This is a genomic window from Lentihominibacter sp., assembly GCF_046951855.1.
Taxonomy (GTDB): Bacteria; Bacillota; Clostridia; order Peptostreptococcales; family Anaerovoracaceae; genus Lentihominibacter; species Lentihominibacter hominis.
Window position 1 is genome coordinate 1 of record NZ_JBKTXS010000003.1, and the last position, 103,689, is coordinate 103,689.

The 103,689-nt window shown below is 38.4% G+C and carries 85 protein-coding genes, 1 tRNA gene and 2 riboswitches; of the genes, 11 read left to right on the forward strand and 75 right to left on the reverse strand.

The features are described from left to right. Positions 1-172: 172 nt before the first annotated feature. From ACLR96_RS01305 to ACLR96_RS01430, 26 genes are all read right to left on the reverse strand, one after another. Complete coding sequence (locus ACLR96_RS01305) at positions 173-1,006, reverse strand: AAA family ATPase (protein ID WP_177269623.1); 834 nt, start codon at positions 1,004-1,006, stop codon at positions 173-175. A 291-nt stretch (positions 1,007-1,297) separates the two neighbouring features. Continuing rightward, complete coding sequence (locus ACLR96_RS01310) at positions 1,298-1,879, reverse strand: DUF2238 domain-containing protein (RefSeq protein ID WP_177269439.1); 582 nt, start codon at positions 1,877-1,879, stop codon at positions 1,298-1,300. 13 nt (positions 1,880-1,892) lie between these two features. Further along, a complete protein-coding gene (locus ACLR96_RS01315; protein ID WP_177269441.1) occupies positions 1,893-3,002 on the reverse strand; it encodes a CDP-glycerol glycerophosphotransferase family protein in 1,110 nt (369 codons plus the stop codon). A 276-nt stretch (positions 3,003-3,278) separates the two neighbouring features. Then, the gene (locus ACLR96_RS01320) at positions 3,279-4,415 is read right to left on the reverse strand and encodes an aminotransferase class I/II-fold pyridoxal phosphate-dependent enzyme (RefSeq protein WP_177269443.1); all 1,137 of its coding nucleotides are present in this window, start codon (positions 4,413-4,415) and stop codon (positions 3,279-3,281) included. A 169-nt stretch (positions 4,416-4,584) separates the two neighbouring features. Then, complete coding sequence (locus ACLR96_RS01325) at positions 4,585-4,956, reverse strand: cell wall-binding repeat-containing protein (RefSeq protein ID WP_412265078.1); 372 nt, start codon at positions 4,954-4,956, stop codon at positions 4,585-4,587. A 109-nt stretch (positions 4,957-5,065) separates the two neighbouring features. Next, positions 5,066-5,416 (reverse strand): cell wall-binding repeat-containing protein, encoded by a 351-nt coding sequence (locus tag ACLR96_RS01330; RefSeq protein ID WP_412265079.1) that lies wholly within the window; start codon positions 5,414-5,416, stop codon positions 5,066-5,068. Between the two features lie 98 nt (positions 5,417-5,514). Beyond that, on the reverse strand, positions 5,515-8,601 hold the full coding sequence (locus ACLR96_RS01335) for a cell wall-binding repeat-containing protein (protein WP_177269447.1): 3,087 nt from the start codon (positions 8,599-8,601) through the stop codon (positions 5,515-5,517). Between the two features lie 168 nt (positions 8,602-8,769). After that, a complete protein-coding gene (locus ACLR96_RS01340) occupies positions 8,770-11,970 on the reverse strand; it encodes a cell wall-binding repeat-containing protein (RefSeq protein WP_177269449.1) in 3,201 nt (1,066 codons plus the stop codon). Positions 11,971-12,073: 103 nt separating this feature from the next. Beyond that, the gene (locus ACLR96_RS01345; protein WP_412265080.1) at positions 12,074-13,117 is read right to left on the reverse strand and encodes a GNAT family N-acetyltransferase; all 1,044 of its coding nucleotides are present in this window, start codon (positions 13,115-13,117) and stop codon (positions 12,074-12,076) included. Next, positions 13,092-14,105 carry a hypothetical protein gene (locus tag ACLR96_RS01350; protein WP_177269453.1) on the reverse strand — a complete coding sequence of 338 codons (1,014 nt, stop codon included), beginning with the start codon at positions 14,103-14,105 and terminating at the stop codon, positions 13,092-13,094. Before ACLR96_RS01350 ends, ACLR96_RS01345 begins: the two co-directional genes overlap by 26 nt. Before the next feature lie 21 nt (positions 14,106-14,126). Beyond that, the gene (locus ACLR96_RS01355) at positions 14,127-15,263 is read right to left on the reverse strand and encodes a glycosyltransferase (RefSeq protein WP_177269455.1); all 1,137 of its coding nucleotides are present in this window, start codon (positions 15,261-15,263) and stop codon (positions 14,127-14,129) included. Positions 15,264-15,277: 14 nt separating this feature from the next. Then, entirely contained in the window at positions 15,278-16,666 is a 1,389-nt protein-coding gene (locus ACLR96_RS01360) for an O-antigen ligase family protein (RefSeq protein ID WP_177269457.1), read from the reverse strand. Further along, entirely contained in the window at positions 16,653-17,786 is a 1,134-nt protein-coding gene (locus tag ACLR96_RS01365; protein WP_177269459.1) for a glycosyltransferase, read from the reverse strand. The genes ACLR96_RS01360 and ACLR96_RS01365 overlap by 14 nt, the downstream gene beginning before the upstream one ends. Continuing rightward, positions 17,786-19,102 carry an oligosaccharide flippase family protein gene (locus ACLR96_RS01370; protein WP_177269461.1) on the reverse strand — a complete coding sequence of 439 codons (1,317 nt, stop codon included), beginning with the start codon at positions 19,100-19,102 and terminating at the stop codon, positions 17,786-17,788. The genes ACLR96_RS01365 and ACLR96_RS01370 overlap by 1 nt, the downstream gene beginning before the upstream one ends. Continuing rightward, positions 19,102-20,217 (reverse strand): glycosyltransferase, encoded by a 1,116-nt coding sequence (locus ACLR96_RS01375; protein WP_177269463.1) that lies wholly within the window; start codon positions 20,215-20,217, stop codon positions 19,102-19,104. Before ACLR96_RS01375 ends, ACLR96_RS01370 begins: the two co-directional genes overlap by 1 nt. Positions 20,218-20,230: 13 nt before the next feature. Further along, on the reverse strand, positions 20,231-21,304 hold the full coding sequence (locus tag ACLR96_RS01380) for a Gfo/Idh/MocA family oxidoreductase (RefSeq protein ID WP_177269465.1): 1,074 nt from the start codon (positions 21,302-21,304) through the stop codon (positions 20,231-20,233). Positions 21,305-21,315: 11 nt separating this feature from the next. Beyond that, complete coding sequence (locus tag ACLR96_RS01385) at positions 21,316-21,888, reverse strand: DapH/DapD/GlmU-related protein (protein ID WP_177269467.1); 573 nt, start codon at positions 21,886-21,888, stop codon at positions 21,316-21,318. Between the two features lie 45 nt (positions 21,889-21,933). Next, on the reverse strand, positions 21,934-22,668 hold the full coding sequence (locus ACLR96_RS01390; RefSeq protein ID WP_177269469.1) for a hypothetical protein: 735 nt from the start codon (positions 22,666-22,668) through the stop codon (positions 21,934-21,936). A 13-nt stretch (positions 22,669-22,681) separates the two neighbouring features. Further along, a complete protein-coding gene (locus ACLR96_RS01395; RefSeq protein ID WP_177269471.1) occupies positions 22,682-23,995 on the reverse strand; it encodes a nucleotide sugar dehydrogenase in 1,314 nt (437 codons plus the stop codon). Positions 23,996-24,016: 21 nt separating this feature from the next. Continuing rightward, on the reverse strand, positions 24,017-24,904 hold the full coding sequence (locus tag ACLR96_RS01400; RefSeq protein WP_177269473.1) for a hypothetical protein: 888 nt from the start codon (positions 24,902-24,904) through the stop codon (positions 24,017-24,019). A gap of 18 nt (positions 24,905-24,922) precedes the next feature. Beyond that, the gene (gene wecB, locus ACLR96_RS01405) at positions 24,923-26,017 is read right to left on the reverse strand and encodes a non-hydrolyzing UDP-N-acetylglucosamine 2-epimerase (RefSeq protein ID WP_177269475.1); all 1,095 of its coding nucleotides are present in this window, start codon (positions 26,015-26,017) and stop codon (positions 24,923-24,925) included. A gap of 25 nt (positions 26,018-26,042) precedes the next feature. Continuing rightward, the gene (locus ACLR96_RS01410) at positions 26,043-27,281 is read right to left on the reverse strand and encodes a glycosyltransferase (RefSeq protein WP_177269477.1); all 1,239 of its coding nucleotides are present in this window, start codon (positions 27,279-27,281) and stop codon (positions 26,043-26,045) included. Positions 27,282-27,286: 5 nt separating this feature from the next. After that, positions 27,287-27,928, reverse strand: a complete 642-nt coding sequence (locus ACLR96_RS01415) for a NeuD/PglB/VioB family sugar acetyltransferase (protein WP_177269479.1) — start codon at positions 27,926-27,928, stop codon at positions 27,287-27,289. A gap of 1 nt (position 27,929) precedes the next feature. Then, complete coding sequence (locus ACLR96_RS01420; protein ID WP_177269481.1) at positions 27,930-28,562, reverse strand: sugar transferase; 633 nt, start codon at positions 28,560-28,562, stop codon at positions 27,930-27,932. Further along, positions 28,562-29,716 (reverse strand): aminotransferase class I/II-fold pyridoxal phosphate-dependent enzyme, encoded by a 1,155-nt coding sequence (locus ACLR96_RS01425; protein ID WP_177269483.1) that lies wholly within the window; start codon positions 29,714-29,716, stop codon positions 28,562-28,564. Before ACLR96_RS01425 ends, ACLR96_RS01420 begins: the two co-directional genes overlap by 1 nt. A gap of 12 nt (positions 29,717-29,728) precedes the next feature. After that, complete coding sequence (locus ACLR96_RS01430; RefSeq protein WP_177269484.1) at positions 29,729-31,549, reverse strand: polysaccharide biosynthesis protein; 1,821 nt, start codon at positions 31,547-31,549, stop codon at positions 29,729-29,731. A gap of 258 nt (positions 31,550-31,807) precedes the next feature. Here ACLR96_RS01430 and ACLR96_RS01435 point away from each other — a divergent pair. Together ACLR96_RS01435 and ACLR96_RS01440 are read left to right on the forward strand one after the other, a co-directional pair. Continuing rightward, positions 31,808-31,883: transfer RNA gene (locus ACLR96_RS01435), tRNA-Arg, on the forward strand. Positions 31,884-32,241: 358 nt separating this feature from the next. Beyond that, complete coding sequence (locus tag ACLR96_RS01440; protein ID WP_177269486.1) at positions 32,242-32,616, forward strand: helix-turn-helix domain-containing protein; 375 nt, start codon at positions 32,242-32,244, stop codon at positions 32,614-32,616. A gap of 98 nt (positions 32,617-32,714) precedes the next feature. On the opposite strand, the gene ACLR96_RS01445 is transcribed toward ACLR96_RS01440, so the two are convergent. From ACLR96_RS01445 to ACLR96_RS01480, 8 genes are all read right to left on the reverse strand, one after another. Further along, positions 32,715-34,115, reverse strand: a complete 1,401-nt coding sequence (locus ACLR96_RS01445) for an MATE family efflux transporter (RefSeq protein WP_187524852.1) — start codon at positions 34,113-34,115, stop codon at positions 32,715-32,717. A gap of 107 nt (positions 34,116-34,222) precedes the next feature. Further along, on the reverse strand, positions 34,223-34,705 hold the full coding sequence (locus tag ACLR96_RS01450) for a peptidylprolyl isomerase (protein ID WP_177269490.1): 483 nt from the start codon (positions 34,703-34,705) through the stop codon (positions 34,223-34,225). Between the two features lie 15 nt (positions 34,706-34,720). Next, positions 34,721-35,170 (reverse strand): NUDIX domain-containing protein, encoded by a 450-nt coding sequence (locus tag ACLR96_RS01455; protein ID WP_177269492.1) that lies wholly within the window; start codon positions 35,168-35,170, stop codon positions 34,721-34,723. Then, positions 35,161-35,730, reverse strand: coding sequence for a chromate transporter (locus tag ACLR96_RS01460; RefSeq protein WP_177269494.1), 570 nt, complete (start codon positions 35,728-35,730; stop codon positions 35,161-35,163). Before ACLR96_RS01460 ends, ACLR96_RS01455 begins: the two co-directional genes overlap by 10 nt. After that, the gene (locus ACLR96_RS01465) at positions 35,727-36,380 is read right to left on the reverse strand and encodes a chromate transporter (RefSeq protein WP_177269496.1); all 654 of its coding nucleotides are present in this window, start codon (positions 36,378-36,380) and stop codon (positions 35,727-35,729) included. The genes ACLR96_RS01460 and ACLR96_RS01465 overlap by 4 nt, the downstream gene beginning before the upstream one ends. 23 nt (positions 36,381-36,403) lie before the next feature. Further along, on the reverse strand, positions 36,404-38,134 hold the full coding sequence (locus tag ACLR96_RS01470; RefSeq protein ID WP_412265081.1) for a proline--tRNA ligase: 1,731 nt from the start codon (positions 38,132-38,134) through the stop codon (positions 36,404-36,406). 12 nt (positions 38,135-38,146) lie between these two features. Beyond that, positions 38,147-39,331 carry a 2-C-methyl-D-erythritol 4-phosphate cytidylyltransferase gene (ispD, locus tag ACLR96_RS01475; protein ID WP_412265082.1) on the reverse strand — a complete coding sequence of 395 codons (1,185 nt, stop codon included), beginning with the start codon at positions 39,329-39,331 and terminating at the stop codon, positions 38,147-38,149. Beyond that, positions 39,300-40,421 (reverse strand): PIN domain-containing protein, encoded by a 1,122-nt coding sequence (locus ACLR96_RS01480; RefSeq protein ID WP_177269499.1) that lies wholly within the window; start codon positions 40,419-40,421, stop codon positions 39,300-39,302. The genes ispD and ACLR96_RS01480 overlap by 32 nt, the downstream gene beginning before the upstream one ends. A 154-nt stretch (positions 40,422-40,575) precedes the next feature. Between ACLR96_RS01480 and ACLR96_RS01485 the strand changes: the two genes are divergently transcribed. The 3 genes from ACLR96_RS01485 to ACLR96_RS01495 are packed head-to-tail and all read left to right on the forward strand — an operon-like array spanning position 40,576 to position 43,517. Then, entirely contained in the window at positions 40,576-41,247 is a 672-nt protein-coding gene (locus tag ACLR96_RS01485) for a response regulator transcription factor (RefSeq protein ID WP_412265083.1), read from the forward strand. After that, positions 41,237-42,718 (forward strand): sensor histidine kinase, encoded by a 1,482-nt coding sequence (locus ACLR96_RS01490; protein WP_177269503.1) that lies wholly within the window; start codon positions 41,237-41,239, stop codon positions 42,716-42,718. Before ACLR96_RS01485 ends, ACLR96_RS01490 begins: the two co-directional genes overlap by 11 nt. Next, entirely contained in the window at positions 42,708-43,517 is an 810-nt protein-coding gene (locus ACLR96_RS01495) for a histidinol-phosphatase HisJ family protein (protein WP_177269505.1), read from the forward strand. Before ACLR96_RS01490 ends, ACLR96_RS01495 begins: the two co-directional genes overlap by 11 nt. An 83-nt stretch (positions 43,518-43,600) precedes the next feature. On the opposite strand, the gene ACLR96_RS01500 is transcribed toward ACLR96_RS01495, so the two are convergent. The 12 genes from ACLR96_RS01500 to ACLR96_RS01555 all read right to left on the reverse strand — a co-directional run bounded on the left by ACLR96_RS01500 (position 43,601) and on the right by ACLR96_RS01555 (position 54,112). Then, positions 43,601-45,013: an aldehyde dehydrogenase family protein gene (locus tag ACLR96_RS01500; protein WP_177269506.1), complete on the reverse strand. Its 1,413-nt coding sequence runs from the start codon at positions 45,011-45,013 to the stop codon at positions 43,601-43,603. Positions 45,014-45,138: 125 nt separating this feature from the next. Then, positions 45,139-46,236, reverse strand: coding sequence for a glycerol dehydrogenase (locus ACLR96_RS01505; protein ID WP_177269508.1), 1,098 nt, complete (start codon positions 46,234-46,236; stop codon positions 45,139-45,141). Between the two features lie 146 nt (positions 46,237-46,382). Continuing rightward, entirely contained in the window at positions 46,383-46,931 is a 549-nt protein-coding gene (locus ACLR96_RS01510) for a 2-oxoacid:acceptor oxidoreductase family protein (RefSeq protein WP_177269510.1), read from the reverse strand. Positions 46,932-46,936: 5 nt separating this feature from the next. Further along, a complete protein-coding gene (locus tag ACLR96_RS01515) occupies positions 46,937-47,143 on the reverse strand; it encodes a 4Fe-4S dicluster domain-containing protein (RefSeq protein WP_177269512.1) in 207 nt (68 codons plus the stop codon). Beyond that, a complete protein-coding gene (locus ACLR96_RS01520; RefSeq protein ID WP_177269514.1) occupies positions 47,125-47,958 on the reverse strand; it encodes a thiamine pyrophosphate-dependent enzyme in 834 nt (277 codons plus the stop codon). Before ACLR96_RS01520 ends, ACLR96_RS01515 begins: the two co-directional genes overlap by 19 nt. Beyond that, on the reverse strand, positions 47,951-49,153 hold the full coding sequence (locus ACLR96_RS01525) for a thiamine pyrophosphate-binding protein (RefSeq protein ID WP_177269516.1): 1,203 nt from the start codon (positions 49,151-49,153) through the stop codon (positions 47,951-47,953). Before ACLR96_RS01525 ends, ACLR96_RS01520 begins: the two co-directional genes overlap by 8 nt. 389 nt (positions 49,154-49,542) lie before the next feature. Then, positions 49,543-50,367, reverse strand: a complete 825-nt coding sequence (locus tag ACLR96_RS01530; protein WP_177269518.1) for a carbon-nitrogen hydrolase family protein — start codon at positions 50,365-50,367, stop codon at positions 49,543-49,545. Positions 50,368-50,387: 20 nt separating this feature from the next. Then, positions 50,388-51,044, reverse strand: a complete 657-nt coding sequence (locus ACLR96_RS01535) for an RraA family protein (RefSeq protein WP_177269520.1) — start codon at positions 51,042-51,044, stop codon at positions 50,388-50,390. Beyond that, positions 51,031-51,300, reverse strand: coding sequence for a hypothetical protein (locus tag ACLR96_RS01540; protein ID WP_177269522.1), 270 nt, complete (start codon positions 51,298-51,300; stop codon positions 51,031-51,033). The genes ACLR96_RS01535 and ACLR96_RS01540 overlap by 14 nt, the downstream gene beginning before the upstream one ends. A 2-nt stretch (positions 51,301-51,302) precedes the next feature. Further along, a complete protein-coding gene (locus ACLR96_RS01545; protein ID WP_177269524.1) occupies positions 51,303-52,751 on the reverse strand; it encodes a sodium:solute symporter family protein in 1,449 nt (482 codons plus the stop codon). 18 nt (positions 52,752-52,769) lie between these two features. Further along, entirely contained in the window at positions 52,770-53,498 is a 729-nt protein-coding gene (locus tag ACLR96_RS01550; RefSeq protein WP_177269526.1) for a creatininase family protein, read from the reverse strand. 38 nt (positions 53,499-53,536) lie between these two features. Then, positions 53,537-54,112 (reverse strand): hypothetical protein, encoded by a 576-nt coding sequence (locus ACLR96_RS01555; RefSeq protein WP_177269528.1) that lies wholly within the window; start codon positions 54,110-54,112, stop codon positions 53,537-53,539. A 146-nt stretch (positions 54,113-54,258) separates the two neighbouring features. Here ACLR96_RS01555 and ACLR96_RS01560 point away from each other — a divergent pair, with 146 nt between their 5' ends. Further along, positions 54,259-55,752 carry a hypothetical protein gene (locus tag ACLR96_RS01560; RefSeq protein WP_177269530.1) on the forward strand — a complete coding sequence of 498 codons (1,494 nt, stop codon included), beginning with the start codon at positions 54,259-54,261 and terminating at the stop codon, positions 55,750-55,752. Between the two features lie 54 nt (positions 55,753-55,806). On the opposite strand, the gene ACLR96_RS01565 is transcribed toward ACLR96_RS01560, so the two are convergent. The 3 genes from ACLR96_RS01565 to ACLR96_RS01575 are packed head-to-tail and all read right to left on the reverse strand — an operon-like array spanning position 55,807 to position 59,434. Further along, positions 55,807-56,478, reverse strand: coding sequence for an FCD domain-containing protein (locus tag ACLR96_RS01565; RefSeq protein ID WP_177269531.1), 672 nt, complete (start codon positions 56,476-56,478; stop codon positions 55,807-55,809). A 19-nt stretch (positions 56,479-56,497) separates the two neighbouring features. Next, positions 56,498-57,874 (reverse strand): aldehyde dehydrogenase family protein, encoded by a 1,377-nt coding sequence (locus ACLR96_RS01570; protein ID WP_177269533.1) that lies wholly within the window; start codon positions 57,872-57,874, stop codon positions 56,498-56,500. A gap of 48 nt (positions 57,875-57,922) precedes the next feature. Next, positions 57,923-59,434 carry an acetyl-CoA hydrolase/transferase family protein gene (locus tag ACLR96_RS01575; RefSeq protein ID WP_412265088.1) on the reverse strand — a complete coding sequence of 504 codons (1,512 nt, stop codon included), beginning with the start codon at positions 59,432-59,434 and terminating at the stop codon, positions 57,923-57,925. Between the two features lie 184 nt (positions 59,435-59,618). On the opposite strand from ACLR96_RS01575, the gene ACLR96_RS01580 reads away from it, so the two are divergent. Then, on the forward strand, positions 59,619-60,491 hold the full coding sequence (locus ACLR96_RS01580) for a LysR substrate-binding domain-containing protein (RefSeq protein ID WP_177269537.1): 873 nt from the start codon (positions 59,619-59,621) through the stop codon (positions 60,489-60,491). Here the strand turns inward: ACLR96_RS01580 and ACLR96_RS01585 are convergent, their stop codons facing one another. Then, on the reverse strand, positions 60,492-61,544 hold the full coding sequence (locus ACLR96_RS01585; protein WP_177269539.1) for a helix-turn-helix domain-containing protein: 1,053 nt from the start codon (positions 61,542-61,544) through the stop codon (positions 60,492-60,494). 124 nt (positions 61,545-61,668) lie between these two features. On the opposite strand from ACLR96_RS01585, the gene ACLR96_RS01590 reads away from it, so the two are divergent. Then, positions 61,669-62,484, forward strand: a complete 816-nt coding sequence (locus ACLR96_RS01590) for a C39 family peptidase (RefSeq protein WP_177269541.1) — start codon at positions 61,669-61,671, stop codon at positions 62,482-62,484. A gap of 72 nt (positions 62,485-62,556) precedes the next feature. Here the strand turns inward: ACLR96_RS01590 and radA are convergent, their stop codons facing one another. The 15 genes from radA to greA form a co-directional block, all read right to left on the reverse strand. After that, positions 62,557-64,014 carry a DNA repair protein RadA gene (radA, locus tag ACLR96_RS01595; protein ID WP_177269543.1) on the reverse strand — a complete coding sequence of 486 codons (1,458 nt, stop codon included), beginning with the start codon at positions 64,012-64,014 and terminating at the stop codon, positions 62,557-62,559. 274 nt (positions 64,015-64,288) lie between these two features. After that, entirely contained in the window at positions 64,289-66,247 is a 1,959-nt protein-coding gene (locus ACLR96_RS01600) for an elongation factor G (RefSeq protein WP_177269545.1), read from the reverse strand. Between the two features lie 172 nt (positions 66,248-66,419). After that, positions 66,420-67,271: an energy-coupling factor transporter transmembrane component T gene (locus tag ACLR96_RS01605; RefSeq protein WP_177269547.1), complete on the reverse strand. Its 852-nt coding sequence runs from the start codon at positions 67,269-67,271 to the stop codon at positions 66,420-66,422. Beyond that, positions 67,268-68,014, reverse strand: coding sequence for an ECF transporter S component (locus ACLR96_RS01610; protein ID WP_177269549.1), 747 nt, complete (start codon positions 68,012-68,014; stop codon positions 67,268-67,270). The genes ACLR96_RS01605 and ACLR96_RS01610 overlap by 4 nt, the downstream gene beginning before the upstream one ends. Then, positions 67,996-69,669 carry an energy-coupling factor transporter ATPase gene (locus ACLR96_RS01615; protein ID WP_177269551.1) on the reverse strand — a complete coding sequence of 558 codons (1,674 nt, stop codon included), beginning with the start codon at positions 69,667-69,669 and terminating at the stop codon, positions 67,996-67,998. Before ACLR96_RS01615 ends, ACLR96_RS01610 begins: the two co-directional genes overlap by 19 nt. Next, positions 69,642-70,541: an energy-coupling factor transporter transmembrane component T gene (locus ACLR96_RS01620; RefSeq protein WP_412265084.1), complete on the reverse strand. Its 900-nt coding sequence runs from the start codon at positions 70,539-70,541 to the stop codon at positions 69,642-69,644. Before ACLR96_RS01620 ends, ACLR96_RS01615 begins: the two co-directional genes overlap by 28 nt. 20 nt (positions 70,542-70,561) lie before the next feature. Next, positions 70,562-70,810 carry a cysteine-rich small domain-containing protein gene (locus tag ACLR96_RS01625; RefSeq protein ID WP_177269555.1) on the reverse strand — a complete coding sequence of 83 codons (249 nt, stop codon included), beginning with the start codon at positions 70,808-70,810 and terminating at the stop codon, positions 70,562-70,564. A gap of 66 nt (positions 70,811-70,876) precedes the next feature. Then, positions 70,877-79,438, reverse strand: coding sequence for a DUF4430 domain-containing protein (locus ACLR96_RS01630; RefSeq protein ID WP_177269557.1), 8,562 nt, complete (start codon positions 79,436-79,438; stop codon positions 70,877-70,879). Between the two features lie 38 nt (positions 79,439-79,476). After that, positions 79,477-80,661: a DUF4430 domain-containing protein gene (locus ACLR96_RS01635; protein WP_412265085.1), complete on the reverse strand. Its 1,185-nt coding sequence runs from the start codon at positions 80,659-80,661 to the stop codon at positions 79,477-79,479. Positions 80,662-80,838: 177 nt separating this feature from the next. Beyond that, a riboswitch (cobalamin riboswitch) is annotated at positions 80,839-81,097 on the reverse strand. A 19-nt stretch (positions 81,098-81,116) separates the two neighbouring features. Then, positions 81,117-81,431 carry a DMT family transporter gene (locus ACLR96_RS01640; protein WP_177269559.1) on the reverse strand — a complete coding sequence of 105 codons (315 nt, stop codon included), beginning with the start codon at positions 81,429-81,431 and terminating at the stop codon, positions 81,117-81,119. Beyond that, complete coding sequence (locus tag ACLR96_RS01645; RefSeq protein ID WP_177269561.1) at positions 81,428-81,781, reverse strand: SMR family transporter; 354 nt, start codon at positions 81,779-81,781, stop codon at positions 81,428-81,430. Before ACLR96_RS01645 ends, ACLR96_RS01640 begins: the two co-directional genes overlap by 4 nt. 47 nt (positions 81,782-81,828) lie before the next feature. Then, positions 81,829-81,929, reverse strand: a riboswitch (guanidine-I (ykkC/yxkD leader). 256 nt (positions 81,930-82,185) lie between these two features. After that, positions 82,186-82,656, reverse strand: a complete 471-nt coding sequence (locus ACLR96_RS01650) for a VOC family protein (protein ID WP_177269563.1) — start codon at positions 82,654-82,656, stop codon at positions 82,186-82,188. A gap of 95 nt (positions 82,657-82,751) precedes the next feature. Next, positions 82,752-84,146: an asparagine--tRNA ligase gene (asnS, locus tag ACLR96_RS01655; protein ID WP_412265086.1), complete on the reverse strand. Its 1,395-nt coding sequence runs from the start codon at positions 84,144-84,146 to the stop codon at positions 82,752-82,754. Between the two features lie 39 nt (positions 84,147-84,185). Continuing rightward, positions 84,186-86,210, reverse strand: coding sequence for a lysine--tRNA ligase (gene lysS, locus ACLR96_RS01660; RefSeq protein ID WP_177269567.1), 2,025 nt, complete (start codon positions 86,208-86,210; stop codon positions 84,186-84,188). A 31-nt stretch (positions 86,211-86,241) separates the two neighbouring features. After that, positions 86,242-86,727, reverse strand: coding sequence for a transcription elongation factor GreA (greA, locus tag ACLR96_RS01665; protein WP_207722934.1), 486 nt, complete (start codon positions 86,725-86,727; stop codon positions 86,242-86,244). Between the two features lie 159 nt (positions 86,728-86,886). On the opposite strand from greA, the gene ACLR96_RS01670 reads away from it, so the two are divergent. Then, positions 86,887-87,525: an HAD family hydrolase gene (locus tag ACLR96_RS01670; protein ID WP_177269569.1), complete on the forward strand. Its 639-nt coding sequence runs from the start codon at positions 86,887-86,889 to the stop codon at positions 87,523-87,525. Positions 87,526-87,614: 89 nt separating this feature from the next. Here ACLR96_RS01670 and ACLR96_RS01675 read toward each other — a convergent pair whose 3' ends face one another. The 6 genes from ACLR96_RS01675 to ACLR96_RS01700 all read right to left on the reverse strand — a co-directional run bounded on the left by ACLR96_RS01675 (position 87,615) and on the right by ACLR96_RS01700 (position 94,519). Next, on the reverse strand, positions 87,615-88,709 hold the full coding sequence (locus tag ACLR96_RS01675) for an alanine racemase (RefSeq protein ID WP_177269571.1): 1,095 nt from the start codon (positions 88,707-88,709) through the stop codon (positions 87,615-87,617). A 4-nt stretch (positions 88,710-88,713) separates the two neighbouring features. Further along, the gene (locus tag ACLR96_RS01680) at positions 88,714-90,528 is read right to left on the reverse strand and encodes an AMP-binding protein (RefSeq protein WP_177269573.1); all 1,815 of its coding nucleotides are present in this window, start codon (positions 90,526-90,528) and stop codon (positions 88,714-88,716) included. A gap of 8 nt (positions 90,529-90,536) precedes the next feature. Further along, positions 90,537-92,279 (reverse strand): AMP-binding protein, encoded by a 1,743-nt coding sequence (locus ACLR96_RS01685; RefSeq protein ID WP_177269575.1) that lies wholly within the window; start codon positions 92,277-92,279, stop codon positions 90,537-90,539. Between the two features lie 13 nt (positions 92,280-92,292). Next, entirely contained in the window at positions 92,293-92,700 is a 408-nt protein-coding gene (locus tag ACLR96_RS01690) for a C-GCAxxG-C-C family protein (RefSeq protein ID WP_177269577.1), read from the reverse strand. Positions 92,701-92,703: 3 nt separating this feature from the next. After that, entirely contained in the window at positions 92,704-94,092 is a 1,389-nt protein-coding gene (locus ACLR96_RS01695; RefSeq protein WP_177269579.1) for an NAD(P)/FAD-dependent oxidoreductase, read from the reverse strand. 154 nt (positions 94,093-94,246) lie between these two features. Then, positions 94,247-94,519, reverse strand: a complete 273-nt coding sequence (locus ACLR96_RS01700; protein ID WP_177269581.1) for a DUF1292 domain-containing protein — start codon at positions 94,517-94,519, stop codon at positions 94,247-94,249. A 351-nt stretch (positions 94,520-94,870) separates the two neighbouring features. Here ACLR96_RS01700 and ACLR96_RS01705 point away from each other — a divergent pair, with 351 nt between their 5' ends. Next, positions 94,871-96,304: a sigma-54 interaction domain-containing protein gene (locus ACLR96_RS01705; RefSeq protein WP_177269583.1), complete on the forward strand. Its 1,434-nt coding sequence runs from the start codon at positions 94,871-94,873 to the stop codon at positions 96,302-96,304. 375 nt (positions 96,305-96,679) lie between these two features. On the opposite strand, the gene ACLR96_RS01710 is transcribed toward ACLR96_RS01705, so the two are convergent. The 4 genes from ACLR96_RS01710 to ACLR96_RS01725 all read right to left on the reverse strand — a co-directional run bounded on the left by ACLR96_RS01710 (position 96,680) and on the right by ACLR96_RS01725 (position 101,603). Next, complete coding sequence (locus tag ACLR96_RS01710) at positions 96,680-99,229, reverse strand: FtsX-like permease family protein (protein WP_177269585.1); 2,550 nt, start codon at positions 99,227-99,229, stop codon at positions 96,680-96,682. 10 nt (positions 99,230-99,239) lie between these two features. Beyond that, entirely contained in the window at positions 99,240-99,917 is a 678-nt protein-coding gene (locus ACLR96_RS01715; protein WP_177269587.1) for an ABC transporter ATP-binding protein, read from the reverse strand. A gap of 109 nt (positions 99,918-100,026) precedes the next feature. Continuing rightward, on the reverse strand, positions 100,027-100,923 hold the full coding sequence (locus ACLR96_RS01720) for an ATP-binding protein (RefSeq protein ID WP_177269589.1): 897 nt from the start codon (positions 100,921-100,923) through the stop codon (positions 100,027-100,029). Next, complete coding sequence (locus ACLR96_RS01725) at positions 100,920-101,603, reverse strand: response regulator transcription factor (RefSeq protein ID WP_177269591.1); 684 nt, start codon at positions 101,601-101,603, stop codon at positions 100,920-100,922. The genes ACLR96_RS01720 and ACLR96_RS01725 overlap by 4 nt, the downstream gene beginning before the upstream one ends. A 493-nt stretch (positions 101,604-102,096) precedes the next feature. Here ACLR96_RS01725 and ACLR96_RS01730 point away from each other — a divergent pair. Beyond that, the coding region (locus ACLR96_RS01730) for an amidohydrolase (RefSeq protein ID WP_412265087.1) at positions 102,097-103,689 on the forward strand (1,593 nt) is incomplete at its 3' end.

Below are 103,689 nucleotides of genomic sequence, written 5' to 3' on the forward strand. Positions count from 1 at the left end.
ATCATATTCAGATTCTGATTTGATAAGAATACTTCTGCAGAGATTATAGAAGCCCATAAGAGATGAATGTGCAAGGCCTTTATCAAGAGCCTCTTCCAAAATCATCCACTCGTTTATAGAAACCTCCAGCCCTTTAGCTCTGAGCAGGTAAAAAAATTCTAAAAACATATCTTTACCATCTCTTAAGTGAGTATCCTTTCTCTTTTATTTCATTCATTACATCTATATCCTGATTTTTCTTGAGCAAAACACCTACAAACGGCATGTCTCTCTTGAGATTGGCAATATCAACTCCGCTTATCATCAGAGCCTGTATCCAGTCAAGAAGTTCGGAAGTGCTCGGTTTTTTCTGCAGATCATCCATTTCACGGATTTCATAGAAAGCGTCCAGCGCCTTTTCGCTGAGCTTTTTATCTATATCACCGAAATGAACGTTTATAATCTCTTCCATTTTTTCCTTATCAGGGAATTCTATATAGTGAAAAATACATCTTCTCAGAAATGCGTCAGGCAACTCCTTTTCGGCATTGGATGTAATAATAACTATAGGTCTCTGCTTTGTCTTAATGGTTTCTTTTGTTTCGTTAATATAAAACTCCATCTTATCCAGCTCCCAGAGAAGGTCATTAGGGAATTCCAAATCCGCCTTATCTATTTCATCTATCAGGAGAACCACCTGCTTATCTGCCGTGAAGGCCTCTCCCAGTTTACCCAGCTTGATGTACTGCTTTATATCGGAAACATTTCCTTCACCGAACTGGCTGTCATATAATCTCTGCACTGTGTCGTATACGTAAAGGCCTTCCTGTGCCTTAGTGGTTGATTTGATACCCCAGATTATAAGCTCCATATCCAGTGACTCGGCTATAGCTTCAGCAAGCATTGTCTTGCCTGTTCCCGGTTCGCCTTTAATCAGAAGCGGTTTTTCCAAAGCAATAGATACGTTTACCGCATTCATAAGTTCATCGGTAACTACGTAATTATCGCTACCTTTAAAAACGTTCATATTCATTTTTTGTTTCATCTCCTTGTATTGTATTAAGTCAGTGTAAAACTGCTGTTGCCACAACTTTTATAATATATTATATATGGGTATTTTTCAAGAGTTTTGTGGATCAACAATAGTATGTACTTTATCTGTAGCCCTCACATATATTTATAAACCGAAATATTGCTGTTCGCCCTCCTAAAACACTGTATACATCTGCAAATATATGCACACTTTCACAAATAATAACTCTGAAAGCAACCTGTCGCCGGCACATTCCCGGCAACTCAACGCCAAAGGAATACAAACTCATTTTTTATCCAGCCTTCCAGCATAAATCATAATCACAAAAATAAAGCAGTATAAAAGAGCTCCGCTATTTCCAGCAATCATATCAGTAAGAGTATCCAACATACCACGCTGCATTCCTCCACCAGCAAGTTTATCCGCCGTAAACTCAAATATTTCCCATATACCGGCACACGCTGAAGAAAAGAAAAAAGCAAAGACAACCTGTGAAAATAAATAAGCTCTTTTATTTTCAAAAAACATCTCTGCTCTTTTTAAAAGTTTCGATATTACTAACATCCCAAGACTTGCCAAAAGAATTCCACTGATAAAATGTATTATTTTATCATATGGGCCAAACCTCCTGTATAAATCCAAAACTGAGCCTATCGGAGACGCCAAATATACAAAAATGACCCCACAGTAAAATAAATCATCCTTTACATCCAGTATTTTCGCTGTCGCCAGCAAAAATAATATCGCACCAAAAGAACCGGCCACATTTACCGCAGGCGGATTGATTCCGGTTTTAAAAGCTGTCGCAATAGTTATAATCGTTGCTATAATTAAAAGTAAAACTGCTATAATTCTTTTTCTGTGCATAACTCTCCTCGCTTTATTTGATCTGATCCGTAATAAATTCTGCCAGCTTATCGGTACATGCGCTTTGGTTCTCCACATACTTGTGAGAAAAAGCTTTTATCCTATCGATACTATAATCATCAGCAGCTACAGCTTCAGCCAGAACACGGGGATCCGCAGAAATCACTCCTGGCATCTCCGCATCATAATCCATATAAAAATCACGTTCTTCGCCATATGTCTCATAATCAAAAGTATAAAAAAACAATGGTTTTCCTATTATTGCAGCTTCAAAAATTATTGCAGAATAGTCACAGATAACATAATCAGCCGCAAACAACATTTCCAATGTTGTAAATTTATTATCAACTACACCAGTTTCAGAATTTACTTGCATCAGAGGATGTTTCTTTAGCACAAAAATATATTGAGAATCTGAAAAAGCCGCAGCAAGGTTCTGCACAGCCTCTGAAATATTTCTGTCCACTCTGAGCGTAGGTGCATAAACAACTACCTTCTTTTCTCTGAACTCAGGATACTCATCATAAATACGCCTCAGGCAGTCTTCTTTAAAGGACCAGTCTGTAAGTTTATCTACTCTTGGCAAAGTCATCACCTTCATATGCTTATCATCATATCCGAAAGCTTCCGCAAAGTTAGGTGCACATACTCTACTGCTGGTCAAAATATATGTATAATTTCTATGCATCGAAAAAACATCAGCAAGTTTCGCATTTCTTCCTTCACCTTCACCGACTATACTAAACCCAAATTTTTTCAAAGATCCAAGAGCGTGCCACATCTGTATAACCACAAGAGATTCCCTCTGCTTCAGAGCACTAACACTTATACAATAAGAATCCAACACCACAACCTTAGACGTAGCAATATGGTACATCTGCTTAAAAACATGAAAACAATATCCGATCTTTGAAAAAATTCCGCCTTCTAGTTTCTTACAAAGAAAAACCTGCTCCAAACCCGGATCCTTTCTTCTGATCGACCGCTCCAAAAGCTCCATATCTTCAGATTTTTTATCAGACTGCCTGCTCACAAAAGTAATCTTTTCTCCGACAGGAAAAAGTTTCATTATGCTATAGATCATATTTAATATCGTCAGCAATACTTTCACTACAATTTTCATTCTGCCCTCCGCAATAGTATACCTGTGATATTTGCAAGTTCTTCATCTTACCTATAATCAGTTATTTATTATACCATATATTTGAAATATCAAGCAATCTAATAGCTATGTATATTATGTGATGATTGTGTAGAATTAATATCAGAAAAAAATCTCCTGATTAATAAACTAACCGCAAGAAATGATAATGAGGAGTATATAAACTCCTCATTAATTTATTCAATACAAAATTCAATTTATACTATTATTTTAATAACGACTAAAACAATTTACCTGTTATAACATTTTAGCTTTTATAGCTTTCACTACTTTTTCTATATCCTCATCAGTCAAATACGGATGTATTGGAAGCGACAGCACAGTATCGCACAGCTTCATTGTATTAGAAAACTCCGAGTCGTTATAAGGATTTGCTGCAAAAGCTTCCTGTTTATGCATAGCTTTAGGATAATATACCATACTTGGGATTCCTTCTTCTTTTAATGCATTCTGAAGGCTATCTCTTGTTTCCTTATTTTCAAGCTGTATTGTATACTGCGCCCAGCTGGAATAATATCCTTTAGGAACTATAGGCAGCTTTATTTTGTCCTGTACATCAGACAGCTGTCTTGTATATTTATCTGCCGCTTTATTTATATCTTCAAGCTCATAATCGGCAAAAGCCTTTAGCTTGACGGAAAGTATAGCAGCCTGAATTGTATCAAGTCTGGAATTAAGTCCGATTCTTACGTTGTCGTATTTCATCTCCCCCTTGCCATGAACTCTTATAGACTCAAGCAGTGCGGCCATATTGTCATCGTCTGTAAATACCGCGCCCCCGTCTCCATAACAGCCAAGCGGCTTTGCAGGGAAAAATGAAGTGGTACTTATATCCCCGAAGCTACATGCGATTTTATCCTTTATTTTTCCTCCGAAACCTTGGGCTCCATCTTCCAGCACTAATAAATTATGCTTGTCCGCAACTTTCCTTACAGCTTCAAAATCTGCCGGAAGACCGAATAAATCTACAGCTATCACAGCTTTAGGATTAAGCGTCTCATCTGCTTTTACTTTCTCAATAGCCTTATCCAAAGACTCAGAAGATATATTATATGTATCAGTATCCACATCTACAAATACAGGCGTTGCCCCTGCATGAGAAACTATCTCCCCTGATGAGAAGAATGTAAAATCAGGTACAAATACAGCATCACCTTCCTTTATTCCCCACGCCATCATTGCCATTGTCAGCGCATCTGTCCCGTTAGCGCATGTGATGCAATGCTTAACTCCAACATACTCAGCCAACTCCTTTTCAAGCACCTTGACCTGCTGACCGTTTATAAAATTACAGTTTGTAGCCACCTCAATCATGGCTGTATCAATATCTTTTTTTAATACTTGATATTGTTGTTTTAAATCTCTGAATTGCATAATGTTCCTTTCCTGCTTATATTTATATAAAAACTATATCTCAATCATATTGCTGCACTATTTTATTAACTACTTTATCAGATAATAAGAGGAGATCCACCAAGTACTGCAGCCCTCTCTACGCCTGCCTTATCTGCATATAATACTGCCTCTTGATAATTATTATTATCTACAAGCATAGAAGCGCCCCATTGACATTGCCAATGATCCCCCTGAAAGGCGGCCATCCGGGGAATTTTGAGCCCACGCAAGTACAATAATCTGCCGTTTTAAAGAACGTCTCTGCTACTGTTCTTGATGTTTCATATCTATTTATTTCATATAATCTATTAACACCATCCGATGCATAGGTATTAAGTCCAGATTCAAGTGATGCACTTACACCCCTGGTCCCTCCTATTACGTATGCCTTTTTATTTCGATCCAATCTTTTTAGATATGTTTTCTGTTCTTTTGTTAAACTCTTGTCTACCAGCATTATAGGTTTCCCTGCCGATGACGCTGATAAGCTATCAGCGAAATCATTTCCCGTGCAAACCAATAAATCTTCTGACTTAACATTTGCTGCTTTTAGTATTTCAAGATTAGTATCGTATCTTGTCGCCCCAAATAATCTTTCTACTCTATATCCTGTCGATTTTAAACTGTTTTCAAAACTTTCTCTTATTGCTCCTACACCTCCAAGTACACTTTACCATTTTTTTAAAGTTATCAACCAAATATTTTTTTACCATGGACTCCATTGCATCATTTACTAAAAGTATAGGTGCATTTTTCTTTTTCGCAAGATAACATCCTGTAAGTACATCAGGATAATTTGTGCCTGTTGTTATGACTACAGTATCAAACTTTTCTATATTCATACTCTTTTTAAATGCATCCACGGATTCGACTGGTGTTTTATACCTTGTTTCACCATACGCCCTTATATTATTTTTTTCCAAAAAATCTATCTGCATTTGTTTTTTCTGAATTAATTGTAAAATATAATGTTTTTTCACCAGTATATTTACCTTTGTAGTAATAATTATTTAAGTATTATACTATATCCTGTTATTTCATTCCATTTAATATATCTTTCTCACTATCCTATTACTACTTAATACAAATTAACCAATCCTTCAACTATATCGTTACTTATTAAAGTTTCTCCACCCATTACTGCCGCTTTTTTTAATGTCATATCCTCATAGTATTCTTCCGCAGCATTACAATTAATATTATTTACAAGCAAAACAGGTGACTGTATTGACGTTGCCAGCGGGCCCCCTGAAAGTCCATCAGGAAAAGTGCTACCATCAACTAATACAGCTGCTTTATTCCAATCTCCGAAGAATGCTCGCGCAACTGCAACAGATGTAGTATACCTGTTCATACCTGCTATTCTTATCGTGTCACTATATTTTTTACATTCCTGCTCTATATTTTCATTTACAGCTCCTACTCCACCTATCAAGAATACACCTGATACCTCAATATCATGTAAATATATCTCCTGCCCATTGGTCAGTCGATCATTAACCAAAAGTATCGGTTTCCCCAATGAAGATGCCGAAAGGCTGTCTGCAAAATCTCTTCCCGAACATACGATGATGTTTTCATTTTTTATTCCCGATTCTTTTAAAACAGCTAAATTTGTCTCATATCTATCCTTTCCATACAATCTCTTAACACTTGTAAATTTCTTCAGGTCTTTCTCTATATTAGAAGAAACAACAGCTTTCCCGCCTAATATATATACAGTACCCCTACTATTTATATTTCTTTTTATATAATTAATTGCCTCTTCTTTATAGTAGTCATTTATGAGTATTACTGGAGCGTTTTTCTTTGCAGCAAGATATCCACCTGAAAGTGCATCCGGATAATCATTTCCTGAAGCAATAACTATATTATCAAACTTGCCTGAATCCATACTCTTTTTTAAAGCATCTGCTACCATAAAGGCAGTCTCGTATCTATCTTTTCCCGCAAATCTTACCAAAGATTCACTTCCAAACACACGACTTATATTTTCATCAGCAGACACTTGAGGTTTATTGCCATACACAAGTTTTTCACTTTCCAACGTCCACTTTTGATTATTCCTATTACTAAAATACGCCAAATTGACTTTTCCATTTTCAGATATGGATACAGCACTAATAAAGGTCCCTAATTTTGATTTTATAACATAATTTCCATCTGATATTTTAGCAAATCTCCAAAGTTGTGCGTCAGTGCCATTCCATTTATGAACCTGCAGATTAGCACCTGCCGCCTTTGATGCATTTTCTACATCCAATACCAATCCTGTCGCTATATCTACTATTCTATAGTAATCCCCGCTTATTTTCTCAATGCGATATTTCTGCTCCAATATGTTCTCAAACCCATATAATCGGATTTTTTCATCAGATTGAGTCAATGAATACGAAGTATCAGCTCTACTCTTAAAAGAATATATTCCATCTTTTATTCCAGACAATTTATACGGCTTAACATTCCATTTCTGTCCAGTGCTAAAATCCATAACTCCCATATGGACTGAACTTTTACTTCCAGCAGAAACTGTAGTTCCTAATTTTGACTTCAAATAATAATTGCCTTGTCCATCCTCCACAAACTTCCATAGTTGCGCATTTGAGCCGTTTGAAACATATTGTTGCACCTCCACTCCAGGCTCTTTCGATCCATTAACAACATCAAATACTTTTCCTGAATGTTCTGCCGTGATTCTATAATATCCTTCATCTTCATATGTAACAGAAAACTGCTGAGATATATAATTGTTGAAATTATTGATACCAACACTTACTCTATCTTCAACACTTGAATTTTTGATATCCAAACACTTATTTTCGTCTGCAGAAGCAAATATGCTATATATTCCATTCTTAATTGGTCTATAATCAGATGCATTCAACTTCCATTTTTGCGCATCGCTTTTATTGTATGTTGCCGTAACAAGACTATTTGGCTTCGATGAATCATACTGCAAATATGTTCCTAAATTTGATCTTAAATAATAATATCCATCTTCAGAACTTTCAAACTGCCATATCTGTGCAGCTGCCTCATGCCACTGATATTGCTGAAGCTCAGCACCCGGTTCTTTATTGCTGTCTTTTATATCCAAAGCCTTTCCTGAATGTTCAGCAAGTATTTTATACTTTTTATTTCCTATACCTATTATTTCAAATCTATTATTTGAACCAATGTTTTCCTTTATGGCGATCTCCGCGGCCACATTATTCTCAACGCCCGCATCCTTTATGCTCAATATGCTATTCGTTTTCGCCTTATTGCTTAATGTATATGTCCCCTCTTCAACTTCCACCGCTTTTGAGCCATGATCCGCCGGATATCCTATGAGATAATTCATATCTACATTACCAGCTATCCCATTTACCTTTCCAGAAGAACTATACTGCCACATAGCATACTCTTTTTTATATTCACAAGTGTGATAGTATTGCGCAACCCACTTATACCATTTATCAAAACAGGAATCTGTGAGGTAATTATTCCACCAATTAAGGTTCGCATATACTCCTACTGGATATCCAGCTGCATTTATTTTATTACAAAATGTTTCAGCAATCTTACCAAAGCTTGATTTATATGCTAATGTACTACTATCTTCCATATCAAAATATACCGGATATGACAACGTTCTTCCTTTCAATAACCGCAATACATGATCTGCCTCGCTATCCGCTCTTGAGGTATTTGTCGCATATGAATAAATATATACTCCATATGGAATCCCAAGTCTTTCACACTCCTTAGCATTCTTTAAAAACTTACTGTCATCCTGATCTGTCTGATTCATTCCAAATCCGCATCTCAAAATAGCAAAATCAATACCGCTTGACTTTACTTTCTCCCAATTTATATTTCCCTGCCACTCACTTACATCTATTCCATGAGCAGTAGCATTAAGTGCCGATGCTGCCTTTCCTGCCTTAAAATTGTTACTGATATCCGCTTTATTTTCTATAGGAACACCATTATTGAAACGCCAACTATTAGCATTATCATTTTTTTCAGGATCATTTTCACCTATATCTATTGTACTATTTTCAGCAACTGAAACATCATATATAAGCTCGCTTTCATTCTCTGTAAAAGCTTCTTCCCCATATACCTGAATTCCACTAAAACCGATTATCATTACTGTTAAAATTGCCAATATTCGTTTCAACTTTTCTCTCCCTATCCAAGTAATATACATAATAAAATTTATATAATTATACCATTATTATAAAAGCTAAACAACCAATCTTCCTCTATTACCTGTTAACCATATCATTATAATATAAATACAACAGGGACGTCTATTCAATTTGTACGTCCCTGTTGTAAATGTTTTTTAATTAATAATATTGTTTACGACTTTGTCTGAAATCAAACTCGGTCCACCTAATACAGCAACTCTGTTTACTTCTGCCTTGCCTGCATATTCAGCAGTGTCACGATATCCAATATTCTCAACAAGCAATAAAGGAGAACCTATCGCCATTGCCAAAGGACCTCCTGAAAGTCCATCAGGAAAATCATATGCTCTTGCCAATACTATATTTTCACATTTTTTCTTAAAGAATTTTTTTGCTACAGCAACTGAAGTTGTATACCTGTTATCTCCATAGACTCTTGCTACATTGGCATATTTCTTACTATTATTCTCTATATTTTTGTTTACAGCTCCTATTCCTCCTACTATATATATTTGATTTGTATCCAAACCTTTCAAATACTTGCTCTGCTCCCCTGTAAAATTATCTCCAACTAACATAATCGGCTTTCCTACTGCTGATGCAGACAAACTATCAGCATAGTCTTTTCCGGAACAAATCAATATTTCCTCACTATTAATCTCAGCTTCATCTAATATTGCCAAATTTGTTTGATATCTATTATCCCCATAAAGCCTCTTTACATTTTGCTTTCCTATGCTTTTTTCAAATCTCTCTGAAACAGCTCCTACTCCTCCAAGTATATATACAGTACCGCCTTTCTGCAGGTTATCATCAATATACTCTTTAGCCATAAGTTCTGTATCTTTATCCATTCTAACTAAGATTACTGGTGCTTCCTTAACCTTTGCTAAATAGCTTCCCGTAAGTGCATCTGGATAATCACTTCCGCTAGCCACTATTATATTTTTAAACTTTTCTACACTCCAGCTCTTTTTTAAACCATCAGCGACCAATATTGATGTTTCTACTCTTTCCAAACCAGCAAATCTTATTTTTTCTTTATCTTCGAATAAGTTTGATGCATTGTCTTCACTTGATCCAACATCATATTCTGGACCTTTACCTTTCTGATATACTGTAACCTTATATTTTTGTTTATGTTCTCCGTTTGCGGAAATTATTTCAAATTCAAGAGTATCGCTTGTCTTATTATAATCTGCTGGCTTCATATATATATCGGGATTCCAATATATAAAATTACTATATGGTTCTTTTTTCTCAACATATATTCCCGCACCCATTTTAGTAATAGCTTCTAATTCATAATATCCCTGTTTAACATCAAATTCTTCAGGAACCACTAAGGTTGCCCCTGCCTCCGTCATCGCTTCTTCTAAATCAATATCTTTAACTGCAATTTCTTCTATTGTCTCACCATCTTCATCTAAAAATTTCCCTATGCTTAACGAAAGTGATTTTAACTCAGTGCTATTTCCTTTTGTATCCCTTATTATTTTAAGTTTATAGGTCTTATGAACTTTCCCGTTAGCTGATGTAGTCTTAACATTTATTGTTTTTTCTGCCTCACCATTATAAGAAAAAATATCGTCAAGCCCTTCGATCTTTATATTGTCAATATTATTAAATCCCACATCAAACGTATTGATACCTATTTCTTCATTATAATAATATGGTACATAAATTTTCGTTTCTTTGCCTTCCGATTTGCTCAGATCAATTCGTTCTGAGTGATAATATTGTCCATTAACATCACCGAAACCAATCCACAATTCATTTAATTCAGCTGATTCCCCATTGCTTTCCACAATTTTAAACTTGTATGTCTTTTCTTTATTATTGTTGATATCTTTCACATGATATTCAAAATATTCCTTATTTAAATCCAAACATTCATCTAACCAATCTTGTCCATTTATAGTAATTCCTTCTTTATTTACAAACCCAGTTACTTTTACAAAACCATTTTCAATAGTTCCATACGGAACTTCAATAACTATACCTTCATCACTCCATTTACCCTCATAAAACAATGTCGTTAATACTGGTTCATCAAACTCATCAGTTGTAATTCCGTCCCATGCCTCTAATGAAAACTGTACTTGATTTTCAATAGTTTGATTTAGTCGAGCACGTTCAACTAAATTAACAATATATGTGTGTGAATTATTTCCATCATATGATGTAGATTCTATTTTAGCATATCCTATGCCATTAGAACCTATTTTTACTGGAACATTTATTTTTTCACCTTTTGCATTTCTCCCGATTATAAAAACCCCTTGATTCTTATCGTACTCCGAAGGAATCTCGACAGTACATGCTCCACCTATAGGATTCAGCTCAATTTCTCCTTGCTTTACTCCATTAAATTGTATAAATAAATCAAACGGCATAGGATTAGAGGCATTTTGCCACACTGCATATAAATCATTTACATATTCTCCTATAGAACTTTCAATGAATAAAGCTTCTTCATCAGTAGACCATCCTTTAAAAACATATCCATCTCGCTTAGGAATCGGCAATAGGCTTGGATCTATCTCATATATTACCTCTCCTGAGGAATCCAAAAATTCAGCATTATAAACTAAACTGTCTCTATCATTATCATCAAACAATCCCCCGGGAGCGTGTAAATTAATACGCTTCATATTATTAACCAAACATCCAGGCAAGCCCTCAAATTGCGTAATCCCTTCTAACGTATCTCCATTAATCTTTATCATCATGTATTTATCCAGATTACTTACAGCATCACTTACAATCTGGCCCCCTGAGTATCCCATACTAATCTTTGTTCTTCTATTTGATTCACTTATGATTGTTGCTTCATCAAACTCACCATATTCATCTTTATTACATCCAACTACAAGTTGATCAACCTTAGCATCACCTTCTATACGAACAGAAACACTTGATACATAAGCATTTTCACATATTTTGATTTCGTCTACAGTTCCACCAGATATAATCACTTGCGACCAAGTGCTAACCTCTCCGCTTTTTCCACCCGCAATTATACCTTTAACATTACCGCCATTCATTATAATGTTACCTGATTCTACGTCTTCAGATTCACTTCCTGCGTAAATAATATATCCATCAGAAATAAAATAAGATTTCTCACTTTCATCCAGCAAGCATACTTTTACTGTTTTGCCTGGATTCTGTTCAATTTCTTCTGTAGTCATTTCATAGATTTCAATAGCTTGTCCTTCTGCATAAAATTCTTTATCAGTTTCATTAATCTGAGCTGCATACACAGAATTCATCATAATACTTAAAACGACAGCACCTATAAAAACAAATAATATAATTATAAATAGCCTTATACTCTTTTTTATTAATAACATGTTACGTCTCATCCTTTCTTTTATATCTGATTAATATTTTATCATATTATTATTTTATTTTCAAAACATTTCATATATTAAAAAAATAGGGCACATGCCCTATTCAATTCAATGCCGTATCAGCCTCTATCATGTTGAATTCCCATCCACAATCTTTTTCCACAAAACTTTTTAATATATCATTTTTATCATTTAAAATTTTGTACATTAATTTACATACTGATTTTTTATAAATTCTAAATCTAATATCTTTTAACAATCTTTGCTGCAAACCATTCTGTGGCACCAACATTCTAACTGTACTGCAAAACTTAGTAAGCCCACGTACTATTATTTTTAAATACATATCAGCATCTTTTTTCACCTTTAAATCAAAAATCTCAGCGTTGCACATCCCTCCGTCAATAGAAAAAGATATAATGCAATAAAACAACAATTTCCCTTCTTGCTCAACATACAAAAATCTTTTTACTTTCCCTGAACTGGTATTATCTTTAACTTTCCAATCATAAAAAGACTTGTTTTTATTTAATCCCATACTATCACTCAAAAATTCGCATTCTCCATAAAATGGAAAACAGTTGGATATCTTAATTATTCCATCACTGCTGAAAGTTTTGATTAAACATTTATCTAAATCTATAGTCTTATCATTTGGCTTTATCTTTAATACTCTTATAAGTAATTCTTTAAAAAGTTTAAACTTATTTCCTAATTTGATCATTATATCCAGATCATATTTCGTCCTATATCCCAATTTTTCAAAAGTTCTTTTAGATTTATCATTGGGAATTCCATATATCATATCATACTTATTTTTTAACAATTCTTCAGCTTTTGTAAGAATTTTGCTCAAATAAGCCTCGCCTCTGTAATCAATATCAACCACGCTCTCACATGATTGCAGCAACAATTGCTTTTTTCCGTTAATTATATATTCCTGAGGCATGAACATATTAAATGCAACTAATTTATCGTTATCAAACAGACCTATATTTTCTGAGCAGCCAACATATGGATTGCTAAAATGTTTATTATTCCAATTCTCTAAAGTAAATGACTGGCCAAAGGTTTTATTGAATAATTCTAATTGCTCCTCTTTTCTCTCTGTCCCTACAAAATCAAATACCAATTCCTCCTGTTTCAAATTCAATACACCCCCATATTCTATCTTTAAACATAACTGAAACAATTATAATAATTTTATTATTCTCAACTATTCCTGTTGCTCTATATTCTATCAATATATCCGGAACCATTTCTTTAATACGTATTTTATTAATTCCCTTTACCGTTAAACTTCTATTATCAATAACTCCCATATAAAGTTCACTATTAGACCCGCCGAAGTCATCTGATAATGTCAACAACAATATATCATTTTTTCCGTTGCAAATATGCGATACATGCCACAGCATTTTACCTTCCGGTATACAATTACTCAAATCAACTTCTGAACAACCCTCCACTTCAAATAATTGATTTTTTGTATACATAAGTTTTATTTCTTTATTTTGTTTTAAACAAAAATAAGCATGTACTCCTCTCTCATCACTTTTTACAGACGGAGATATTATATCGAATTTATCCATGGGCTCCGACACAACACACTCCTTATTCTTCCATAAATAACCATTTTCGCTAGTCATTCTATATATATTAGTAAGGGGGATCTCCTGATTATATATACATTCACGGTAATAACACTGAATATCCCCTGTGTCTAATTTCACTAATGTTGGATCTGATAAATGGTTCTTCTTACCTTCTTGCTCAGATGCTATTGGCCCCGCAATATACTTCCACATTAACTTATCGCTGCTTCTATATATGGTTGGCCTCTCATATTTATCATTACCAAATGGATATGGTGTTAACGCAAGCAAATAATCTGCATCCGCCAATTTAATTAAATCAGGATGAACACATTGATTAAAGTTATCCGGAGTTTTTATGTCCAATAATTTAAAACCTTTTATTTCCTGAAAAAGTTTTTGTTTTTTACTTACTTTTCTTCTTGCAAAAAATTTTAAAATTCGAGGTGGTTTTATATTTCTTCGCTTTAATAATGCCAATATAAAATATATCTTATCACAAGTTACTGCCTTTTTAATTATATGTAAAATACGATTCAACTCAAACACTCCTTATAATATCTATATAAATTCTTTAATAAAATCTCTAAATATAGTATTCTGCATTTGTCTGCCATATTTTTTATAATCTATATTTTCTCCCAGCACTTTCGCCTTGCTGTTATATATATCATCAAACGCAGCTCTTAATTCTTCGCGCGTAAAAAAGCCATATCCGTGATCAAAAGAATTAACAAAAGCATCTGATGTGGACCCTGGAATAATATACATAATTATCGGCTTGTTTAAAAAAATGTAATCAAATATTTTCGTACCATAACCCATTATCGCATCATTTGAAGCCATTAAAACATCCGCTTCATCAGCCAAAGCCTGCATACCCTTACTATATTCCACAAAGCCTCTGCATTCATAATCTATATCATTTTGAGAATACAGTTTTTCCATTTCAGGTTCCTTATTACCATATTGTATTATTTTAAGAGACATATTTTTTGCCTTCCAAAACTCACCAAGTTCCTCCACAATCCATGGAAGATGACTGCTCTTTACATATATACTAAACTTACCATAAATGCCTATGGTAATCGTATTATTATCATTTTCACGATCTCTTAATTTTATATCTTTTAATGCAAAATCATCATATCCGTTATAAATAACTTTTGATTTTATTTTTTCAAGAAAACTATACTGTTCTTTTAATGCCTGTAATGATTTTTCATCACAAATAGTTATTCCGTCAGCCTTCTTTAATGCAGGTCTTTCATAAAAAAAGGACTTTGCATATTCTTCTAATTTACTTTGCTTATCATTGTCTCTGTAAGACCTTGTCCATAAATCTCTATAATCAATTATTACAGGTATATCAGATTTTCTCTTTATTTCATTTACCAATGGTAATGTATAATATGGTCCAACACTTATTATTACTATATCATATGAAGCTAAATCCACTTTACTTAATGCGCGTTTATATGCTTTAACACCGGAAGAAAATGTTTCGCCCACATCAGCTTCGATTACCTTAACTCCCTTTACCGGTTTTTCATCCGTAATCTGCGGATAAGAGCTTATTTTATTCTGTATTACGGTAACTTTATCAAACTGCATTAAATATTTGCTTAAGCTTACCATTCTTATTTTCCCGACAGTAGCGCTGGGAATAAATCCTGGAGAGACTATTAAAACTTTCATTGACTATTTCCTCCTCAATGAATTTTACTTTCTTTAAGAAATAAGTCTACACCGATAATTGTCAGATATAATGGAACCTGATAGATTGTCCACTTTAAGAAAGTACTTGGCATTACCGTACTTATAGCAAATGCTATAAACAATACAAAACATAATACAGCCCTGTATCCCTCTGATTTTTTCATATGTTTAATTGTAACATATATAATAAATATACATAGTATTATAAATGCAATTGCAATCAATAGACCGTATTGAACCATTAACTCCACTATATAGTTATGTGGATTAATAACATCTGCAGTTTTAACAGTATACTCAACATTATTTTGAAAAATATCTGTAAAGCTGTTAGGTCCATTTCCCCAAATAGGACTTTCTTTTATTGTATCAATTCCTGAAAAAAACAAATTCTTTCTGACTTCAAAGGTTCCCATTCCATCATAATTTATCTGATCTACAAGGCTGTCTCCTCTTAATATCTTTTCTAACTGTTCAAAATTAAGGTTAATATTGCCATTATATAAAGCCATATTACATTTAATAAAAATCCCTTTAATAATTCTCTTCAAAGCAACAGTAAATAAAAAAACACATCCTATCAAACCCGCAGATTTCATCAATACCGGCTTTTTATCTTTTTTAATTATAAGCATAATAATTATACTGCTTATTACAATTACAAACAGTCCCAGCCTAAATAATGTAGAGTCACTCATAACTACCGGAATCAAAACAAAAATAAGCTGAGCTAAATGAATGGCAAAGCTCTTTATTTCTTGCGAATATAATACTTGGACAATAATTATGGCGCATACAACTAATAACATTGCCGCCAAATTATTTTCATTAGCAAAAAATGCGGTTGCCGGATGAAATGTATAAGGTTTACAATAAACTATATCGTTAAACCTGCTTGACGGTAATTCAAATCCCCAAATAATTTCAAAATATGAAATCATCGCTATTATTATTCCTATATATTTAAATACATTTACAGCAAATTGCCAAAGCTCTTTATTGGTATTAACAAAAAGAGAAAGGCAGAAAAAGAAAAGCAAATTAATTGCAATTGCAATCAATTCAGAAACTGCACCTTCGACAGATTTTCCTAAGACAACCCAAAATGCTGCAAGAATAATCATACACAAAATAATTACTTCCAAAAACAAAGCTGACTTTTGTAAAAGTGGCTCCATATCCCATTGCTTTCTTAAAACCATATACAAACATATTATTAAGCAAACTAACAACACAATTCGAAAAACATCAATTATTATACCTGAAATCTCAAAACGAAAACAATATAAATATCCATTAAAAAAAAGGCTTGCCAATAATATGAAAATTAGAGCTTTTCTTATTGTTAGATCTTTTACATTTCTAATCTTAAATTCCGCCATCTATTACCTCCGTATATACCTTAATATGTTTGCTGACTACACTGTCATATCCAAACTTTACCCTTGCATATTCTGCAATTTGCCTTCTATCATATAACTCCAAATTATTATACATATACTGAAATGCTTCTGCCATCTGTTTAACGTTCCCAACATCAACCAACAAACCATTATCTTTATTTATCATACTTTCAGGTCCCTTACATCTTGTTGACACTACCGGCACGCCAGAACATAAAGCCTCAGCTGTAACTATGGAAAACGTTTCCAAACTGCTGGAGCAAACAAACAATGAACAATCCGAATAAAAATCAGATATTTTTTCTCGATTTATTTGCCCTACAAATACAACATCATTTTCTACTGCTAACAAATCTCTCAAGTTCAATAAATAATCATATTGATTTCCCGTTCCCCCTATAATAAGTTTTGTATCCTCCTTATCTTTCGCAAATTCAGCAAATGCTTTGATTAAAACATCATATCCTTTTATTTCTCTTAACGATCCCAATGCCTTTATTGTAAAGACTCCTTGATGTCGAGAATTTTTAAAATTCTCTATCGCTATCCCATTGGGAATCAAAGTAACCTTTTCCAATCCAAATCTGTTCATTTTCCTTTTAAAAGGCTCTGATATAGCTATAGCTGTATCACACTTAGATAATGCTTTTTTAAATCTTCTAAAATAAAATTTTTCCGGTTGATCTTTTAATACATTTGACAGATGCTCCGTATAGACTAATGGACGACCAAATCTTTTTTTTATATCTAATGCGATGTTTATCATGCTACATGATTCCAGATGAATAACATCTGGGATCCCAAATGATTCTGCAATTTTTTTACACATAAAACCTACTTTAAATCGATTCTGTATCTCTGCCCCTTCTACAGAACCCGGAAATAAATTCTTTTGATTACATCTAAATTCATGAACTCCATTAATTATCTCATATTTTATCCCTATATTTTTTCTTTTCATTCTGAAACTAATATCAAAATATAATACCGCTACATCATTACCTTTTTTAGCAAGCGCTTCAGCCAATTCTTTAAAAAAAATACCTTTTAAACTGTTATCATTATCTGGATACCATGAGGGGATTATCAATATCTTCATTATAAAGATTCCTTTCTCTTTTTCTTGTACAAATAAAAAATATACAATAAGTTTACTAATCCTGAAACTGTATATGCAATTGTTAATGCTATTACTGCCCCGTTAATCCCATATATTGTTATAAAAATACAATCTAAAATAATATGACAGATTGCTGTAATTCCTGAATTTATAGCATTAAACTTCACCTTTCCTATTGCGCCAAGAATACTCCCTAACGGCATTCTTAATATACTGTTTATCGAAAAAGTAAACCACATTATTCGCATCAATCCCAATGCCGGCATATAATCTGCTCCAAAAATAAATTTTATCAAAAATGGAGAAAAACAAAATAATATAATCGCCATCGGCAAGATAATCGCTCCCAATAAACCTATTGTAACGAAAGTCTTTTTTTTAATCCAATCAAAATCATCAGAGTGCCTTGTAAAATATGGATATATGCAAATAACTACAGCATTGGCGATAAATTGCAGATTGGTCGGACCAATAGATGCCGCTCTATAAAAAGCTGTTTGTGTCTCATCCGCTATTATTGCGGTTACCACCATTTGTTCATTCATCGGCATTATTATAGAAAAAGCGTTTGCAAACAACCCTCCTATTGCAAAATAAATGAGTTGCTTTTTTTCATCTCGACTTAATTTCAACGGCTTTGTTGAAAACAATTCGCTTTTTTTCTTAATAATAATTATTGCAACAACAATTATTATTATATACGCCATATATCTACCTACTATAGCCCCCATTACTTTATAACCCAAAGCAAGTAATATTTGAAAGCCTCCATAAAGTACTGTATATATTACCGAAATCCTGGCATATTCTTTATTTTTCATATCGGCTCTAAGAAACAGACTAATGCAATCAAATACATATGAAAACATAGGTAAAGCCAACCCAATAAACAAATATATCTCCAAGCCTTCAATACTCAAATCAATATTAGACAATCCTAAAATAACAAGAACTAATATACATCCATTAATTACCATTCCCCATTTTAAACAAAACTCAAAAATGGCTCTTTTCCCTGCATAAGTTTCCTGCAATACACAAAATCTCAAAATCGAATTAGATAAGCCTAGCCCACTTACTATAAGAAGGTATGAGTTGAAATTATCTACAATACTCAGAACACCATATTGAGATGTATCCGCAATTATTCTTGGTAAAAACAATACAGAACAAAACGAAATACATTTAACCAATAATGACCCCAAAAAAACAGAGAAGAAGCCTTTTTCTCTCATTTTATTTACACCATTAACTATAGTGTTTTTATTAAGATATTTTTTAACTTTTCTTCTCATTATGAAGACCTGTCCGTTTTATATTCCTTAATTATGTCCGTATATATACTTATCATATTATCTACATTATCATTCCAATTGTATTTTTTTTCCACAATTTTACGTCCTTCTTTTCCCATTTTTTTCATTAATCCATTATCTGCAATAATGTCAAAAATCAAATCAGAAATGCGTTCATAATCATTATTATCGACAATAAATCCATTTTTATTGTTGATTACTATTTCCTTAAACCCTTCAGCCTGAGATACTACAACAGGTTTTTCCATTGCCATGGCTTCTATAACTGCAACTCCAAAGCTTTCATTATTACTTAATGCACAAAATACATCAAATGAATTTAATGCTTCAGGAACAAAACCATACGGTATTTTACCTTTTAATGTAATAATATCTGAAAGATTTTTCTCATTAATAAGATTCTGCAAATAATTTTTTTGACTTCCTTCTCCGTATATATCCAAAAACAATTTGCTCTCGAATTTCGAATTCTTGGCTTTCTCAATTAACTTTTCAAAACTTAAAATTAATTTATCTATGCCGTATACACTTTCCAATGACTTAACGGTTCCAATTATACATTGAGGTCGATCAATTATTTCATAATTTCTCGGATTGAACATATTTAAATCTACCCCAAAAGGAGTTAAATAAATATAGAGTTGATCATTACCAATCACCTCTTTTATTTTTCTCGCCATGCATTCACTTGTAGATGCTATATAATCTGCTTTTTTTATATTCTTGACAATTACATTATAATTAAAATGATTTTTAAAAGGAAATTCATAGATATCACTTCCCCAAAACGAAAGCATCACCGGATGAATATCAGCCATTCTTGCAAGAGTGCCGTAACCACTGGCATAATGAGCGTTAATAATATCAGGTTTAACTCTCCTCACATATTTCCTTACTTCAATTGCATTAAAATAATATCCCTTACTTCCTGAATATTTTAATTCACACATATTCACACGACAATCAATTTTGTCTTTAAACGGATTATGTCCTGAATTATACAGCAGATGTACCTCAATGCCTTTTTCTACCAACGTATTTACCCATCTTACCGTATGGGTGCTTTTCGCTGATGCAAGAAATAAAACTACCATTATTTACAACCTCTTAAAATTCTCCTTCCATATCAGTAGATGCAAAATCTGTTAACGGCAGCTTTACTGCCTGTCCTGTTTTCTGGCTCTTGTATATTGACAGGATTACTTCCAATGCATTTCTGCCGGCAACTGCATCCACATATGGAGTTCTGTCATTTTCTATAGCATCTATAACATCAGCAAACAAGCTTGTATGTCCATTTCCGTATACATTACTTGTTTCTTCCTTTAATCCTTTATTCTGGTTATCTTCTTCTGTTTCATCTGCGAAATTCCATACATCAATATTATTAGTTGAAGTTCCGCCAATCTTAACTGTTCCGTTTTCTCCGAATATGTACAAGGTTTCTTCCAAATTTTTAGGATACACGTTAGTCGTTCCTTCAATAGTACCGATAGCGCCATTTTTGAATTTAACTACTGCCACTCCAACATCTTCTGCCTCTAAATAGTCATGGAATTGCTGTCTTGTTGCACCGTAGATTTCTTCTATTTCATCTCCCATCATCCATCTGAGCAAATCTATGCCATGAATGCACTGATTCATAAGCGCTCCGCCATCCTGAGCCCAGGTGCCTCTCCATGAGGCCTGATCATAATACCCCTGATTTCTGTTCCATCTTACGTGAATAGAGCCATGCGACAGCTTTCCGAATCTTCCGCCTTCCACAGCCTTTCTGAGCTGCTGTATAGCTACATTAAATCTGTTTTGATGACATGCCGATACTTTAACACCTTTTTCTTCAGATAGCTTGATTATCTTGTCAGCATCTTCCATACTCATGGCCATAGGCTTTTCTATAATAAGGTTAACGCTCTTCTCTATACAATGTAAAGCAATTTCGGCATGTATCCCACTCTCTGTAGCAATACTTACAAGTTCAGGCTTTACTTTCTCAATCATCTTCTTGTAATCTTCGTATCTTTTAATTGTATCATCGTTCTGTAATTCATGCTTTGCAAGCAGTTCTTCCATTTTTTCAGGTAATACATCGCATACAGCTGCTATTTCCAAGTTATTATTTATTGCCGCTTTCATATGATTTGTTGCAATTCTTCCGCAACCTATTAATGCATATTTCATTTTTTCTCCTCTTATTTTCTTTCCGAAAGACCACCATCGGCTACATCATATATTCTCCCACACTTTTCACAATGAAAACCATCATTCAGACGTTCTCCGCATTCGCATACCCAGCCAATCTGCTTCGCTGGTACTCCTGCCACTAGTGCGTAATCAGGAACATCTTTCGTAACAACTGCTCCGGCAGCAACCATCGCCCATTTTCCAACTTCATGACCACATACTACTGTAACATTTGCTCCTATAGAAGCTCCCGTATGCAAAACAGTTTTTTTATAACCCGCACTGCCTTTTGGATACTTTGCTCTTGGCGTCAAATCATTAGTGAACACCATAGATGGCCCGCAAAAAACATAATCTTCAAGTTCAACACCTTCATATATGGATACATTGTTCTGAACTTTACATCCATTACCTATTTTAACATTGTTTGATACATTAACATTCTGCCCAAAAGAACATCCTTCACCTATCTGTGCACCGGATTGAATGTGACAGAAAAACCAGATCTTTGTATTATCTCCTATTTTAACATTATCATCAACAATACTTGTCTCATGGATAAAAATTTCCTTGTCTTTCATTTTCCCTCCATATACGTCTAAACTCTTTTTTACTTTTTAGTATTATCAAAACTCTTTTTTCTGTAAAATTTCATCTAATTTAACTATATTTTTTTCTAACATATCGTATCTATAAAATTTCCCATCAACAACAAAGTTTCTTATGGTCTTTTCAATATTTTCAGTTTTCTCATTATACCAAAATGCATGGGTAAGAATATGTAATCTATCGTAATTATTAGACAAAATAATTTTATTAACATCCTCTCGCCAATGTCTTCTACTATCCGATAAATATTTAAATTTTTTAAAAAAGGCCTCGCTATATGAATTTATCACCGGAGATAAATCGTAATTTGATTCTAATGTTTTATCTGAAGGTCTATGCATTGAAACACATTTTATTCTTATATTTAAAATTTTTTCCATTAATGCTATTTCATCATATATAATATTTCTTATTCCGTTTTTATTTTTATAATCCTCCCAACTATAATTCATTTCATCAAAATGCAATCCTACTCCATGACCCATTGATATAATTTGCATTAATTTGTCACGTATATCCCTATTCATAATATTATAAAACGGTGATGATACTAATACAAAATATATTGAACTTATACCTATCTCTTTTTCAATTTTAGCTAAGTTTAAGGCTTTATCTATAGAATAATCAATATCATGTCTCATAATAACACATTTTTCATACTCCATCCAATTATGGTAATCTGCAAACGCATAATTATTTTTTCTTAAATTTTCCACCATATCCGAATATGCTTTATATGTAAAGTCCATGCATTTACTCCTATTATAGCACTTCTATATTATCTCTTACCGCTATATCACTCATTATATTTTTAGTATCAAAAATAGCTTTTGCATTTTTCTGAATCATATCATAATCTATATTGGTATGCGCACACGTAATCATAATAAGATCATATTTTGATATATCCTCAGCAGAAATATAATCAAGTCCCTCTGTTATTTTTCCATTTTCTTTAAATGATTTTATGTACGGATCATAAAAATCAACATCGGCACCATTTTTCTCAAGTATATTAATGATGGGAATAGCAGGACTTTCTCTATAATCATCAATATCCTGTTTATATGCAACCCCCAACACCAATACCTTCGAACCATTCAAAGCTTTTTTATATCTGTTTAAAATCCAGCTTGCTCTTTCAACGCAATATTCCGGCATTTTATCATTAATCATCATTGATGACTCTATCATTGACGTATGAAATCCATATTCTCGCGCTTTCCATGAAAGATAATAAGGATCCAGCGGTATACAATGTCCTCCAAGCCCTGGTCCCGGATAAAACGGCTGGAATCCATATGGCTTAGTCTTAGCAGCATCTATCACTTCCCAAAGGCTTATACCCATCTTATTACAAAGTATTGCCAACTCATTCACAAGCCCAATGTTAATATTTCTATATGTATTTTCCAATATTTTTTCCATCTCTGCTACTGCCGGTGATGAAACTTCACAGACATCTCCATCCAATACCGCTCGATACATTGAGGCGATAACTTCAGTTGCATCTTTACCTATTGCCCCTACAACTTTAGGCGTGTTTTTTGTTTTAAATTCTTTATTGCCTGGATCCACTCTCTCCGGCGAAAAGCCAAGATAAAAATCTTCCCCACATTTAAATCCTGAGTCTTCTTCAAGCAATGGCTTAATAAGTTCCTCTGTAGTTCCCGGATAAGTTGTTGATTCAAGAACTACCATAGTTCCTTTTGTCATATGTTTTGCAATCTCAATAGTCGAGTCCTTAACATAACTGATATCCGGCTGCTGATGCTCGTCCAATGGAGTCGGTACACATATTGCAATAAAATCTACATCCTTTACGAAACTGAAATCTGTGGTTGCAGAAAGCATTCCTTCTTTTACAAGTTTCTTTAAATCTTCATCAACCACATCTCCTATATAATTATCCCCGGCATTTACAAGATCCACCTTTTCCTTTTGGATATCAAATCCTACTGTCTTGAAGCCTGCTTTTGCTTTCTCAACAGCTAAAGGAAGGCCTACATATCCAAGCCCTACGACGCCTACTTTAATTGTTCTTTCTTCAATTTTTTTAAGCAACATATCTTTCATAACAATCACCTTCCATTTATATCACTTTTTAAGTGGCCTTGCCGGAACTCCTATTACTGTAGTATTATCTTCAATGTTTTTTAAAACAACACTACCCATTCCAACGACTACATTTTCTCCTACTTCTACTTGATTTTTTATCATTGCAGATGCTATATAAAGATTATCTCCAGTTTTAACAGAACCATATATTTTAGCACCACACACTAATGAACTGTTTTTGCCTAAATATGCATTATGCGAAATCAGGCATTGTGCATCTATTTTGCACCCCTCTTTTATAACAGTATTATCTATCGTTCCTCTATTTATTACGCATGCGGGACCAATTAAAACATCATCCTCTATTTCAACACCACCATAGTGCTTGATCATCTTTTTTTTATGGTTTTCATCCTCCACATAGCTGTAATCATCATGTCCAATAATTGCACCTGATTGTATCGTACAATTGCATCCAATATTCACAGAATTAATAATGTTTACATTATTGTATATTATTGTATTGTCTCCAATTTTGATCTTTCCTGAAATAACACAATTATGGCCAATTTTAACGTTTTTACCAATCTCAACATCTTCAGAAATATATGTACCTGCTCCTCTATCAGGTAGTTTACTTTCGGTAAAAAAGAATTCTTCTATAATAAAGAAAAATACAGATTTAGGACTGTCTGTAACAATACAATTATCACACAAGTCTTCTCTATATTCAGGTGCAACCAACAGCTTATAACGCTCCTTTGCATCATTTTCCATAATATTGGCATTCTTACACCATGTTATTGTTTGAGGTTTATAATTGTATAATGAAGAAAAACCTTCAATCATATCATCTTTTTGACCTGTAAATTGGATTTTTAAATTTTTCTTTTCTAAAAAGTTTATAATGTTTTTGATTTTTACCATCTATATACATTCCTCTATTTAAAAATTAATCTTTGATATAATTTTAATGATTTTTTCTGCTGCATCACCATTACCAAAAGGATGTTCGTCTTGCCCTATTAATTGCTCAACGCTTAACTTTTCCAAAATCTCTTCTTTATTAGGTTTAGACAATTGATTTCTTTTCCCTGTCATTGTGTCTATCCAGGCAACATCATCCGCAATAGTAATACATTGTGTTTCTGCAAAAAAAGCTTCCCTTTGCAATCCACCTGAATCTGTTACTACTTTTTTAGCATTTTTCACTAAATATAAAGACATTAAATATCCTACAGGCTGACACAAAATCAAATTATTCAATAAATGTTTTTCTTTTAATAATTTTGCCCTTTTTTGGTTTCTGGGATGAACTGGATATATAGTTTTGATTTCCAATTCATTCATTGCTAACATAATCTCTAACAATGCATCGTCTGTGCGCGTATTTTCTTCCCTGTGGCATGTTAGATAATAAAATTTGCTTGGAACTTCAAAACTTTCTCCGTCTAAACCAATCAATACTTCCACTGGTAGCAAAGAGCGCTTTTCAGAATAATATTTAAATGCATCATACATCAAATCCCCTACAAAATAGGCATTGTCCCCCATATTTTCTTTTTGTAAACATTCCAAATCAGCCTTAGTACAACACATTAAGTATGTTGAAACCCTATCAGTAATAACACGATTTATTTCTTCAGGATTTGTAAACGTTCCATTTTTTATCCCAGCTTCTCTCACACCTGCTTCAATATGACATATTGGGATAAACAATTTAGACGCTGCAACAGCTCCTGCTAATGTTGAATTCGTGTCTCCATATAATAATACTAATTCAGGATTTTCCTTCCTCATTACCGCTTCTAAAGAAATCAACATTTTCCCTGTCATTTCCCCATGTGTGCCTCCTGATATTCCCAAGTTATAGTCCGGCTTTGGAATATCCAGTTCTTCAAAAAAAACATCCGACATATTATAATCATAATGTTGTCCTGTATGTACTAATACCTCTGTATGCACTGCTCTAATTCTTCTTGAAATCACCGCAGCTTTAATAAATTGTGGCCTTGCACCAACAATCGATAAAATTTTCATTTCAACGCCTTTCTTTTTATTTGATTTAACCTAACTGGCAAATAATTTTTTCAAGCCTATCTGCCCATTCTTTATAATCAAAATCCTCTGCTGCCTGCCTGGCATTATTGCATAATCTCTGATAACTATCAGTGGGCAACTTTTTTATACTTAAAATTGCATCAGCATATTCTTTATCAGTATTGAATTCTTGTGCAATACCACATTGATATTTTTCTATTATGTCATATCCCATATGGACATTTGCAATAACAGGTCTACCGCTTGCCAAATATTCAAACAATTTATTTTGACTCGTTCCAAATCTATCTATTTTACACTGCTTATAATTAAGCAATGATAAATCCCCCTTCGATAAAATATAAGGAACAAATTTTTTATCCACTTTTCCTTTGAATTTAACATTGCTAATATCATTTTTAAAGCAATATTCTTCTAAACGCTTTTTATCTGAACCATCTCCGAAAATCAAAAACTCTATTTCATTTTGTTTTATGTGTCTTGCACATTTTATGATATTCTCAACACCATTAGCGGGTCGTATTGATCCAGTATATATCACTTTGAATGTTTCGTTATTTTCTAAGTCCTTATCAATATATGTATTGTCTCTAATATTTTTATAATATACGTCCAAGTCAACCCCATTATTAATATAAAATACTTTTGAAAGGTCAACACTATCCTCCCAATGCTTTTCTTTTATATAATCTTTGCCACCCTCCATTGTGAATATTAAAGCATCAGCTTTTTTGTAAATCCATTTTTCCATAGCATACAAAGCTTTAATAATTAGATTTTTTTTAGTAAAACCAAAATCCAAAAAAGTTTCAGGCCATAAGTCCCTAATCTCACAAATACATGGTACATTACTCCTTTTAGCCAACTTCAATCCTGCAACTAAAGTGAGCGGATGTACTGATGAAGCCAAAATAACATCAGGTTTTTCTCTATTTTTCAAAAAAAAGCATCCCGTTTTTATAATATTTTTATAAAAACTTAAAATGTTCATAATTCGTGACAATCCATTACCTTTATATATTTTTGCTTTAACAAAAATATAACTTGTATCATCCGCACCTGTTTTTTCTATAAATAAATCACCTTTTAAATCAATAAAATCATCACTATTATGAATAGTATTCGCGCAAAAAATTTTCACATCATGATTTTTGTTCAATAAGTACTTTGATAAAGCATGATGTCTTCCTGTTTTATCAAAAAATTGGTTTGTTGCATAATGATTAATCATCCATATTTTCATTATATTCACCTTTTATTTATTCTCTTTGCAGGGGTTCCTACATAAGTACCTGCACTCTTTATACTCTTTGCAACAGTACTATTTGCTCCTATTATTATATCAGAACCTACTACTTTATTTTGTATTATTTTGCTGCCAGTTCCTACTTCAGTTTTCGCTCCAATAATAACATTTCCGGAAATATTCACGCTTGGATATATCGTAACAAATGACTCAATTATATCATCGTGCCCTATCGTACAATCTAAATTAATAATATTAAAATCCCCTATTTTAATATTAACTGTCAATATACTTCCTGCACATATAATATTGCCTTCGCCCATATCAATATGATTTGACATCTCCACGCTTGGATCAATCAAGTTTGGATACGAGACATTCTCCAAACTATATAATTTTTCTATTATTTTTCCCCTGATTTCAGGCACTCCTATGGCACAAACAACATTAATTTTTTTATTATACTTTCTTAAAAATTTAATGTCGCCCAAAACTTCATATCCATTAATAATGGTACCTATTTCAACATTATCATCTATATACCCCAATAAATTCCATGTTTTGCTTCTTTTATTAATTCTTTCTATTAACCACTGTACCTCTCGCCCGAAACCACCGGCTCCAATAATTACTATATCTTTCATATTATTTGTTCTCATTGCTTCCTTTAAATTCTTCCATTGTCACAGATTCTTCACTAGTAATACCTTCACGAATAAAAACAGTTTTTATAGTTTTTAAGATAACAGCAAAATCAATTAAAAAATTAATCTTATAAACATAAAATACATCCAACTCAAACTTTTCTTCCCAGCTTATAGCATTTCTTCCATTGACTTGTGCATACCCGGTTATACCCGGTTTGACAAGATGTCTTTGCTTTTGAAAATCGTTATATAAGGGAAGATACTTTACTAACAAGGGCCTTGGTCCCACGATTGCCATATCTCCCTTTAAAATATTAATCAGCTCAGGAAGCTCATCAAGGCTTGTTGCTCTCAGTTTTTTACCAAAGCTTGTAAGTCTAACATCATCAGGCAAAAGCTCACCATCCGTATCTCTTTCATCAGTCATTGTTCTGAACTTATACATGGTAAAAATCATTTCATTAAGTCCCGGACGCTGTTGTTTGAAAAGAACAGGCCTTCCCAGTTTAACAGCTACCAGTACCGCCGTAATGATTAACACAGGGCTTAACAGTACTATTGCTAAAAGTGCCAACAGAAAGTCCATACTACGCTTTATATATCTATCATAAAAAGTTCTTTTGTATTTCATCATTTTTCCCATAAGCTTTTAATTATATTTACAACCCTCTTCAGGTCATCTTCATCCATCTTCGTATCACTAGGCAAGCAAACGCCTCGCTTGAAAAGCTCTTCTGAAACCCCACCGTTGTCTATATAATCACATTTGCTAAACACAGGCTGCATGTGCATGGGTTTCCATACAGGCCTTGCTTCTATATCATCATCTTCTAGAGCTATCTGTATATCCAGCGGTGTCACTTTTGACGCTTCCGCTATGAGCATACATGAAAGCCAACAATTACTTCTTTCTATATTATCATGCAAAGGCATCATTTCTATATCGTCTATATCTGAAAATGCTTCCCTATAATAATTATAAATCTCACGCTTTCTATTAATTCTATCTTCAAGAACTTTAAGCTGACCTCTTCCTATGCCTGCAACAATGTTACTCATACGGTAATTGTACCCCAGTTCACTATGCTGATAATGTCTTGCCTTATCCCTCGCCTGAGTAGACCAGAAAAGTGCTTTTGCCGCTTTCTGCTTTGCATCAGACCCGTTACATAAAAGCATACCGCCTCCGGAAGAAGTTATTATTTTATTTCCGTTAAAAGAAACTATTCCATACATACCGAAAGAACCTGTCATTCTCCCTTTGTACAAAGTTCCGAGACTTTCAGCCGCATCCTCAATTATTGGAACATTATACTTATCACAGATTTTTGTTATTGACTCCATATCCGCTGCCAGCCCATATAAATGAACAACTATTACAGCTTTCGGAAGTTTCCCTATTTTTTCATATTTAGTAAAGGCTTTTTCCAGAGCCTCAGGACTCATATTCCACGTATCCCGTTCGCTGTCAATAAATACCGGTTCTGCACCTTCGTATAATACCGGATTCACAGTAGCGGAAAAGGTAAGCGACTGGCAAAATACTACATCGCTCACTCTTATTCCTAAAAGCTTAATAGCCATATGCATAGCCGCTGTCCCGGAAGAAAGAGCCAGCGCAGCTTTACTGCCAATTTTGTCGCACATTTCTTCTTCAAATTTATTGACATTCTCACCCAACGGCGCTATCCAGTTAGTATCAAAAGCTTCTTTTATATATTCCATCTCATATCCTTCATCACTCATATGCGGTGAAGCTAAAAAAATACGTTTCTTCTCAGTCATGCTTTTCATCTCCTATTGTGGTGTATATGTGTCGCAGATTTTCTTAATCTCGACCTTTATATCACGACTATTAGCCTCGGCAACTTCTATAAGGCTATTCAACTTGTCCAAAAACACATTCTTATCTATGTCTATAGGCTGACCCACAAATATTAAATCATTAGGAGTGCTCTCAAGGCCTTCTTCTGCCATCAGCAGTTCCTCATAAAGCTTCTCTCCCGGCCTCAAACCTACTATCTCGATCTTGATATCCCGGTCAGGAATGTAGCCTTTCATTCTTATCAGATTTACTGCCAAATCATATATCTTTACAGGCTGTCCCATATCAAGCACAAATATTTCGCCGCCCTTTGCCAGTAATCCTGCCTGCAAAACAAGAGAAACAGCTTCGCTTACAGTCATGAAAAATCGGGTTATCTCCCTATGTGTAAGAGTTATGGGGCCGCCTGCTTCAATTTGCTTAAGGAACAGTGGTATTACGGATCCGTTACTACCCAATACATTTCCGAATCTGACTGCCACAAATTCCGTGTCAGACATTCTGCTGTATGTCTGCACTATCATCTCACAAATCCTCTTAGTTGCACCCATAACATTGGTAGGTCTTACTGCCTTGTCGGTGGAAATGAGCACAAATTTCTTAACCTCATACTTATCAGCAAGCTTTGCCATGTTCAGCGTTCCCTTGCAGTTATTCTTGACAGCTTCATTAGGAGAATATTCCATAAGGGGTACATGTTTATGAGCAGCGGCATGATATATCACATCGGGCCGATATTCTTTAAAAATACTTTCCAGCCTGTCATAATCTCTTACTGATGCTATTAATACATGAACCTCTGCTTCCGGATAATATCTGGCAAGCTCCATCTGCAGTTCATATGCTCCATTCTCATATATATCCACAATAAGCAGTCTTCCCGGTTTATTGGCGATAATCTGTCTGCAGAGCTCTGAACCTATAGTGCCACCTCCTCCGGTGACCATAATTGTTTTCCCTGAAACAAAATCTGTAAGCTCCGGATTTTCTATCACTACCGCATCTCTTCCCAACAGATCTTCATAATTCACCTCTCTTATGGCACTGCTGAGCGACGATGTGAGGCTTGAAGCAATAGATGGCAATCTCTTTAACTTTGCATTTGTCTCCTGACAAATGGAAATAATATCTCTAATGGTTACAGGCGATGCCGAAGGTATTGCGATGATTATTTCATCCACTCTGTACTTATCCGCCATTTTAGGAATATCATCTCTGTCCCCTACTATAGGAAGTCCATGTATATATTTGCCTTTTTTGGCAGGATTATCATCTATTATACACACCACACGGGAAGTTCCGGGTCCGAAACGAAGCTCTTTGATCAAAAGAGAAGCCGCAGAGCCTGCGCCTACTATCATTACTCTCCGCTTTTCACCTGTTTTCTGATATTTCTTTTGAAACTGTCTGAAAACCCGCAGTGAAAATCTGGCACCTGCCAGAAGAATAAACAAAAATACCCAGTTAAACACATAAAAACTGCGTGGCATGGCGATGCTCCACAGGAGCCTATACGCAACATACAACGCTTCTATTACAAGTGATGCTTTGAACACGGAAATCACTTCATCTACTCCCGCATATGTCCACACCCGATTATAAAGTTTAAATGCCGCCATAACCGCTACAGTTATTGCTATATCTATCGGAAGGCACTTAACAGCAGGTATGAGATAGAACATGTCCATCGTAAAGATACCAAACCTCAATGCCAGCGGAGCGATCGAACTGAAGGCTACGATAGCAGCATCTATAATAATCAAAATTATTATTCTTATAATTTTTGAACGCATAATTTTCTTTCCCTGATTACTTATTTATATCAAAAGTACAATACATTATCTGCACATACAGATTAATGTTATCATAAAAATGTGATAGTTTCAAGGAATATGCTCACAATGAAAACTTAGATCGGAAGTTTCATTAAAGACTTTAAAGGAAATTTTAATGATTTTCCTCTCACTGTCAAATAAGATTAATTACATTCAGCAAAACAAAACCTCTTGCCACTTCTTCTAAAATCATTTATAATTGATACATTCATATCTGGGGCACTAGCTCAATGGATAGAGTCGCAGACTTCGAATCTGTCGGTTGGGGGTTCGAGTCCCTCGTGCCTCGCCAGAAAAGGATTTCTCAATATAGCAGAAATCCTTTTTTATTTACAGTTCTCAGATGAAACTTCAGATCAAAAAGAGATTATTAAAACTTAATAAAAAAGCTCGCTTCTATGAAAAGCATTCCTTTTTCATTCATATCTCGTTTTGGGTTTTAAAATCAAATTATATATACATATATCTCAAAATAGTGCTTTAAAGCCTTTAAATTTCTGAGATTTTAATATACGGCTGATTTTTGTCACATATAAAATAATGACTTTTTTATTATTTGCGTACCGGTATATCGGTATAAATGCCAATATCATGGCATTTACTGGGCTTATCAGGCCTCTTTATTCTTATGATGAAAGGAGAGGTCTTTTATGAAAATACAAAGAAACATAGCTTCAACACTCAAAATGACTATGTCACAACGAAATATCTCACTGGCAGAATTTGCCGAAGAACTCGGTATTGCCAGATCTTCCCTGCAGGAGTATCTGAAGGAAGATGCAAATCCAAGGGCAGATACCATACAGCTACTTTCAGAAAAGCTTGGAATTTCTGTTTCACAGCTAATATGCGGCAGAACACCTTTTCCGCAGCAGGCTGATCAGCTTTCCGGGAAAAACACTCATGACATTTCTGCTCTGCTGATATCTATCAGTGAAAGTTATCATAAACTTTCTTCAGATATTCATGTCTTGGCAGAAATGTTGTCCGCTGAAAACGGACAGGAAGACAAATCAATAGAATAGATTTGACCGATACTATGTAGCCGGTCTGTATATCATCCTCTGCTCATATACATTTACACTACAGGGGCTTGTGTTTAAACACAAGCCCCTGTAATTTTTCAGCTTCTGATCTCATCTATCTTTGTGCCGTCCTCCATTCTTTTCATCAGCTTCCTAAACTGTATGAGAAACATAGTGGCTGTTGTAGCCACAGCGATAGTATCAGCCACCGGTTCTGCCATGAACACAGCCATTGTTTTATCTTCAAAAAACATCGGTAATGTAAATATCAACGGTATCAACAGTATTATCTTTCTCAAAACAGCAAGAAACAAAGAAGTCTTGGCATTGCCGAGAGCGATAAATGTCTGCTGACAGGCGATTTGTATACCAAAGATCAGAGACATCGCCATATATATCCGTATAGCCCACATCGTATAGGAAACAAGTTCAGCATCAGAAGTAAATATCATTATAAACAGCTTTGGAGCAAACATTGCTATTGCCCACAGTGATATGGAATAAATGACAGAGGCTCTAAGAAGAAGAAAAAACGTCCGTTTAACACGTACGGCATTTCCTGCCCCGTAATTAAAACTCACTATAGGCTGAGCTCCCTGAGTGATTCCCTGAAGCGGAAGCATAGAAAACTGCATCACACTGCTCAGTATTGTCATAGCGCCTACTGCCAGATCTCCTCCATAATGAAGCAGCGATGAATTAAAGCAAACAGTTATGGCTCCTTCCGTAGCCTGCATTATAAATGGGGACATACCGAGGGCCAAACATGGTCCATATATTTTCCACTGGATTTTCATATATTTTGCTTTTATTTTCAGAGCTGTCCGTTTTCCGGTAAGAAATCTGATGACCCATGCAGCAGAAAGAGCTTGTGAAATAATAGTAGCTAAAGCAGCCCCCTGCACGCCCATATCAAAACCGAAAATAAATATCGGATCAAGGATTATATTGGCTACTGCTCCAATTACAACACTGACCATACTGATACCTGCAAATCCCTGTGTAGTTATAAAAGAATTAAGTCCCAAAGCGATCTGCACAAACAGAGTGCCGCATGCATATATACGCATATATCCTTCTGCATATCCTATAGTATTATCACTGGCACCGAACAAAAGCAGAAGATCTTTTCCAAATAACAGGAGCACACCCGTCAGAATTATTCCGGCTATAACAGTTCCGCTCGTACAGCAGCCGAGAATACGTTCAGCCGTTTCATGATCTTTTCGTCCCAGCATAATTGACGCTTTCGGGGCTCCTCCCATGGCCATAAGCGCAGCAAAAGCACTGATTATCATAATTACGGGAAAACAGACTCCTACTCCCGTAAGAGCTGTAGCTCCCGTTTTGGGAATATGTCCGATATACATTCTGTCTACCATGTTATAAAGCACATTAACAATCTGTGCAGTTATTGCAGGAAGCGCAAGCCGCAGCAGAAGTTTTCCCACAGGCTCACTTCCCAGATCCGTTTTCTTATGTTCACTTACCGTCTTCATCTCTTATATTTCCTCTCTGTCAGAGCATCAAAAATCCCGGTACAATGACAGATCATACCGGGATTGGAAAAATCAAAACATTAAGTCTGTTATTACTGCAAAAGATGTTACTCCTCTATGATGGACACCTTCTTCATCACCTGAGGTACATCAGGCCGGTCTGCTCTGTTCCTGTCCTGTTTTACGATTTCATCTGCCACTTCCATACCTTCTGTTATTTTACCAAACGCAGCATACTGCCCATCCAGATGAGGTGAATTTTTCACCATGATAAAAAACTGTGATCCGGCTGAATTAGGGTCCATAGCTCTTGCCATGGACAATACGCCTCTTTCATGTTTGAGATCATTTTTAAATCCGTTTGCCGTGAATTCTCCTTCTATTGTATAACCCGGACCTCCCATTCCTGTACCGTCAGGGCATCCACCCTGTATCATGAATCCCGGAATAACTCTGTGGAAAATAAGGCCGTCATAAAACCCTTCTTCCACAAGCTTTATAAAATTTTCAACAGTCTTCGGAGCTATATCAGGATAAAGTTCTCCCTTCATCACACCGCCGTTTTCCATTTCAATCTTTACATATTTCATTTATAATTCCTCCTTTTAACGCATTCTGAACACGTTATAACCAAATTTTTCGTTTTCAAAGACAGACCAAAACTCATCCCGCAAAAATTCAGGATAAAGTTTAGGGATCAACTTCATTTCTTCACGTGTCATAAACCGTACTTCTCTGAGGACCTGATGCGCTTCATCAAATTCCGGATCCTCTCCCAGCGCAAGCTCCCCACCGGACACCTTTCCGAGAAAAAAATTCACGAATCGCTGTCCTCGCTGCGATACTTCTTCCACATGCCATATAAGAGTCCCTATTTCAATATCAAGTCCTGTTTCCTCTTTTACTTCCCTGACTGCCGCATCGGCAGCATTTTCTCCGTCTTCTATTCCGCCTCCGGGCACCATCCATATATCATTGTCTTCATGACGCTGTTTAACCAACAGCATTCTGTCTCTATCATCCAATACAATTACTCTTACTCCACCTATCCACATAAAAACGCTCCTGCTATACCCATCAGTATCATCACTCTTATAGGCCGCATTTTAAACACACCTACCAAAACTATCGTTACGGCAAACATTGCTATGGGGATAAAATTAAAAAATTCAACGCCTCCTGTAAACAGTTTCATTGAGATCAGAGAGCCATTCACCAGTACAGATTCACTGACAAATATAGCTGCCGCTGCTATCATACCTATCGTTACAGGCCTTATTCCCACGAAAGCTCCCTGTATTCCCTTGCTGTCATTAAATTTCTCTATGAATTTCATCACTATAAGCATTATGACAAAAGACGGAAGGCATACGCCCAATGTAGCAACAAAAGATCCCAGTATCCCCGAATAATTAAATCCTACATATGTAGCGGCATTTACAGCCACAGGACCGGGTGTTACTTGTGACAGAGCTACAAGGTCGGAAAATTCCTGCGAAGACATGACTCCGAAATCCTGAACACTTTGAAAGATAAGAGGAAGCATTGCCAGTCCGCCGCCGAAACTAAACAGCCCTATCCGGAAAAACATGGCAAAAAGATATAAATACATCATTTTTCCGCCTCCCCGCTCTTATCATCGTTTCTTTCACAGGTCGAACCTTTCTTTTTATTCACATCATCTTTCAAGTGTCCACTGTTTCTAAATCTTATACTGTTATATATTATTCCTGCCGCAGCTCCTGCGATAATGGCCCATATCGCTGTAATTCCGAAAACTCCTATAGCCACAAAAGATATTACAGCAAGTATCCATTGGAATACCGAAACAAGACTCTGTTTTGCCAACCTTACAGCAGTCACCGCTATAAGGCCGCATACCGCTGCCTTCACTCCAGTAAAAGCTCCCAGTATATACTTATTTTCACCTATGGCTCCTAAAAAGGTCACAGCCAGTATTATAATTATGAAAGAAGGTGCGACTACTCCTATAGTAGCTGCCAGCGCCCCTTTCACACCTTTCATACGATTCCCTATATAAGTAGCGCTGTTTATGGCTATAACTCCGGGCATGGACTGGCTGACAGCTATACAGTCCAGCATATCTTCCTCCTTAAGCCATTTTTTATCTTTGACAACTACTTGTTGTATCTGCGGTATCATCGCCATACCACCTCCTATGGTAAATATGCCGACTTTAAAAAACTCCCAGAAAATGCTTATATACTGTTTAACGCTGCCTGCTTTCCCATTGTTATTGCTCATGTACCGTCACCGCTCCGTAATACCTATCGTTCCGCATCGATTGTATCAATGGCCTTTTTTATACTTTCTTCTACGGTTATTTCCACTTTATCGGCATCTCTTCTCATCTTATACTCTACCATTCCGTCTGAAGCGCCTCTTCCTACGGTGATTCTGATAGGAATACCCAAAAGATCCGCATCTTTGAACTTGACTCCCGGCCGTTCTTTCCTATCATCCACAAGAACCTCGGCTCCGCCTGTCATAAGCTTTTTGTATATACTGTCGGCCACTTGTGACTGAACCTCATCATCAGGCTTCATTACAGTTATTATTACGTGATATGGAGCTACCGATACAGGCCATATAATACCGTTGTCATCATGGTGCTGTTCAATTATTGCCGCCATGGTTCTCGTCACGCCTATTCCGTAACAGCCCATCACAATCGGATGGTCCTTCATATTTTCATCTTTATAATACGCCTTCATAGATTCGCTGTATTTGGTCCCCAGCTTAAAGACCTGACCAACCTCAATACCTCTTGCATGTTTTACAGGGGCTCCGCATACAGGGCATGGATCTCCCTCGGCCAGCGTTTTTATATCAGTTACTATATCACCCTTATAATCTCTTTCGTAATTGACATTTAAAAGATGATAATCTTCTTTGCATGCTCCCGCACAGAGATTTTTCAGTCCTACCAATTCACTGTCCACTACTATCTTACAGTCATGAATACCTGTAGGTCCTGTAAATCCACCGACACAGCCTGTCACCGCAGCCATTTTTTCCTCATCTGCAAACTCTATGGCATGCTCAGGTATACCGAGGGCATTGACAAGCTTCGTCATATTAAGTTCTCTGTCACCCCTTACAAACGCCGCCACATAGCCATTCTCATTTTCTTCATTATCATATGTTACAAAAAGCAATGCTTTTATGGTCTGCTTCTGATCAAGCCCCAAAAAATCGGCTACTTCTTCTATAGTCTTTGTCCCCGGAGTGTGCACTTCTTTCATTTCAAGCATCTGCACGTCCGTTTGAGGCTTTTCGTCTACACATTCTGCTCTTTCAACGGTTGCCGCCATAGAACATTTTTCACAGTAAGCGATTTCACTTTCACCAACCTCTGAAATTGCTGTAAATTCATGGGAATTACTTCCGCCTATAGCTCCCGTATCAGCTTCCACCGGTCGAAAATAAAGCCCGCATCGTGTAAATATTTTTTCATAGGCTTCATACATCTTTTCATAACTTTTATCAAGGCCCGCCTGATCTCTGTCGAAAGAGTAAGCATCTTTCATAATAAACTCCCTGCTTCTCATCAGGCCAAATCTCGGTCTTGCTTCATCTCTGTATTTAGTCTGTATCTGATACAGATTTATAGGAAGCTGTCTGTAGGAATTAATATCATTTCTGACTATATCTGTAAAAATCTCTTCATGAGTAGGGCCCAGGCAAAACTCACGTCCATGTCTGTCCTTTATCCTCCAAAGTTCAGGACCGAAAGCGCTCCATCTTCCCGATTCTTCCCAAAGCTCCGATGGCTGTATGGCAGACATATGTATCTCCTGTCCGTCGGCAGAATCCATCTCCTGTCTTATTATGTCTTCAATCTTTCGAAGTGTTCTCCATCCCAGCGGCATAAATCCGTATACTCCCGATGCCAACTTTCTTATCATTCCTGATCTCAGCATTAAAATATGGCTTGGGATTTCAGCCTCATTAGGCACTTCCCGCAATGTTTTCAAGTGCATTTTTGATAATTTCATCAGTGTATCTCCTTATCTGCATATAGAACAAACTGCTTCAGCAGCTATACCTTCTTCCCGTCCTACGAAACCAAGACGCTCTGTAGTTGTTCCTTTTATATTAATCCTGTTTTTCTCAAGATCTAAAGCTTTTGCAATGTTATCTCTCATATCCTCTGTATAACGTCCTATCTTAGGTGCCTGAGCCATCACGGTAATATCCGCATTTATCACAGTATAGTGATTCGCAGCAAGAAGCTTTCCCACTCTCTGCAAAAGAACCATGCTGGATATTCCTCTATACTGATCATCTGTATCAGGAAAATGCTTCCCTATATCCCCCAGTGAAGCCGCTCCCAACAAGGCATCCATAAGAGCATGAATTACAACGTCTGCATCAGAATGGCCCGCAAGACCTCTTTCATAGGGAATGCTGACGCCTCCTAATATCAGATCCCTGCCTTCAGCAAAAGCATGGACATCAAATCCTGTCCCCACCCTGTTCTCCATAGGTAAATCCTCTTTCGTAGTTATCTTTATATTGCCGTAATCACCCTTCACAAGCATTACTTTATATCCGGCTTTCTCTGCTAAAGATGCATCATCAGTTCCGCATAATCCCTCTGCATATGCTTTGTCATACGCTCGCTTCAAATAATCTTTCCTGAATCCTTGAGGTGTCTGGACAGAAAAATACAGGCTTCTGTCAACACTCCTGCTCATGACTTCGTCTGTCGCCATCCTGAGACTGTCTTTCATAGGGACGCATGGCACGGCAGCGCCTTTTTCAACTGTTCCTTCTATCACTGCATGGATCACATGTCTTTTTACAAAAGGTCTTGCTCCATCATGAACAAGAACATAATCAGTATCCGGGCATTTTTCTCCTATGGCTTTAAGCGCATTATATACCGATTCCTGTCGCTCACAGCCTCCCCGAACTATATCGCATACCTTATTTATTTCATACGATCCGACTATATTCCTGCAATGCTTAATATATTCCTCATTTGCCACGATAAATATATGATCGATCTCATCCATATCCGAAAACACTTTAAGTGTTTTGGCAAGCACAGGTTTACTGCCTATCATGAGATATTGTTTTGGTATATCGCCGCCGAGACGAGTTCCCTTCCCTGCCGCAGCTATTATTACCGAGATACTGTTTCCTTTATACATTACACTACCCTCTGCCGCCGACTGCAGGTTTGGCAAATATCATTCTTCCTGCAGATGTCTGCAGCACACTTGTAACAATCACTTTTATAGTTTTCCCTATAAACCGTTTGCCGTCTTCGACTACTATCATCGTACCATCATCCAGATATGCCACAGCCTGATTATTCTCCTTGCCTTCTTTTACAAGAGACAGCACCATTTCTTCACCGGGAAGCACCACAGGCTTCAAAGTATTGGCAAGCTCATTTATATTGAGAACCTCAACGCCCTTTATTCCTGCCACCTTGTTTAGATTAAAATCATTTGTGACTACCTTTCCGTTCATAATCTGCGCCAGTTTCAGCAGCTTTACATCTACCTCCGGAATCTCATCCAGAGCTTTTTCTGCAGTCGTATTGTAAATCTCGATACCATATTCATTCTGTATCTTGTTAAGTATATCAAGGCCTCTTCTCCCTCTGTTCCTTTTAAGGGCATCAGACGAATCGGCTATATGCCTGAGTTCTACAAGCACAAATTCCGGAATAACGATAGTTCCTTCTATAAACCCTGTTTTCATGATATCAGCTATCCTGCCATCTATAATCACACTTGTATCAAAGATCTTAGGAGAAGCATCAGATTTCACTTTTCCGGATTTGCTGCCTCCCACCGAGGAAATAAGTTTGGCGCTCGGCCAGGCATTTCTAATATCTTTTCCCTTTTTGGTCGCAATGACGATTCCCAGATATCCGAGTATTATGTATGTAATAATATTCAAAATAACATCTAAATACGGTATTTTTATGCCGACATATACCTGACTTATCAAAAAAGCGATAATAAGACCCACTATAAGTCCGATAGTACCCATTACCAGATCATTCAAAGATACTTTCTGCAAATCCGATTCTATATTGCTTGCCATCTTGTTTCCTTGTTTTTTAAGGGTAGGTGTCAATCTGAAAAATATTAAACCAAAGATAATTGCGAATAAAACGGCGATACATAATTCCTGTATTTCCGAAAAATCAACCAGCTCTTCATGTCCTGCAAGGGCAAAACAGAATTTGGTCAATAAAAACAAACCATACCCTACTATGGCTCCCGCCATCGTGAAAACAGCTCTGACTAGTTTTTTCAACATAACTCACACCTCCTTTCTCTGCAATTGTCCAGTGTGATTATATCACAATTTCTGTACCTCGCCAACAAATTATGGTACAATCACTACATAAGCTTCATATACAAATCACATAGAAATCTTATTCTTAATTCATATACATAAGGAGGACTTAACTATGGCGAAAATTTTAGTGGCAGACGACGAACAGAAGATAAGAGAGGTCATAAGAGAATATTCCGAATTCAACGGTCACGAAATAACCGAAGCAGCCGATGGAATGACAGCTGTGGGACTTTGCAAATTAAATGATTACGATCTTATCATTATGGATATCATGATGCCTAATCTTGATGGGTTTTCAGCTTGCAAAGAAATAAGAAAAATAAAAGATATTCCTATAATCATGTTATCGGCAAGAAGCGAGGAATACGATAAACTTTTCGGTTTTGAACTGGGAATAGATGACTACGTAGTGAAACCCTTCAGCCCAAAAGAACTGATGGCAAGAGTAAACGCTGTTCTTTCGAGAAACAGCGCCCCTGAAAAGCCCGCCGAAAAAATCATGAAATTCGATGGTCTTGAGATTAATATCCCCGCCAGAACAGTCTACGTTGACGGAAAAAAGGTAGAGCTTACACCAAAAGAGTATGATCTGCTGTTTTACCTTGTGGAAAATAAGAATATTGCTCTTTCCAGAGACAAACTTTTATCCGATATATGGGGATACGACTTCTTCGGCGATGACAGAACCATAGATACTCATATAAAGAATCTCAGAAACAATCTCGGAAAATACAGAGATTATATAGTTACATTAAGAGGGGTAGGTTATAAGTTTGAAGCTTAGACTCGACTACAAAAGCATAAAATTCAAAACATGGCTGTATTTCATATTATTCGCCGCATTTCTCATGATAGTTCTGTGGTTTTTTCAAGTACTGTTTTTAAACAGCTTCTACAGCGTCATGAAAGATGAGCAGACAAGAAGAGTCGCCAAAAACATCGAATCTGCCTATAAGCTTAAAAGCAGCGAAAAATTTCTTAAATCAGTAGAAAATATATCAAATACCAACGACATGTTCATATATGTAGTATCTCATGACGGTAATACCATGTATTTCAGACCTTCAGGGGACAGTACTAATGCGCAGTATTACGCCGAGCAGATAGAAACCATCAATCAGATAATGCTCAAAGAGAATGCGGACTCTGTATACAAAAGAATAAAAAGTGATGACTCAAAAGATGTCTTAGCTTACGGAAAGCTGCTGACAAACAAAAACAAAGAACCTATGCTGGTATACATATTTTCCCCTCTGTATCCGGTATCTTCAACTATACAGATACTGACTAATCAGCTTGTATATGTGACGTTCATCTCTTTGATGGTGGCATGTCTTATTTCATTTTATCTTTCCATCAGGATCACAAGACCTATACGAAAAATAACACGTTCTGCCGAAAGATTGGCTGACGGAGAGTACGGAATTGTATTTAAAGGCGGCCATTACACAGAAATAAACAATCTGGCCGACACACTTACGAGAGCTTCCATAGAGCTTGAAAAATCCGATATGCTCCAAAAAGACCTTATCGCAAATGTATCTCACGACCTGAGAACACCTCTCACCATGATAAAATCATACGCTGAAATGATTCGCGATTTGTCAGGAAACAATCCAAAAAAAAGAGAACAACATTTGAAGGTCATAATAGACGAAGCTGACAGACTCAATATGTTGGTCGGAGATCTTCTTTCACTTTCAAGAATGCAGTCGGGAAAGATGGTTCTTCATCCCGGTAATTTCAATATTACACAGGCCGCCCGGAGTATACTCAACACTTATAAGATTATGGAAGACGAAGAAGGCTATACTTTTAAACTTAACTGTTCCGCTAATTACATAGTAAACGGAGACGAAGAAAAGATTAAACAAGTAATATCAAACCTTGTCACCAATGCTATAAAATTCGCCGGGGAAGACAAGACAATAATACTTTCTCTGAAGCGCCGAGGCAAATATGTTATCTGCAGAGTAGAAGATCACGGAGTGGGAATAGCTCCGGAAGAACTTAATCATGTATGGGAACGTTATTACAGAGCCAGTTCAAATATGGTAAGATCCTCAGAAGGTTCAGGACTTGGTCTTTCAATAGTAAAAGAGATTCTGACGCTCCATAAATCAAATTTTGGAGTTGACAGTACCGTCAGCAAAGGAACCACATTCTGGTTCGAGCTGAATTTTGTAAAAGCCGAAAAAATGCGTCCGGCTCTTACAGAAAACACAGAAAGGAATGAATCATCAAATGAACAATAATAGATATATTATAGATTGTGACTTTCACACTCACACAGGATTTTCTGATGACTGTGACGTTTCGGTGGAAGAAATGCTTAAAAGCGCCGCAGATCAGGGAATCAGAACACTTGCAGTTACCGATCATTATGATCCGGGATATCCGGATCCTGAATTTCCTTTTACTATCGATTTCAAAAAATATCAGGAAACAATGTTAAAAGCACGAGAAGAATACAAAGGAACCATGGATATAATGATAGGCCTCGAAGTCGGTATAATGGAAGGACAATTTGACGCTGCCCATCAGATCATCAACGCCTTTGACTATGACATAATACTGGGATCATTCCACTGTCTCAAAGATAAAGACTTATACACACTTGATTATACCGGTGTAGACGGTCCGTCTATGCTTGAAGATTTTTATGTATATATGCACAGCTGTCTCAAAAAATTCCATAACTATGATGTTATCGGTCATTTCAGCATACTTGACAGATACATAGGAAAACTTTATGATTACACGCCTCTGACTGATATTACCGATGAAATACTGAAACTGATAATACGTCAAGGGAAAGGGCTTGAAATCAATACTTCCAGCTTCAAATACGGTACAGGAACATGGCTTCCAAGAGAATCTATATTAAAAAGATATCTCCAGCTTGGCGGTGAAATACTTACCTTTGGTTCCGATGCACATTCGCCGGAACATTACAGATTTCACTTCAATGATGCAGTGGAATTCGCCAGATCACTGGGGTTCAAATATTACTGCAAATTCAAATGCAGAAAACCGGAATTCGTTAAACTATAAAAAATTTCCCCGCAGATATCATCCAAAAAAGCAACTCCATCAGGCTTGGTATTAAAGCTTGATGGAGTTGCTTCTTATTATTATCAGCCGATCCTTATAGACTTCACTTCCATGAATTCATCAAATCCGCATTTTCCGTTTTCTCTTCCTATACCGGACTGTTTATACCCTCCGAAAGGCACATCTATGGTAAAGGCTCCGCCGTTCACAAGAACTGTACCGGCCTGTATCTTTTCAGCAAACTCAAGCGCCTCTTTTTCGTCTCCGAATACAGCTCCCGCAAGTCCATAGATACTGTCATTAGCTATTTCGAGAGCTTCTTCTTCTGTATCGTAATAAATTATGCCCATGACAGGACCAAAAATCTCCTCCTGCGCTATTACCATATCATTAGTAACATCTGTAAAAATAACAGGCTGCACATAGTATCCGTTTTCGTAATCATCAGGAATCTCTCCGCAAATCATCTTCGCACCCTCTTCTATACCCAGCCTTATATATCTATTGACTTTATGAAATCCCTTCTCACTGGCAAGCGGTCCTATTCTGGTATCAGGTTCATTTGGGTCTCCTACTTTAAGTTCTTTTACAAATGTCAACATGAAGTTCTCCAGATCATCTTTTATTTCACGAGGTGCAATCAGCCTTGTCAATGCAGAACATGTTTGCCCGGTGTTCAGAAAACACTCCATCATCGTTCCTACAGCTGCCTTTTCATAATCGGCTGACCTTAATATAACCGAAGCGGATTTTCCTCCAAGTTCCAAAGCGATCTTCTTGACATTGCTCTCAATACCCATCATTCCTACTTTTTTTCCTTGCTGTGTAGACCCCGTAAAGGATACCATATCTACATCTTCATGTTTTGAAAGAAGCGTTCCTACTTGCTCTCCGCGTCCTGTCACTATATTTATGACTCCCGGAGGCAAGCCTATCTCTTCAGCTGCTTCTGACAGAACATATGCTGAAACAGGAGCCAACTGACTTGGTTTAAGAACGATACAGTTACCTGCCGCTATAGCAGGAAATATCTTCGAAGTTTCCTGATAAATAGGGTAATTCCATGGAGTAAGGCAAGCTATAACGCCTATAGGCTCTTTTCTTACTATATTATTGCCACACTTTTCACTGTAACTATAATTTCTCGCAAGGTCTGAATAATATCTCGCCTGTTCTATAGAACTTACCACCTGCAAGCCATATACGTATTTTACAGGGGTTCCGATCTCACTTGTTATTGTCTTGCCTACTTCATCCTTATGCCTTTCAATATAATCAGCAAATTTTCCGACATAATCAGCTCTCTCCTCAGGGCTTAAAGCGCTCCATTTGGGAAATGCTGCTCTCGCAGCAGCTACAGCCCTGTCTACATCAGCTTGATTGCCGTCAGGAACTCTTGCGAATATCTGTCTGTCAGCAGGATTCTCTACAGAAATGAACTCCCCGCTGTCGCCATTCACATACTTTCCATTGATATATAATTTATAATTATCCATTATTTACTACCTCCTGCTCTGATTTTACAACCAATCGTCTCTATAATCAACAAAAGGAGATATATTCTCCATACTATCGCATTTCAAATATATCTCCTTTGACTTCATTCAATACCAAGAGCCACTTATTCACCCTGATAATACCGTCCATATGCATCCGCTGCCTTCAGAGCAGCGAATACCGTTTCAGGAGTTACTTCAAACGGCATGTTATGGAGAGTATCGTTTTCGGCACAAGCCGCTTCAGCCACTTCCATTATCTGCTGATCCGTTATTTTTTTCGCTCCGAGCTGCTTCCATGTTATAGGAAGCCCCACTTCTATACAAAACTCTATAACCTCTTCAAGCTCCTCAACAGGTACATTTTCCAGCACCAGCTGCGTTATAGTACCAAAAGCCACTTTCTCTCCATGATACATATCATGGCATTCCTCCAGCACAGTCATTCCGTTATGAATAGCGTGAGCGCCCGCAAGACCTGCACTTTCAAAGCCTATACCCGAAAGCAGTGTATTTGCTTCTATGATTTTCTCTACAGATTCTGTGCATGCTCCGGCTTCAAGTGCAATCTTGGCCTTTACCCCTTCTTCCATAAGTGTGTTAAAGCACAGTTCTGCCAATGTCATTGCAGCTTCAGTCGTTTTACCTCCGGCACATGATACAGCTCCGCTTTGCTTACATGCTCTTGCCTCAAAATACGTTGCCAGAGCATCTCCCATTCCTGCAACTGTAAGCCTCACCGGTGATTTTGCTATGATGTCTGTATCCATCATCACCATATTAGGATTTGAAGGAAGAAACAGATACTCTTCAAAAACCCCGTCATCTGTATATATAACAGATAAGGCGCTGCACGGTGCGTCTGTAGAAGCTATGGTAGGACAGATCATCACAGGTGTCTTATTGTAAAAAGCTACCGCCTTTGCTGTATCAAATATCTTACCGCCTCCTACTCCTACTACCAAATCACATCCGCTGTCTTTCATCAGTGCTGATATTCTGTCGATTTCATTTCTGCTGCATTCACCGTTAAAATAATCAAATTTCAGCTGACAGTCTGCGTTCTTAAAACTTTCCTCGATCTCATCGCCTATCCGTTTATATCCGCCGTGACTTATGAGAATGAGAGCTTTCGACCCATATCCTGCCGCATAAGTTCCCAATTTCTTCATTTCCCCTGCGCCCTGAACATATCTTGAAGGGCTTATTAAAATTTTTGCCATGATAATAATCTCCTTTCTGTCTGCAACAGCTGTCTTTAAAGATTTTCCCAATTAACGCTGTATTTTATTCATATTGAATAGCGTATACTTTTTATTGTACAAAGTATACCATATTTATGCAGACAATCCACAGCAAAAATAGATTTTTACGCCATTTTTCTTTCGTCTGCCAACGCCTCAGCTATACTGTCATAACCTCTCCTATAAGCCTCTATATTAGAGTCAGCTACATTTGCCGCAAAAACTTTTCTGATCTCATCTTCCACAGTATCAAAATGTATCTTTGGGAGAAGTTTAGTCAACGCTCCCAGCATCACCATATTCACGGTAAAAGGTTTGCCCATATCCTCTGCTATTTGCGTAGCGGGTATTGCGTAACAACCATTGGTATCTTCATCTACAAGAGTACTGTTCACTAAAATGACTGCATCTTTTTTTACTGTATCGATGTACTTATTAAACCCTATCTGATTCATGGCAACAAACACATCCGCTGTATCTACTTTCATATAATCTATAGTTTCATCAGATATGACTACTTCTGCTTTACATGCACCGCCTCTTGCCTCCGGGCCATAACTTTGCGTCTGGGAAATATTGTAATTTTCTCCCAACCCATATCCTTTTGCCAGTAGAACAGATGCCAATATGACTCCCTGCCCACCTGCTCCTGCGAACCTTATATTAATTCTCATCTTTCCTACTCTCCTTCTACATTTATAGCTCCATCCGGGCATAATTTCTCGCACATTCTGCAAACTACACACTCCTCGATTTTACTTATATTTGGCATTGTAGTTCCGTAATTATTGCGTTTTTTTGATTTCACCAAAACCTTCTTTGGACATACAGCAAGGCATATATTGCATCCTTTGCAGCATGCTTTATCTACTGTGATACTGACCATGACTCCGTCCTCTCTATTCCTTGTTCTCTAAGTCTGGCTTCTGTCTTTTCTATATACTCTTCTGCTCCGTCATCATTTCTGAATACGCCTATAGGAATCTTCCCCTCTATACGTGTTTTTCCTTCCTTGTATAAATAAGTATTTTCTTTGTATAGCCGCATTATCTTTGCCGGATCCTTCTCCCCGTATATACTTTTCCCGGCCTGAACAGGGCACTGCGAAAGAACTTCTATAAAAGAAAAGCCTCTGTGCATCAAGCCGTCTTTTATGGATTTTGCCAGCTGAACAGGATGAGCTGTCGTCCATCTGGCCACATAACTGGCTCCAAGTGACATCACGAGCCTGCATCCGTTTATAGGCTCATCTATACATCCAAAGGGAGATGTCTTAGTGATCGCGCCTTTTGGTGTGGAGGGAGATTTCTGTCCTCCTGTCATCCCATATATATAATTATTTACCATGATAACTGTCAAATCTATATTTCTGGACGCTGCATGAAGAAGATGATTGCCTCCGATAGCCAGACAGTCTCCGTCTCCGGTGAAGACCATTATTTTCTTATCAGGTCTGGCCAATTTCAGACCTTCCGCAAATGCCAGCGCTCTCCCGTGCATAGTATGCATGACATCCATTTTATAATAACAAGGTATCCATGATGAACATCCTATCCCGCTTACACAAGCGATATCATCTTTTATCCCCAGCTCATCCATAGCATTGGCCGCCGCAAACTGTATTATTCCGTTTCCGCAGCCGGAACAAAATAGTGTAGGCAACGATTCCGTTTTAATATATTTCTCATACAGTTTATTCATTTATTCCTACCTCCTCCAATATCTTATCCAATATCTCCTTTGGAGTATGAATATCACCGCCACATTTCGGCATAGATATAACAGCTTTATCCTTAAAAACTCTTTCTATTTCTCTGAAATATTTACCTACATTCATCTCAGGCACTATGATAATATCAACATTTTTTGCAGCCTCTTTGAGTAATTTTTCCGGAAACGGCCATACAGTGTTTATTTTCACCAGCCCCACTTTAAGATGACTGTAATCTGTATGCAATGTTTCCTGCACACCTTTTCTGAAAAGGTCTTTTACAATCCTCAGTTTTGAAGCAATTCTTCCGTCCTTGACGCCTCTTGCCAGCTTTACGGCATTAAGTGAAGGTCTTGCGACCGAACCATAGGCCACGATAGCTACATCAGCATCCTCCATAAAATACGTATCTATGCTTGCTATGATATCCGTATTATCTGATATTTTTCTGTTTATATCATTTATGAATTCACCGCTTCGCTTTGCCAAATGCCCTATCCTTCTGCCTTGTTCATCATGAAGCTGACCTTCAACCATGGTGTTTTTCCCCTGAAAAAAATCAGCCTGCGGAGATACTACATATTGATGTTTCACACTTTCAATAATTTTCGAACCGCCCTCAACTGCTATCTTCTCTCTCATATGGCCTACTACCTCATCAGCCAAAACGATAACCGGTGTCCTGAATTGTTCTGCAAGTTCAAAAGCTCTCACTGTAAAATCGAACATTTCCTGAACAGAAGAAGGAGTAAGAACAATAATTTCATAATCACCATGACTGCCATATCTGGCTTGATATATATCTTGTTGTGATGAAAGCGTCGGCTGGCCCGTTGAAGGGCCTCCTCTCTGAACATTTACTATCACTATGGGAGTTTCTGTTACTGCCGCAAACCCTATAGCTTCCTGCATCAATGTATATCCCGGACCTGACGTAGCTGTCATGGCTTTTTTTCCGCCCCACCTTGCACCTATTATGGCACATGCAGATCCTATCTCGTCTTCCATCTGAATAAATGCACCGCCTGATTTCTGCATTTCTGCGGACATCATTTCTATGATTTCTGTCGACGGTGTTATAGGATATCCTGCAAAAAATCTGCAGCCTGCATAGATCGCTCCTTTAGCGCAAGCCTCATTCCCCTGCAGTACCAACTCTTTTTTTCTTAAGGATCGCCTTTCCATTATCTGACCTCTCTGTTTTAACGATATAGCAAAATCATCTTCTGCTGCATTACATAAATATTACAGGATAATATTTCCCAAAGCCTCATTACATTTTTAACTAATTTGCTATACTATTATGTTTGAATTTCCTTTTCTTTTTAATTTTAAAAAGCGCTCTTTTCCTTCTTATTTTCCTTAGGATAATATTAGCATTCCATTTTAGTAACTTCAAGGCAAAAACATTGAAATTCCAACATTCTTTTGTTTTAAAAAAGTATATTGTATCTTTGTATACAATCATATTTTAATAAAATCATCATTAGGCAATACTGTGAATTAAAAGTATTACAAAAAAGACAACCGCAAATTTGTTACATTTGCAGATGTCTTTTTATAACAGTCTTTTTTTATTTTATATCATAGACAGAAGGAACTCTGTTATGGAATGTTCCCAGAGCATCTCTTATCTGACTGGGATAATCTGAGTCTACATAAGCCTGAATAAATGACGGTTTATCAGGCGCAGTGGCAACCGGTATTCCCCATGGATCAGCAATAAGGCTGCGTCCGCACATGTTGAGGGTATCACATACCTTGCCAAAAATATTTACTCCCATCACATACATTCCGTTCTGAAGCGCAGCAGCTTTTATAAGATCCTGCCAATGATCAAAACGAGGCGAAAAAAATGCAGCCGGCACCATAAGATACTCTACACCTTTAAGGGCATAGGTTCTGGCCATTTCAGGAAATCTCACATCATAACACACCATAACACCAACTCGTCCGAAATCTGTATCAAATGTTAAAAGATTATCTCCTCTGGTTATCTGATACGATTCCTGTTCCTCACCTTTAGCATCCAGAACATCGAAAAGATGTATTTTATCATATGATCCTATGATATCACCATTTCGGTCAAATACGAGGGAAGTATTATAAATATTTCCATCTTCCTGCTTATTGGCAACTGTGCCGCCTATTATATAAGTATCATAGGCTCTGGCACGCATAGCCAGCATTTTTTTAATTTCTTCATTATATTCTTCTATTATCGGAGTATCCTTGCTCTCCGGAACAAAAGAAAAATATTCGGGAAATACTGCGATGTCAACATATTTATATAAGCCCAAGGCTTCATCAAGCAATCCGAAAGCATCTTTCAGGTTTTTTTCCAGATCATATTTTGTAGGTGAATTCTGAATACCTACGATACTTACCTTTCTACCCATAATCTAACTCCTTATCATTACTAAAGCGGATATTCGGGAACATAAAGCTGCTGAAGCGTCGCTCCTTCGAGAACTTCCTTTTTCTCTCCGGACTCCTGAGCCTGATCGGAAATAGCCGTATCCAGCAATTCTTCTGCCTCGAAATCGCGCAGCACCAATATTCCGTTCCTATCTGCCATTATCATATCCCCGGGATGAACCACTACGCCTCCACATGAGACATCATAATTTATCTCACCACAGTCATGTATAAACTTAGTCGTCAGAGCGCTTACACCTCTGGCAAATACAGGAATACCGATTTCCTCTATCTCTTCAAAATCTGTCATAGGGCCATCTATCACTATAGCACTGACTTTCCTTGTATTAGCACACAGCGCTACCATCTCTCCCACTGCGGCGTGAGTTTTGTCTCCACACCTGTCGATCACAATGATGTCACCTTCCTGAGCCATACTTACGGCGAGGTGCAAAGCTTTAGATTCTTCTGACGGTATTCTTACGGTCAAAGCATTTCCGAAAACTTTAGTCTCACGTCCGCACATAAACTTTATATCCGGATTCATGAATCCAAATTCCGTATAATGTCCCATGGCCGCTATATCAGCTTTCAATGCTTTCTCTGCCAGTCTCTCCGAAAGACCGTATTTTCTTTCCGCTATATTAATTTTCATCATTTGCCTTCTCTTCCTCCGCTGAAGCGCCGGCGCTCATAAGCCTATCAGCCTCAATCACGGCTTTTATGCCGTACCCTAAAACTATAGCTGCAGGAATGATCAGCATTGCCGCGCACTCATATGCCAACCAATCCCACCTGTATATGAATCCCAGTATTATTATGACCGACTGTATAGCTATAACTATAAGAGATGCTGCCGTTACAATGGGGTCTTTTCCTATTCTCTCATTGTTTTTCCTCTGTTTGTTTTCCATTTTTACACCCCCTGTTGAAGACCGGCAGTCCTGCCGCCTGCTCCTTTATAAGTGATCTTACATATGATCATATAAAGTATGAAAGAAGCTACCCAAGTGATATTGTTTGCAGGAACTCCTGTGCTTTCTGCCATTATGTAGTTCCAGAAAAGCCAGAAAGCGAAGCCAAATGCCATGGTAATCCAGCCTGCCTGAGGAGTCCTCTTCTTGTAGAACAGTCCGACAACAAGCGGAACAAAAAGACCTGCCACTTGGAATCCCGTTACAAAGTAAATGGCATTTACTATTCCCGACATCCATTGAGAAGTTGCCAGCATGGAGAATATTATTATAATCACCGTCGCTACATTACTCCACTTTATCATCTTTTCATCACTTACTGATTTTCCGGTAAATGCTGTATAAAGATCCTTCGTACATGCCGCTGCCTGTACGAGAATATAACTGGAAAGAGTAGACATTACTGCTGCTATAAGGCCTGCCACAAACAACCCTCTGAGACCTGTCGGAAGAGCTTCAAATACAGTCATCCAGAAAGCTCTGTAGAATTCTTCTCCCGGATGCAGAGTTCTTGCACAGAAACCTATCATTATAACTGCCGCAGAAAATACCAGCCACATAGGTATACAGAACATAAAAGAGCGTTTCGCCGTCTTTGCTGAATCAGAAGCAGAGAATCGCTGATACATCATCGGTTCTGTATATATCGCAAGTCCTATAAGAGCCCATGACAGTGCCGTAAGACTGCTCATTCCTCCCATCGGCTCAAAAAGAGAAGGAGCTTCTGTTCCCAGTGATGAGAATATGGCATCCCATCCGCCTGTCATATTCATGACCATGATGACTCCGATACCCACCGAAAAGCTGATGAATCCCAGCTGGAATGTATCAGTCATAGTCACTGACCACATTCCCGAAGCCAATACATATATACCTACTATTATCCCGGAAACCACTACAGATATAACTGTCGGCATATCGAACATCAGAGCCAGAAGCTGTGATATTACAGTGATATTAGCTCCGTTATAGAGCACTCCCGCCAGTACCGCTATAGTTGAAAAAACTTTAGCCTTTCTGTTGTACAGATATTCCATAAGATCAGGAATAGTCATTACATCCTCAGGAATCTTTCCTCTTACCAGCGGTGCTATCCACAGTGCAAACGGTATCCTTGATATGGTGCATGGTATTACATAAACTATCATTCCCGCTATACCTATAGTAGCTCCATATTCAGCCACACCTACCACAGAATATCCGTCGTACCATGAAGTCATCATAGTACCGATAACCAGAGGCAAAGTCAAAGATCTCCCTGACAGAAAATAACTGCTCATACTGGCTCTTGCTTTACTCCTAAAACGGAGACCGATACCGATCATAAGCACAAAATATCCTACAAGGATAGCAGTATCAAAACCTCCCCAAGGCACATTAACGTGTAACATTTTTTCCTCCTTCTCCAACTATTTCTTCCATTTTTCAAGAAATGCAACAATAGTCTTTACTGCGTTCTCTATCATCTTCTCGCCTTTTTCGGCGTTTCCTGCAAAAGGATCTCCAAGAACTGAAGTTTCTGTATCAGCCGTAAAATATTCATAAACATATAAGTTAGGGATTTCTTCGCCTGCTCTTCTTTCCTTCTTCATCATCTTTTCCTCTACGACAAGTTCAGGAAAAAGATATTTAAGAATAGATGTGCCCACTTCTGCGGCATGTCCCTGAGGAAAATCACTTTCCATCAGTTCTTTATTGATGTTAAAAACAAATCTCCACCAGTCTATATGAGCACATTCCATACCGTGATCTCTCATGAATTCACATGCCACTTGATCTATAGCGCCTATATTTCCCACATGTCCGCACAGAAAAAGAACTTTCTTTATTCCCTGTCTTCTCAGACTTTCCATTACATCACGATAAAGAGATATGAGTGTCTGTGTCGACACGGTCAGTGTGCCTGTATAGCACATAAGGTCTTCAGAAAACCCATATGTTATCGGCGGGGCTACAAAACAGCCCGCCTCTTTGGCAGCTCTCTTGGCCACCTCATAAGTCACCATCCAATCAGATCCCATCGGAAGATGATGTCCGTACGCTTCCGTAGCTCCGACAGGAAATATAGCTGTATCTGACTCTTTAATAAACCTTCCGAATTCTTCAAGCGTCATTTCTGCAATAAGGTTTTTATCCATTGCCTGACCTCCTTCTAAAATATTTAATAATAATGAATTTAATTATATACAAAATATGTTCCGTATCTGTCTGCCGGTATCCAGGCTTTCTTCTCCTTTCCTCCAAAGGAATACAGTACCTCATAATATGGCCTGTAAAACTTTTCTGATGATATGACTTCCAGTTCCGGCGGTTTCTTATATTTTGACAGAAGAACTTTCCATCTGGCATCCACGACGGCTTTCTTCACAGCTTGTTCATCAGAAAAAAATTCTTCCTCTATCAAATCTCCTTCTATACTTTTTCTTATAATTTTTAGCTTAATATTATCCTCTATGACGCCTGTCCCCTTTTTATCATCAACAATAAAAGTAAGACGCCCTTTATCGGTCCTTCTTGCGCTGAAATATGAAACGGAGTATTGCAGAACAACTTTCCTGCACGGCACATAACAAAATCTCGTACTTACAATACGAGGTCTGAACAGGAACATTTTTTTTGGCACTAAATCACCAAGCTCACTTTCACTGACAGTTATCTCAGTTACATGATTTTTAACCAAAGTCTTACCTTCCTCTTCAATAACAGTTTTTTTGCTTTTCAGTCTTTTTACAGATTTTTTTACTTCTTTCATAGTTTCTACCTCGTTAAACCTTTACTTCTAAATTTTATTATTACTTTTATTTTAGGGCAATACAAAAGCGTCAATTGTCTGTCATTTTATATTGACAAAAAAATGACACCACTCTATACTTATGGTATGATAAAGGAGTTACTGTCATGAAAGAAAAATCTTATACACAGCTTTCCCTTATTCTCGATCATCTCTTTATCAAATCCAAGGATCTGGCTTCGGCTATCCACGTTGATGCTTCCATGGTAAGCAGATGGAGAACGGGAAAAAGGATACTTAGCAACAGATCTGAACATTATGCCAACATCATAAATTTTATACTGTACTGGGATGAACGGATGAATTATCAGAATATCGCCACCTTTCTCATAGATTATTATCCTAATAATTCTTATGAAACGAGAGATGATTTTCACAGCGCCATAGATATGTGGCTTTCCGAAAAGAAAATATCGCCTTCTTCTCCTCCGGAATATCCTCCCGTATCCTCTCCTGCCATGAATATACAGCTTAATATCTTGGATACCACACTCCAAAAAAAGAAAGCTATGCTGTATCTGCTGGATGTCGCCCTCTCTCTTTCAGACAGCAGAAATCTTTACATACTCATGGATACCTTTGCAGACAAACTTCTAAATGAAGAAGACTTTTACAGCAAATGGATAGAACGTCTGAAGATGGTAACATCTAAAGGAATCACTGTCCACTTCATATACAGCAGCTACTTCTTAGGATCCTCCATCATCAACATGGACAATTTTCTGAAGCTCTGTTTCTCTGAAAATTATCATGCATATTATATGGCAAAGGCAAGCGGACATCCCTTCATGCTTTGTGTCTTGGAAGAAAGCTTTGCTATAACTAATTTTGTACATATACCTGATGAGAAAACATCAAGCTTCTTCACATTTTCTGACAGAAAACTTCTTTACAGATTCCAGCATTATTATCTGGAACAACTCAATAACTGTACTTCTTTTCTTAATTATTACAACTATCCGAACCATTTCTTCGATCATATGGATTTTTCTTCAGATGCAAAACGAAAGCTTTGCTGCTATGATCCTACGCCTTTTCTGTTTCCTGTGCCTCCTGAATTTTTCAAGGAGATCTTGGATTATAATGGTTTCGATGACGAATCTGCTTCTCTTATCATGAAACGATATATGTCCATAATATACGAACCATTCATGAGCGCCGATAACGTTTTTACTCATAATATCATACTGGATATCAGTGAAATGGCAAGAGCTCTCAGATCTGCAGATCAAATTATCATGTGCAAGATATTGACAGACGAAGAAATAGTAATACCGAGAAAATTCTTCTCAGGATATGTTCAGTACATATATGATTTTATCCGAAAACATATGAAAAGTGGGAACCCTCCTTTCGATATATTTCTCATCACGGACAGCAATATGTCACTTCCCCGTGACTCCTCCGTATTCACTGTGGACAGTCTCTTTGCATATATCCATTCATACTCCATGAACAGATATCTGATGATAACTAATCCGGCCATTGCAACAGATATGTATCGCTATATAAAAAAGGCGTGGGACAAACTGCCTGAAGAAAATCACTATACCAAAAGCAGCCTTTTGCTTCTCGAAAAGTTGCTTCGCACTTTATCATAACACAAAAATACACCTGCAGATTCTTTCATCATATCTGTCAGGTGTATTTTATTATTACTTTTTCTGTATCTCTATCCAGCGTTCCTCAGCCCTTGTCCTTGAATTCTCAAGATGAATGCGCACAGCTTCAACTGCTCTTTCCGTATTTCTTGCTTCCAAAGCTTTATATATCTTCTCATGCTCGGCATATATAGCCGGCAGATCAGCTTCCTTCTTTAAAGTATTCTTCCTCGCTATATGAACATAATCCTGATATGATTTTAATACTTGGACAATGAATCTGCTTTTTGTCATCAAATATATCATATTATGAAAGTCTTCATTAGCTTTGAGAAGTTTTTCGTAAAAATTATTTTCTGTATAAAAACTCATGAGTACCAAATGGTCCCACAGACGAGCTAAATCTTCACTTCCGGCATTTTCTACGGCCCATGTTACAGCCAGCTGCTCTACAGATGATCTTACAGCATATATATCTGACATATCTCTCATGGTAAATCCTTTAGCAAAACATCCCTTATTAGGAATATATTCTACAAGCTGCTCCTTTGAAAGCTGTTTAAATGCATCTCTTACAGGTGTTCTGCTTACTTTCAGATCTTTCGCTATCTTACTTTCAATCAGCTTTTCTCCCATAGGATACTCGCCGTTTATGATCCTAGCTCTCAGAATCTCTGTTACTTCTTCCGCAAGAGACGCCTCCCCCGCCAGTTTTTCATGTTGCACTTTTGCTCTCCTTTTCCCTTTATCTCCACAGCTCTTCATCTGTAGGAACATAATTATCAGGCATATACCGTGCGATCCTCGATACGTTCATCAAATGTTTATAATCAAGATTCTCGGAAATACTGTTGTGTCCCCACGAACCGCATCCCAGAGTATTGGTAGGCGCCAGACCATTATAGAAACTGCCTCCTGCACTGCTGGCTGACACTTGATTTATAACAAATCTTGATACACACAGTTCTTTGCCTACATACTCTATATTCTCCTCTGAATCGGAATGAAATGCTGCACTATGTCCTTTTCCATCCTTTTCAAGATTCTCTCTGGCTATATTTACACCTTCTTTGAGAGTCCTATATTTATAGGCTGCTATAACCGGAGCCATTTTCTCACCGCCCAGAGGGTCTGTAATTCCTGTTCCTTCAGCTTCGGCAACAATGATTTTAGTATCTTCGGGAATATCTATTCCTGCCAGCTTCGCCACACTTGCACACGACTGTCCAACTGAATGCCTATTCGGCTTTCCATCCTGAAACAGCGCATCTCTCACAGCCTGCAATTCCTTTCCGCTTCTGACTATATAAGCTCCATTTGCTTCAAACTCTGCCATCACAGCATCATAATCATCTTCATGGCATATCACAGACTGCTCTCCGGAACATATTATCCCGTAATCAAATGTTCTCCCTGCAATTATCTTAGGTACGGCCACCTTACAATCATAACCTTTATCTATGATACATTGTACGTTTCCTGCGCCGACTCCCAAAGCAGGTCTTCCCGAACTGTAGGCTGCTCCTACGACACCTGCTCCTCCTGTAGCTATAACTACATCTACAGACTGCATGAGGTTTTTTGTGTTGTCTCTGGAATGCCAATCCAGTATCTGTATGAGATCATCAGGATATCCCAGTTTGCTAAGCTCTCTGTTTATCATGTTCACGGTTTCTGTACTGCATTTGATAGAACTGTGGTGCGGTGTTATTATGATAGCGTTTCCGCATTTGAGAGCAAACATAGCATTGCTCATAGGAGTGACTATAGGGTTCGTACAAGGCGTTACAGCAGCCACCACACCCATAGGCTTTGCTACTCTGGTTATACCGGTAGTCATATCTGTATCAAGAATGCCTCTGGATCTCTTTCCCTTAAGAGAATTCCATATAATCTTAGACTTCTGTTTATTCTTGGCGATCTTATCGGGAACATTCCCCATATTGGTTTCCTCAACTGCAATTTCAGCCAGATACTCGGCATTGTCATAAACCACCTTTCCTATAGTTTTGACAGCCAGATCCACTTTCTCTTGACTCATCTTCTCAAACTCTGCTTGCGCAGCTCTTGCTCTTTCTATATATCCATCGATATAAACTTTACTCATTTCACTGTCATTCATTCTAATCACCTCTTTAAATCATATCCTTTTATCTGTTCGCAAGAACTATTAAAGCATGCTGCCTGTATCAATATACTTGCTGTGCCAAGACAGCGCCTCATTTAAAATGTGTGGAGTATGCAGCGCAGATACTCGGCATGCTCTTTCAAAATAACTCATCAGCTGTTCTTTAAAATCCGGATGAGCACAATTCTCTATGATTTTCACAGCTTTTTCTTTCGGACTCAATCCCCGAAGATCTGCATACCCCTGTTCTGTAACAAGTACCATGACCTCATGCTCTGTATGATCAACATGAGAAACCATAGGAACTATGGATGAAATTTTACCGCCTTTAGCCGTGGAAGGAGTACTGAAAATAGATATGGCTGCGCTTCTGGAAAAATCTCCTGATCCTCCTATTCCATTCATCATTTTGGATCCCATGACATGAGTAGAATTAACATTCCCGTAAATATCTGCTTCTATAGCAGTATTCATTGCTATGACACCCAGCCTTCTTATTACTTCCGGATTATTGCTTATCTCCTGAGGCCTTAAAATAATTTTGTCTTTGAAAAACTCTGCTTCATCTAAAAATCTTTCTAACGCATCAGGAGATGGGCTCAGTGCTGTTGTGGAAGCGACGGCAGCTTTTCCCGATCTCAGCAGATCGAGCATTGAATCCTGCACAACCTCTGTATAAAAAGTCAGATCTTCATATTGTGAATCGCACAATCCGTATAAGACTGCATTAGCTACACTGCCTACTCCCGATTGCAACGGAAGAAGAGACTTACCTAACCTGCCGTATTCTACTTCTTTCTCAAAAAATTTTATTATATTATCAGAAATCTTTTTTGATATCTCATCGGGTTTGCTCAGAAACCTTGTCTGATCTTTCATATCCGTGACAACTATTGCTGCTATCTTATCAAACCCGCACTCCATATATGGCTTGCCTATCCTATCCCCGGGAGAACATATATTAATAGGTTTTCGGCAGGGGGGATTATCCAGTATAAAAATATCTGCCATGCCTTCAAGACTAAGGGGTTTATCTAAATTGATCTCCACTATAACTTTATCTGCATTCTTGATAAACGACGGTGAATTCCCTATGGAAGTCGTCGGCACTATATGTCCTTCTCCTGTGACAGCCAGTCCCTCTACTATAGCCACATCTATTTTGTTCAGCACGCCATAATTCAGATACTGGGTACTCTGAGATAAATGCAGATCGACATAATCAATCTCTCCCCTGTTTATTTTATCCCTTATGACAGAATTAGTATGATACGGCAGCCGTTTTTTTATCATCCCTGCTTCTGTCAGTTCTGTATCAATTTCGGGACCGACTGATGCTCCCGAATACAGATCTATTTTTATCGTTTCACCGCATCTTCCTCTCTCTGCCAGCGCCAGAGGAACTGCTTTAGGATAACCCGACGGAGTAAACCCGCTTACACCTACAGTCATCCCGTCCTGAATAAACTGCGCTGCCTCCTCGGCAGATCTGAGCAGAGAAAATGCTCGGTCACTTCTCAAACGATCTTTTAGCTCGGTATTAGATCCATTCATCATCCATCACTTCCTTCTTACTTAAATTTACCATGTATCCGCCAAAAAATAAAATCAGCTTTATCTATAAATATATTATTTTTTTCTATGAAGTCAGAAAACTATAAGAAGTAATAAATATTTATACTTCATTTATCCTTTTCGTTATATTATAATTTTAACAGGAGTAAATTGGAGGGACCTTATGAATATAAATCATTTACGATATTTCAAAGAAGTATGCAATCAGGGCAATCTTACTAAGGCGTCAGAGATCTGCCATATCTCCCAGCCCTCAATAACGGCTGCTATAAGCAGTCTTGAGAACGAACTTGGATATAAACTTTTCAATAAAATAAACAACCGCCTCTATCTTTCAGAGGAAGGAAAAGTCTTTCGTGATCTCACCAATGATTTCCTCCAACAATTCGATACATATTACAGTCATGCCCGGGATATATCGTCATCTGCCCATTCACCGCTTCGTCTCGGGGTTCCCGCTATATTGGGAACATTTTTCTTTAAAAAAATAATACCGGATTTTTATGAAAAACATCCGGAAATAGACCTAAAGATTTTTGAAGCTCCCACTATTGATGGCATCAACATGCTTAACAACGCAAAACTTGATCTGCTGCTGGGGATACGCGATAATAAATGTTACAGCAACTGTAACTCAAAAGAAATATTTTCAACAGAGCTTTGCCTTGCAGTAAGCAAAGACAATCCACTGTCAGAAGAGAGATATATAACACCCAAAATGCTTAGCCGTATACCGCTGGTATCCGTCAATAAAGGCTCCTACCATCACAGCATTATGATGAAAGAATTCAAAGATCTTCCTCTGAACATATTAATGTATTCAAACCAACTTTCAACTATACAGTATATGATTTCACATAACTGCGCCTCCGCTGTCATCTATAAAGATGTGTTCAACAAGTCCGAGGATATAATCTGTATACCATTTAAAGACTCTTTGCCTGTACAGATTCATATATTCTGGCAGAAAAGCACATATAAATCTGCTGTCATGAGGACTTTTATTTCTTATATAAGCTCACTGGATTTCAGCTGATTATATGACATTATTGTGAGCATTGTAATATTTTAATGCTTCTATTATATATTCTTTTTTCTGTATGTCCGTCAGCAAATTCTTCGGCAGATATTTTCGAATATCATTACGCACATCCGAAAATTTTATTTTTCCACTTCTCGGCTCTTCTATCTCTTTTTTCACTATCTCTACAGCTTGCTGATCATCCAATTTATTGCATCTTCTCGTTACGTATTTTATCTGCGCTTTATATTTAGACGAAAACTCTCCATGCCATTCTTTAAAAAAACGATTAAAGAATCCCGGCGAAGAGAATCCACAGAACTCACTTATCTGTGTCAGTGTCAGTTTCTTTTCCAGCATCAATATTTCCGCATACTCCATCCTTATATAATTGACAAGTGTTTGAAAATTCACTCCTGTTACAACCTTCAACAAATGTGATACATAATAAGAGCTTAAATACACCTGCTCTGCCACCTCATTTAAGGTTATTTTATTCCTGTAATTCTCCCCTATGTATTTTATTATCTGGTACATTCTGCTTATATCTATATCTTTTATTGACTCTTTTGAGATTTTGAAACGATGATCTTCAATATAGAACCCCTGAAACTCTGTTACAATCGTGTGAACCATTCCTGTTAAAAGTTTCTTTACATAAAAAACATCATATTTATTTGTCAATATATCTAAAATGGTTTCCGAAAGCTCATTCTTAAGCTCATTCAATTTTGATACCTGTGCTTCTTCCAAACACTCCTCACATGTAAAAATCATTATTTCTATATCAGGATACAGGTGAGAAAAAGCAGATGCATCTAAGTGCATAACAACAGTCATGATATCTTCCGTGGAATTATAAAACTGATGAAGATCTCTCATATCAATTAGGATTAGATCCCCTTCAGACAAAACGTATTTATTATGGCGAACCTTCAGCTCAGTTTTCCCTCTGAGAACAAGAACTATTTCCAGTTCCTTATGATAATGATACGGTTCCTCTATTATTGAACAAACATTGATCGAGACAGGCAACCCTTCTATTAATTTTACTTTTTCCAAAAGCATATGTTCCTTCTTTCTCTCCCATATAACAATTAAGCAACAGGAATACTATTTTCAGCAACATAAATATTTTTTTACTGACACACTAATTATACAATATTTAAAGAAGTTGAAAAGGAGGTTTGTTATGAAATTTCAAAAAATTACAATTATTCTCTTGGTATTATCTATGATTGCTTTAATGACCGCATGTTCAGACAAGGATACAAATTCATCACAGACAGCCGACAGCTCAGATACTCCGTATGAAAAACATCTTCTGCCGACTCCTGAAGAATATGGTGAGCTTGAAGGCGGCGGAGCATCCTATGAATCAGTTGGAGATCATTTCGATAGTCCGTATTTCAAAATACTGGATGTCTATAACATGAAGTCAACGGATACACTCACTATCCTGTCAAACTTTGAACCATACGAGGAGACTACTGAATACAGCTGCGGAGCTGCCTCTGTATTTATGACAATGAACTGGCACGGAAACACGGATTACGATGAGCGTACCATTGCAGAAATGTCGGGGACTACCGAATTGGGAGTGGGAATCGATGGTCTTGAAAAGTTCTTCAAAGAAATAGGCTGGAATTATGAAAGAAGTATAAACGGAGAATATACTTTTGACTATGATTCAGACTGGGACGGAGCAACTGCGGATTTCACAGAATGGGTAACGGAAAATCTTAAAGAAGAACGTCCTATTATCGTACAGTGGCTGGATTACGGAGGTCATTACATGAATATCATAGGTTATGATACGATGGGAACCGATGATTTCAGCGATGACGTTCTTATCTTCGGAGATTCCTATGACACTACAGACCATTATCAGGATGGATATTACATCATGGGAGCAGAACGTTTCTTATGCGACTGGTTCCAGCCTGCAAGACATGCTACATCAGCCGACCTTGACCCTCAGCCATGGATCATCGGATGGCCAAAATAAGAATTATACTCAGAAAAAAATGCGTTGGAAAAAATTCCAACGCATTTTAAATTTTTCAGACTTCACATGCAATTAAAATAATCTCTGTATCTCTGCTATATTTTTAATACCGATAAGCTGAACTCCTGCAATTCCTTCTGCCTTTCTCCTGTCATTTATCTCTGCCGATATTTTTTTCAGTCTTTGGGCATTTCTTACAGGAAGAACAATACACTCAAACCCAAGCTTAGCAGCTTCTTTAAGAATCTTCTCGCCATTCTGTACAGCCCTGAGATCACCGGTAAGGCCTATTTCCCCCAGTGCAATGGTTTTGCTTCCTATAGCCTTACCTTTATAAGAGGAATACACAGCCAGAGCTACTGCCAGATCGGTATATGTTCCTTCCGGACGTACTCCTCCCACAATGTTCACATATACATCCTGATTTATAAGCGACAATCCCATTTTCTTCTCAAGCACTGCTAATATCATATTGAGTCTGGAGTTTTCGACACCGATAGATGTTCTTCTGGCAAATCCTATATTTGTCTGGGAAGTAAGCGCCTGTACCTCTAAAACAAGAGGTCTCGTACCTTCATACACTGCTGTAACCACAGAGCCTTCGCTGTCTTTCTCCATTTCTTCCAGCAGAGTCCCGGACAGATTCTCTATCTCTATAAGGCCTTCTTCAGCCATTTCAAAGGCTCCTATCTCACTGGTTGTCCCAAATCTGTTTTTCTGAGCCCTGAGTATTCTCATTTCATGGCTCCTCTCACCGGAGAAACTTAAAACACAGTCCACCATATGTTCTACAATCCTCGGTCCTGCAAGATCCCCGCTTTTTGTCACATGCGCCACTATGAATACAGGTATATTATAAACTTTTCCTATTCTCATAAGCTCATTGCCGCAGACTCTCACTTGAGAAACACTGCCGGGAGCCGAATCAAGCTCTGAGCTGTACATTGTCTGTATAGAATCTATTATCAAAAATCTGGGCTTCAGCTTCATGCAGACTTCACTTATACTCTCTATATTAGTTTCCGCTAAAATAAAAAGATCATCTGACAGTTGTCCGCAGACTCTGTCTGCTCTCATTTTTATCTGTTCTTCCGACTCCTCTCCCGATACGTACAGAACCGTACCCTTACCATATGCTATATGTGCCGCTGCCTGTATTATTATGGTAGATTTCCCTATACCGGGTTCACCGGAAATAAGTGTCAGAGATCCCGGGACCAGACCTCCTCCCAGAACTCTGTTAAGCTCTCCTATCCCTGTATCTATTCTGTCTTTCTCTCCTGATGAAACCTGCCTCAGTTTAACGGGTTTACCTGCTCCGGAATTTATGGCTCCCGCTGACATTCCAAAACGTTCCTTGCCTGCTCCGTCTCTTGAAGATGTCCTCCGTCTCCTGTCTTCGGTATCAAAATCTATAGCCTTTTCTTCCACCATGGAATTCCATGCTCCGCATATACACTGTCCCATCCATTTTGAACTTTCATATCCGCATTCCTGACATACGAATACAGTTTTGTTTTTCTTCGCCATAACATCCTCCGCAAACATCCGTTCTCAATATAGAATAATATAGTACTGGAATGAAGTCAATGATTTTTACATCAGATCTTCTATATGTAAATTTTTAGTCCGCATAACCATTTTCAAATTTTTAAAGATAATTACCGATTAAAAAAAAACTTTGCTATTTCAAAAATATCCTTAAAACATAAAATTTCAGCTTTTATTCAAAAAAATAAAACAGAGACTGTATACCGATAAGAAATTTCTTTTCCGATACCGCCTCTGCTTAAATCAATAATATTTATTTATCCTGCTTCTCCTGATGTTCAGCGATTATTTTCTGAGCTATCTGAGCTGGAACTTCTTCATATCTCTCGAATCTCATATCAAATGTTCCTCTGCCCTGAGTCATTGATCTAAGACCCAAAGCATAATCGAACAGCTCTGCCTGAGGCGCTTCAGCCAAAAGTTTCTGTCCTCCGTTAGCCTGAGGCTCCATTCCCAGGATTTTGCCTCTTCTCTTGTTCATATCTCCCATGACGTCACCCATATAAGCATCCGGAACATATATCTCCATATGCATTATAGGTTCGAGAAGGCAAGGTTTAGCTTCTGCTATACCCTTTTTGAACGCCAACGATGCTGCTATCTTAAAAGCCATTTCGTTAGAATCCACGTCGTGATATGACCCATCGTATAAAACAGCTTTAACATTCACTACCTTGCAGCCTGCCAGAGGACCTTTTTCCATGGACTCTATGAGACCTTTCTCAACTGCCGGAACATAATTCTTAGGAATCGAACCCCCAAATAATTCTTCAGAAAACTCAAATTCTTCTTGTGACGGAGAGAATTTTATATGTACATCTCCGTACTGACCTGCACCGCCCGACTGCTTTTTATGTTTGCCCTGTACATCCGATGCGCCTTTGATAGTCTCTCTGTAAGCTATCTTCTGAGGAATCGTCTTTACGCTCACTCCGAACCTGTCTTTAAGCTTAGCCAGTATAATTCCAAGCTGTATATCTCCCTGTCCGCCCAACAATGTCTGATGTGTCTCGGGATTTCTCTCCACTACAAATGACGGATCTTCTTCTCTCAATTTTGCAAGTCCTGTACCCATTTTTTCATCATCGGCTTTATTCTCTGCTTCTATGGCAATAAAGTATGTAGGAGATGGATAATCGAGCGGCAGATATCTTATGATGTCACTCTTGTCACAGAGAGTATCTCCTGACATGGTATACTGTAATTTTGCTACAGCCACTATATCTCCGGCTTCAGCATAATTCAGTTCCAGCTGTTCTTTACCGCGAAGGAAAAACAGCTTTCCAAGCTTTTCCGACTTTCCGGCCCTCTCATTATACACTTCGGTACCTGAATTGATCTTACCTGTAACCACTTTCATCAGTGATATCTTCCCAACAAACGGATCTATTATAGTCTTGAACACAAACGCAGACATAGGCGCATCTGTAAGAGATATTCTCTCAACAGGTTCATTTTTATCGTTAAACCCTTTGTACGGTCCATGCTGAAGAGGTGTTGGCACATAAGTTATCAGCAGATCAAGCAGACCCTCAATACCATGCCCCAGTTCAAACGCTGATGAGCATACCGGCACTATAACTCCGTCAGAAATACCTTTTACCAGACCTTTCTTTATCTCTTCATCAGAGAAATCCTCGCCTTCAAAATATTTTTCCATCAGCTCATCATCTGCCATAGCGATAGCTTCCTTGAGTTCTTCGTCTATCTCAGTGGTAATAGGCCAGCTAAAAGGAATGAGAGTCTCGCCAAAAGCCTCTTTAAGTTCAGCGAAAGTCTTATGATAATCAAATTCATCCTTATCTCTTTTATTTATGACAATGAATCTTGGCGTCTTATACCGTTCACATGCATTCCAGGCGGCTTCCGTACCTACCTGAACACCTGCTCCCGCATCTACCAAAATAACTGCGGCCTCAGCTGCCCTAAGAGCTGCATTTACTTCACCAACGAAATCAAAATATCCCGGCGTATCGATAAAATTGATCTTGCTGTTCTTCCACTCTATCGGAACAACAGAGGTATTGATGGAATATCCTTTTTCGGCCTCCATTTTGTCATAGTCCGATACAGTATTACCGTCTTCGACTTTTCCCATTTTCGGGATAACGCCTGTCTCATACAACGCAGATTCGAGGAAAGTTGTCTTTCCGCATCCGCCGTGCCCTAACAGAGCAACATTTCTAATGGTTTCACTTGTATAGCCCTTCATTAACTAAGACCTCCTAATCATTTTTGTAAGATGGGAACATTATATCATTGCGGAGGTTTTATTACAATAAAATTAAATTCCAATATTTCTGAATTTTTAATTCTATTTAATGTATGTGCTTATGAAAACTCTTTTTAAAATCTAACCGTCCATATATAAAAAGTAATTATTTTTAAGAACTTCTTTTTTGTCTTCTGAAATTAATTTCACACAGAATCTCAACAGCGAGAGGAAGAAGGAACAATATGGCATAAGCTGAATAGAAAAGATATGACATTGGTGTTACTTCATATATTATTATCTCCGGATCATAATATATGTTAGTCTGATTTAGAGCAGCGCCCACCAGAATCAATGTTACACACAGCGTTACAGCCAGAACAAATCCTCTGTCACGGTTATCGAATCTGTATATAGAGAATGCGGTCCTTCCTCTGAGAAAAAAACCTCTGCATTTCATAGACAAAAGACTTTCCATAAAACTTTCAGAAAACCATCCTATAACCGCCCAAGCTGTACGTAAAAATCCATCTTTTTTTCCTATAGAACTCCGAGAAATCTTTATTTTTTGGTTTTGACTCTTTAACCTGGGGATAAGCCTCAATATCTCAGAGGCCAAAAGCGAAAGTCCCGGAGAAATTCTCCCCAGAAGATAAATTATTTTGTCAGAAGAAAAAATTTCAAAGATACAGGAAAAAAGCATCATCACAGAAGCTAATGCAACACCTGTGGATAATCCGTATATTACAGCTTCTAAGGTTATGCTGTTTCCTATTGCATTCTGGCAAAGAGGCGTCATCCCAAAATGATTGTAATAAGAATAAATAAAAGCATATATCAGGACAAACGGTATTAAACAAACATTAAACATTGCTGCATTTCGCCCTCTTAATTTAACGGAATAAGCAAACGATGATATATAGGAAAGAGCGACAAATACAGGATGATCAAAGATCACTGTAAAAATCACAGTTGCCGAAAAGTATATAAAATTTATCAGCGGATGATAACTGTCAAATCTCATATAAATCCATCCTCATTCATCATTCCGTATTTAGTCTTTATTCTGTCGAGTTTTTCGGTCATAGGCCTGCACAGGATAAACAGAGTTGCCATAGTAGACGCTGCCAAAACACCATTAAAAGGAACTCCTGCACTGTATACCATCAGTGCAGAAGATATGTTTATTGTACTGCTCATAGTGAAAAGTGTACATGTGTCAAGAAGAGGCCCTGTTATAATCATTATAACAAGACCGCCAAAAACAGTAACAAATATCCTTTTTTCGGGAGTGATTATCCCCTTCCTGCTCAAAAGACCGGCAATAAAGCCTGCCATGCCGTAAGCAAACATCTGCCACGGAGTCCATGGACCCTGTCCAAACATAAAATTGCTGACAAAAGCACTGACACATCCTGTCAAAAATCCCGAAATCGGACCTAATGATATTCCTGCTATTATAATGATCCCTACTATTGGTTTGACCTGCGGCAGCATAATAAAAGCCGCTCTGGATATGACTGCTATAGCGCACATCACTGCAATGACAGTCAATTCTCTGGCCTTAGGACGCTTGCCTTCAAATGCCGCTGCAAAAGGAATCATCGCAAGAATAATAATAACAACTCCACATACATAAAAACTCCTGCCTCCCATGTATAAGGAGAGTATCATGAAAGCCGGTATCAATATAAAAACAACTGCTATAGTCATCAACAGATATTTTCTTTTCATAACTGTTTTCACTCTCATCGATTCATTTGACATAATCTTATCACATCCTCATTAGTAACTGCATCACTGAATATGTGCCTGCTCATTCTGTTTGCAGCCGTAGTATAAAAGCTATTATGAGAAAAAAACCTGTCAGGGGTATCAGAGGTAATGATACTACCGTCAAAAAACAGACTGACATTATCAGCATATTTAGCGCAAAACTCTATATCATGAGAAACCATGATTATAGTAACACCTTTTTCTTTAAGCTCATTCAGCAACTCTGCAAATTTTATCTTAAAAAAATTATCCATTCCTTTTGTGGGCTCATCCAGAAGTAATATTTTAGGATCTGTTAAAAGCACCTTCGCAAGTGCCGTCCTTTGCTGTTCTCCTCCTGAAAGATCATATGGATGGTGATTAAGCAGATCTTTTATGCCGCATAAACTGATTACGCGTTCTATGGAAATTCCTCTATTTTCATCTGAATCTGTCTCCATCTCTTCAAGCTCTTCTTTCACAGTTTTTTTAACAAAGAGACTTTTAGGATCCTGAGGAAGCATAACTATGTTGTTTTTAAAAAGCTCTCCGTTTTTGTATTTTTCAATTCGTCTCCCTCTTATCAACACTTTTCCCCGATAAGGCCTGCATATATTACAAATAGTTTTCAGCGCAGTAGATTTTCCGGTACCGTTCCCTCCTACTATTGCAAACAGTTGGTTTTCAGTTATCTCTATGGACAGTCCCTTTAGAATATCAGGGGAATTTTTCTCATATCTAAACCATACTTCTTTTAGCTGTACAACAGTATTTCCGGCGTTTTTTTCCTCATATGGCCCGTCTTTTTTCTCCAGACTTTTTACACTTATTTTTCGGTTGCCTAATTCCTCAGACAGCCACTTTCTTCCATCCCTTACAGTCAGAGGGCATTTCAGCTGACTTTTTGTTCCGTAATATATCTGTACAGGAGAAGGCATAGCCGCAAACATATCGTTATGTTCTCCCCTCAGCAGCTCACCTATTTTTTCAGGTCTTTCATCAGCTGCTATCCTGCCTTTATCCAATACTATCACTCTATCTGAAACAGGAAATATGTCTTCCAACCTGTGTTCGGTAATTATCACCGTCGTTCCCAGCTCCAGATTTATCTTACGCACTGTCCCTAAAAAATCTGCCGCAGCAATGGGATCAAGCTGGCTGGTCGGCTCGTCCAGTATAAGAACTTCAGGCTGCATAACCATTATGGAAGCAAGACTCAAAAGCTGCTTCTGTCCGCCTGAAAGCTCTTTTACATCTTTATGAAACCAGCCCTGTATGCCAAAATAACTGGCCATCTCAGCGACTCGCAGCCTCATTGTACGCTGATGGGTACCGAGATTCTCAAGGCCAAAAGCAAGTTCATGCCATACTTTATCTGTAACAATCTGATCATCCGGATCTTGCATAACATACCCTATTTTTACAGCTTGCTCTTTCAGATTCATATCTTCCAAAGGCTTTCCATCAAAAAAAATTTCACCTGTTTTTCTGCCATGAGGAGACAAAACACCTTTTAGATGTCTGAGAAGAGTAGTCTTGCCACATCCGCTTTTACCGCATATAGTAATATATTCTCCCTTCGCCACCGAAAGATTTACATGTTCAAGGGCAGGATTTTCCCTGCCAGGATAATAAAATGTCAGATCTTTGATTTCAAAATGCGCCATTTAACTGCCTCCATAATATTGACCCCAGTGGGAATAAACAAAAATATACAGTAAGAACCCATACCGACAGCAGATTCAAAAGAACTGAGACTGCTGATAAAAATATCAGGCGTATATCCCACATCTGCCGCTCCCAGCCAACAACTGACTGCAACAGCTGACATAAGAACTGCCATGAATATAACCATAATCTTATCTCTAACCTCAAAAGAATAATTTGAAAAGCTGCTTCGCCTTCCGCACCCATATCCCCTGCTTTTCATGCTGTCAGCAGTGATTACGCCGCCTTCCAGAGACCACGTGGCAAGAGCTGAAACAATAGTCATCCCTTCTCTCAGGCGTTTTGACATATACATGCCTTCCCCGGATTTACCTGTACATCTGCGAGCCCAATAAATCTGCATGAGTCTTCTGCTGTATCCTGGTATAAGCCTTAAAACCATCGTGAGTACCAGTGAAACAGAAGGAATCATATGAGAAAAAATATACATGAATTTATCACTGGTCATTACTTTGTTATAACACGCAAACCAGAGCATTATAGTTATAAACATAGCGCCTATTGCCATGCCATAGCAAAGAGCTTCCCATGTATATGGCCTTCCCGCAAAATAAGTAAATAGTATTTTAACACCATCTGTATTGAACACAGGATTCAGCAAGGATACTGCGAAAAAAACCGGGATAAGTCCTATTGCCAATTTTATTGCTTTTTTACCATTTACAATAAAACAATAACTTAAAGACAAAATCACAGAACATACCAGAAAAAGGGGATGTATCAGGAACATCCCCATCACGACAGCTCCTGCAAAAAACATGAAATTCACTGCCGGGCTATATGTTGAAAAGGTATCTCTGTGATCTGTCATATATATACCATATTTTTCTATTATCTATTTCTTTCAGCAAGCTCGGCAAGCTCACTGAAACGGCTTTTTATATATTCATATGAATTCCTTCTGTGAGGAATAAGGCACGCGCTGCAGTCTTTTATCCCATTGTCCAAATATATGAACTGCCCGCCGCACTTACTTCCCAGAGTATACAGAGGACAGTAACAGAACAGACAATTAAAATCTTCTTTATCTTCTACTTCATGACATGGGAAATACTCACAGCCACTATTGTTAAAAAACATTTTTCATCCTCTCCCGATTCCGTATACCAACATATGATATCAGTTGGACGTCGTTTTTTCAAGATATTATGAATCACCATGCTTGTTTCTCTTTTTTACTATAATCAAGGTGGTCAAAGCGAAGGCAGCTATAGCTGCAGCTATTATCCATGCCATATGATATACAGCCAACGTACCCACACCAAAAAGATCATTCCACGAACCTTCAACACCTGCCACAGCATACAGTGAAAAATCCTGAGATTTGAATACTATATATCCGTTCTTTTCTTCACATTTTATAAATTGTATATCTCCTCCATCATCCACATGTACGATCACTGTAGAATCAAAATCCTTCATATCGGGCTTTGGAATTTTTATTTTTACAAGGTCTGAAGGCTCATATTGGTTTCCTGTCAAAAGATCTTCAAAATATATATCATATGTTTTAAGAATATCTGAATCCTCTTTCAGAATACGTCTTATGCTGTCAGTCGTATCATTATCAAAATCTGTTTCTTTTACCACAAGACGATAATGCCATTGTATATCTTCTGCCATTATACCAGTCTGCAAATCTTTGTGCAGTACTTTCCCAAGCTTATCAAGAAGCTCTTTAAATTCTGTATAATTCTTTACAAGAAGTTTCTCGTCATCACTTAGTGAGTCGTATGCGTTATATGCCTCTATTATTAAATCCAGCTGTTGCTCCGTGAGCTTTGACAAATCTGAAGGCAAAGCCTTATCAGGATCATCAGGATTCAAAACTGCTTCTATCATGCTCATCACCTGTTCTACAGTCGTAAGCTTGGCCTTCACACTCTTAGTTTTTCCTGAAGCCTTCTTTTCAGCGCCGGCGGTATTTTTATTTTCAGATGCTTGATTTTCTTCGGCAAAACCTTTTTCTTCTATCTTTGTCATTTCTTTAACGTCAGTCATATCAAACAGGCTCGTCTTTCCTCCCTTTAATCTGTAATACGATGCCAGCGCATAATATGACTGTTCGGTAGCCATACCGTTTTCCGCGGCAGAGCTTGACATAGTATGCATAAAGCTGCCGTTACTGTAGAAAGACAACAGCGCATTCATCACACTATTTCCGTTTTTAATAAATCTTCCATCGTCTGCCGGATCAATGCCAAGACTCGTGAGAGCTACAATAACCTGAGCATTTGACTCTGCGTTGGCGGTGCCATAAGCTCTAAACTTACCGTCACTTCCCTGCATATCCGAAAGCCTGCCCAATGCTTTATCTACAGCAGCCTTCACTTTATTATCAGTGTCATAATACGGAGCCAGAGCCTGTAATGCCATCGCTGTTATATCAACTTCCGTATCTTTTTCTCCTGCCGAAAATCCTCCGTCTTTAAGCTGCGCGTCCAGTATACAGCTTATCAGTGCATCACGGGTTGTCTGTACTTTTCCTTCAGGTGCGTCAGGTACGTCATAGTCGTAAGAATCCAGCGCTATAAGTGCCCAGATCGGACCATTAATACCCTGTTCATTCACGTAATCCAGATCTGCCAAAGGCTCCAGTAAATTATAACCTGCTACATCTGTAACATCTTTACCTATTGACGTAAGGCCCAGTATCACTCTGGAATTGTCAGTGGATTTAGTACTGTGAAGTTTGGCGCTGCCCTTTTTTCTGACATATTTAATTACATTTTGGCTATACTGTTCTGAAACACTTTCAGTAATTACACCTGCCCTGGCAAGTCCAAGAGCCGCCCAGTCACCGTGAGACGCTCCGACAGTCAGACTGTATTGGTTCGCTTTATCAAGCAAAGTATCTCCTGTATCTGCATATATCTTATCTATAGACTCTTGGTTTTCTTTTCGAAGCTCATTTATTTTTAAAACAGCAGCTTCAAGCTTTGCTTTGGCTGCAGATGAAACGAGTGCTTTCGCCTCATCATTCAGAGAATTATAAGCGCTGTCTGCCTTATCTACCAGAGTTCCATCTGATAAGATCAATTTATCCACATCAGGTATACTGTCTATGAGAGCTTCTACTTCATCCGCAGACTCCTGAGGTGTTTTGTCTCCATCCCAGTCAATCTCACTGTAATCATCAACATAGAAAAACCTCATATCATCTCCGTCCTTTAAAGTGACAGCTTCCATATAATCAGTGAATTTACCGTTTATAGTATACATCCATCCGCTTCGCGGACCATTGGTAAGCTCTGCCAAATTTATGCCGGTTTCAGGATCGTATATAGCCGATACATAACTATTGCCGCTCATCTCATATTCCATCCCTGCATCGTTAATAGCCGTTTTAAACAAATCCAATGCAGTTGATCCCAATTTCAGAGTATACGATTTTTTCTCTATCCAGTCATAATATTTTTCATGCTGTACATTAGGACCATGAGCCGTATCACCTATAAGAGTTATGCTGACTTTTATTTCTCCCGGCTGAGGTTCTTCCTCCCCTGATGAACCTCCTTCAGAAGCTCCTGTCAATTCCCACTGTAATACAGGATATCCTTCATTCAATCCTTTTGAATCTGATACGAAATATCTGCTTCCTACCTGATTGTTAAGCAAAGTAATGAAATTGTCTTTTTTCATTCCGGAAGAGCTTACTCCCGTGGCAGTTTTATCTGTAGCCATACTTTCATCTTCCGCAAGATAATAACTGCCTGTTGTCTGCGTTATATATTCGGTTCCTGAAATGTTTCCCAACACGCCATACGAATATGCTCCCGATTCTACTTCACCGATATTGTAACAACCTTGAGGAGCCGCACAAACCGTCGCTTCTCCGGCTATTCCGCCTTTATATTTACTTCCTTTCACTGCTGCAGTATTATAACTTGCCTCCACTACAGCATAATTAGTCATGACCCCCGAAATTCCTCCTACATAAGAAGATGTCCCGCTTATTCCTACCTGACCTGTATTGATACATTGACTGACAGTACCGTAAGCAACCGTACCTGTTATTCCTCCTATACGTTCTTTGCCGGTCAATGCCGCCGAATTCCCGCACTGACTTATTTTTCCGTTAAGTCCCAGCTGTCCGGCTATTCCGCCTACTTCACTGATGCCTTCTATGCTTCCCGAGAATGTGCATCCTACGATTTTTCCTTCGGTATATCCAGCTATCCCTCCTGTATTTGATGCGGAGCCACTGACCTTTATATTGCCTGAAAGGTTCAGGTTCTTCACCGTTCCCTTCCCATCTATGCTGCCAAACAGTCCCTGATCATCTTTTGCCGCTGATATAACCAATCCTGTTATTTTTTTACCTTTGCCGTCAAATGCTCCAGAATATGGATCATTACTGTTATTTCCTATAGGATACCATGTCTCTCCTGTCAGCGTTATATCCTGTATAAGCTGCGCATCTGCAGAGGTCATTCCTCCGTTTACTTTATTGACAAACCATTTCAGCTGGGCTTCACTGGAAATCTCATATACGCCTCCCTTGAGTGAAGGTTCATCACACTGGCTCTCCGGCCATATACCTGCATCTTCAGCAGTTTTGACAGTGCCTGCTTTTGCTGTTATTTCACCCGGCATATTTTTACTTGACACGATAACACTTATATCTTTTCCCAGATCCTCATTTGTCAGCAGATAGCTTTCTTCTGTCGCTGTTTCTATTTTTTTAGCTCCTCTATACCATTGATATTTCAAAGCAGAGGCAGATTCACTTCCTGAATATTTTACCGTGAGCTTATGCCCCTCTACCGCATATCCGTTTATTTTCGCAGTCCCGGTGAATCCTTCTATTTCTTCTGATTTACCCTTTACTATTCCTGACAGACTGTTGTCCATACATTTAGCATATACCTTTGTTCCTACGAGTTCATTAGGTATAGTATATGTATCAGAAACAGCCAACACCTCCTGCTCTCCACTCCAGTCACGATACCATACAAAGATAGGCTCTTTACTGTTTCCGCTCTTATAAGAAGCCCTTACAGTATCGCCTACACATATGGACTTCGGAAGCGTTAAAGATCCATCTATTGCCTTTTTTAAATCTGTCATTTCCATAAGAGACTCTGCCTTGATCAGAATCTCTGCAAGAGGAACTGCTTCTCCTCCGTTGGATCCGCTTGCTGCGATATCGAGAAGGTTCAAATAATAAGCTTCACTTACACCACTGACCATTTCTCCTACGGCTCCGCCTACGCGAAATTCCTCGCTGCTTTCAGTCTCTTGATAAGCCCCGCTGACATCGCCTATGCTATACAGTTTTTCTGCCTTAGATCCTACAGTGTTTATTCCCACACAGCCGCCTACTCCGCTTCCTCGGCTCACTACATTTCCGGTATTATAAAGAGACAATACATTACTGTCATTGCGGCCTATTATACCTCCTACAAAAGCAGACCTACTTTTTGCAGTACTTATAATGTGTCCGCTATTGACACATCTGCTTATATTTCCATCAAAATCTTTATCATTGGTATTGTCTGCAGCTATACCTGCAGCAAATGTCCCTGTTGCTGTCACCAGTCCGGTATTTACTGATTCCGATATACTGCCGCCCTTGTTTGAGGCAGTTATCCCGGACACATATGAACCTCCTGAAACATTTCCGTTATTCGTACACTTTATTATGGTTCCGCCTTTTAAATTGACGCCGGATATACCTGATGTATAATTGCCGCCGGATACGGTTACATTGGATATCACTTCTGATATCAATCCTTCGTTATATCCTGCTACCGCTCCGCTGTTATCGGCATTTTTGATCAAGCCTGATATAATGACATTTTTGATGCTTCCTTTATTATAGGCAATCAGCCCGGCTCCGCTGCCTCCTTTTATATAAAGATTGTTTACAGTATATCCGTTTCCGTCCAGCATTCCCAGAAAAGCTTTTTCTTCACGGTTTCCTCCAATAGGTTCCCACGGCTGATTATTAAGATCCACATCTTCAGTCAGGACACCTTTTATATCAGGGGTATTTTCGGCAGAATCTGCAAACCACTTCAAATCTCCCGGTGATTCAAGCTGATAAACGCCCTCTATCTGTTCAGGTGCCTGTTCTGATGCAGTTCCGTCCCATCCGTCTTCCGAAGGAGAAGGTCCGTCAGGATCTGTTGCGGTCTTATCCGTCTGCCATAAAAGAACCGGGTAGCCATTGTTTATGCCTTCTTCATCAGCAGTAAATAATTCACCCAGCTCTGATTCTTCCACGCCACATGTGAGGACTTTCAGTTCATCAGATGTCTTAGGCAGAATACTGCCGTTTTGAATAGCATAATCGCCTTCTTTTCCCACAGCCTCTTCTGCTGTTGAGTCAAGATAATATACTCTGTCAACTGATTCCGGTTTATATCCCAGACTCCCCGCTATGCCGCCGGCATTGCCTACTGCCGCAGTGCTGACAGAGCCTGCAGAATATGCATTCTTTATATGTCCATATCTGAATTCTCCTACAACACCTCCGGCAACTCCTGCTTCTGCCGATGCCTTTACAGACCCTATGCTATATACGCCCTCAACAGTTCCTCCCATATATAGGCTTCCTGTTATTCCTCCAACGAAGCTGGCGCCTTCAACGCTGCCTGCATTATATGAATCAGTAAGAGCTTCACTGGCATTGGAGTATACGCGGCCGGCTATACCACCTGCATAATTTCCCGTTGCTGCTACCTTGGCCAGATTAGAACATTTAGAAACTGATATGTTGCTGTCCAGCTCTCCTACTATTCCCCCTATATATCCTTTTCCGCTGACTGATACAGATGATGTAGTATGGCAGTTTGTGATGTTTCCTTTAGAATCCCCTGCAACGGCTCCCACATAATTTGCCGATGACATGATGATACTGTCAGAAATCGTCAGGTTCTTCACTTCTCCGCCTGCTCCCACATATCCGAAAAATCCCGTATTTGACAGCGCCTTATTATTGATATACAAACCCGAAACAGTATGTCCGTTTCCATCAAAAGTACCTGTATACGCCTTGCTGCTTGATATACCTTTAGGAGTCCATTCATATATACTGCTGCCTACGTCTACGTTTACAGATTCATTTATCCTTATGTCCGCCGTAAGCTTAGCAGAAGCTTTGAGATCCGCTTCTTTGTTAAACCACATGAGTTCGTCAGACGTACTTATAAGATACACTCCGTCTTTGTCTTTAGACGGCTCATCAGTTGTTTCTCCGTCCCATACAGTCTGTATGACAAGGTATGCTTCATCCACTGTCAGATCCGCATAGTTCACCGTAAACTCTCCGCTTACAGATTTATATCCGGCACTCGATACCCTATAAGTATAATTCCCGTTAGGCAATGAAAAACTGCCGTCTTTCTCTGCAGTGATAACTGTTTGCGGATATTCCTTGCTTGCCACTGTTATAACAGTATCAGAAGCCTGCCCTCCTGTCTCTTTGACAAAAGGTATTGATACTTTATATGTCTGCTGCTTCACAAGAGATATGATCTTTTTGTCTGAATCTTTATTTCCCTTTACATTAAAAGATCCGCTCTTTGAAGTGTATCCATATGCCTTCGCTTCGTATTGATAAGGGTTTCCGCTCTTAGGCAGACTGTAAGTCCTTCCGTCTGCCATCGGAGTCTGTTCCCTGCCATCCTTATCTCTGACCGCAAGCTGTATATCCTCAGGCTCTGTTTCAAATACATAATCATATTTTTTCACCTGCAAAGCTGCACTTATCTCCTGCCCTCCGTAAGCAACGGTAAATTCTCCGCTTACAGTATCATACTCATCGCATGATACCGTATAACTGTAATTACCGTTTTTTAGATAATAAATATTTGAGTCGCCTTCAGACGGATCTACGATTTTTCCTGCCGAGTCTTCCACTGTCAAGTGGGCTTCTGCAGGATTGATAATAAACTTTACTGCATACTGTGAATTGGGGTCCTGCCATCCCAATATCGGCATTCCCCCATCCGGATCTACGGCAAAATTCCCTCCAAGTTCCGCAGCAAAGTCCGCAGACTTCATTTCACCGGATGTTTTAGATGAAATCCCTTTTGTATCCTGAGAATAACCATCTCCTTGATCGCATGCACTTTCAAGGTAATAGCAGCTCTCTGCTTTTGCAAGTCCTGTTGTGGAAGTTCCGCTATAATTCTTGCCGCTGCTGTTTCCTATCACGCCGCCGCATGTTACATCGGAAACATTAGTATCCTTACTTACATTCCCCGTATTATAACAATGCTTAACATCTAAACTATAGCTGACGCCGGATACTCCACCTGCTACTCCTCCTATTCCTTTAGCATTAGTATCATTGAAATCATTAACAGGAGAAATCCCCTTGATACTGCCTGAGTTATAGCATGATTCAACTGTTGATGATTTTCCTGCCGAATCGCCTAAAATACCGCCGACTCCGTATATCCCTGTTATATTCCCTGTATTAAAAGACTTTTCAATAGTTCCGTCAAGACTTCCGGAAATACCGCCTGTGCGTTTCAATGTACTCGTTATGCCCGCCGTATTGCCGCACATAGAAATAACTGAACTGCTGGATGCCCCACCTGCTATTCCTCCTGTGCAGTATGCATATGAACTCGGCTTACCTTTGTTTACTATTTGACCATTATTGAAACAATTGGAGATATCAGCGCCCATGGCTGTCGCCGTTATTCCTCCCACGTAATCTCCGCAGCCTGATATTTTACCGTTATTTGTACATGCTACTATGCTGCTGCCTGCTCCTGCTCTTGAAGCAATGCCTGCAGCATATCCCTTACTAACAGCTGTGACATTCACATTGTTTACGCAGTTTTCAATGCTAAAAGCCTCCCCATAACTGATTACACCGGCAGCATAGCTGGTGCCGGATGTGCTTGTAGTAACACTCCCGTTTAGTGTGAGATTTTTTACAGTTGCGCCCTTGGCATATCCTATGAATGCCTGATAAGCTTTATCGTTATTGATATTAAGGCCTGTAATTTTCTTTCCGTTTCCGTCAAATGTGCCTCCGTAAATCACATAATCACTGTATATATTGACAGTCTGGCCTATAGGAATCCATTCCTTATCTGAAATATCTATATCCTCTTCCAGTACTGCGCATAACTCGGATGTACTTTTTTTGGCGCTGCCGTTTACTTTCTCGGCAAACCACCGAAGCTGAGAAGCATTTTCAATCTCATAGGGCTCCGTTTCGGTGCCTTTGCCTGCAGGTTCCGAATCGTTTATTTCCGCCGTCTTTACTGCCGTATCCCCTATTTTTGCCGATTCTTCGTCTTGGATCACCGTTACGAGAACTGTCTTGCTCTCTGCTGAAGCTTTGCTTTCGCCCAAAGTATTTGTCACTGTAACTCTATAATACGTTTTTCCCGCAGTATCAGTGTCCGGAAGATATTCCTTTTCAATGGAATTTTCTATATCAGAAAAAATCTTTCCGTCTGTACTTTGCTGCCACTGATACGAAATATTTCCTCCATCTGAAGATGATGCCTCAATACAAAGAAGCTCTGCTTTTTCTCCTTTTTCATATGAGATTTCCTCTTCTGGAATATCCTTCTCTATTTTCGGTTCCGCTGCTGTCCCCATTTCCCTGCTGGTAACTGTCGGATCTGATGAAGATATCTCCCCACCATATGCCCATGACGGCATCAGAGAAGTGAACAGCATCATAAGAATCAATACTGCTCCTAAACTTTTACCTTTTCTTCTTCTCTCACTCATTTCTTGCCTCCAATATATCTTCTTCCCATCTCTAAGTGCTATATCCCATTGCACGTATAATTCCAGACTATTACATCGCCCTTTTTCATTTCGTAAGAGCTGCATCCGTAATTAGGCGCCCAGCCATTGACAGTATACATCCAGCCTGATCTGCTGCCGCAGTCAAACTCATAAAGATTATTTATCCCTTCTATATAATAACTGCCATACGCAGGCGTATATGAATATTCCAGCTGAATTCCGGCTGAGCTGCAGGCTCTTTTCAGCACATCAAAACCTGTTTCTCCATCTCTGAACTCAACTGCAGATGAAGCCAGTACTACTCCATTTGAAGGCACGAATCTCTCCTTTCCGGCTTTGAGACTTTCCATATTGCTGAGTATAGAGTCGCATCTTATCTGTATAGTACAGGTATTTATCTTTTCACTGATACCCGATGTCTTAGAGCCTGAGGACAGACCCTTTTCTCCTGCTTCTATGACTTCTCTCTTATGATCTTCCTCTTCTTTCTCAGTCTTTTCTATTTGCTTTTTTCTATCGGCAGTAACTTTATTAATATCATCTTTGCTGAAGCAAAGATGATGTCCGTCTTTATCAGCTATCAGAGCCTTATCTATATTAAAATCATTAAGGGATTCCGCTTCAAGATCTGATATTGATATGTCTGACTTTACAATATCTGCTGTTTTCCCTTCTTTTACCGTTTCTTCAGCTTTTTGCGTCTTTATTTCGACAGACCCCTTAAAAACTTTTATTCCTGTAGATCCTGTCTGCATATTTACAGAAAATACAGCATCGTCAGACGATATTTCACATTCTCCGGCTGTAATCCCATCAAACTGTGAACCTTCATTAAGTATGGAAAACAGCTCTCCGCTGTCCATCTCTATAGACAAAGATTCCTCATCAAGCCCATCCAGCCCGGTTCTTGTATTCTCCGCCATGTAAACTGTGTTTTCCCCTGCTTCTACAGACGCACCGGAGCTTGATCTTGTCTCAATCATATCATCTGTACGCAAAGCAGCTTTATTTTCAAGTGTATATGATATACCGTCTCTTTTGACATTCACTACACCTGTCACATCATCTGCTTTCGCATAACTTCTCTGAGCTCCGAACCAGCCCTTAATACCTGCAACAGTCATAAAACCGCAAAACGCTATGACAGCTATCAGTATCACCATAATGATATTAAGTAGTTTCTTATTATTCTTTACTCTCACTTTTCCTCCTATTTAACGCATAATAAAAAGCGTCCTTTCCGAGGGCGCTTTACGATAATATACACAACACAAAACTGAGCAGATATAAATCCTCACATTTTTACACAAAAAATAATAATTGAATTTTGCCGTAATGCGCTGCTCAATTTTTAACGATATACTCCGTCTCACCTCAGAAGACTTACGCATCAAGCTGACAGGTCTACCGACTTAATCCTTATCATGGAGCCATCCCGAACATAATAATTCTCCAAAACCTACTGAGACGTCTTCCCGAAACTTCCGCTTCAGTGACTTGCCTTGCAGTCATACAACTACATAGCCTGTCCTTTCGTAAATATCACGGTTGCTGAGACACAGTGCCGGATTCTCACCGGCTTCCGATATATGTCTAACTTGAAATATTCATTTATATACCTATGCTATAACTGTTGCTATTTTTTGTCAATGTTTTTTTACCCACACAGCCTCAGACCTATAACTCCTGCAATTACCAGCAGTATAAAAAATATTTTTTTCTTATCTCTGCTTTCTCCGAACACCAAAATTCCAAACAGAACTGTAAATACAGTCCCAAGCCCTGTCCAGACAGCATATGCTATCCCCAGAGGCAGAGTTCTGGTGGCCACCGACAGCAGGAATATCCCGAGCCCTGTTATGAAAACTGTAAGCACTGTAAACTTTTTATTCTTAAATCCGTCAGACAATTTCATACAAACGGTAAATCCCAGTTCACAGAAAGAAGCGCATACTAATACTATCCACATCATTGCTGCTCACCTTCATCTTCCTCACAAAATTTCAACCCTATTATTCCGGTTATCAGCACCAGCAGAGACATAACTTTTGCCACGCTCAGTATTTCATCAAGCAAAATTATACCGATTACCGTAGTTCCAGCTATCCCTATCCCAGTAAAAATCGCATATGACATGCCTATACCGAATGTCCGTATACCTCTTTCCAACAGAAAAAAGCTAAGTATAAGAAATGCTATAGTTACTATTGAAGGCACAAGGACTGTAAAACCATGAGACTGTTTCATAAAATACGCCCATATTATTTCTATAAGCCCTGCGGCAGCCAAACATATCCACGCCGTTTTATTATCTTTCTTCATATACCTTTCCTCCTATTAAACTGAAAAACCCGGGAAAAGCAAAATACTTCTCCCGGGCTTTTATCCCTCCGTGTCCCTCTTTTGAGGCAGCTTCCTCTCGGACCAGCACTTGCTGCAAACGCAAATCGGAACCCTAGAAAGCATTTTTTTATATTATAGCTATTATCCGTCTGTTACGCAAGTGAATATTTCATTTTACTCGAATACATGAATTTCTTTGTAACAAGTTTACTATGCGAATAAAATTCTTCTATTTCGTGATAACCTGCGGAAACATTAATCAATTCCGCCAGTTGTTCCTGAGAATATTCATTTTTTCTTTAAGTATTTCAGTTTTTCGGAAAATTTCATATCATTACCTCCATGAAAATGGTGGCATTCGCTTTAAATCACAGCATCTCACCTTATCTCGCATTTTCACAGATATACCTGACATACTCAAGAGGCATCTGAGTTTTCTTTGCAACATCTTCAACTGTCATTCCTGATCCAAAAAATCTCTTGGCAACAAAATCCATAGACTCTCCGATTTCTATAACATGGCCATCCGGATCATATATCCTCACAACACGCTGACCCCAATGGTGTTCTTTCACCCTGTTCAGATATTTTATCTCTTCCGGATAATCCTCCAGCCTTTCGAGAAATCCATCAATATCATTTTCTTCAAAATACAGCTCGGCATTAGCATCTCCAAAAACCACTTTCTTTTCTATCAGCTTTTCCCATATCTGTCTGTCCTGAAGAGCCAGCCCTTCTGTCATCACCACATTGCCATCAAAATCTAAAACAGGCTTAAGACCAAAAATATCACCGTAAAACTTTTTTGACCTTTCTATATTGCTGACAACCAACAGCAAATTTTTCAATTTCATAATTAATCCTCCTAATGGAGCAAAAGCGCATCTAAAAGCCCTGCTCATATAAAAAAATGCATAGGAACAAAAGCTTCCTATGCATATTCATTTCACTAAAACTCAGCAGATTTAGGTGTCCTCGGGAACGGCAGAACGTCTCTGATATTACCCATCCCTGTTATATACATGATAATTCTGTCAAAGCCCAGTCCGTAGCCTGAATGCTTCACTCCGCCATACTTACGGAGATCCATATACCACCAGTAGTCTTCCTCTGTCATTCCGATTTCTTCGATTCTTTCCTTAAGAACATCGTAACGTTCTTCTCTCTGGCTTCCTCCGATTATTTCTCCAACGCCCGGAACAAGCAGGTCGCAAGCTGCTACAGTTTTATTGTCATCATTAAGCCTCATATAGAAAGCCTTTATTTCTTTAGGGTAGTCAGTAACAAATACAGGCTTCTTATATATTTTTTCTGTCAAATATCTCTCATGTTCTGTCTGAAGGTCTATCCCCCACTGCACAGGATACTGGAACTGCTCTCCTGATTTTTGCAGAAGATCTACAGCTTCAGTATAAGATATCCTTTCAAAATCAGAATTTATTATATTACTTAGCCTATCAATGAGACCTTTATCTATAAATTTATTAAAAAACTCCATTTCTTCAGGCGCGTTTTCCATGACATAGTTTATTATATACTTCATCATGGCCTCAGCAGTATCCATATTATCAGCAAGCTCGGCAAATGCCATTTCCGGTTCTATCATCCAGAACTCAGAAGCATGTCTTGCAGGATTGGAATTTTCTGCTCTGAATGTAGGTCCAAATGTATATACATTCCTAAAAGCAAGTGCAAAAGTCTCCGCTTCAAGCTGACCGCTTACCGTAAGTCCCGCTTCCTTTCCGAAAAAGTCATCGCTGTATTCTACCTTGCCGTCATCACCCTTAGGCAGATCATTCATATCAAGAGTTGTAACCTTGAACATCTCGCCTGCTCCTTCACAGTCACTGGCTGTTATTATAGGAGTATGGACATAAACGAAATTCTTGTCCTGAAAGAATTTATGAATGGCATAAGCCACCATGGATCTAACTCTAAACACCGCTGAAAAAGTATTGCTCCTCGGTCTTAAATGAGCTATTTCTCTCAGAAACTCCATACTGTGCCTTTTTTTCTGCAAAGGATAATCCGGATCGGAGCCTGCTTCTATCACTATTTTTTTAGCTTTTATCTCAAAAGGCTGTTTGGCATCAGGTGTAAGGACAAATGTTCCCGTCACCTTAAGAGCCGCCGAAATAGGAGCTTTTGCAATCTCCTCAAAATTATCGAGAAACTCAGCTTCATATACAACCTGTACCGACTTAAAGAAACTGCCGTCGTTCAGTTCTATGAATCCGAATTTGTTCGAGCCTCTGTTAGTCCTTACCCACCCGCTTACAGTGATTTCACTGTCTGCATGCAGCAGGCTTTCTCTATAAAGGCTTTTTACCTCAACATCCTTCATCTTTCTCTCTCCTAATCATATCACTGAATCACCAAATCGTTAGCAAATCCTCGTGCCTTCCGGAATGATGTCGTCTACAAAGATTACTTGGCATCCGCAAGCATTGTTTGTACCTGCCAGAAGCATTCCCTCACTTGTAACCCCCGTAAGCCTTGCAGGCGCAAGATTTGCTACTACTATAATCTTCTTTCCTTCCAGTTCTTCCGGCTTATAGTCGTTCTTTATACTGGAAACTATCACTCTTTCTCTGAGACCGTCAAAGAGTGTCAGCTTATAATTACTATGGGCTTTTCTTATTTCCTGACATTTTAATATTTTACATACCCTCAAATCCATAGCAAAGAACTGATCAACATTTATTTCAGGTTCTACTATAGGCTGCACCTCATCAGGCTCACCGTAGACCTTGACTTCTTTTTCAGGTTCTTTCTCTGCTTCCATGGCTGCTTTTTCCAGAGCCTCCTCTTCTTCTGTCTTAGGGAAACTGAAATCAAGCAGGTGCATGAATCGTTCTCTGTCTATTGCATATAAAAACAAGTAGAGACGAGGACCTCTCTCCTTACTTATCAAGAGCCTGTACACATTCTTAAAGAACTGTCCCTGAATTTTTTTGAGATTTTCCACATCTGCTCCGAAAACCTCCTTAGGTATATCATAAAGTTTGGTATTGAGTGAATCAAGATCGTAATCTCCGGCCTTAATGTAATCATAAAGCAGCGAGATTTCTTTCTTTTCTTCATCCGAAAGTGTGTTATAAAGATCCCAGTCTCTCCAGCCTCTCAATTTATTGGCACTTTCGGGAGCGCACTGATACAACCAGTATTTAGCTCTTTCAAGTCTCGTATCAAAATCTTTATATTTGTATGGAGTTCCTATCTTCTCAAAGACAGTCTCCATCATAGGCACGTTAAAATCCACTATAGAGCCAAGCTGCACCAAAAGTCCCATAGGAACAGTCTTTATCGATCTTCCTTCTATGAGACTGTATTCAATAACAGAACTGTTATGTTCATTTGCCTTTCCTTCCATGTATTCGTTATACATTTTATCAAACTCGAAATATTGACGCAGTATACCCTCATCAAAACAGAAATCAAAGGCCTTTTTAGGATCCGTTTTAGAATAAAGCCATAGGATCACTTCCGGTTCATATATCTTCAATAGTGTTTCAGGTGTAAGATTCAAACCTGACGAACCCGACATCTTCCCTGTGGATCCTTTAATGCCGATAAACTCATAACCCTGAAACATCGGCGGTTCAAAGCCGAATATCTTTCTCGATATGACGCTGCTTGTTTCGTAGCTTCCCCCCGGACTCGCATGATCCTTACCGCCCGGCTCAAAATCAACGCCTTCATATCTCCATCTCATAGGCCAGTCTATCTTCCATGCAAGTTTGCAGTTAAATTCTTTGGCAAAATCAAAAGTACCTTTATGCCCGCATTCACATTCATATTCGGCTACAGTACAGTCATCGGAAACAGATATTATTTTCGTAGTATCTCTTCCGCACTCCGGACAGAATATGCTTACAGGGAAATACGCATCTCTCTCCCCTTCCTCAGCGTCCTGTGTACGAAAGCTGTCAAGAATATCAAAGATTTCTTTTCTCTTTTTGATGGCTTCGATAACATCTTCTTTATATTTGCCTGATGTGTACATATCAGTCTGATACCTGTAATCCATCTCTATACCGAACTTTTTAATGGAATCCATGAATTCCGCCTCAAAATACTTGGCATAATTGGCATGTTGCGTCTCAAAAGGATTAGGAACTGACGTATACGGAAGTCCTATATACTTCTCGAATTCATTGTCGGGATCAACAGCTTTGACATTAACCGGAACTTTTCTGAATCTGTCGTATTCATCCCATGAAAAAAGAAGGCGCGCTTTCTTGCCCTTTTTCACCAAAGCCTTCGCAACAAACAGACTCGTTGCGATATCTCTGAAATTTCCGATATGGATAGATCCCGACGGGCTGATTCCCGCCGCACAAACATACTCCTCTTTATCAGGATTCCTCTTGATGATCTTATCCGCTATTTTTTCCGCCCAATGCATCAAAACACCTCTTTCTGTAACTTGCTTCCGTTTATTTTATTATGTTTACTATTTCGTAATTGATAACTCCGTCAGGAACTTCCACTGCGATTTTTTCGCCTTTTTTGTGTCCTATGAGAGCGTGTCCCACTGATGACTCGTTTGATATCTTACCCTCAAAAGGATCGGCTTCCGTAGCTCCCACGATTGAGAACTGTTCCTCGGCTCCGCTGTCTAAATCTTTTACAACGACTTTAAGGCCTACGTTTACAACATCCCCTTTTACATCTTCATCCTGAACAATCTTGGCCTTTCTGATCATAGTTTCCAGTTTATGGATACGTTCCTCAAGCTCTGCCTGTTCATTCTTAGCCGAATCATATTCAGCATTCTCAGAAATATCTCCGTATGAGATAGCTTCCTTTATCCTCTCGGCAACCTCTGCCCTCTTAACGGATACAAGCTCCTCATGCTCGGCAACTATCTTATCATATCCCTCTTTGGTTAATAAAATCTCCTCGTTCATGTTCTCTGTCATGTTTGGTAAATCTCCTTTCGACCAATTGTCGTATCGAATTATTATACTTTAAAACCATACGCTTGTCAACGATTGCAGCCCTTTGAAATCATTGACAAGCGGCTTTCCTAATGGTATTGTAAAGGTGCTTATAGTAGTATATACAAGGAGGCGTCAATTATGAAAATAAGCGGAGTTATTTTTGATATGGACGGAACACTGCTGGATTCAACTGAAATGTGGCAGGGCGCCGCAGGAAGATACATAATGTCCCTGAGAAAAACACCTGCTTCCGATCTGGGAGCAAAAACCAAAGCCATGACACTTGATCAGCTCTGTAGTTATCTCAAATCAGAATATGCAATCGCTACGACAGAAGAAAAAATAGCCAAAGGATTCAACACCATTCTCCGTGAAGACTATCTGGCAAGTGTGGATATAAAAGAATATGTTCCTATCATTCTGGAAAGATTCAAACAAAAAGGGATAGCTATGTGTATAGCTACTTCCACAGACAAGAACATAGCCGGCGAAATATTGGCACGGCTTGGAATAAGAGACTACTTTTCTCATATAGTCACATGTGAAGAAGCCGGATCGGGAAAAGAAGACCCTGACGTATTCATCCGCGCACAGCAGGTCCTTGGTACTCCGAAAGAAGAAACCGTGGTCTTCGAAGACGGCGTACTGGCTGTGAGAGGTGCAAAGGAAGCAGGTTTTTATGTCATCGCCGTGGCCGATGAAAGCGAGAAGGAAAACAAAGAAGAAATAAAAAAACTTGCTGACAGATATATAGAAAGTTTTGAAGAACTTATGTAAAAAGATATAATGCCGGAAAACCAATGATAATCAGAGATCATAGTATTCCGGCATTATTTGCCTAATTATTTTTTAATAATATTATTCTGCTATATGTATACCTTTTCAATATTAGGCGAATTCGTCACATACACAAGATTCGCATAGCATGGTACAAGATCTATAACATCTCCTACCTTTATATCTCTATCAGCATCTTGCACATCTAAAATTGTATGATCGCTGGAAGCTCCAATGATACAGATTCCTTTATCTTTTACCGTCAGCTGCTCGGGGAAAGCATAATCAACTTTTCCCAAAGCTATAAGCGCTCTTTTTCTTATTCCTTTATCTTCATATTGCGGCTTATTGCCGAAAGCGTCAAACATTATATCTCCTACCGGGTATGTTGGCTTGTCCTTTACCTCTATAACTTCTGCTCTGATAGTAAAAATATCACGATTCATGAAATTCATATCATAACCCCACAAATCTTGGAGATCTTTAGCCAGCAATATACCTTCTCCCACTCTGAGCATATTTATCCTTGAAGGCAGATTTCCTTCTAATATTCTCGGAAGCGTACTTGTTGCTCCTCCTGAAATAAATTCCAGTTCCCTGCCAATCTCAGCCTCAACAGCTTCGGCGCACTCCACAAGTTCTTCTAACTTCTCAGGAGTGGCAGCCACAGAACCGTAGCAGCCCAAGTTAGTACCAACTCCCGCAAGTTTAAGGTTATGAAAATCATTTTCCACCATAAGCGCTGCCTGCACTAAATCATCTTTATCCCAAAATCCCTCTCGCAGATCCCCCAGGTCAGCCATGAGAATAACTTGATGTTCTTTATCCTGAAGACCTGCCTGAATATTGAGCTCTTTTAATACTTCAATCTCACTGTTGAGACTTATATCTGTTATTCTCACTACATCAGCAGCTTCACTGATCATCGGTATTCTTATCATCATAAAAGGTGTCTGAATGCCTGTTTTTCTAAGAGGCTCCAGCTGCTCAAGCCTTGATGAAGCAATAAACCTGCAGCCCGCCCTTGCAAACTGTTCCGCACACTCAGCAAGGCCCGTACACCCCTTGATAACACCGGCAACTTCTACGCCAAAATCACTGCACTTTATATTTATCCTGTCTATATTTTGTTTTAATTTCTCCAGATCGATAACCAGCTCCGGATACCGTCTCCGTCTGCCCATGATATCAATCCTCCTTTTTATTGTCTGCGGCAAACCTGATAAGCTTGTTGGAAGTATTCTTCACAAAATCAGTTTTTCTTATGATTACTTTCCTTATCTTTCTGAAAGCTGGAGAAGCTTCATTTATTTTATCAATTTCCTCCCATACAAGTTTCTTCACAGCTTCTGTATCGTAGTCCTCTCCTAAGATTTCATTCACGACCTCATCATCCAGCTTTATAGCCGCAACGATAACTGTATCCTGCGCATCTGCGCTGTCCTGCCCGAATACAAAAGACTCCTGAACGAATGATATATTAGACAGCAGATATTCTATCTCCTCAGGATATACATTTTTCCCGTTCTTAGTTATTATTACATTCTTCTTCCTTCCTGTTATAAACGCATATCCTTTGTCGTTCATATATCCGAGATCGCCTGTATGGAACCATCCGTCTTCATCTATTACCTCAGAAGTCTCCTCAGGCATCATGTAATAACCCAACATCACATTTTCTCCCCTCAGACATAATTCTCCTATACCTTCATCATTTATATCCACTACTTTCATTTCAAACCCAGGAAGAGGTTTTCCTATTGATGCCGGATCAGGAGCTGTATCAGGATTAAGCGCTCCCATGGGAGCACATTCGGTCAGCCCATACCCTTGCACCGCAGGTATTCCGAAGTCTCTCAGTCCATTGAGGACATCAGGATTGATGGCAGCTCCTCCGCAAATCATCATCCTCATTCTTCCTCCGAATACATCGGTAATCTGTTTGAAAAATATCTTTCCCAGATCCATGCCGATTTTCTTGGTTGCCGAGTTAAGCTTTATCACCTTCTTCAAAAGCTTTTCTTTCCCCTGCTTTCTTATATTTTTCCATATGGTTCTGTACAAGCTCTCAAATATGAGCGGAACACCTAAGAACATAGTTGGCTTTACTTCCTGAAGATTTTTAGTTATATATTTAAGTCCCTGACAGTAAGCTATAGATGCACCTTTGTAAAGAGGCATCAGAAATCCACACGTACATTCATATGTGTGATGCAGCGGAAGTACTGAGAAAAATATATCCCATGTATGAACAGCCAGAACTGTGGGAGCTGCCATAAGGTCTGCAGCAATATTCTTATGAGAAAGCATGACTCCTTTTGACGCACCTGTAGTTCCTGATGTAAAAAGAAGTATTCCCATCTCTTCATTATTTATCTCTGCGTCAAGAAACCTCCTGTCACCGGCTTGTATCATTTTTTTACCGGCTTCTTTCATTTCTGTCCACGAAAAAATTTCTTCTTGTTTCTCTTTCAGACTGAAATTAACAAGAATTTTTAGTTTTGTATCTCCCTCGGTCTTTATCTCCTCAAAAATTTCCTGATATTTATCAGAAAAAATCACACATTCCACGTCTGCCCTGATAACCAGATTCTTAAGCTCATCACTGCTGAGCTCCTTATCAAAGGGAACTACCGTACCGGTACCGCATACAGCCGCCAGATATGAGACAGACCATTGATAGGAATTCTCCCCTATTACAGCAATTCTCTTGCCTTTAAGGCCATTATCGATAAGAGCCGTTCCCAAACCATTGACGTCAGCCAACATTTCTCTGTAGGTGATTGTTTTATAAGGACTGTTGTTATTCGGCTTATACCTAAACGCCGGATTATCATTATACAGCTCCGCGCTGGTCTCTATCATATGTTTAATATCTGTGATGGGTCTGCTGTCCTTATATCTTACAGCAGGATCATCTATCTTTTCTATTCTTTCTATCAGACTGCCGGCCCATACCAATTCATTGCTTTTCCTCTCGCTGATCTGTCTGTTTTTTTCCATATTACCTCCTAATCTTCATCTTCACGTATAGCAGCGCCTGTTCTTCTGATCTTACGTGTAGATGTCTTTTCAAACTCTTCATTTCGAAGCTTGAATCTTTTTACTCTCTTATATGCAGGCATTTTATCGTTTATTTCTTCTATAGAGTTTTTTATAACGTCAGAAAGTGCTCCATCACTTAAAACTCCCATTTTTTCTTTAATATTTTCAAAGTTAGGGAAGATCTCTGCTTTTACTGCTATATCGCCATTCTTTTTATCCAGAGTCCCATATACTACAACCTCTTCGATAAACGGCTGCTCCAGAAGGAGATATTCAATCTCTTCAGGAAATATATTTTTACCGTTTTTCGTAACTATAACATTCTTCTTTCTGCCACATATGTACAAGAATCCTTCATCATCAAATCTGCCGTAGTCGCCGGTGTGTAGCCATCCGTCTTTAAGTACCTCCTCCGTAGCCTCAGGATCAGAGTAATATCCTATCATTACAGATGGCCCTTTGCATATGATCTCGCCCACTCCGTCAGCATCTTTGTTTATTATCTTAACTTCTGTACCCGGCATAGGCTTGCCTACAGAATCTGCTTTACTATAGCAGTCTCTGTTCACAGCTATTATGGGAGCATTTTCCGTCATGCCGTAACCCTGTATCATAGGAAGTCCCAAAGCCTCATAGTCTCTTATGACCTGCGGATTAATGGCGGCGCCTCCCGATATGAACAATTCCAGATTATTGCCCAAACTCATATGTATTTGAGAAAAAATTTTTCTCATAACTTTCTGATTGTTAAAAAGTCTCGTCTTTTGTGCCAGCATCATCATTTTTTTCATTTTACCGGCCGCTCCTGAGGCTTCCGCCTGTTTCCAGACCTTCTTATGCATTGTCTCGAAAACAGCAGGGACTCCCAGCATTACAGTAGCTTTACTTTCTTTCAGATTCTGCTGTATATATCTCAATCCTTCACATATAGCGATATACATTCCCTGATACAAACCTGTAAAAACATGACATGTAAGTTCGTATGTATGATGCATAGGCAATACAGAAAGGCCGCCTCCCGGTTCTCTTATCTTAACGTATTTAGACATATTATATACATTTGCGGAAAGATTCTTATGGGAAAGCATTACTCCCTTCGCCATTCCCGTAGTTCCCGACGTAAACAATAAAGAACACATGGCTTCTCTGTCTATCACTGCATCTATAAAATCTCTGCTACCACTCTCAAGCAGCAGATTTCCTTCGGCCAAAAGCTTTTCCCAGCTCATGATGTCATCCTCATCATTATCGGCATCTATATTTATTTTCATTGCCGCACTTATATCTTCCGATGAGTTAAGAGCATTCATAACCTTTTCTTTCATCTTTTTTGAAAAAACTATAGCTTCTGCGCCGGACCGCTTTATAAGATTGCCGATTTCTATCTCTGTCAGGTCTTTATCAAGCGGTACGATAACTCCCGTACCGTTTGTAACCGACAGATACGTCACTACCCATTTATAACTGTTTTCTCCTATGAGCGCTACTTTTTTCCCTTTTAAGCCCATATCAATAAATTTTGTTCCCAGCGCATTGATATCGTTTCTAAGCTGTATATATGAAATCGCACGGTACGGACCTCCCGGAACATCCTTTACAAGAAAAGCCGGCTTTTTGCCAAAGAGTTCAGCGCTGGAATATATCATATCCCGAAGGTCGTTTATATACCGCATTTTATATAATACGTCTTTATATTTTCTGCTGTTCAATTACCACATCTCCTTATTTCTGAGCCAGATACTCCTCTAATATTTCAGCTGCGTCCTGTACACAGCCGTCGCAGCTTCTGAGAATCTTTTTTGTCTCTATTCCTTTAAGCTCCTTGCATATGATTGACTGATTTTTTTCTTTGAATTTTTCGGTAAGAGCCTTCATAGCTTTATAACTGTCTTTCTTTGTCTTTGGGGCATCAAGAGCTCCGTCTGATTCCACCATGCCTACGACCGCAGCCATTGCTGAAACTGCTCCGCAGGTCCCCATACTACCCATTCCCAATCCAAAGGCTTCCATAACTTCAAAAACTTCTTTTTCATCTCGTCCGAGCTTATCGCAAAAGGCGCATGCAACAGCCTGCGCACAATTATACTTTTTCTTATGATTTGCAACCGCTTTTTCTGCTAATACTCCCATTTATTATTCCTTCTTTCCATATTTCTCAGCTAAGATTCTTCCTACATATACACCGCTTGCCGACGCCTGCGAAAGGGAATGGGTCACTCCGGATCCATCACCTAATGCATAAAGTCCCGGCACAGCAGTCTGCAGATTCTCATCCACATCTATCTTTGAGTTATAGAATTTTACCTCTACACCGTAAAGCAAAGTATCTTCATTAGCCGTTCCCGGCGCAATCTTATCAAGAGCATATATCATCTCGATTATATTATCAAGCTGTCTCTTTGGTATCACCAAACTGAGATCTCCCGGAGTAGCCTGAAGAGTAGGTCTTGTAAAACATTTTTCCATTCTTCTGGCGCTGCTTCTCCTTCCTTTAACAAGGTCTCCGAATCTCTGCAGAAGGACTCCGCCTCCCAGCATATTGGAAAGCCTCGCTATGGATTCACCGTACTCATTGCTGTCTTTAAACGGCTCCGTAAATTTATTTGATACAAGTAAAGCAAAATTTGTATTTTCTGTTCTGAGTTTCGGATCTGCATAGCTGTGTCCGTTTACAGTAACTATGCCGTTTGTATTCTCTGCAACTACCTCCCCATATGGATTCATACAGAAGGTCCTTACCATATCATTATATTTATCTGTCTTATATACTATTTTACTTTCATATACATCATCTGTTATATGTTTGAAGATTTCTGCGGGAAGCTCCACTCTCACGCCTATATCTACCCTATTTTTCTTTTGTTTTATACCAAGCTGGTCACATATTTGAGAGCTCCATTTAGATCCTGATCTTCCCGTAGCCATTACCAGATCTTTGCATCTGTACTTCTCACCTTTATCTGTGGTAAGTACAAAAAAGCCGTCGTCTCCAACCTCTACATCTTCTATGATAGTATAAAATTGAGTCTCTATTCTTTCACTGCAGTAATCAAAAATCTTTCCCAATATCCTTACATTCCTGTCAGTACCCAGATGCCTCACTTTAGCCTCCAGCAGGTGAAGATTATTTCTTAGCGCAGTAGTCTTAAGCTCAGAACTTGCCGTAGAATAAAGTTTGGCATCGGAGCCTCCCATGCTGCAGAGAACCTCATCCACGTATTCCATCAGTTCCAAAGCTTTATCCACGCCCACATAATTATGAAGATCTCCTCCAAACTGGGTCGTTATATTATATTTTCCATCTGAAAGAGTGCCGGCTCCCCCATAGCCATTCATTATATGACATGGTGAACATTTCAGGCAATTCTTAGCTCCGGCCTTGATGGGACATTGACGCTTCTGCAGATATGCGCCTTTATCTATCATAAGTATCTTTGCATCAGTCTCCAGCCTCGCCAATTCATATGACATAAACACACCGCTGGCTCCCGCTCCGATTATTATAATATCGTAAGTTTTCATATATACCTCCGGTTAAATAACATAGATATTTTAATTTTATAATATTTCAGCCTAAATTACCATACCTTTTGTCCCTTATACATGAAAACCGACAGAGGTGATAGACTAAATCTCCCTCTGCCGGCTGTAAATAACAACATATTGTGATATCAGCTTAAACTTCTTCTACTGCCAATTTTTCAAATTCAGCAACGACTTTATTGAATTCGTCATCATCCTTGATATCTATAAGTTCGTATTCTTCATCTGATTCTCTATAACCGTAAATATATACATCCTCTGTTCCCAGTGGGTTCAGAGCTATATACTCTTTTCCCAACGCGTCAAAAACTCCCAGTATACCACACTCTGTAGCTTCTCCGTCATCAAATTCAAGAGTCATGATATCCTCTTCTTCATACCCATACAAATCTTTTTTATCTGACATCGCTTTCCTCCGTACTAAAAATAAATTTCTGTTTATTAGCATTACTATACCATTATGTTTACTTTTTATCAACAAAATATTCCTTTTGACTCTGTATCTCAGTCTATATAAAAACATTACAGCCTTTTTGGATAAATTGTATAGTCAGCGTCAACAATTCAAACTGTGAAAGTCTTATCTTAAAAACCATCAGATAATTTTATATAATTTACATCTTAATACATTAAAGACACATAATTAAATTTAACCACAGCTAAAACTTTTGCTATACCTCTTGACAATCCCTATAAAAATGACCGACAATAAGACTTATTATTAAAACACTTAAAATCTGTCGTTATGGAGGATCATATGAGTAAAAAGCCGCCTTTTGATTTTGAAAACAATCCAGATTTCTATCTTAACGAAGTCTACGGGATAATTGTCATCGATATGGAAGGCAAGATAAGATACCTGAACAGACAGTGCATGAAGCTGATCGGATACACAAATCCTACTTATGATCAGGCAAGAGAACTATTCGGCAAGCCTGTTATTGATGTTTTTCCTTATACCCATATGCTGGAAAACCTTGCGCCCGATATCACAAAACCTCAGATTGTTTTTTATAAATCTAATTATGGTATGGGAATCTCCATGAATGTGCCTCTTATCTATAACGGTGAAAAAATCGGACTTATGGAATACGATCTTGTCAACGAAGAAAAAGTTTTCATGGAGCTTACCGACGATTATAATGCCTTTCTTAATGATCAGCTCAAACAGCTGCAAAAAAAAATAATTAAACTGGAACAAAATAAATATACCATAAACAATATAATAGGTTTTTCAAAACCTATGAATACTCTCCGTCAATCCATAACCACCGTGGCAAAATCCAACTCCACAGTTTTGATATTGGGTGAAACGGGAACAGGCAAGGAACTTGTAGCTCACGCCATACACAACCTCAGCAACAGAAAATACAACCCTATGGCTAAGATAAACGCTTCTGCTTTTCCGGAGAATTTAGTTGAATCGGAACTCTTCGGATATAAAAAGGGATCTTTTACAGGAGCCAGCAAAGAAGGAAAAATCGGTAAGTTCGAGTACGCCAACCACGGTACTTTATTCATAGATGAAATACAACAGATGCCTATGAATATACAGCCCAAATTCTTAAGAGTACTCCAGGAACATGAAGTAGAGCCCATCGGAAGTCACGAGTCTGTACCTGTGGATGTAAGAGTTATCGTGGCGTCCAACCAAGATATCCTACAGATGGTGAAAGATAACAGATTCAGAGAAGACCTCTTCTACCGTCTTAATGTTATAAAAATAGAGATACCCCCTCTCCGTGAACACCTGGAAGATATAGACGAACTGGCGGATTATTATATCAATCAGCTGAACATGGAGCTGGGATTTAAAATAAATGGTATAGAACCGGCCGTTATAGACAGGCTAAAACAATATAACTGGCCCGGAAATATAAGAGAATTGAAAAATGTGCTGGAGCGGGCTATGAATTTCGCAACAGAAGATATCCTGACCTTAAATGATTTTAATTTCTTTACGCCATCAAAAGGACCGTCTCTGCCTGACTACAGCTCCAACGGCAATCTGATAGAAGAAACGAAAAGGAAAGCAGAAAAGGAGCTCATTGAACAAGTCCTAAGCCGCTTCAACTATAATAAAACCCATTCTGCCAACTTCCTTAACATCTCCAGACCTCTTCTTCATCAAAAAATGAAAAGACTTGGAATCCCGCTGAGCCCTTCAAAGGATAACAATCATGAAACTTAAAAAATATTAAATACGAGACTAAAAATAATCAGCCTCGTATTTAATATTTTCACATATATCGACTTAAAACTTTGTCAATGTTATACAGCATGAACTCTAAAAAAATCCGATCTGATTTTCAAGCCAAATATATTCAAAAACAGACTCCCATTTAAAAAGAATTACTGTATGCCGCAGCCTTTTCATCCTATCGCCCGTCGGTAGGAAAGTGATCAAATACAAATTCATAATAAAATACAACTGACAAAATAAGCGAACGTACATTATCTTTATCTCATTTCATCCATTCAAAAAAATTACCTCTGAATTCTGTCACCATCTTCAACGGTTCTGCCATAAATATACACTTGATTAATTATACATAACTCTTCTTTTTCAATCCATTCTTATCCTATCAACAACGCTGTCTTTACTCATTTTCCTAAACTGATATTTCGGTATTGCATATGCTATAACTGCCAGAACAGGTATCATCAGCACGCACGGTATCACCGTCAACTTCATTCTAAAGAAAAAGGCTGCGCCTACTGTATGCGACAGTATGTTTTCTGCGCCGAAAACAATGATTAAAACGGCAATTATAAATGAGCCCGCCAGATACAGAGCACCTTCCGCCACAAGCATCTTTGACAGCTGTCTCTTCGTCATTCCCACCACTTCCAAAAGCGCCAGCTCTTTTCTCCTGCTCAGCACCGATGTTGCAGTAGTATTGAAGAAGTTCATTATCCCGATAAACGCCAGTACGGCAACGAGGAATCCGCCAATCGTATAGAACTTGCTGATATATCTCTGAAAGCTTACCTTCATATCAAGGATTGAAAACACATTAATCATATCATTTTCCTTGAGGACAGTTTCATCTATGTACTCTTTAATCTGCTTATCCGCTCCCTCCTTTGAGTCTATGGCAGCATACATGGCACAGTCGTTTCCTGTCCGTGCGATATACTCATCCTCCGGCACCATTACTGTAATAAAAATCATGTCAGCATACGGATAATCAAGAGAATATGGCATCAGTGCCTCACCAAGCACCTGATAATCTTTCACATTGCCATTGCTGTACTTCATCTGAAACGATGAACCTTTATCGTAATATGAGAACGGCTCTTCCGCATTGCTGTCACCATAATCCACTATTATATATTCCCCTGACTTAAACCCATCCCATGATGCCGCATCTCCCCGCCATTCCAGCTTGTCAAATATGGATTCACTTATCCCCAGAAAATGAACGCTTACCTTATTTGAGGTCTTAGCCTCCTCCCATAATTCCTTTTCATAGTCAGACCAATGTTTCTCATATTTTTTCGCAAAACCTTCCCATGCTGCGAGAAGCTTCGGCTCCATATCATGTTTTTCATCGGAATAATAGACATACCCTGTTTTTTCACTTCCCGGGCAGTCATCAAGCAGCTCTCTGATTTCCGGTGTAATGCCGTTAAAGTTGGTATTATATATACTTCCCGTCATCTGATCCATCTGAAAATCCGAAGCCAGAAATGCCTTTTTATACATATTAAAATCATACCCCTGCACCAATATTACGATACAGTTTACGACCACCATGGAAAGAGCTACGGAAAGCATAACAATAATCCCTTTTTTCCAGTTTCGCAGCATATTCTGTACTGCCATCCCCCACCATGTGACGGAAGAATCTCTTTTCGTTTTTCTCCTTGCTTCATCTCCCTGAGCAAGACGAAGCGCTTCCACAGGCGATACCTTTTCCACTATCCTGCACGCCTGTAGGCTTGAAAGATACACAGTCAAAAGGGTAATAACCGCAGCGGCTATAAAAATCACCGGATTTGCTGATACTACAGTTTCTGCCGTCTTTCCTGCCTGAGCGCTGATTTCCGCATCTGCCGTAAGGAACGGTGCCATAAAAAATCCTGCTGCATATCCGAGAATAAGCCCTATGGGAATTCCTATGGCAGACAGACTCCACGCCTGCATTCTGACGATTTTCTTAAGCTGCTTCCCTGTTGTTCCCACATTTTTCAAAAGTCCGTATGCCCGTATATCTGTTTTTACGGAAATACTGAAAATATTGTAGATAATAAGATATCCTGCAAGTATTATAAACAGAATCATTATGATTACAGATGAAAATGACAAGGAGTCCTCTTCCATCAGATCATAGGCAGGGTTTGTCTGAAAGCCTGTGCCTGCCTGTGTAAATCCTGCATCTTTTGACAGCTCTTCCGTTTTCTTCTGTAAGTCCCACAAACTCTTGTACCATACACAGCAGTCCCTGCCGCCGTTGAGTATTCCGTTTTCAAGCTCCGCCTTTGTTACAGGGTATGCCTTCTCTGCTGCATATTCCTCCGACACCCATATCATCTGGCTCATAACAGCCTTGTCTCCCTGCCAGAAACCGCAGATGCGAAAAGTATCTGTCACCAGCTTCTTTGAAAGCGGGTCTGATTCCCATGTAAGAGTTATTTCCTGCCCTATTCGCGGCTCAACTCCCATAGCATTTAAAACTATTGTGCTTACGGCTATTTCATTTTTATTTTCAGGAAGTCTTCCCTCTGTAGGTGTGCAGTTAAAGCTTTCCGCTAGATTTTTATCTGCATATCTTACTTCAGAAGAGAATCCAAAACGCTCGTCCATAACTGCACCCAGGAATATTCCTGTACCGAATCTTTCTATATTATCATTTTTCTTTATGGCTTTCTCCGTCTGTAAAGCTTCTTCATAGGATAAATCCTGTGCTATTGCATGGGAAGAATCCATAAACTGCTTGATATCCGTAGCTCTCTTGGAAAGGATAAGTGATGCTGTTCCCATAAAGAGACTGGTAAACAAAAGTGCAGTAAGCATGATTGCAATAACGGCAATTATATTTCTGCTTTTATTCATTTTCATAAAGAGCTTTGTAAGAAGCCTGAGGGTCTGTCTGTTCTCTACCTTTACCATATTATCGCCCCTATCTTACGCTTCCGGAAATTATTTTTCCGTCTTCAATACGCATGATACGATCTGCCATCTGTGCGATTTCTTCATTATGTGTAATCATAACAATAGTCTGATGAAAGCTTTCACTTGTTATTTTAAGCAGCCCCAGTACATCCTGACTTGTCTTTGAATCCAGATTTCCGGTAGGCTCATCGGCTAATAAAATAGCTGGTTTAAAGGCCAATGCTCTCGCAATGGCTACCCTCTGCTGCTGTCCTCCCGACAAAGCATTTGGAAGATTTGCCATTTTCTTTCTAAGTCCCAGTATCTCGATTATCTCATCAATATATTTTTCATCAGGTCTTCTGCCGTCCAGCTTCACCGGAAGGACAATATTTTCCCATACATTGAGCATAGGTACCAGATTATACTGCTGAAAAACAAAACCGATATTTCTTCTCCTGAATATAGTAAGCTCTTCATCCGTCATGTGATTAAGCTCCTGCCCGTCCACAATTACCTGTCCCGATGTGGGGACATCCAGTCCGCCTATCATATGAAGCAGAGTTGATTTTCCACTTCCGGAGGTACCTACAATTGCCATGAATTCGCCTTTCTCCACTTCCAAATTCACACCGTCAAGAGCCCGAACTTCTGCTTCGCCCTGCCCGTAAATTTTTCTTAAATCTACTGTTTTCAAGATTTCCATGTCTGCCTCCTAAATAATAACAAAGTCTGTATCACTTTTTACAATACAGACTTTACCATTAAAATGTTTCCATCCAGTTTCTCAAATATCACAGTTTTGATACTTTTGGTTATCTTGGCAAAAACACAGAAAATACCGAACCTTCCCCCGGTTTTGATACTACCTTGATATAACCCTTCTGAACTCTTATTATCTCTCTTGCAAGGTAAAGTCCTATTCCGACGCCTTCCTGATCCATCACAGTAAAGCTGCGGTAAAATCTCGTGAATATTTTAGGGATTTCCTCTTCTTCTATACCTATTCCAGTGTCTTTAATATCAATACGCAAGAAAAATGAATACTCCTGCACCGTGATATCAACTGTTCCTCCCTTCGGTGTGTACTTTATTGCATTGTCCACAATGTTTCCCACTGCCTCGGCAGTCCATTTCAAATCATACATAGCCTCAAAATTCGTATCGGATACACTAATATCAATTTTCTTTTCCTTTGACTTCTCTATGTACTGGCTCTTTACCTGTTTCAGCAAATCCGATATTTTTATCATCTTAGGGCATACGGAAATAATACCGCTTTCCAGTCTCGACAGATTCACAAGTGAATCAATTAGAAATTCCAGCTTTTCCGTCTGCTCCAAAATAGTATCCACCACTTCTTTATTATCTTCGTTTCCTTCGGACAAAATCTGTCCATATAGTTTGAGATTTGAAACACGCGTAAGGGTCTGGTGTGCGATATCGGAAATAAGGCTCTGTATCATATCTTTCTGTTTCTGCCTATTCTCTCCTGCAAGAAGACTTTCATCGAGATATTGCTTAAGGCTGTTTTCCAGTGCGGAATATTTTTCTTCGGAAATTTCCGTCCTGTTTAGCTCCCCACCTTTCGCCGTATCTATCATTTCTTGCAGTTTACTTAAAAGTCTTTTTTCCCTTTTGTAAAACACCACATACCAGAATGCTCCCGATACTATAAAGGCAGTCAGCACAGTAATAATAAGCCATATCATGATTTCACCGCCCATGTATATCCGATTCCGTATACGGTTTTTATGTATACAGGATGCTGCGAATCATCTTCAAGCTTATCCCTGAGGCGTTTTATCACCACCGTCAGAGCATGATCATCCACAAATTCCGTATCTCCCTGCCATATTGAATCAATAAGATAACTTCTCTTCATTGTGGCGCCTTTATTAACACACAGAATCTTTAAAAGTTTCTGTTCCGTCTTGCTAAGCTCTAAAGGCTCTCCATCTTTAAAAAATTTCATCTTATCAAAATCAAAATCAAAATCGTCTATTTTCACACGGCTGTCAGTTCTCTCACCTATATTTCTCAGTCTTGCACCGACTCTTGCACGAAGAACCATTAAACTGAACGGCTTTGTAATGTAATCATCGGCACCAGCTTCGAGTCCCGTCACAATATCCACTTCCATATTGTTGACCGTAATAAGAATGACAGGTACGGAGCTTTGCCTACGTATTTCCTTCACAAAATCAATACCGTTTCCGTCAGGCAAATTTACATCAAGCAAAATAAGTGAAATATCCTGTTCCCTCATAATTTGCCTGCCGTCATTTAAAGTCCTGCACTGGTAAAAATTGTAGTCTTTGTTTTTCAAAGCAAGACACATTCCGTCATTTAGTTTTTTATTATCTTCTATTATTAATATATTTTGTTTCATTGTTGTACCTTTTTACTCACTGTCAATACCAGTATTCTTTTGAAAACACCCTATGTTTGTAGCTGTAACATATGCATTGCTACTAACATTATATCTTAAAACTATCATACATTCATTCTTGTCAGAATAATTTTTATTGTTTCCTTGGCTAAAAACTGCCATATTACAAAAATCAAGTATCATATTTTCCGTCACCATCAATAACTTGCATTGTATTATCTTAATATCATCTTTTTCATTATTTCAAACAGACATTTTTTCTTCGTTAAAATAAAATCAAGACTTTCGTAATTACACGCTTACACTGTAAGTTTTTACTTACATATTGTGCAAACCTCTGAATTTGACACTATTTTTTGAATTATCAGAGGTATGTGTACTTCTACACTTACATACAGTTGCTTTTATTTTCAGAAAATCATTGAATTTTCAATACTTTTAAGTTGGCATAAGACTTGCTTTATTATTTGGCAGCTAGAAAAGAGGTGAATAAATGAAAGCTAATCTAATAATTAAAAGTAATTGTATATTTGACAGTATTGATGAAAAGCCATTTTCCGGATTCGTTGCTGTAAAGGACAATAAAATCCTCGCAGTGGAAAAAAACTCCGATTTTTCCGGATATGCCGATGAGAACACCATAATAAAAGAATTCGGCGATAACACTGTTATGGCAGGTTTTCATGACAGTCACACCCATCTGATAATGGGCGGGCTGTTCAAGACCTACGTCAATCTGGCAGATGCAAAAAGCGAAGAAGAAGCCGCCCTAATGGTAAAAGAGGCTGCTGACAAAGATCCCAATAAAGAAGGATGGGTACGCGGATTTTCCTGGTACCATGTTTTCTGGGACAACAGACAAATGCCTACATACGCGTCATTGGACAAGTATTTTCCGGACCGCCCCGTTTGTCTTCTGCATGCCGAAGCCCACGGCGCATGGGTGAACAGCGCGGCAATGAAGATAATGGGTCTCACAAAAAATACTCCGGATATTGAAGACGGAACAATAATAAGAGATGAAGAAGGAAATCCTACAGGAGTTCTTTTGGAGGCAGCTACAGGACTGGCTACAAAATATGCCTTTGATTTCACACCTGAAGAAGAAAGAACTATAATACTTTCATTTATGGAAGCGGCAAAAAAACTGGGAATAACTTCAATAAACGATGTTCAGCCTTATTACCACGGAAACATGGGCAATTTAAAAGTATACAGTCAAATGGACAAGGCAGGTGAGCTGACAGCAAGAGTACATGCGGCTCCTGATCTTCTCGGCGATCTGGACAAGGTTCTTGAGGATAGAGAAAAATACTCTTCTGACAAACTCCGTATAGATCATGTCAAACAGTTTCTGGACGGAGTCATAACTACGCACACAGCCCTCGTACTGGAAGAATATACAGATGCACCCGGCAATTTCGGCGAAGATCCAAGCAACCTCGGAGCTATAGGCAAGGCAGTTCCCGAAGCTCACAAAAGAGGTCTTTCTGTAAAACTCCATTCATGCGGAGACAGATCAGCCAGATATGCCCTAGACTATATCGAGACAGCTATATATAAATACGGGAAAAACAAATGCCGTCATGCTATAGAACATCTTGAACTCGTCAGTGATGATGATTTTGACAGGATAAAAGAATTCGGAGTCATCCCTTCAGTACAGCCCGAACACCTTGCGCTTACACAGACTTTCGCAGCTAACCCTTATCCTGAAGTTTTAGGAAAGGAAAGGGCTGATAAGACATTCCCTTACAGATCACTGTACAACGCTGCAGGAGTCCTTGCAATCGGAAGCGACTGTCCTGTAGTTGACAATGACCCATTCCTCGAGATTTTCAGAGGCGTTACAAGAGTGCATAACGACGGAATGCCTGAAGGAGGATGGACACCTTCAGAAAAACTGACACTGAGTGAAATGTTAAAATTTTATACATATGGTTCAGCTTACGGAGTTCTGAGAGAAGATGAGCTCGGCTCTCTTTCCGAAGGAAAATTTGCTGATATCGTAGTCCTTGACAAGGATCTTTTCACAATCCCGGAAAAGGATCTGATAAGCAGAAAAGTCATAATGACTGTAATGGAC

Bases quoted from the DNA above. Each gene is read 5' to 3' on its own strand.
- ACLR96_RS01670 (WP_177269569.1), top strand. From the start codon at position 86,887: ATGAAAATAAGCGGAGTTATTTTTGATATGGACGGAACACTGCTGGAT.
- ACLR96_RS01575 (WP_412265088.1), bottom strand. From the start codon at position 59,434: ATGAATGGATCTAATACCGAGCTAAAAGATCGTTTGAGAAGTGACCGA.
- ACLR96_RS01340 (WP_177269449.1), bottom strand. From the start codon at position 11,970: ATGTTATTAATAAAAAAGAGTATAAGGCTATTTATAATTATATTATTT.
- ACLR96_RS01640 (WP_177269559.1), bottom strand. From the start codon at position 81,431: ATGATGTGGATAGTATTAGTATGCGCTTCTTTCTGTGAACTGGGATTT.
- ACLR96_RS01485 (WP_412265083.1), top strand. From the start codon at position 40,576: ATGGCGAAAATTTTAGTGGCAGACGACGAACAGAAGATAAGAGAGGTC.
- ACLR96_RS01530 (WP_177269518.1), bottom strand. From the start codon at position 50,367: ATGGGTAGAAAGGTAAGTATCGTAGGTATTCAGAATTCACCTACAAAA.
- ACLR96_RS01385 (WP_177269467.1), bottom strand. From the start codon at position 21,888: ATGAAAGACAAGGAAATTTTTATCCATGAGACAAGTATTGTTGATGAT.
- ACLR96_RS01550 (WP_177269526.1), bottom strand. From the start codon at position 53,498: ATGGATAAAAACCTTATTGCAGAAATGACGCTTGAAGAATTCGGAAGG.
- ACLR96_RS01465 (WP_177269496.1), bottom strand. From the start codon at position 36,380: ATGAGCAATAACAATGGGAAAGCAGGCAGCGTTAAACAGTATATAAGC.
- ACLR96_RS01445 (WP_187524852.1), bottom strand. From the start codon at position 34,115: ATGAAGACGGTAAGTGAACATAAGAAAACGGATCTGGGAAGTGAGCCT.
- ACLR96_RS01545 (WP_177269524.1), bottom strand. From the start codon at position 52,751: ATGTTACACGTTAATGTGCCTTGGGGAGGTTTTGATACTGCTATCCTT.
- ACLR96_RS01365 (WP_177269459.1), bottom strand. From the start codon at position 17,786: ATGAAGATATTGATAATCCCCTCATGGTATCCAGATAATGATAACAGT.
- ACLR96_RS01315 (WP_177269441.1), bottom strand. From the start codon at position 3,002: ATGAAAATTGTAGTGAAAGTATTGCTGACGATATTAAATATGATCTAT.
- ACLR96_RS01515 (WP_177269512.1), bottom strand. From the start codon at position 47,143: ATGGTCAGTATCACAGTAGATAAAGCATGCTGCAAAGGATGCAATATA.
- ACLR96_RS01650 (WP_177269563.1), bottom strand. From the start codon at position 82,656: ATGAAATTGAAAAATTTGCTGTTGGTTGTCAGCAATATAGAAAGGTCA.
- ACLR96_RS01470 (WP_412265081.1), bottom strand. From the start codon at position 38,134: ATGAAATTATCAAAAATGCACTTGAAAACATTGCGGGAAGTGCCTAAT.
- ACLR96_RS01415 (WP_177269479.1), bottom strand. From the start codon at position 27,928: ATGAAAGATATAGTAATTATTGGAGCCGGTGGTTTCGGGCGAGAGGTA.
- asnS (WP_412265086.1), bottom strand. From the start codon at position 84,146: ATGAAGGATGTTGAGGTAAAAAGCCTTTATAGAGAAAGCCTGCTGCAT.
- ACLR96_RS01440 (WP_177269486.1), top strand. From the start codon at position 32,242: ATGAAAATACAAAGAAACATAGCTTCAACACTCAAAATGACTATGTCA.
- ACLR96_RS01600 (WP_177269545.1), bottom strand. From the start codon at position 66,247: ATGAAGGGCTATACAAGTGAAACCATTAGAAATGTTGCTCTGTTAGGG.
- ACLR96_RS01320 (WP_177269443.1), bottom strand. From the start codon at position 4,415: ATGCAATTCAGAGATTTAAAACAACAATATCAAGTATTAAAAAAAGAT.
- ACLR96_RS01610 (WP_177269549.1), bottom strand. From the start codon at position 68,014: ATGTCAAATGAATCGATGAGAGTGAAAACAGTTATGAAAAGAAAATAT.
- ACLR96_RS01695 (WP_177269579.1), bottom strand. From the start codon at position 94,092: ATGAAAACTTACGATATTATAATAATCGGAGCGGGAGCCAGCGGTGTG.
- ACLR96_RS01710 (WP_177269585.1), bottom strand. From the start codon at position 99,229: ATGGTAAAGGTAGAGAACAGACAGACCCTCAGGCTTCTTACAAAGCTC.
- ACLR96_RS01605 (WP_177269547.1), bottom strand. From the start codon at position 67,271: ATGAGATTTGACAGTTATCATCCGCTGATAAATTTTATATACTTTTCG.
- ACLR96_RS01715 (WP_177269587.1), bottom strand. From the start codon at position 99,917: ATGGAAATCTTGAAAACAGTAGATTTAAGAAAAATTTACGGGCAGGGC.
- ACLR96_RS01480 (WP_177269499.1), bottom strand. From the start codon at position 40,421: ATGTTGAAAAAACTAGTCAGAGCTGTTTTCACGATGGCGGGAGCCATA.
- ACLR96_RS01375 (WP_177269463.1), bottom strand. From the start codon at position 20,217: ATGGTAGTTTTATTTCTTGCATCAGCGAAAAGCACCCATACGGTAAGA.
- ACLR96_RS01675 (WP_177269571.1), bottom strand. From the start codon at position 88,709: ATGGGCAGACGGAGACGGTATCCGGAGCTGGTTATCGATCTGGAGAAA.
- ACLR96_RS01620 (WP_412265084.1), bottom strand. From the start codon at position 70,541: ATGACAGATCACAGAGATACCTTTTCAACATATAGCCCGGCAGTGAAT.
- ACLR96_RS01495 (WP_177269505.1), top strand. From the start codon at position 42,708: ATGAACAATAATAGATATATTATAGATTGTGACTTTCACACTCACACA.
- wecB (WP_177269475.1), bottom strand. From the start codon at position 26,017: ATGAAAATTTTATCGATTGTTGGTGCAAGGCCACAATTTATTAAAGCT.
- ACLR96_RS01450 (WP_177269490.1), bottom strand. From the start codon at position 34,705: ATGAAATATGTAAAGATTGAAATGGAAAACGGCGGTGTGATGAAGGGA.
- ACLR96_RS01410 (WP_177269477.1), bottom strand. From the start codon at position 27,281: ATGAAAATATGGATGATTAATCATTATGCAACAAACCAATTTTTTGAT.
- ACLR96_RS01555 (WP_177269528.1), bottom strand. From the start codon at position 54,112: ATGAAAGAAGTAAAAAAATCTGTAAAAAGACTGAAAAGCAAAAAAACT.
- ACLR96_RS01535 (WP_177269520.1), bottom strand. From the start codon at position 51,044: ATGATGAAAATTAATATAGCGGAAAGAAAATACGGTCTTTCGGAGAGA.
- ACLR96_RS01525 (WP_177269516.1), bottom strand. From the start codon at position 49,153: ATGGAAAGGCGATCCTTAAGAAAAAAAGAGTTGGTACTGCAGGGGAAT.
- ACLR96_RS01505 (WP_177269508.1), bottom strand. From the start codon at position 46,236: ATGGCAAAAATTTTAATAAGCCCTTCAAGATATGTTCAGGGCGCAGGG.
- greA (WP_207722934.1), bottom strand. From the start codon at position 86,727: ATGACAGAGAACATGAACGAGGAGATTTTATTAACCAAAGAGGGATAT.
- ACLR96_RS01510 (WP_177269510.1), bottom strand. From the start codon at position 46,931: ATGAGAATTAATATAAGGTTCGCAGGAGCAGGTGGGCAGGGAGTCATA.
- ACLR96_RS01500 (WP_177269506.1), bottom strand. From the start codon at position 45,013: ATGGATAATTATAAATTATATATCAATGGAAAGTATGTGAATGGCGAC.
- ACLR96_RS01520 (WP_177269514.1), bottom strand. From the start codon at position 47,958: ATGAATAAACTGTATGAGAAATATATTAAAACGGAATCGTTGCCTACA.
- ACLR96_RS01430 (WP_177269484.1), bottom strand. From the start codon at position 31,549: ATGCGTTCAAAAATTATAAGAATAATAATTTTGATTATTATAGATGCT.
- ACLR96_RS01400 (WP_177269473.1), bottom strand. From the start codon at position 24,904: ATGGTAAAAATCAAAAACATTATAAACTTTTTAGAAAAGAAAAATTTA.
- radA (WP_177269543.1), bottom strand. From the start codon at position 64,014: ATGGCGAAGAAAAACAAAACTGTATTCGTATGTCAGGAATGCGGATAT.
- ACLR96_RS01725 (WP_177269591.1), bottom strand. From the start codon at position 101,603: ATGAAACAAAATATATTAATAATAGAAGATAATAAAAAACTAAATGAC.
- ACLR96_RS01705 (WP_177269583.1), top strand. From the start codon at position 94,871: ATGAGTAAAAAGCCGCCTTTTGATTTTGAAAACAATCCAGATTTCTAT.
- ACLR96_RS01355 (WP_177269455.1), bottom strand. From the start codon at position 15,263: ATGAAAGTTTTAATAGTCTCTCCAGGATTTATTCCCAGCGCTACTGTC.
- ACLR96_RS01680 (WP_177269573.1), bottom strand. From the start codon at position 90,528: ATGGAAAAAAACAGACAGATCAGCGAGAGGAAAAGCAATGAATTGGTA.
- ACLR96_RS01630 (WP_177269557.1), bottom strand. From the start codon at position 79,438: ATGAGTGAGAGAAGAAGAAAAGGTAAAAGTTTAGGAGCAGTATTGATT.
- ACLR96_RS01395 (WP_177269471.1), bottom strand. From the start codon at position 23,995: ATGAAAGATATGTTGCTTAAAAAAATTGAAGAAAGAACAATTAAAGTA.
- ACLR96_RS01380 (WP_177269465.1), bottom strand. From the start codon at position 21,304: ATGAAATATGCATTAATAGGTTGCGGAAGAATTGCAACAAATCATATG.
- ACLR96_RS01305 (WP_177269623.1), bottom strand. From the start codon at position 1,006: ATGAACGTTTTTAAAGGTAGCGATAATTACGTAGTTACCGATGAACTT.
- ACLR96_RS01615 (WP_177269551.1), bottom strand. From the start codon at position 69,669: ATGGCGCATTTTGAAATCAAAGATCTGACATTTTATTATCCTGGCAGG.
- lysS (WP_177269567.1), bottom strand. From the start codon at position 86,210: ATGCATTGGGCGGAAAAAATAGCGGATAAGATCATCAAGAGGAATCCT.
- ACLR96_RS01570 (WP_177269533.1), bottom strand. From the start codon at position 57,874: ATGAATGACAGTGAAATGAGTAAAGTTTATATCGATGGATATATAGAA.
- ACLR96_RS01585 (WP_177269539.1), bottom strand. From the start codon at position 61,544: ATGCTTTTGGAAAAAGTAAAATTAATAGAAGGGTTGCCTGTCTCGATC.
- ACLR96_RS01455 (WP_177269492.1), bottom strand. From the start codon at position 35,170: ATGTGGATAGGTGGAGTAAGAGTAATTGTATTGGATGATAGAGACAGA.
- ACLR96_RS01580 (WP_177269537.1), top strand. From the start codon at position 59,619: ATGAATATAAATCATTTACGATATTTCAAAGAAGTATGCAATCAGGGC.
- ACLR96_RS01390 (WP_177269469.1), bottom strand. From the start codon at position 22,668: ATGGACTTTACATATAAAGCATATTCGGATATGGTGGAAAATTTAAGA.
- ACLR96_RS01425 (WP_177269483.1), bottom strand. From the start codon at position 29,716: ATGACTGAGAAGAAACGTATTTTTTTAGCTTCACCGCATATGAGTGAT.
- ACLR96_RS01720 (WP_177269589.1), bottom strand. From the start codon at position 100,923: ATGATATGGCTTATTATTACTGTGCTGACTGCCTTTATAGTATCGGGA.
- ACLR96_RS01420 (WP_177269481.1), bottom strand. From the start codon at position 28,562: ATGAAATACAAAAGAACTTTTTATGATAGATATATAAAGCGTAGTATG.
- ACLR96_RS01540 (WP_177269522.1), bottom strand. From the start codon at position 51,300: ATGGAAAACAAACAGAGGAAAAACAATGAGAGAATAGGAAAAGACCCC.
- ACLR96_RS01460 (WP_177269494.1), bottom strand. From the start codon at position 35,730: ATGATGTATTTATATCTTTTTGCCATGTTTTTCCGGATAGGGCTGTTT.
- ACLR96_RS01310 (WP_177269439.1), bottom strand. From the start codon at position 1,879: ATGCACAGAAAAAGAATTATAGCAGTTTTACTTTTAATTATAGCAACG.
- ACLR96_RS01360 (WP_177269457.1), bottom strand. From the start codon at position 16,666: ATGGCGGAATTTAAGATTAGAAATGTAAAAGATCTAACAATAAGAAAA.
- ACLR96_RS01590 (WP_177269541.1), top strand. From the start codon at position 61,669: ATGAAATTTCAAAAAATTACAATTATTCTCTTGGTATTATCTATGATT.
- ACLR96_RS01645 (WP_177269561.1), bottom strand. From the start codon at position 81,781: ATGAAGAAAGATAATAAAACGGCGTGGATATGTTTGGCTGCCGCAGGG.
- ACLR96_RS01690 (WP_177269577.1), bottom strand. From the start codon at position 92,700: ATGGGAGTATTAGCAGAAAAAGCGGTTGCAAATCATAAGAAAAAGTAT.
- ACLR96_RS01370 (WP_177269461.1), bottom strand. From the start codon at position 19,102: ATGAGAAGAAAAGTTAAAAAATATCTTAATAAAAACACTATAGTTAAT.
- ACLR96_RS01560 (WP_177269530.1), top strand. From the start codon at position 54,259: ATGAAAGAAAAATCTTATACACAGCTTTCCCTTATTCTCGATCATCTC.
- ACLR96_RS01625 (WP_177269555.1), bottom strand. From the start codon at position 70,810: ATGTTTTTTAACAATAGTGGCTGTGAGTATTTCCCATGTCATGAAGTA.
- ACLR96_RS01700 (WP_177269581.1), bottom strand. From the start codon at position 94,519: ATGTCAGATAAAAAAGATTTGTATGGGTATGAAGAAGAGGATATCATG.